The 86,645-nt window shown below is 71.2% G+C and carries 82 protein-coding genes and 1 riboswitch; of the genes, 35 read left to right on the forward strand and 47 right to left on the reverse strand.

Annotated features, from left to right (window positions below; all coding sequences use genetic code 11):
• Positions 1-77: 77 nt before the first annotated feature.
• Genes Mam01_RS19625 through Mam01_RS19640 form a run of 4 tightly spaced genes read right to left on the reverse strand, consistent with a single transcriptional unit; the run spans position 78 to position 2,573 of the window.
• Complete coding sequence (locus tag Mam01_RS19625; protein ID WP_204286732.1) at positions 78-464, reverse strand: OsmC family protein; 387 nt, start codon at positions 462-464, stop codon at positions 78-80.
• Positions 465-468: 4 nt separating this feature from the next.
• A complete protein-coding gene (locus Mam01_RS19630) occupies positions 469-1,533 on the reverse strand; it encodes a HAMP domain-containing sensor histidine kinase (RefSeq protein ID WP_204286733.1) in 1,065 nt (354 codons plus the stop codon).
• Positions 1,530-2,243 carry a response regulator transcription factor gene (locus tag Mam01_RS19635; RefSeq protein ID WP_239101442.1) on the reverse strand — a complete coding sequence of 238 codons (714 nt, stop codon included), beginning with the start codon at positions 2,241-2,243 and terminating at the stop codon, positions 1,530-1,532. Before Mam01_RS19635 ends, Mam01_RS19630 begins: the two co-directional genes overlap by 4 nt.
• Before the next feature lie 54 nt (positions 2,244-2,297).
• Entirely contained in the window at positions 2,298-2,573 is a 276-nt protein-coding gene (locus Mam01_RS19640; protein ID WP_150935406.1) for a hypothetical protein, read from the reverse strand.
• Positions 2,574-2,768: 195 nt separating this feature from the next.
• On the opposite strand from Mam01_RS19640, the gene Mam01_RS19645 reads away from it, so the two are divergent.
• Both Mam01_RS19645 and Mam01_RS19650 read left to right on the forward strand, forming a co-directional pair.
• Positions 2,769-3,140 carry a phage holin family protein gene (locus Mam01_RS19645; RefSeq protein WP_150935407.1) on the forward strand — a complete coding sequence of 124 codons (372 nt, stop codon included), beginning with the start codon at positions 2,769-2,771 and terminating at the stop codon, positions 3,138-3,140.
• A 100-nt stretch (positions 3,141-3,240) separates the two neighbouring features.
• Positions 3,241-4,314: a LacI family DNA-binding transcriptional regulator gene (locus Mam01_RS19650; RefSeq protein ID WP_239101443.1), complete on the forward strand. Its 1,074-nt coding sequence runs from the start codon at positions 3,241-3,243 to the stop codon at positions 4,312-4,314.
• Positions 4,315-4,317: 3 nt separating this feature from the next.
• On the opposite strand, the gene Mam01_RS19655 is transcribed toward Mam01_RS19650, so the two are convergent.
• The 3 genes from Mam01_RS19655 to Mam01_RS19665 form a co-directional block, all read right to left on the reverse strand.
• Complete coding sequence (locus Mam01_RS19655; protein ID WP_204286735.1) at positions 4,318-5,211, reverse strand: carbohydrate ABC transporter permease; 894 nt, start codon at positions 5,209-5,211, stop codon at positions 4,318-4,320.
• Positions 5,208-6,092, reverse strand: coding sequence for a carbohydrate ABC transporter permease (locus tag Mam01_RS19660; protein ID WP_239101444.1), 885 nt, complete (start codon positions 6,090-6,092; stop codon positions 5,208-5,210). Before Mam01_RS19660 ends, Mam01_RS19655 begins: the two co-directional genes overlap by 4 nt.
• Before the next feature lie 139 nt (positions 6,093-6,231).
• Positions 6,232-7,518, reverse strand: a complete 1,287-nt coding sequence (locus tag Mam01_RS19665) for an ABC transporter substrate-binding protein (protein WP_204286737.1) — start codon at positions 7,516-7,518, stop codon at positions 6,232-6,234.
• A gap of 230 nt (positions 7,519-7,748) precedes the next feature.
• Between Mam01_RS19665 and Mam01_RS37705 the strand changes: the two genes are divergently transcribed.
• Positions 7,749-9,650: an ABC transporter ATP-binding protein gene (locus Mam01_RS37705; RefSeq protein WP_204286738.1), complete on the forward strand. Its 1,902-nt coding sequence runs from the start codon at positions 7,749-7,751 to the stop codon at positions 9,648-9,650.
• A gap of 2 nt (positions 9,651-9,652) precedes the next feature.
• On the opposite strand, the gene Mam01_RS19675 is transcribed toward Mam01_RS37705, so the two are convergent.
• Positions 9,653-10,051 (reverse strand): MerR family transcriptional regulator, encoded by a 399-nt coding sequence (locus Mam01_RS19675; protein WP_117408441.1) that lies wholly within the window; start codon positions 10,049-10,051, stop codon positions 9,653-9,655.
• Between the two features lie 168 nt (positions 10,052-10,219).
• Here Mam01_RS19675 and Mam01_RS19680 point away from each other — a divergent pair, with 168 nt between their 5' ends.
• The 9 genes from Mam01_RS19680 (at position 10,220) to Mam01_RS19720 (ending at position 22,121) form a co-directional block, all read left to right on the forward strand.
• Positions 10,220-11,905: a pentapeptide repeat-containing protein gene (locus tag Mam01_RS19680; protein ID WP_204286739.1), complete on the forward strand. Its 1,686-nt coding sequence runs from the start codon at positions 10,220-10,222 to the stop codon at positions 11,903-11,905.
• A 45-nt stretch (positions 11,906-11,950) separates the two neighbouring features.
• Positions 11,951-12,862: an aldo/keto reductase gene (locus tag Mam01_RS19685; protein ID WP_204286740.1), complete on the forward strand. Its 912-nt coding sequence runs from the start codon at positions 11,951-11,953 to the stop codon at positions 12,860-12,862.
• A gap of 112 nt (positions 12,863-12,974) precedes the next feature.
• Entirely contained in the window at positions 12,975-13,151 is a 177-nt protein-coding gene (locus tag Mam01_RS19690; RefSeq protein WP_204286741.1) for an ATP-binding cassette domain-containing protein, read from the forward strand.
• Between the two features lie 23 nt (positions 13,152-13,174).
• Positions 13,175-13,546 (forward strand): hypothetical protein, encoded by a 372-nt coding sequence (locus Mam01_RS19695; protein ID WP_204286742.1) that lies wholly within the window; start codon positions 13,175-13,177, stop codon positions 13,544-13,546.
• 11 nt (positions 13,547-13,557) lie between these two features.
• Positions 13,558-14,811, forward strand: coding sequence for an MFS transporter (locus Mam01_RS19700; RefSeq protein ID WP_204286743.1), 1,254 nt, complete (start codon positions 13,558-13,560; stop codon positions 14,809-14,811).
• A 165-nt stretch (positions 14,812-14,976) separates the two neighbouring features.
• Positions 14,977-18,930, forward strand: a complete 3,954-nt coding sequence (locus tag Mam01_RS19705; protein WP_204286744.1) for a glycosyltransferase family 2 protein — start codon at positions 14,977-14,979, stop codon at positions 18,928-18,930.
• 196 nt (positions 18,931-19,126) lie between these two features.
• A complete protein-coding gene (locus tag Mam01_RS19710) occupies positions 19,127-21,229 on the forward strand; it encodes a DUF6571 family protein (RefSeq protein ID WP_204286745.1) in 2,103 nt (700 codons plus the stop codon).
• Positions 21,230-21,669: 440 nt separating this feature from the next.
• Positions 21,670-21,813, forward strand: a complete 144-nt coding sequence (locus Mam01_RS19715) for a hypothetical protein (RefSeq protein WP_204286746.1) — start codon at positions 21,670-21,672, stop codon at positions 21,811-21,813.
• 5 nt (positions 21,814-21,818) lie between these two features.
• Complete coding sequence (locus tag Mam01_RS19720) at positions 21,819-22,121, forward strand: hypothetical protein (RefSeq protein ID WP_204286747.1); 303 nt, start codon at positions 21,819-21,821, stop codon at positions 22,119-22,121.
• Positions 22,122-22,144: 23 nt separating this feature from the next.
• Here Mam01_RS19720 and Mam01_RS19725 read toward each other — a convergent pair whose 3' ends face one another.
• Positions 22,145-23,233 carry a hypothetical protein gene (locus tag Mam01_RS19725; RefSeq protein ID WP_204286748.1) on the reverse strand — a complete coding sequence of 363 codons (1,089 nt, stop codon included), beginning with the start codon at positions 23,231-23,233 and terminating at the stop codon, positions 22,145-22,147.
• Between the two features lie 228 nt (positions 23,234-23,461).
• A complete protein-coding gene (locus tag Mam01_RS19730; RefSeq protein WP_204286749.1) occupies positions 23,462-24,772 on the reverse strand; it encodes a helix-turn-helix domain-containing protein in 1,311 nt (436 codons plus the stop codon).
• A gap of 175 nt (positions 24,773-24,947) precedes the next feature.
• Between Mam01_RS19730 and Mam01_RS19735 the strand changes: the two genes are divergently transcribed.
• From Mam01_RS19735 to Mam01_RS19750, 4 genes are all read left to right on the forward strand, one after another.
• On the forward strand, positions 24,948-25,157 hold the full coding sequence (locus Mam01_RS19735; RefSeq protein WP_204286794.1) for a hypothetical protein: 210 nt from the start codon (positions 24,948-24,950) through the stop codon (positions 25,155-25,157).
• A complete protein-coding gene (locus Mam01_RS19740) occupies positions 25,154-25,477 on the forward strand; it encodes a DUF6907 domain-containing protein (protein ID WP_204286750.1) in 324 nt (107 codons plus the stop codon). The genes Mam01_RS19735 and Mam01_RS19740 overlap by 4 nt, the downstream gene beginning before the upstream one ends.
• Before the next feature lie 161 nt (positions 25,478-25,638).
• Entirely contained in the window at positions 25,639-26,319 is a 681-nt protein-coding gene (locus Mam01_RS19745; RefSeq protein WP_204286751.1) for a DUF433 domain-containing protein, read from the forward strand.
• Between the two features lie 51 nt (positions 26,320-26,370).
• Positions 26,371-26,766 carry a PIN-like domain-containing protein gene (locus Mam01_RS19750; protein ID WP_204286752.1) on the forward strand — a complete coding sequence of 132 codons (396 nt, stop codon included), beginning with the start codon at positions 26,371-26,373 and terminating at the stop codon, positions 26,764-26,766.
• A gap of 112 nt (positions 26,767-26,878) precedes the next feature.
• Here the strand turns inward: Mam01_RS19750 and Mam01_RS19755 are convergent, their stop codons facing one another.
• A complete protein-coding gene (locus Mam01_RS19755) occupies positions 26,879-27,523 on the reverse strand; it encodes a TetR/AcrR family transcriptional regulator (RefSeq protein WP_204286753.1) in 645 nt (214 codons plus the stop codon).
• Between the two features lie 70 nt (positions 27,524-27,593).
• Between Mam01_RS19755 and Mam01_RS19760 the strand changes: the two genes are divergently transcribed.
• On the forward strand, positions 27,594-28,874 hold the full coding sequence (locus tag Mam01_RS19760) for a GH1 family beta-glucosidase (protein ID WP_204286786.1): 1,281 nt from the start codon (positions 27,594-27,596) through the stop codon (positions 28,872-28,874).
• On the opposite strand, the gene Mam01_RS19765 is transcribed toward Mam01_RS19760, so the two are convergent.
• Positions 28,856-29,752, reverse strand: a complete 897-nt coding sequence (locus Mam01_RS19765; protein ID WP_204286754.1) for a coiled-coil domain-containing protein — start codon at positions 29,750-29,752, stop codon at positions 28,856-28,858. The genes Mam01_RS19760 and Mam01_RS19765 overlap by 19 nt on opposite strands.
• A gap of 213 nt (positions 29,753-29,965) precedes the next feature.
• Between Mam01_RS19765 and Mam01_RS19770 the strand changes: the two genes are divergently transcribed.
• Together Mam01_RS19770 and Mam01_RS19775 are read left to right on the forward strand one after the other, a co-directional pair.
• Positions 29,966-33,040: a M14 family metallopeptidase gene (locus Mam01_RS19770; protein ID WP_204286755.1), complete on the forward strand. Its 3,075-nt coding sequence runs from the start codon at positions 29,966-29,968 to the stop codon at positions 33,038-33,040.
• A gap of 160 nt (positions 33,041-33,200) precedes the next feature.
• Positions 33,201-34,637 (forward strand): aldehyde dehydrogenase, encoded by a 1,437-nt coding sequence (locus Mam01_RS19775; protein WP_204286756.1) that lies wholly within the window; start codon positions 33,201-33,203, stop codon positions 34,635-34,637.
• Positions 34,638-34,862: 225 nt separating this feature from the next.
• Here the strand turns inward: Mam01_RS19775 and Mam01_RS19780 are convergent, their stop codons facing one another.
• The gene (locus tag Mam01_RS19780) at positions 34,863-35,618 is read right to left on the reverse strand and encodes an alpha/beta hydrolase (RefSeq protein WP_239101446.1); all 756 of its coding nucleotides are present in this window, start codon (positions 35,616-35,618) and stop codon (positions 34,863-34,865) included.
• Between the two features lie 228 nt (positions 35,619-35,846).
• Here Mam01_RS19780 and typA point away from each other — a divergent pair, with 228 nt between their 5' ends.
• Both typA and Mam01_RS19790 read left to right on the forward strand, forming a co-directional pair.
• Positions 35,847-37,700, forward strand: coding sequence for a translational GTPase TypA (gene typA / locus Mam01_RS19785; RefSeq protein WP_150935422.1), 1,854 nt, complete (start codon positions 35,847-35,849; stop codon positions 37,698-37,700).
• Positions 37,701-37,837: 137 nt separating this feature from the next.
• Positions 37,838-38,503: a superoxide dismutase family protein gene (locus Mam01_RS19790; RefSeq protein ID WP_204286757.1), complete on the forward strand. Its 666-nt coding sequence runs from the start codon at positions 37,838-37,840 to the stop codon at positions 38,501-38,503.
• A 14-nt stretch (positions 38,504-38,517) separates the two neighbouring features.
• Here Mam01_RS19790 and Mam01_RS19795 read toward each other — a convergent pair whose 3' ends face one another.
• The 3 genes from Mam01_RS19795 to Mam01_RS19805 form a co-directional block, all read right to left on the reverse strand.
• Complete coding sequence (locus tag Mam01_RS19795; RefSeq protein ID WP_204286758.1) at positions 38,518-39,354, reverse strand: polysaccharide deacetylase family protein; 837 nt, start codon at positions 39,352-39,354, stop codon at positions 38,518-38,520.
• A 34-nt stretch (positions 39,355-39,388) separates the two neighbouring features.
• Positions 39,389-39,694, reverse strand: coding sequence for a hypothetical protein (locus tag Mam01_RS19800; RefSeq protein WP_204286759.1), 306 nt, complete (start codon positions 39,692-39,694; stop codon positions 39,389-39,391).
• Between the two features lie 147 nt (positions 39,695-39,841).
• Positions 39,842-40,417: a helix-turn-helix domain-containing protein gene (locus Mam01_RS19805; RefSeq protein ID WP_150935425.1), complete on the reverse strand. Its 576-nt coding sequence runs from the start codon at positions 40,415-40,417 to the stop codon at positions 39,842-39,844.
• Between the two features lie 68 nt (positions 40,418-40,485).
• Here Mam01_RS19805 and Mam01_RS19810 point away from each other — a divergent pair, with 68 nt between their 5' ends.
• Positions 40,486-41,322: an EamA family transporter gene (locus tag Mam01_RS19810; protein WP_204286760.1), complete on the forward strand. Its 837-nt coding sequence runs from the start codon at positions 40,486-40,488 to the stop codon at positions 41,320-41,322.
• A 91-nt stretch (positions 41,323-41,413) separates the two neighbouring features.
• Here Mam01_RS19810 and Mam01_RS19815 read toward each other — a convergent pair whose 3' ends face one another.
• Positions 41,414-42,007 (reverse strand): sigma-70 family RNA polymerase sigma factor, encoded by a 594-nt coding sequence (locus tag Mam01_RS19815; protein ID WP_117408425.1) that lies wholly within the window; start codon positions 42,005-42,007, stop codon positions 41,414-41,416.
• A gap of 289 nt (positions 42,008-42,296) precedes the next feature.
• Here Mam01_RS19815 and Mam01_RS19820 point away from each other — a divergent pair, with 289 nt between their 5' ends.
• Complete coding sequence (locus tag Mam01_RS19820; protein WP_204286761.1) at positions 42,297-43,367, forward strand: PLP-dependent cysteine synthase family protein; 1,071 nt, start codon at positions 42,297-42,299, stop codon at positions 43,365-43,367.
• Positions 43,368-43,392: 25 nt separating this feature from the next.
• Here the strand turns inward: Mam01_RS19820 and Mam01_RS19825 are convergent, their stop codons facing one another.
• From Mam01_RS19825 to fakA, 14 genes are all read right to left on the reverse strand, one after another.
• Positions 43,393-44,643, reverse strand: coding sequence for an MFS transporter (locus Mam01_RS19825; protein ID WP_204286762.1), 1,251 nt, complete (start codon positions 44,641-44,643; stop codon positions 43,393-43,395).
• The gene (locus tag Mam01_RS19830) at positions 44,636-46,654 is read right to left on the reverse strand and encodes a tetratricopeptide repeat protein (protein ID WP_239101447.1); all 2,019 of its coding nucleotides are present in this window, start codon (positions 46,652-46,654) and stop codon (positions 44,636-44,638) included. The genes Mam01_RS19825 and Mam01_RS19830 overlap by 8 nt, the downstream gene beginning before the upstream one ends.
• A gap of 274 nt (positions 46,655-46,928) precedes the next feature.
• Complete coding sequence (gene ftsY / locus Mam01_RS19835; protein ID WP_150935429.1) at positions 46,929-48,104, reverse strand: signal recognition particle-docking protein FtsY; 1,176 nt, start codon at positions 48,102-48,104, stop codon at positions 46,929-46,931.
• A 110-nt stretch (positions 48,105-48,214) separates the two neighbouring features.
• Complete coding sequence (locus Mam01_RS19840; protein WP_204286763.1) at positions 48,215-51,928, reverse strand: chromosome segregation SMC family protein; 3,714 nt, start codon at positions 51,926-51,928, stop codon at positions 48,215-48,217.
• Positions 51,929-52,117: 189 nt separating this feature from the next.
• The gene (locus Mam01_RS19845) at positions 52,118-52,312 is read right to left on the reverse strand and encodes a hypothetical protein (protein WP_142571989.1); all 195 of its coding nucleotides are present in this window, start codon (positions 52,310-52,312) and stop codon (positions 52,118-52,120) included.
• A gap of 188 nt (positions 52,313-52,500) precedes the next feature.
• The gene (locus Mam01_RS19850) at positions 52,501-52,770 is read right to left on the reverse strand and encodes an acylphosphatase (protein WP_150935431.1); all 270 of its coding nucleotides are present in this window, start codon (positions 52,768-52,770) and stop codon (positions 52,501-52,503) included.
• Between the two features lie 48 nt (positions 52,771-52,818).
• On the reverse strand, positions 52,819-53,703 hold the full coding sequence (gene mutM / locus Mam01_RS19855; protein ID WP_204286764.1) for a bifunctional DNA-formamidopyrimidine glycosylase/DNA-(apurinic or apyrimidinic site) lyase: 885 nt from the start codon (positions 53,701-53,703) through the stop codon (positions 52,819-52,821).
• Positions 53,704-53,722: 19 nt separating this feature from the next.
• Complete coding sequence (gene rnc / locus Mam01_RS19860) at positions 53,723-54,472, reverse strand: ribonuclease III (RefSeq protein WP_150935433.1); 750 nt, start codon at positions 54,470-54,472, stop codon at positions 53,723-53,725.
• Between the two features lie 288 nt (positions 54,473-54,760).
• A complete protein-coding gene (rpmF, locus tag Mam01_RS19865; RefSeq protein ID WP_204286765.1) occupies positions 54,761-54,940 on the reverse strand; it encodes a 50S ribosomal protein L32 in 180 nt (59 codons plus the stop codon).
• A gap of 1 nt (position 54,941) precedes the next feature.
• Positions 54,942-55,496 (reverse strand): YceD family protein, encoded by a 555-nt coding sequence (locus Mam01_RS19870; protein WP_150935434.1) that lies wholly within the window; start codon positions 55,494-55,496, stop codon positions 54,942-54,944.
• A 69-nt stretch (positions 55,497-55,565) separates the two neighbouring features.
• A complete protein-coding gene (coaD, locus tag Mam01_RS19875; RefSeq protein WP_150935435.1) occupies positions 55,566-56,042 on the reverse strand; it encodes a pantetheine-phosphate adenylyltransferase in 477 nt (158 codons plus the stop codon).
• Between the two features lie 17 nt (positions 56,043-56,059).
• Complete coding sequence (gene rsmD / locus Mam01_RS19880; protein WP_204286766.1) at positions 56,060-56,629, reverse strand: 16S rRNA (guanine(966)-N(2))-methyltransferase RsmD; 570 nt, start codon at positions 56,627-56,629, stop codon at positions 56,060-56,062.
• Between the two features lie 529 nt (positions 56,630-57,158).
• Positions 57,159-59,321, reverse strand: coding sequence for an ATP-dependent DNA helicase RecG (gene recG, locus Mam01_RS19885; protein WP_204286767.1), 2,163 nt, complete (start codon positions 59,319-59,321; stop codon positions 57,159-57,161).
• A gap of 37 nt (positions 59,322-59,358) precedes the next feature.
• Positions 59,359-60,954: a DAK2 domain-containing protein gene (fakA, locus tag Mam01_RS19890; protein WP_204286768.1), complete on the reverse strand. Its 1,596-nt coding sequence runs from the start codon at positions 60,952-60,954 to the stop codon at positions 59,359-59,361.
• A 205-nt stretch (positions 60,955-61,159) separates the two neighbouring features.
• Here fakA and rpmB point away from each other — a divergent pair, with 205 nt between their 5' ends.
• Both rpmB and tsaA read left to right on the forward strand, forming a co-directional pair.
• Positions 61,160-61,345, forward strand: a complete 186-nt coding sequence (gene rpmB, locus Mam01_RS19895; RefSeq protein WP_030506042.1) for a 50S ribosomal protein L28 — start codon at positions 61,160-61,162, stop codon at positions 61,343-61,345.
• A gap of 231 nt (positions 61,346-61,576) precedes the next feature.
• Complete coding sequence (gene tsaA / locus Mam01_RS19900; RefSeq protein ID WP_239101448.1) at positions 61,577-61,981, forward strand: tRNA (N6-threonylcarbamoyladenosine(37)-N6)-methyltransferase TrmO; 405 nt, start codon at positions 61,577-61,579, stop codon at positions 61,979-61,981.
• Between the two features lie 67 nt (positions 61,982-62,048).
• Here the strand turns inward: tsaA and thiD are convergent, their stop codons facing one another.
• From thiD to Mam01_RS19915, 3 genes are all read right to left on the reverse strand, one after another.
• Positions 62,049-62,855, reverse strand: coding sequence for a bifunctional hydroxymethylpyrimidine kinase/phosphomethylpyrimidine kinase (gene thiD / locus Mam01_RS19905; protein WP_204286770.1), 807 nt, complete (start codon positions 62,853-62,855; stop codon positions 62,049-62,051).
• A 259-nt stretch (positions 62,856-63,114) separates the two neighbouring features.
• Positions 63,115-64,353, reverse strand: coding sequence for a hypothetical protein (locus Mam01_RS19910; protein ID WP_204286771.1), 1,239 nt, complete (start codon positions 64,351-64,353; stop codon positions 63,115-63,117).
• 70 nt (positions 64,354-64,423) lie between these two features.
• A complete protein-coding gene (locus Mam01_RS19915; protein WP_204286772.1) occupies positions 64,424-65,392 on the reverse strand; it encodes a thiamine-phosphate kinase in 969 nt (322 codons plus the stop codon).
• 47 nt (positions 65,393-65,439) lie between these two features.
• Here Mam01_RS19915 and Mam01_RS19920 point away from each other — a divergent pair, with 47 nt between their 5' ends.
• Both Mam01_RS19920 and Mam01_RS19925 read left to right on the forward strand, forming a co-directional pair.
• Complete coding sequence (locus Mam01_RS19920) at positions 65,440-65,673, forward strand: Lrp/AsnC family transcriptional regulator (RefSeq protein WP_111698157.1); 234 nt, start codon at positions 65,440-65,442, stop codon at positions 65,671-65,673.
• 22 nt (positions 65,674-65,695) lie between these two features.
• The gene (locus Mam01_RS19925; RefSeq protein WP_150935443.1) at positions 65,696-66,139 is read left to right on the forward strand and encodes a DUF3515 domain-containing protein; all 444 of its coding nucleotides are present in this window, start codon (positions 65,696-65,698) and stop codon (positions 66,137-66,139) included.
• A 1-nt stretch (position 66,140) separates the two neighbouring features.
• On the opposite strand, the gene Mam01_RS19930 is transcribed toward Mam01_RS19925, so the two are convergent.
• The 3 genes from Mam01_RS19930 to Mam01_RS19940 form a co-directional block, all read right to left on the reverse strand.
• Entirely contained in the window at positions 66,141-67,256 is a 1,116-nt protein-coding gene (locus Mam01_RS19930) for a D-alanine--D-alanine ligase family protein (RefSeq protein WP_204286773.1), read from the reverse strand.
• Between the two features lie 73 nt (positions 67,257-67,329).
• A complete protein-coding gene (locus Mam01_RS19935) occupies positions 67,330-68,337 on the reverse strand; it encodes an NAD(P)H-dependent glycerol-3-phosphate dehydrogenase (RefSeq protein WP_150935445.1) in 1,008 nt (335 codons plus the stop codon).
• Positions 68,338-68,390: 53 nt separating this feature from the next.
• Positions 68,391-69,188 (reverse strand): lysophospholipid acyltransferase family protein, encoded by a 798-nt coding sequence (locus Mam01_RS19940; protein ID WP_307820068.1) that lies wholly within the window; start codon positions 69,186-69,188, stop codon positions 68,391-68,393.
• Positions 69,189-69,266: 78 nt separating this feature from the next.
• Here Mam01_RS19940 and cofC point away from each other — a divergent pair, with 78 nt between their 5' ends.
• Entirely contained in the window at positions 69,267-69,911 is a 645-nt protein-coding gene (gene cofC / locus Mam01_RS19945; protein ID WP_204286774.1) for a 2-phospho-L-lactate guanylyltransferase, read from the forward strand.
• A gap of 80 nt (positions 69,912-69,991) precedes the next feature.
• Here cofC and Mam01_RS19950 read toward each other — a convergent pair whose 3' ends face one another.
• Entirely contained in the window at positions 69,992-71,470 is a 1,479-nt protein-coding gene (locus Mam01_RS19950) for an MFS transporter (RefSeq protein WP_204286775.1), read from the reverse strand.
• Between the two features lie 199 nt (positions 71,471-71,669).
• Between Mam01_RS19950 and Mam01_RS19955 the strand changes: the two genes are divergently transcribed.
• The gene (locus Mam01_RS19955; RefSeq protein ID WP_204286776.1) at positions 71,670-72,395 is read left to right on the forward strand and encodes a TetR/AcrR family transcriptional regulator; all 726 of its coding nucleotides are present in this window, start codon (positions 71,670-71,672) and stop codon (positions 72,393-72,395) included.
• Here the strand turns inward: Mam01_RS19955 and Mam01_RS19960 are convergent.
• The gene (locus tag Mam01_RS19960) at positions 72,392-73,651 is read right to left on the reverse strand and encodes an MFS transporter (protein WP_204286777.1); all 1,260 of its coding nucleotides are present in this window, start codon (positions 73,649-73,651) and stop codon (positions 72,392-72,394) included. The genes Mam01_RS19955 and Mam01_RS19960 overlap by 4 nt on opposite strands.
• A gap of 80 nt (positions 73,652-73,731) precedes the next feature.
• Between Mam01_RS19960 and Mam01_RS19965 the strand changes: the two genes are divergently transcribed.
• Together Mam01_RS19965 and Mam01_RS19970 are read left to right on the forward strand one after the other, a co-directional pair.
• On the forward strand, positions 73,732-73,980 hold the full coding sequence (locus tag Mam01_RS19965; RefSeq protein ID WP_239101449.1) for a hypothetical protein: 249 nt from the start codon (positions 73,732-73,734) through the stop codon (positions 73,978-73,980).
• Between the two features lie 33 nt (positions 73,981-74,013).
• Positions 74,014-74,185, forward strand: a riboswitch (M-box (ykoK) riboswitch).
• A gap of 222 nt (positions 74,186-74,407) precedes the next feature.
• Entirely contained in the window at positions 74,408-74,590 is a 183-nt protein-coding gene (locus Mam01_RS19970; protein WP_150935449.1) for a hypothetical protein, read from the forward strand.
• A gap of 48 nt (positions 74,591-74,638) precedes the next feature.
• On the opposite strand, the gene Mam01_RS19975 is transcribed toward Mam01_RS19970, so the two are convergent.
• The 7 genes from Mam01_RS19975 to leuC all read right to left on the reverse strand — a co-directional run bounded on the left by Mam01_RS19975 (position 74,639) and on the right by leuC (position 81,310).
• Positions 74,639-75,853: an RNA polymerase sigma factor gene (locus Mam01_RS19975; protein ID WP_204286778.1), complete on the reverse strand. Its 1,215-nt coding sequence runs from the start codon at positions 75,851-75,853 to the stop codon at positions 74,639-74,641.
• The gene (locus tag Mam01_RS19980; protein WP_204286779.1) at positions 75,850-76,221 is read right to left on the reverse strand and encodes a YciI family protein; all 372 of its coding nucleotides are present in this window, start codon (positions 76,219-76,221) and stop codon (positions 75,850-75,852) included. Before Mam01_RS19980 ends, Mam01_RS19975 begins: the two co-directional genes overlap by 4 nt.
• A gap of 103 nt (positions 76,222-76,324) precedes the next feature.
• On the reverse strand, positions 76,325-78,448 hold the full coding sequence (locus Mam01_RS19985) for a SpoIIE family protein phosphatase (RefSeq protein ID WP_204286780.1): 2,124 nt from the start codon (positions 78,446-78,448) through the stop codon (positions 76,325-76,327).
• A gap of 273 nt (positions 78,449-78,721) precedes the next feature.
• Positions 78,722-79,018 carry an HU family DNA-binding protein gene (locus tag Mam01_RS19990; RefSeq protein ID WP_111698130.1) on the reverse strand — a complete coding sequence of 99 codons (297 nt, stop codon included), beginning with the start codon at positions 79,016-79,018 and terminating at the stop codon, positions 78,722-78,724.
• Positions 79,019-79,069: 51 nt separating this feature from the next.
• On the reverse strand, positions 79,070-79,330 hold the full coding sequence (locus tag Mam01_RS19995; protein ID WP_204286781.1) for an SCO5555 family protein: 261 nt from the start codon (positions 79,328-79,330) through the stop codon (positions 79,070-79,072).
• Positions 79,309-79,896: a 3-isopropylmalate dehydratase small subunit gene (gene leuD, locus Mam01_RS20000; protein ID WP_150935453.1), complete on the reverse strand. Its 588-nt coding sequence runs from the start codon at positions 79,894-79,896 to the stop codon at positions 79,309-79,311. The genes Mam01_RS19995 and leuD overlap by 22 nt, the downstream gene beginning before the upstream one ends.
• Positions 79,897-79,924: 28 nt before the next feature.
• Positions 79,925-81,310, reverse strand: a complete 1,386-nt coding sequence (leuC, locus tag Mam01_RS20005) for a 3-isopropylmalate dehydratase large subunit (RefSeq protein ID WP_204286782.1) — start codon at positions 81,308-81,310, stop codon at positions 79,925-79,927.
• Between the two features lie 136 nt (positions 81,311-81,446).
• On the opposite strand from leuC, the gene Mam01_RS20010 reads away from it, so the two are divergent.
• Positions 81,447-82,163: an IclR family transcriptional regulator gene (locus tag Mam01_RS20010; RefSeq protein ID WP_111698126.1), complete on the forward strand. Its 717-nt coding sequence runs from the start codon at positions 81,447-81,449 to the stop codon at positions 82,161-82,163.
• 84 nt (positions 82,164-82,247) lie between these two features.
• Positions 82,248-83,951 carry a hypothetical protein gene (locus Mam01_RS20015; RefSeq protein ID WP_204286783.1) on the forward strand — a complete coding sequence of 568 codons (1,704 nt, stop codon included), beginning with the start codon at positions 82,248-82,250 and terminating at the stop codon, positions 83,949-83,951.
• Here Mam01_RS20015 and Mam01_RS20020 read toward each other — a convergent pair.
• A complete protein-coding gene (locus tag Mam01_RS20020) occupies positions 83,929-84,936 on the reverse strand; it encodes an LLM class flavin-dependent oxidoreductase (RefSeq protein WP_204286784.1) in 1,008 nt (335 codons plus the stop codon). The genes Mam01_RS20015 and Mam01_RS20020 overlap by 23 nt on opposite strands.
• A gap of 88 nt (positions 84,937-85,024) precedes the next feature.
• On the opposite strand from Mam01_RS20020, the gene Mam01_RS20025 reads away from it, so the two are divergent.
• Positions 85,025-85,816, forward strand: a complete 792-nt coding sequence (locus Mam01_RS20025; protein ID WP_239101450.1) for a helix-turn-helix domain-containing protein — start codon at positions 85,025-85,027, stop codon at positions 85,814-85,816.
• A gap of 31 nt (positions 85,817-85,847) precedes the next feature.
• A complete protein-coding gene (locus tag Mam01_RS20030) occupies positions 85,848-86,570 on the forward strand; it encodes an MgtC/SapB family protein (protein ID WP_239101451.1) in 723 nt (240 codons plus the stop codon).
• Positions 86,571-86,645 lie beyond the last annotated feature (75 nt).

Here is an 86,645-nt window from a genome sequence, read left to right on the forward strand (position 1 = left end):
AGCGAAGCAGGAAGCCACAGAGGTGCCGCATAACACGGCACGGACTGAATCCCCAGCCTTCAACACCGGGGAGCGCGTCAATCGCCGAGCACCAGCCTGACCTCGGTGCCCCGCTGCAGAGACCGGCTCACCGTGCAGTGCCGTTCGTGGACCCGTCCGGCGACGGCCTCGAAGACCTCCCCCGAGTCCCCCGGCGGCAGTTCCACGTCGTACGTCACGGTGACGGACCGCAGCAGGGTCGGGCTCTCCTTTTCGGCCGAGACCTCCACGGCGAGCCGCGCGAGCCGGTGGCCGCGCTTGGCGGTGAGCGGCTCGACGGTCATGATGTTGCATCCGCCCACGGCCGCCAGCAGCAGCTCCACCGGGCTGAACAGCCCGTCACCGGAGCCCATCACGATCTCCGCGCCGCTCTCGTTGCGGGCGACGAAGCCGTCCTCGGTCCGCTCGACGCGTACAGAGCCCATGCTTCTACCCTACTGGCAGCGCCAGCCGGACGAGCGTGCCTCCGCCGGGAGCGGGACCGGCGGAGACGCTGCCGCCGTGGCTGTCCACGACCTGGCCAACGATCGCCAGCCCCAGCCCCGACCCGGGCAGCGCCCGCGCCGAGGGCGCCCGATAGAAGCGGTCGAAGACGTGCGGCAGGTCGTCCGCCGCGATGCCGGGGCCGTGGTCGCGGACGGTCAGCACGCCGTCCCGCAGGGACACCTCGACCCGCCCGCCCCTGGGGCTGTACTTCGCCGCGTTGTCGAGCAGGTTGCCGACGGCCCGGGAGAGCCGGTCGGGCACGCCCCGCACCACGGCGGGCTCGACCGACACCGAGTAGGCCGTCGCGGGCCAGTGCCTGGCCGCCCGGGCGACCTCCCGGGAGACCAGCTCGTCGAAGCGCACCCGTTCCACGAGTACGGCCGGCTCCTCGTCGCGGGCCAGTTCGACCACGTCCGCGACCAGCGCGGTGAGCTCCTCCAGCCCGCTCATCACGGCCCTGCTCGCCTCGTCGCGGTCCTCCTGGGGCAGGTTGCCCCTGATCAGCAGCTCCACGTTTGTCCGTACGGCGGTGAGCGGCGTGCGCAGCTCGTGGGAGGCATCGGCGACCAGGCGTTTCTGCGACTTCGCGGAGCGTTCGAGGGCGTCGAGCATGGCGTTGAAGCTCCGGGCGAGGCTGCTCAGCTCGTCGTCCCCGGACACCTGGATGCGGGTGGTGAGGTCCCTGGTCGTGGTGACCCGTCCCGCGGCGTCCTTGAGCGCGTTCACCGGCCGCAGCGCCGCCCGGGCGGCCAGCCAGCCGAGGGCCCCCGACAGCACCAGCCCGCCCACCGCCACGGCGACGAACGGCCAGCCCAGGTCGTCGACGTCCGCGAGGGCGGCCAGCACGCCGCGGGGAGGAGGGTCGCCATAGCCCTCGTACGTCCCGTAGTGGTCCCTCGCCCACTCGACCCGGCGGCAGGTGATGAAGTAGGCGGCCACGATGACGACGATCACGCTGACCGCGGCGGCCAGCGCCGAGGCCATCGCGAGCCGCCAGCGGAGCTTCACCGCTCCTCCCCCGCCGGCTCGCCCATCGGCTCCGCCACCGGCTCCCTGAGCGCGTACCCCAGGCCGTGCACGGTGTGGATCAGCCGGGGCTCGCCCCCGGCCTCGGTCTTCTTTCGGAGGTAGCGGATGTAGACCTCCAGGGGGTTGGAGCCGGGCCGGAAGCCGTAACCCCAGATGCGCTCGTGGATGACCTGCCGGGTGAGCACCTGGCCGCCGTTGCGGATCAGCAGGTCGAGCAGGGCGTACTCGGTCCTGGTCAGGTCGATCAGCCGGCGCCCGCGCCGGGCCTGCCTGCTGTCCGGCAGCAGGACGAGGTCGGCGAAGCCCGCCTCGGCCGACGGCGCGGCGCGGCGCAGCAGGGCCCGCACCCGGGCGAACAGCTCCTCCAGCGCGAACGGCTTGACGAGGTAGTCGTCGGCGCCCGCGTCGAGGCCGGCGACCTTGTCGCCGATCCCGTCCAGCGCGGTCAGCATGAGGACCGGCAGCCTGTTGCCGTCGCCCCGCAGCGCCCGGCAGACCTCGATGCCGTCCATCCCCGGCATCAGGACGTCGAGCACCATCAGGTCGGGCGCCGAGCCGCCGATCACGTCGAGGGCGTCGAGGCCGTCGCCCGCGGTCGCCACGCCGTACCCCTCGACCCGCAGGGCCCGCGCGATCGCGTCGCGGACCTCGGGTTCGTCGTCGACCACCAGCACCTGTGTCTTGACCACGCCGTCATTGTGACGTGGGGAGATGAGAGGTTGCTGAGCAGGGCCGGAGCGCGCTCAGGCGTCGGGGTGTCTGGACAGGTAGTCGACGTAGACCGGCCGGAGCGCGTCGCCGAGCTCGCCCTCACCCGCCGCCATGGCATCGCTGAGCAGCGCCGACACCCTGCTGAGGTCGTTCGCGGTCTCGTCGGTGTTCCCGCTGGCCGCCTCGGCCGCCGGGATGACCTTCAGCAGATCCCACAGGAACCCCAGGTCACCGTGTCGTACGGCGTAGTGCACGGCCCGGTCGTGCAGTTCCTTCGCGGGCAGCGACTCCAGCTCTTCCACGTCCATTCGGTCTCACCTCGCAAGGAGGGTTTCCCCGATGTTTGCCGCTTATACCCGGCGCCGGGAGAAAGCCGTGCCGGGGACCACCGCCCGCCGCTCCGCCGTGCCCGGTCGAGGCGGGGGAACCGGGCGTACGGCTCCGGCCGTTCCCCGGACACGGAAACCGCGCACTCTTTGCCGCACCGTGGAAGGATCGTGGACGTGAAGGTCATACTCAAGATCGTTGTGGTGGCCGCGGCCCTGTGGGCGTCCACCAAGCTGGTGGACGGCATCACCGTGAGCGCGGGCTCCACCGCCAAACAGATCGGCACCCTCTTCGCGGTCGCGCTGATCTTCGGCCTCGTGAACGCCGTCATCAAGCCGGTCATCAAGACCATCGGATGCGCGTTCTACGTGCTCACGCTGGGCCTGTTCGCCCTCGTGGTGAACGCCGCGCTGCTCCTGCTGACGAGCTGGCTCGCCGAGCAGCTCGACCTTCCCTTCCACGTCAGCGGATTCGTCGCCGCCTTCTGGGGCGCCATCGTCGTGGGCGTGATCAGCTGGGTCCTCAACATGCTCCTCGGCGACGACTGACCCTCGGCGTCCCGGCGCGCGGTTCCTACGAAGCCGGCCACTTCGCGTGGTGCGGATTGACAACGTTGTCCGGGGTCGTGGAATGGGGGATGATCCCTGCGTGGGAGACACGAGACGCGGCCGTCCGACCATGAACGACGTGGCCGCCGCGGCCGGCGTGGCGCTGAAGACCGTCTCCCGCGTGGTCAACGACGAGCCCGGCGTGAACGCCGCGACGGCGCTGCGCGTGAAGGCCGCGATCGACCGGCTCGGCTACCGCCGCAACGACGGCGCGCGGACGCTGCGCCGCGGCCGTACGGCGAGCATCGGCCTGGTCATCGAGGACGCCGCCGACGTCTTCTACTCCAGCCTCAGCCGGGCCGTCGAGGAGACCGCGCTGCACCACGGCTGTCTGCTGTTCACCGGGTCGTCCCAGGAGGACGCGGCCCGGGAACGCGACCTCGTGCTCGCCTTCTGCGCCCGCCGCGTCGACGGGCTGATCATCGTGCCCGCCGGGACGGACCACACCTATCTCGCCCCCGAGTTCGAGGCCGGGACCAGGGCGGTGTTCGCCGACCGGCCGCCCGGCGCGGGCTGCGAGGCCGACGTCGTCCTGTCCGACAACGCGGGCGGGGCCCGGGCGGGCGCGGCCCACCTGATCGCGCACGGCCACCGCCGCATCGCCTTCCTCGGCGACCTTCCCCGGATCTTCACGGCCGCCGAGCGGCTGCGCGGCTACCGGGAGGCGCTGGCCGCCGCGGGCCTGCCGTACGACGAGGGCCTGGTGGCGATGGGCCCGGCGGACCCGGCACGGTTGCGGGCGGACCTCGCCCGGCTGCTGCGGGCGGCCGACCCGCCGACCGCGCTGCTGACCGGCAACGGCCGGACCACGGTCGAGACGCTGCGGGCGCTGGCCTCGATCACCGGCTCCGCGACCGGCGCCTTCGTGGAGGGCGTGCGCCCCGGCCTCGGCGGTCTCGCCCTGGTCGGGTTCGACGACTTCGAACTGGCCGACCTGCTGGGCGTGACCGTGGTGGCGCAGGACCCCGCCCGGCTCGGGCGTACGGCGGCCGACCTGCTCTTCCTGCGCCTGGCCGGGGACGACGGCCCGGTCACCCGGTTCGAACTGCCCACCAGGCTGATCCCGCGCGGCTCGGGCGAGCGCCCTCCCCCGCCCCGCCGGGACCACCCCTGAACGTCAGCCCTTGAGCGCGCCGGCCATGAGGCCGCGCATGAAGAACCGGCCGAGCAGGACGTACACGACCATCGTGGGGATGGACGCGAGGATCGCCGCGGCCATCTGCTGGCTGTACGGCGTCGTCACCGCGCCCGCGATGTTGTTGAGCATGACCGTGGTCGGCCACGAGGTGGGCCCGGTGAGGAAGACCGCGAAGAGGAAGTCGTTCCACATCGAGGTGAACTGCCAGATGATCACCACGGCGAACGCGGGGCCGGAGACCGGCAGCACGATCGACCAGAGCGTGCGCAGCATGCCCGCGCCGTCGACGCGGGAGGCCTCGATCAGCTCGTCGGGGATCGTGACGTAGTAGTTCCGGAAGATCAGCGTGCAGATCGGGATGCCGTACACCACGTGGGCGAGGACCAGGCCCGGGATGCCGCCGTAGAGTTGCACGCCGAGCGCGTCGCCCACGTCCACCATCAGCTGCACCAGCGGGATCATGACGCCCTGGTACGGGATGAACATCCCGAAGAGGAACAACGTGAACAGGACGTCGGCGCCGGGGAAGCGCCATTTGCTCAGCACGTACCCGTTCAGCGACCCGAGGGCGGCGGAGATCAGCGATCCGGGGATCGCGAGCAGGAAGCTGTTGACGATGCCCGGTTCGAGCTTCTCCCAGGCGACGCTCCACGCCTCGGTCGTCCAGACCTTGGGGAGGTTCCACGCCTGGGCGGGATCGGCCTCGCTGAGCGGCTTGAAGCTCGTGACCAGCAGCACGTAGACCGGAATCAGGAAGACCAGGACGAACAGCAGCAACAGGACGACCCGCACCCACGTGCCGGCCCTGCCCTTCTCGCGGGCCGGGGCGGCGGGCGCCGTACGCGGGGCCTTCCCGGCGACGTGGGCGGTCACGAGCGGTTCCCCTTACGGGCGTTCCAGATCAGGTAGGGCACGACGAAGATCACGACGGACAGCACGATGTAGGAGGCGATCGTCGCGCCCTTGGCCGGGTCGTGCGAGTCGTAGACCGCCGTCCACATGAACGTCGCGGGCACGTCGGTGATGATCTGCTTGCCCGACACCGCGACGACGAGGTCGAAGACCTTCAGCGAGATGTGGCCGAGGATGATCAGCGCGGAGAGCGTCACCGGGCGCAGCATCGGCAGCACCACGTGCCGGTAGACCCCCCACTCGCCGCAGCCGTCCACCCGGGCGGCCTCCCGCAGTTCCTCGGGAACGCCGCGGAAGCCGGCGAGGAACAGCGCCATGATGTATCCGGACATCTGCCAGACGGCCGGGATCGCCATGGCCGCCATCCCCCAGTCGGGATCGCGGAACCACTGCCACTGCAGGAAGTCGAGCCCCATGTAGTGGAAGAGCCGGTTGAGGCCCACCGCGTGCTCGCCCGTCGCGCTGTTCATCAGCCACCGCCACACCACCCCGGTGGCGATGAAGGAGATGGCCATCGGGAACAGGTAGACGGCGCGGAAGCCGCTCTCCGCCCGGATGCCCTTCTCCATCAGGAACGCGAGGAGCCAGCCGAGGACGAGCGCGCCGGCGACGAAGACCACGGTGAAGACGATCGAGTGCCGGACCGACAGGCCCCAGCGCTCCTCGCTCCAGATGCCGGTGAAGTTCTCCAGCCCGACGAACCTGCCGGGGATCTCCGCGATCTCGTTGTGTTTGTCGGTCATGGCGAGCTTGAGGTTCCAGCCCAGCAGGCCGTACACGAAGACCGCGATGAGGATGATCGACGGCGAGACCAGGAGCAGCCCCGGCAGCCATCTGCGCACCCGCGTCACTTGCGCCTCTCAGAAGTCAAGCACGGCCCACGCCGCGCCGGCCGGAGCCCGGCGTCGGTCACGGCGTGGGCCGTACGGGGAGATCAGCTCACCGGCCGCCTGTCACCGGCCGCCGTTCACTGGCCACTGTTCACTGGCCGCTGTTCTTGGCCGCCGCGACCAGCGCCTGCTGGAGCTTGGCGACGTCCTTGTCCTGCTGGAACAGGCCGACCGCGTCGGTGATCGCGGTACGCCACGTGTCGTTGGCGACCACGCCGTGCTGGATAGAGCCGGCCAGCTTGTCGCCGGCCCACTGCTCCAGGCTCCAGGACAGGTAGTCCTTGTAGAGGGACTGGTCGGCGTCCTTGCGGGCGGGGATCGAGCCCTTCAGCGGGTTGAACGCGTCCTGGCCCTCCTTGCTGGCGGCCACCTTCAGCCACGCGATCGCGCCGTCGCGGTTGGGCGCGCCCTTCGGCAGCGTGAAGCTGTCCGACAGCCACATGAACGTGCCGTCCGTGCCCGGCGACGCGGCCCAGTCGAAGTCCTTCTTCGACTCCTTGCCGAGACCGCCCTCCGGCGGGTTGTGGAAGTAGCCGTAGGCCCAGTCGCCCATGATGTTGAAGGCGGCCTCGCCGTCGGCGACCTGCTTGGCCGCCGGCTGCCAGTCGTCCTGCGGGGTCCCGGCGTACGACAGGATCGTCTTGAAGTTGTCCAGCGCCTTGGTCACGTTGGCGTTGGACCAGTCGGAGCTCGCCGTCCACAGGGCGTTGTAGGCGTCGGTGCCGAGGGAGCCGAGCAGCACGGACTCCAGCAGGTGGACGAGCGTCCACTGCGAGCCGATCGACAGGGGGATCTTGCCGCTCTTCTTGACCTTCTCCAGGTCGGCGACGAACTCCTCGACCGTCTTCGGCGCGCCCGAGATCCCGGCGCCCTTGAGGACCGAGGGGTTGAACCACAGGACGTTCGACCGGTGGATGTTCACCGGCACGGAGTAGACCTGGCCCTCCACCGTGATCTGGTCGATCAGCTGCTGGGGCAGGACGTCCTTGAGCTTCAGCTCGTCGTACAGGAAGTTCAGCGACTCCAGCTTGCCGCTCTTGATATAGCCCTGGAGTTCGGCTCCGGCGTGCCCCTGGAAGGTGTCCGGAGGCTGGTTGGCCTGCAGCTTGCTCGACAGCAGCGCCCTGGCCTGGTCGCCCGAGCCGCCGGCGACGGCGGCGTCGAAGAACTCGAAGTTCGAGTTCTCCTTGGCGAAGATGTCGCGCATCGCCTTCAGGCCGTCGGCCTCACCCGGACCCGTCCACCACGAGAAGACCTCGACCTTCTTGTGCGCGGCAGGGCCGCCCGCGGTGTCCTGCTTGTCACCGCCGCCGCACGCGGAAAGGGTCAGCAGGCCTGCCACCGAGACCGCGACGGCCGCCATCCACCGTCGTCTCATCGCAACATTCCCTTCAGGCTTTTCGCGAGGATTTCGGGCTCCCCGAAGACACATATGGCTGACAACGTTGTCAGCACAGCCCATCCAGCCACTTCCACGGGCACGCCGTCAAGTTTGTCCCGATAACGTCTCTGCATACGGAGCTTGGCGGCCTGTTAGGGACGTGCGTCAAAGGGAGAGCCGCGACCGGAGCCCGCGAAATTGTCGGCGCGGGCGCACACACTGCTGGCATGACGGTCACACAGCAGGGGGGACATGACCATCTGTCCGAGGACGACCTACCGGATCTGGAGGAGATCGAGTCGCCTCAGTGGGCCCGCCACTACGGCACGATGGCGGGGCTCAGTTTCCTGACCGTGGCCCGGCGGCTGCCCGGCCTGATCCGCCAGGCCCTCCGCATCGCGTGGGAGGCGAGCCCCCGCGACACGGTGGCCACCGTCACGCTGAACGTGCTCGGGGGCGTCCTCACCGCCTTCGGCCTGCTGGCCACCACCGGCGTCCTGACCGCGCTGCTCCAGGAGGGCCCGACTCCCGACCGCGTCCGGGCCGCGCTGCCGAGCCTGCTGCTCGTAGGCCTCGCCGCCACCGTCCGCACGGCGGTGCAGGCCGGTGCGGGCTGGGCGGAGTCGCGGCTGTCGCCGCAGGTCAGCCGCATCACCGAGCGGCGGCTCTACACGCTGACGAGCCGGGTCGAGCTCATCTGCTACGACGACCCGGAGTTCCACGACGCGTTGCAGCGGGCCCGCATGCGCGGCATGGTGGCCGACTCGATCGTGAGCACGGCCATCGACACCGTGTCCGCCGTGGTCGGGCTCGCGGCCGCGGCGGGCGTGCTGGGCGTGCTGCACCCGGTGCTGCTGCCGCTGCTCCTGCTGGCGGTGCTGCCCGACGCCTGGGCCGCGGTCCGGTCGGCCAGGATGCGCTACACCACCAATCTGCAGCTGATCTCGGCCCACCGCCGCAAGTGGATCATCGAGGAACTGCTCGCCGACAAGGACACCGCGGCCGAGGTGCGTACGTTCACCATGCGCGGCTTCCTGCTCCGCATGTTCGACAAGGTCGCCATAGGCGAGCAGCGGGTGATGCTCGCGCTCGCGCGGCGGCAGACGTTCACGAGGATCCTGGGTGAGGCGCTCGGCGGCGTCGGTCAGGGCGTCGTCTACCTCACGCTCGGGGTGCTGCTGGTGATCGGCGCGGTGCCGCTCGCGGTGGCCGGAACGGCGGTGCTCGCCATCCGGACCGGCCAGGGGTCGCTGGCGAACCTCCTGTTCTCGACGAACCGGCTCTACGAGGAGGGCCTCTACTTCACCGACTTCCTGGACTTCACCGCCCGCGCCGAGGCCAGGATTCCCCCTCTCCGCGAGCGGGAGGCCCCGGAGCGCTTCGAGCGCATCACCGTCGAGGACGTCACATTCACCTATCCCGCCACGCCGGCCCCGGCGCTGCGCGGGGTGTCGGCCCGCGTCGAGCGCGGGGAGGTGGTGGCCCTCGTCGGGGAGAACGGCTCGGGCAAGACCACCCTCGCCAAGATCCTCGCCGGGTTGTACGAACCGGACGGCGGCCGTGTGCTGTGGGACGACGTCGACGTGACCGAGGTCGATCCCGACAGCCTGCGCCGCAGGATCGCGGTCATCGCACAGGACCACACCCGGTGGCCGCTGACCGCCCGCCACAACATCACGATGGGCATGGGGCGGGGCGAGGCCGAGGTCGTCCGCGCCGCCGAGGTCGCGGGCGCCGACCAGGTCATCGCCGAACTGCCGCTCGGCTACCGCACGCTGCTGGACCGCCGGTTCAAGAACGGCCACGAGCTGTCGGGCGGCCAGTGGCAGCGCGTCGCGGTGGCGCGCGGCTTCTACCGGGACGCGCCGCTGCTGATCTGCGACGAGCCCACGGCGGCCCTCGACGCCCGGGCCGAGCACGCGTTGTTCGACCGGATCAGGCGGCACGCCGACGGGCGGACGGTGCTGCTCATCACCCACCGGCTCGCCAGCGTCCGCTACGCCGACCGCATCTACGTGCTCGACCACGGCCACGTCCGCGAGCACGGCACCCACGACGAGCTGATCGCGCTCGGCGGGCTCTACGCCGAGCTCTACAACCTCCAGGCCGAGGCCTACCGGGCCTCGTGAGGTCAGGAGGCCTGCTCGCAGTCGGGGAGCATGGCGCGCATGGTGAGCACGTCCTTGTAGTACTGCATCTTCCGCTGCACCCCGCCCTGCTTCTGGCGCAGGTCGGCGATCTGGGCCTCGACCTTCCGGTCGTGCTCCTCCAGCAGCGCGATGCGGTCGGCGATGGTGTGCTCGCCCTGCCGTACGAGCGCGGCGAAGCGCAGCATCTCGGCGATCGGCATGCCGGTGTCCCGGAGACAGCGGACCATGCCGAGCCAGCTCACGTCCTCCTCGGTGAAGCGCCGCTGGCCCGACGCGTTCCGGCCGATCGGCTCAAGCAGCCCGATCCGTTCGTAGTAACGAAGGGTGTCGAGGCTGAAACCGGTCTCCTCGACGACCTGTCCAGGTGTGTACACGGCCACGCCGTTGATCCTGTCACAGCGGATGCCGTACCGCCGCGAACCGTTGTGCCTGTAGGCGGTTCGCAAGCGAATCGCAAACAACTCCCCTTATAACGGATGCTGTTCAACGCCTTTCCGAGGGACCATTCCCGGCGGGCGGCGCGTTTCGAGGGAGACAGTGAGACAGAGATGCCCGGCCTTCCCCGCCTCCTCGCCGGCATGGCACTCGCCGCCGCCGCCGTCCTGCCGATGGTCCCGGTCTCGCCGGCCTCCGCCGCGCCGCTCCCGTGCCGTCCCCGCAGCGGCCCGAAACTGGCCGGGCGCGATCTCACCCGGGCCGCGCTGCCCGCCGACCTGTCCTGCGCCGACCTGCGCGGCGCCACGCTGGACGGGCTGTACGTACGCGTCCCGCTCGCCGGGGCCGACCTGCGGGGAGCGTCGCTCAAGGGGACCCACCTCGGGAACGCCCAGATGGCCGGGGTCAGGCTGGGCAAGGCCGACCTGTCGGAGGCCGAGCTCTACTACGCGGACCTGCGGGGCGCGGACCTGCGCGGGGCGACGATGGACGACTCCTTGCCGTACGGCGCGCACCTGGAGGGGGCCAACCTCAGCGGGGCGACCCTGACACGGGCCAAGGCGTACTCGGCGCAGTTCGACGACGCCAAGCTGGTCGGCACGGACCTCACCGACGCCGACGTCTACGGCGCCGACCTGCGCCGGGCCGACCTCACCCGGGTGAAGGCCCCGAAGGCCCGGCTCTACGGCGCCACCCTGATCAAAGCCGTGTTCCGGCGGGCGGACCTCCGGGACGCGCAGCTGTACCAGTCGGTGATGGACGGCGCCGACTTCCGGGGCGCCGACCTCGGCGGGGCTGACCTGCGGGACGTGCGCGGCGCCCGGCTGGCCGGGAGCACGGGCGTGCCGAAGGCCCTGCCCGCTCCCGGCGCGGCGTGCGAGCCCGGCGAGGGCCAGCACTACGCGGGGTGGGACCTGACCACGGTCACCGACTTCCCCGGCGACCTGAGCTGCGCCGACCTCACCGGCGCCAAGCTGGACGGCCTCAACCTGGGCAGCGTCAAGCTCAACCGGGCCATCCTGCGGGACGTCTCCGCGGCCGGGACGACCTTCCGCTCCCTCAAGGGCGCGGACCTGACCGGCGCGCACCTGCGACGGGCCGTGCTCGGCAGCGCGGACCTCACCGGGGCGAACCTTACCCGGGCGGACCTCTCGGAGGCCGAGCTCAGCAGCTCCACCCTGACCGGGGCCACGCTGACCGGCGCAGACCTTCGCGGGGCCGAGATGACCAGCGTCACGGCGGACCAGGCCGACTTCACCGCCGCGCGGATGGACCGGGCGCAGCTGGGCAGCGGCAGGCTCCGGGACGCGGTCTTCCGCAAAGCCACGCTGACCGACGCCAGCCTGCGGTCGGCCGAACTGCGCGGCGCGACCTTCCAGGACGCCGAGGTGACCGGCCTGGAGGTCGACTACGCGGAGGACGCCGACCTGTCCGGGTCGACCAGCAGGCTCGGCGCCGGCTGGATCGTCTTCTTCGGCATCGCAGGCCTGGTCGTCTTCTGGATCGTCCTCGGGCTGGTCGTCCGCGGAACCCGGCGGAGGAAGGCCGTCAGGAAGCAGGCCGCGGAAACGGCCGTCCGGTTCGCGGACGCGCGGCACGTCCAGGAGGAGAACGTGACGCGGCTCGGCGAGGAGATCGACGGCGCGGCGGACAGAACCGGCGAAATCGACTGGAACGCGGCCCTGGACGCCTACGACGCGGCGAAGGAGGCTCTAGCGACCGCCCACGACATGAGCGACCTGCAGGACGTCGAGACGATCGTGGCGCGCGGCCGGAAGGCCCTCGGCCGCCGCCGGTGAAAGCGGCTTGCGCTGGAGTGCGCTCCAGGCGGCAGCCTGTTCGGCATGAGAATCGCTCTGGGGACGATCCCCTTCGGGACCACCGTGGACGAAGAGACCTCTTTCGCCATCCTCGACCGCTTCGTCGAAGGCGGCGGAACGATCCTCGACACGGCCAACAACTATCCCTTCTGGCAGGACGGCGCGACCGGGGACGAGAGCGAGTCCACCATCGGCCGGTGGCTCGCCTCCCGCCGCAACCGGGACACGGTGGTGATCAGCACCAAGTGCGGCGCCCGCCCGTCCGTGCCCGGCGCCCGTACGCTCGACGCCGCCGAGGGCCTGTCAGCCGGTGTCGTCCGGGCCGCGATCGAGGGCAGCCTACGGCGCCTCGGCACCGATCACGTGGACGTGTACTGGGCCCACGTCGACGACAGGGCGACGCCGCTGGAGGAGACGGTCGCCGCCTTCGACGAGGTGGTGCGGGCCGGCCAGGCCCGGGAGGTGGGCGCGAGCAACCACGCCACCTGGCGGCTGGAGCGGGCCCGCGCCCTGGCGGCGGCGCGCGGCGGCGCCCGGTACGGCCACGTGCAGCTCCGCCACTCCTATCTCCGTCCCCGCCCCGGAGTACGGCTGCCCGAGGGCGGCCACACCCTGGTCACCGAGGAGTTGCTCGACTACGTGCGCTCCGAGGGCGATCTGCGGCTGTGGGTCTACTCCTCGCTGCTGGCGGGCGCGTACACGGCCAAGCCGCTGCCCGAGCACTACGACCACCCCGGCACCACCCGGCGGCTGGCCGTGCTCGACGAGGTGGCGGGCGAGATCGGCGCGACGCGCAACCAGGTCGTGCTCGCCTGGCTGCGGGCGCAGGACATCCTCCCGATCGTCGGAGTCAGCTCCGTCGCCCAGCTGGAGGAGATCATGACCGACGTGAAGCTCGACGCCGACCTGCTCTCCCGCCTCGACGCCACCGCCTGACAAGTAACCCCCGGCGGCGGTTTCCCGCCGATTCCGCCGCCGGGCTGCTCAGCGGCCACCCCACCGGGAGGTCGACTGGCCACGACCTTTTCCTCGCCACCCGGAGACCGCCATGACGCCAGCGCTGCAGATCAGCGGGCTGACCAGGCGATTCGGCGACAGGCTCGCCGTCGACGCCATCGACCTCAGCGTTCCCCCGGGCTCCTTCTTCGGGCTCGTCGGCCAGAACGGCGCCGGCAAGACCACCACCCTGTCCATGGCCGTCGGCTGCTGCCCTACGCCGGCCTGATCTTCATCGTGATGGCCGCCGCCATGACCTCCACCCTGTACGGCACCGACGGCACCGCGTTGTGGCTGACGCTGATGACGACGACCGCGAGCGACGTGCGCGGCAGGCAGCTGGCCTGGCTGTCGGCGCACGCACCGGTGGCGATCGTGCTGACGGTGGCGTTCACCGCTGTCACCGGCGGCCCGTGGCCCCTGATCCTGGCACTGCTACCCGCCCTGCTGGGCGGCGCGGCCGGGCTGGTGCCGCTCATCTCGGTGTACGGGCTCGTACCCGGTACCGACCCGCACCGCCGCGCCGGCAACCCGCTGCGTACCAGCGAGGACGACGACGGCCTGACCGGGCTGGCGATGCACGGCACGGGCGCGTGGGTCGTCAAGCCACAGGCGCCTCGATAAGGTCGTCGGCCATGTCGAGGCATCCAGACGCGGGGCTGGGACGGGACTTCGCGTGGCTGTGGGGGGCCTACGCGGTGAGCTCCCTGGGGACATGGCTGGCCCTGGACGCGTTTCCGTTGATCGCCATCCTGGCCCTGCACGCCGGCGCCGCGCAGGTGTCCCTGATCGCCGCGGCCGGCGGAGCGGCCGGCGCCCTGCTGGCCGTGCCGCTCGGCCCGTGGATGGAGTTCCGGGGGAAGCGACGGCTCATGATCCGGGCCGACCTGGTCCGTTTCCTGACGCTGCTGACCGTGCCGGTCGCGTACGCCGCCGGGCTGCTGACGTACGCGCACCTGCTCGGCGTGGCCGTGGTCGTCGCGCTGGCCGACATCGTCTTCGTGGGGGCCAGCGGAGCCCACCTCAAGGCCCTCGTGCCCAAGAGCCACCTGATGGAGGCGAACGGCCGGTTCGAGACGGTCATGTGGACGTCGACCGCCGTCGGCCCGCCGGCCGGCGGCGCGCTCATCGGGATTCTCGGGCCCGTCGTCACGGTCGCCCTGAACGCGGCCAGCTTTCTGCTGTCCGCGCTCGGCATCCGCGCGATCGCGGCCCCGGAGCCGGCCCCGCCCACCCGCCGTACGGGCGTCTCACGCCGGGCGGAGATCGCCGAGGGGTGGCGGACGATCGTCGCGGACCCCGGGCTGCGGGTCCTGTTCGCGAACACGGTGCTCGTCTCCGGGCTCATCATGGCGACGGCTCCGCCGCTGACCTTCCTGATGCTGCACGATCTCGGCCTGACTCCGCTGCAGTACGGGCTCGCCTTCGGCGTTCCCTGCCTGGGCGGCGTCCTGGGCTCCCGGATCTCCCGTCCGCTCGTCCGCCGGTTCGGGCAGCGGGCGATGCTGCTGGCGTTCGGCGTCGCGCGGGTGCCCTGGCTCGTCGGACTCGCGTTCACGGGAGCGGGCCCGGCCGGGATGGCGCTGATCATGCTGGTCGAGTTCGGCCTGATCACCTGCATGGGCGTCTTCAACCCCGTCTACGCCACGTACCGCCTCGAACGGATCGCGGACGGCAAGGTGGCGCGGGTCCTCACCGCCTGGACCATCACATCCCGGACGACGACCGCCGCGCTCACGGCCCTGTGGGGTGTCCTCGCCGGCCTCGCCGGCGCCCGCACCGCGATCACGATCGGCGCGGTGCTGCTCGTCGCGACGGCCGCGATACTCCCGTGGCGTACGCCGTCCCACGACACCGTGCCCGTACTCACCGCCTCCCCGGCCAACTGACGCCCGTCTTTTCCTCTTTGTCTGAACATTTGGTTACTTCCTGAGCTACCAGTGCGCTCGTGGTGCAATCGGGGCAAAATTGCAGACCAGCGTACGAGAACCGTGCGTACCGGCATTGGGGCGCGCTTCCGGCGTGAGCTCTCGTCAATACAAGGAGGGCCGGTCGTGGCTCCGAGGTCCACGGGGACGACAGGCGCGGGGCCGCATCCGGCGACGGCGCCGCTGGGCGCGTCCCGACGCAGATCGCAGGGGCCCGTACGGGGACGGCGCAGGCAGTGGGGGCACGACCGGCGCACCCAGGCGATGCCGATGGTGCCGCAGCCGGCCAGTGACCGGCGGATCGCCCTGGCCCGTCTGTCGATCATGCTGACCGTGACGGCCTGGCTGGCCTACCTCGTCACGTGGTTCTTCCAGGACTTCTTCGACCCGCGCTACTCCTCCGTGGTCGCGCGGTCCGAGGCGATCCTCTATCTGCTCATCGTCACGATGCTGACGATTTCCGCACTGGCCTATCTGATGGCCCGGCTCGGCTTCTTCTACCGCACCCGCAGTCATCACCGGGCGAGCCGGGCCATTCTGGACCAGTTCTTCGAGACCACGCGGCCGACGCTCACCACGATCATCCCCTCCTACCAGGAGGAGGCCCGGGTCATCCGGACGACGCTCCTCTCGGCGGCACTGCAGGAGTATCCGGACAAACGCGTCGTCCTGCTGATCGACGACCCGTACGTGCCCAAGACGGCCAAGGCGCGGGAACAGTTGCTCGCTGCGCGGGAACTGCCGGGCCAGATCATGCGACTGCTGGCCGCCCCGGCGGCGCGCTTCACGCACGCGCTGGAGACGTTCGAACGTTCTCTGGAACGTGACACAATGCCGGACGCCGGTGCGGTGATCACACTCGCGGGCCACTACGACGCGGCCGCGAACTGGCTGGAACACCTGGCCATGGACCAGGAGATCACCGACCACACCGACGCGTTCTTCGCCAACGAGGTCGTGCTCCGCCTGGCGGACTCCCTCCGGGAGATCGTCTCGGCCCTGCGCGCCTCGGCGATGGAGAACGCCGTACTGGACGGGGCGCAGATCCGGCGGCTGTACCGGCGACTGGTCTGGATCTTCCGCGTGCAGGTCACCAGCTTCGAGCGCAAGCGGTACGTCTCGCTGTCGCACGAGCCCAACAAGGCCATGAACCTCAACAGCTACATGGGCCTGCTGGGCGGCACGTACCGCGAGGTGCGCACGGTCAGCGGCCTCGCGCTGGTGCCGTCGAGCCCGGAGACCAGCCAGGTGCGCATCCCCGACCCCGACTACGTGGTCACCCTGGACGCCGACAGCGTGCTGCTGCCCGAATACTGCCTGCGCCTGGTCCACCTGCTGGAGCAGAGCGAATACCGCACCATGGCCATCGCGCAGACGCCCTACAGCGCGTTCCCGGGCTCGGCCACCCGGCTGGAGCGCATCGCCGGCGCCACCACCGACCTGCAGCACATCGTGCACCAGGGCCTGACGTACTACGACGCCACCTTCTGGGTGGGCGCGAACGCCGTCATCCGCAAACGGGCCCTGGACGACATCCGCGAGACCTCCTACATCGGCGACTGGGAGATCCGCCACTACATCAAGGACCGGACCGTCATCGAGGACACCGAGTCGACGATCGACATGGGGGTCCACGGCTGGCGGCTGCTCAACTACCCCGAACGGCTCAGCTACAGCGCGACCCCGCCCGACTTCGGCTCGCTCGCCATCCAGCGGCAGCGGTGGGCCAACGGCGGGCTGCTCATCATCCCCAAGCTGTTCCGCCAGTCGCGGGCCCGCCGGGAGAACGGGGAACGCACCCGGTTCAGCGAGCTTTTCCTGCGCTGGAACTACATGGCGTCCATCTCGTGGAGCTCGGCCAGCCTGCTGATCCTGCTCGCGTTCCCGTTCAACTCGACGCTGATCAGCCCGCTGCTCGGGCTGATCGCGCTGCCGTACTTCGTGGCGATGGCCGGTGATCTGCGGTACTGCGGTTACAAACGCCTCGACGTGTTCCGCATCTACGGCTTCAACCTGGTGCTGCTGCCGGTGAACCTGGCCGGCACGCTCTCCTCGATCGTGCAGGGGATCACCGCGTCGAAGGCCGCGTTCGCCCGTACGCCGAAGGTGCACGACCGCACGGTCGCGCCGCCCACCTTCGTCGTGACGCCGTACCTGCTGGCCGGGCTGGCGGGCTACACCTTCTACACGGCCTACCAGCACCACCTCGTGGTGAACATGGCGTACGCCGGGTTGAATGTCACCCTCGCCTGCTACGCCATCGTGGCCTTCATCGGGCTGCGCAACTCGGTGGTCGACGCGTGGATCCACGGGACCGGGCTGCTCTACCGGCCGGCGGAGAAGCGGCGGCGTTTCCGGCGTGCGAAGCGGGGCGTCCAGCCGGCCAGGCAGGAGACCGACTGGCGGTCGGTCCTGGAGGTGGGCTTCACCGAGCAGCCGAAGGCGCCGGCCTTCGCGGGCTGGGCGGCCGATTCGGCCGCCGTGGCCCCGCCGGTGGGGGCGCCTGGCGGTCCCGTCGAGGTTCCCCCCGACGCGCCCGCCGCGGGCGGCGGCGGGCAACCGGGCCGCAGGCTGTCGTTCCTCCGGGTGCTCGCCGCCGTCACGCTCGTGGCGGGATGCGGGTACGGCGGATACGTCGGCGTCCAGGCGAAGCTCGACACCGTCGGCGTGGTCCCCGGCCAGACCTGGTTCGCGCCGTACGTCGACGTCACCCTGACGCCGACCTACCAGTTCCAGAACCCGCAGGCCAACCCGGCCCGGCAGACCGTGCTGGGCTTCGTGGTCGCCGACCCGGCGATCCCCTGCGTGCCGAGCTGGGGAGGCGTCTACCGGCTGGCCCAGGCCGACCGGTCGCTCGACATCGGCTCGCGCATCGCGCAGATCCGGCAGAACGGCGGACAGGCCATCGTGTCCTTCGGCGGCCAGCGCAACACCGCCCTCGACGTCGGCTGCACGTCCGTCACCAGGCTCACCACGGCCTACCAGTACGTGATCGACCAGTATCACCTCACCGCCATCGACCTCGACATCGAGGGCCCCGCGCTCGACGACACGCAGGCCCGGGAGCGCCGCGCGGCGGCCGTCGCCGCGCTGCAGAAGGCGGCCGACGCCGCGAAGCGCAAGGTCAACGTCTGGCTGACCCTTCCGGTCGACACGTCGGGGCTGCAGGACAACGCCCTCTCGGCCATCTCCGCCATGCTCCGCAACCACGTGTCCATCACCGGGATCAACGTCATGACCATGGACTTCGGCCATGCGGTGACCGACGGGAACGGCCTGCTGCCGTCGGTGAAGGACGCGCTCAACGCCACCCACACGCAACTGGCCGACCTGCTGCCCCGGTACGGCGTCCACCTGACCTCCGCGCAGATCTGGCAGCGCATCGGCGCGACCGTGATGATCGGTCAGAACGACGTCCAGGCCCAGCGCTTCACTGTGGCCGACGCCCAGGGCCTCAAGGCCTTCGCGAGCGGCACCGGACTCGGCCGGATCTCCATGTGGTCGCTCAACCGGGACCGCCAGTGCGGCGCCTCGTTCGCCGAAAGCGGCGTGCTGTCGAACACCTGCAGCGGCACGGCGCAGAAGGACCTCGGGTTCTCCGAGATCTTCGGCCAGTTGAAGGGCCAGGAATTGGTGCAGCCCCCGGGCGCGAAGGTCCAGGCCGTCTCCCCCGACAAGGACCCGGCGCACGCCCCGTTCCCGCGGTGGTCGCCCAGTGCCTCGTACCGGCGGGGCTACAAGGTGGTGCAGGATGGGCAGATCTACCAGGCCAAGTGGTACAACGCCGGCCAGGACCCGGCGGCGCAACTCCAGTATTCCTGGCAGTCGCCGTGGGAACTGCTGGGCCCGGTCCTGCCCGGAAGCCGCGGGCCCGTCATCATCCGCCTGACCCGCGAGAAGTTTCCGGCCTGGGACCTGCAGACCCTCTACAAGCCCGGCACCCGGGTCCTCCACCGAGGCCTGCCGTACCAGGCCAAATGGGTCAATCAGGGCGTCAGCCCCGCCGCCGGTCTGTCCGGCGACACCCCGGACTCCCCCTGGAAGCCCCTCTTCCGAATCGCCGGCGAACCAATCAACTGAAGAATCAACGACATAAGAGCAGTAAACGCCTGAAATGTCGAGTGCCTGCGGGCGCTTCAACGCGCCCGTAGGCATGCAGTACTAGTTCACGAGCTATATCCAAAAGCGAGGCATATCTTTACTTCAGGATGATTCGCCCGTAATCTTTGGGCCGGAGTTGTCGCGTTCCGCCGACCGCGCTGGAGTCCGCCACCTCATGGCCGCACCGTCATCAGGATCACCGACATCACCGCCCTCAGCAGCGCCTTCGCTGGCTCCGCATCCCTCGCCACGCTCCGATCCCCCGGCGAAACGACCGGACGAGCCTCCGTCCACCGCCACGCCCTCCCCCCAGCCGCAGCCGTCCCCGATCGGCGGCATCGGCGACGGCTACTCCGGCATCAACCCCTCGGCGCTGGACGACTTCGAGCGCGGACTCGGCCGCGCGGAAGACTCCCTCGGCCGCAACGAGCAGGTCATCGACCGGACGCTGCGACAACTCGGCCTGGACACATCTGGCATCGGCGCCCTCCGTGAGATGAGGAGATGGCTCACGACCAGCCGACCCGACCTGCGACGCCGCAGCGAGACGATCCGCGCCCAGCAGGGCGAGTGGAGCGCCGGCGCCGGTGCGACCGGCGGCCTGCGCGACTTCGACGAGAGCCTGTACGGCAGGGCGGCCCACGACCCCGACGTCTACGCCGCCGTGACCACCCTGACCGAAGCCGCGGACAAGGGCGAGGTCGACGCGAAGACGCTGGCGGCTCTGGAGAAGCGGAAGGGAGACGCCGCCTTCGCGACCGCCCTGCTGACCACCCTCGGCGGGGCGGGCTTCCGGGAACTGGTGGCGAAGACCGCCGAGCACGGAGACGATAAGAAGGTGCAGCGGTTGCAGGCCGCGCTCGGCGCCGCGCTGGGCACGGCGAGTCCCCGGTTGAGCCCGGCCTGGCGCGACCAGCTCGCCTCCCCGTCCGCCGCCGACCCGAGGCAGGCGTACGCGGTCGCTCTCGCACTGAAGAACGGCAAGGCCGACACGTCCTTCCTGGTGGCGGTCGCCCGGAAACTCGACGCATGGGACCGCGCCCGGAGCAGGCAGCCCGCCCCCTCGCCGGACCCGATGGTGCCCCTGATGGAGGCGCTGGCCGCCAATCCCATCGCTGCTCAGGACTTCTTCGCCAAGGACGCCACGGCGCTCAAGCACTTCCTGACCGAGCGGTACACCCAGGACGGCGGCGCGGCGCTGGGCAAAGCGCTGGAGGCCGCCATGCTCACCTTCCGCGACCACGACGGATCACCGACCCAGCCATCCCGCGGCTACCTCTCAGCCGCACTCGCCTCGGAGTTCGCCCATCTGGAAGCCCAGCGAATCGAAGCCGGCGACCCCCCGGCCTCACTCGTCCCCACCACCACAACCGGCCACATCCTCGCCGGCTACATCAGCGACATCAACCGAGTCGCCGACTCAGGCAGCGACCCTGGTGCGCCGGGAGTCAGAGGAGCCGACTACTCGCAGATGGCAGGGCAGGACCCATGGGGAGCGTGGTTCAACAAGAAGGAGCTGCGCTCACTGTTGAAAGAAAACTTTTCCGACTCCAAGGCATTTTCCCTTGTCACGGTTGCCCAGACCGCGTTTGCGGCGCGGCTCCTCGATTCGGGCGCCAACGCAATGACCATTGGTAACGGCGACGATGCCCTGCGAACGAGCGCGCGAAAAATCGGCGCCGGCTTCGGGCTAATTACCGATGCTGCCGGCCTGGCAAAGATCGAGGAGGGCAAGAAACTGGACGAGACGCAGACGGTGAAGGTTAAGGCATTCAATGCTGTGGTCAACAGCGCACTCGCCATACCTCGGTGGGAAGGGGCCTGGCCGATCACCACCAGCGTCATCGGAGCATGGAACGGGCTTCTCGAAGACGCTCTTAAGGGGAAGGAGGAAGGCATCGCCCGCAGCGACGCCAACGCTGCCGTTGATAACTCGAGAACCCTCGTGCAGGATCTCACCGCACAGGCGATGCTCAAGCACGGACTTTTCGGAGAGGCTGAGCCTGCAGCAAAAACTCACCCTTGGGCCTCACTTGAAGGACTCAAGAAGGGAGACGACCCACGTAACAACCCGAACAACTTCCTGAAGGACGATGGTCGAACGCTTATGACCATGGATGAGATGATCGATCAGAAAGCCAGCAACAGCACCGACAAGTATCGTCGGGTCGAGGCTTACAAGCGCTGGCTCTATGAGCAGTCAGGACAGCCATGGCGGGATGTCAGCGAACCCCTCGACCAAAGCTTCTCGCGAGCCTTTGCGCAGTACGAGTCGTGATCCGGAAGACTCTCTCCGCGTGGGCAGCGCTAGCTCTCTTTTTGGCCAGCACTACCGGGTGCTCAGAAAAGAAGCACATCGATCGTACACCCATGCCCACAATCGCAGCCCCCCCTTACGCGTGTGACTATATTCCTCTGCGTCCGATCGAAGTGATGACTGGGGTAAGAGACCCACTTATTCGGGGGGACTTCGATTTACGGCGGAGCAGCACCGGCATGGGAGGTTGTGCGATCTATCAGCGGACCGGCGACAAGCTCAAAGTATTGTATGTTGACCTCTCGCCAGGAGGGGAATTAGCGGAAGTTGAGGAGCATCTGAGGGGTGGCGCCAAACCCTTACCGGAGATCCTACCCGGGGGAAAGGGTTATTATTTCAAAGACTCTTCGAGTAATACCAATTCGGTCTATTCCATGCTTGTGCGAGACGAGACTCGAATCATGATTCAGCTTGAGATAGGCGCTGAAGGGCGGGACAACGCGGCGGATGTGGTGGCGTTGATGAAGCTGATCGCACCCAAGCTGATCACCGATGCGAGCGCCGCGTCATCGTCCCCCTCGCCGTCTGTGTCCGCGAAGGGATGATGCTTGTGGCTCAGCTGGTCACCAATCCGCTGTACGCAGCTCTTACGGACGCTCTGCGGACGATCGAACCGCTGGTGCAGGAGATCGAGCAGCGCGTGGACGGGCCGTACCTGCACTTTCACAATGGGGCGGTGTGGACGGGAGCGGCGGCCAGGCGCTTCGACGAAGAGTTCAGCCAGCACCGCTCCCGTGTCCGCACCTCCACCGACAGGATCCTGTACGAACTACGCCAGGCGCTGGCCGGTACGCCCCCCGAGGTGACCGAGGAACAGGCCAGAACGATCCGGACCAGATATGGCCTGCCCTGACGACCGTTGGATCGGATACGCCCTCACGTTCCTGGAAGCGGGCGGGAGACTTCGAGGCCGTCGCCCGGAAAGGGACCCTGCAGTTCCCGGGCGAGTTCGGGATCACACCGCACCACCGCAGTGGAGTGCCAGGCGGTCAAAGCACGTGCGAATGGAAGCACTTCTCCAGTCTCCGCCTCCGTGACCAGATGGCCGAGCAACTCACGGATACAGGCCCGACGCTCGGTATCCGGAAGCCAGGTGAGCCAAGGCAACTCCTCCGCGAGAGCCACTTCGGCGGAGCCGCCATTGCGACGAGCGACCGCCGCAGAGACAGTGAAGGCCATCGAAGATCGACAGTCGTCGCCGACTGACGCATCCTGCGACGCGACGCCGGGTGGTCGGCGTGATTCCGCCAGGTCAAACGGCACCGAGCCGCTTCTGAGCTTCTGAGCCGCTCGAAGGATCTCTGGCTCGAATTCCCGAGCGTCACAGTAAGGGTCAAGCCCGAGGCGCGCCGCAGCAAGACAGAACTCTATTTCTTCTTCGTCTGCGGCCTGTATAGTCTGCCACTCCGTAGCCAGCGGCGTTCCATGAACACCGTGTCCCTCCAGACGTTCTATAACACCCGCGACGACGAATGCCAGTTTCTCCCCCACAGAGGCCGCCTCTACCTGTGCTTCTCCTTGGGAGATGAATCTTGTGGGATATTCGCGGCTGGACGTTCTGTCGCGACTCCAGATGAGCCGGGTTTCTCTGCCTTCGGGGATGATCAGAAGGTCCGGCCAAAGGAAGCCGTCTCCCGAAGAACGCAATCCATGGCGTTGATAGAGGCTCCGGAGAACATCCCGATGCTGTTTCGGCCCCCTGCCCCGCGATACGTTGTAGTACGACACAGGACGCGAATCGGCTTTGAGGAACCACCAGTTATAGGCTATCCACTCGGCCAGAGGATACAGCGGAGCATAGATCGATCGTCGAGAGGCCCCGGACGCGTGGTCCTGAACGAGAGTGATCCAGTCATCTCCAATCGAGATCTGTATTCGCGCCCAGGTCTCTCTAAGTTCAGGAGCCATCACGCCGGGAGCCGCTACCCATTCCCATGTTACGTTGAGCTCACTGGCCTGGGCCATGTCAGCCGCCCTGGCCATTCAGCGGGTTGCAGCGAATATCCCTTGTACGACCCCAGCCCGGGATCAACAATTTATTCAGCAAAATGCTCCAAATCGTGCCCTGTTTACGGCTTATTTATTTTGACGACCATCGCAGGACCGCGACCGCATCAAAAGAAATCGGGTCCGAAAGCAACTCACTGCCTCATGCGATGACCGCGCCCCTGGGTGCGATGGTGAGCACCGCCCTCACACGTCGCGGCCCGCGGGTGCGGAAGTGAGCAGTTCGCGCAGTTCACCGACGGCGGGCCGATCATGCTTCTCTCGCGGTACTGCACGCAGGACCCAACGCGCGGTCTCGGTGGTCATCACGCTGCGTGCCTCGGGACGTATGTCGCCCATCACAGCCGTCGCGTAGCGCGCGCCCTCGTCGACCCCTCCGTTGACGACCGTACACAGGGCCGAATGCAGTTGGATCATCGCGAAGTACTGCCGGTCGTAGGTTGACGCCATCGCGACGTCGCGGGCCTGCAGGTGCAGGGACTCATCGCCGATGCCCGCATAGATCATGCACTCGGCGTAGGCCAGTTGGCCGCCCTGCCAGTAGCCCGGCATGATGGACGCCGCCGGAGGGTCGGCGGCCAGCAGATCGCGGGTGACGTTCAGCGCACTTCGGGCTTCCTTCTGTTTGCCCAGCATGGCCAATGCCTTGGCCTGAGAGCAGACGACCAGGGCGAGGCCGAGGGAAGGCTGGGTTCCGGCCATCCGCTGCGCGCTCTCGGTGAGCCGCAGAACGGTTTCCGGGTCGCGCTGGCCATACAGACCATGGCCGGTCTCGGTGGCGCGGACTCCGAGACCCAGCTCAAGGTCTCCCGAGGCGTCGGCGGCCTGCCGGGCCGTACGCCACCAGCGCAGGGCGGCGCCGTGCTCGCCGAGCCGGGTCAGCGCGTTGGCGTGGACGGTCGCGAGCGCCGCCGTGACCCGGTGCAACTCGGTCACGGCATCCGGTGTCGACCTCTCGATCTGGTGCCTGACCGCCATCAGATCGATCAGCAGGTCCGCCGCGACCTGCGCCGGAGGCCGGGTACGCAGGGCGTGCAGGTGGTCCAGGCAGGCGAGGTGCCAGTCCTCGACGCTCCGGGGCTCCGCCTCCATCGCCAGGTCGAGCAGACGGCGCACCGGCTCGCCAGCGGTGACATCACCGAGTGCCCTCATGCCGAGACCCGCGATCGCCAGTTGCAGCAGGTGACGACGTTCCATGAATTCACCTTTGTCCTGATCCGGCTTCGGAGATGCGGAACGCAGCCGTTCCAGTTCGGACATCGCCTGATGCAGCGCGATCAGAATTCCGTCCGCGCCGAAAAAGTCGTCGAGGCGGCGCACCGAATCGACATGAGGCAGACATTCCCCGCGTTCCCATCGGGCAATCCGTGACCAATCGGTAAGGATCTCCTTTCCTACTTTGGTCAGGGGGACGTCACCACGCATCCGGCGTAGGGCCGCGCCGAACAGATGCAGCGGAGACGCACCAGGATCCACCGGATTCGGCCTGCGCGACATGCCCCTCCTATTGGTGGTATTGGCTCCGACGTTCCACCAGCTCGAAACCCATGAAGGGCCTTTCGCCCCGCCTCACTATTAACAGGGAAACGGCCGCCCGGCCACGAAAACAGCGGGACCCGCAGGCGACTCCACCGCCATACGGGTCCCTTGATCAGGAAGGAGCTCCTGACCCGTGACAAACACTAGAGGTACGGCCTTCGCCGGTTGGCGGATCATGCGAAGCGACGCCGGCCGATTCTGGGCAACCCGCGAGCGCCGCTTCCCCCAGGAGGCCGAGGACGCCGGAGCCCTGCGTACGGTCGACGGCGACGACCTGCAAGCGCTCTGCCGGGCCATCGCCGAGCAGGAGAGCCTGGCCGACACGACGGCGGTGACGTCGTGATCCTCGCGGCGCTACGCCACCGAACCTGCCCGCCCTGGTGCATCGAGGCGCACATCGGCGAACGGCCGGGCGCACGGATTCACAACGGCTGGCTTCATGCGGTCGAGTGCAGCAGACACCCGCGGTGCGCCAACGGCGAGTGCCAGCGGTTGTGGCTCGACCTGGTCCTCACGCCGCGCGACGACGGCCCCCTCATCCATCTCCAACTGGACGACCTGCCCGTCGCCATGCTGACGGCCGCCGAGGCCGAACGCCTCGGCCTTCGTCTGATCGGCCTCGCCGCCATCAGCGCCATGGAGACCCCGCCCTCCGCCGCCTGATCGGTTTCCAGCCCGCCTGCCGTGTGCCCCCGTACGGCAGGCGGGCCAGAACTCCGCGCCTCACCGCGCAATACGCTCTGCATCGCCGATGTCGCAGTGCGATAATCGCTTACCTGTGCGAGCAACTACTGGGACTTCAATGGATAGGAGAGATAATCGCCATGGACGCTGTAGTCGATGTGCTGGAGCGACCTCTCTACACGATGTCCCAGGTGGATCGCCTGCTTGGCCTTCCCCACGGCACCGCCCGGAGATGGATCGACGGGTATTCGCGCCGCGGGAGAGATTATCGACCGATTGTGCGCGAGACGCCCACAGGGGCAGATGTCGTCACCTGGGGTGAATTTGTCGAAACCCGCCTGCTATCCGAGTTTCGTGACGCAGGCGTTCCGATCCTCAACATGAGGCCGGCCATCGAAGCACTGCGCGCTCAGACCGACTCCCGGTACCCCCTTGCGCACTCCGCGAGCCTGCTCACACCAATGGGCAAGGAACTGGTCAAACGCATTCAGGACGAGGTCCACCTGGACCGGGAGCTGCAACTTGTCGTCGTTCGGAACGGCCAGTACATGCTGACCCCACCTGCCGAGTTGTACGTCAACGCGATGCAGTTCGACGACGACGGCGCAGCCGTACGCATGCTCCCCGACCCTGAATACCCTCAGGTCCTTATCGATCCCGCTCGGGCGTTCGGCGAGCCTGCGGTTCGATCCGTACCCACCGAGGTGATCGCCGAGCAGGTACGGGCCGGGGACCCGGAGGAACTCGTCGCGGAGTTGTACGACCTTCCACTCGAGCACGTGCGCGCGGCGGTCCGGTTCGAGCAACGCCATAGTGCCTGACGTACGGACACGTGAATGCCCCCCATTCATCCACAGGATCTACGGTTTTTCGTGGACGAGACATCGCTTGGAGTCGGCAGGGCCCTGGCACTGCTGCGCCGCGACGTGATCCACACCGGGCATCGCCTCATACCCGAGGTCCCCCTCGGCACATTGGATGACGACTGGATCCCGAAAGTGGCGTCGAGAGACCTGGTTGTGATCACGCGGGACAAGAGGATCCGCAGCAAGCACGCGAAGGCGTTGCTGTACGCCGAGCATGGGCTGCGCGTCTTCTGGATCGCCGGCAAGAAGGACTTGTCCAACTGGGACACGATGCGTCTGCTGGTCCGCAGATGGGACGACATCGAACGCGAGATCAAGGAGCGAGGGCCGGGCCCCTGGTTCATGGCTGTCTCCGAGCCGCGCCTGAACGCGATGAGCATCAGGGACCGCAAGTCGGCCTGAAGCTGCTGTGCAGTCGGCCGAAGCTCAATATCCTGAACCATGCGCGGCCCACTCGGGGTCGCGAAGTGAAGCCGGGTTGACCTCCGCAGGTGGTGGCCCGGCTTTCGCGTGTCTATTGAAGGTGGTCGGAGAGGTAGCGGCGGACGAGGCGTTTGCATTCGGCGATGAGGTCGGAGTCGCCGTCCGGGTGGGCGCGGAAGGCCAGCTTGAGCACGGCGTCGGCGGCCTCGACGGCGACCACGAAGGCGCGGGACAGGCCGTCGCCCGGCACGACGCCGAGCACCTCCACCATCATCGAGCGCAGCCGGTCGGCCACGATCACGTTGTTCTCCAGGGCCTCGTCCAGCATCCGCTGGGTGCCGGGCAGGGCCGGGCCGCCGGGGGCGGCGAGCACCTCGCCGAAGTCCACCACCCCGAAGCCGGGCATGGTGCGCTTCATCCGGACGAACTCGTCGATGCCGAGGTCGACCGCACCGGCCCAGTCGGAAAGGCGTGCGTCCGCCAGCAGGGTCGCCATCCGGTCCAGGTACGCCTCCAGGTTCCGCAGCGCGAGCGCGCGGACCAGGCTCTGCTTGTCCGTGAAGAACTGGTAGAAGGTGCCGATCGGCACCCCGGCCCGGCGGGCGACCTCCTTGGTCGTCAGCGCCTCGTACCCCACCTCGTCGAGCAGCCCGGCGCACTCGTCCAGCATGCGCTCCACGCGCTCCTGGCTGCGGCGCTGGGCGGGCCGCCGGCGCAACGTTCCCCCTGTGGTCATGACGCCATTGTCTCCCGCCCACCGGACGGCTACGTTAACGCGAGTAACACTCATGATAACGGGAGACGGCATGTTCCTGTGGGGTACGGCGACGGCGTCCTACCAGATCGAGGGAGCCGTCGCGGAGGACGGCCGGGGCCCCTCCGTCTGGGACACCTTCTCCCATACGCCACACAAAACGCGTGACGGACACACCGGAGACGTGGCCTGCGACCACTATCACCGGTACGCCGAGGACGTCGCCCTGATGGCCGGCCTCGGGGTCGGCGCCTACCGGTTCTCGATCTCCTGGCCGCGAATCCTGCCGACCGGCCGGGGCCGGGTCAACCAGGCCGGGCTCGACTTCTACGACCGCCTCGTGGACGCGCTCCTCGAGAAGGGGATCACCCCGGTCCCGACGCTCTTCCACTGGGACCTGCCGCAGGCGCTGGAGGACGAGGGCGGCTGGCTCGACCGCGACACGTCCCGCTGTTTCGCCGACTACGCCGCCGTCGTGGCCGACCGGCTCGCCGACCGGGTCTCCATGTGGATCACGCTGAACGAGCCGTTCGTCCACATGGTGTACGGATACGCCCTCGGCATGCACGCCCCCGGCAGGGCGCTCATGCTCGGCGCGCTGCCCGTGGCCCACCACCAGCTGCTCGGCCACGGCCTGGCCACGCAGGCGCTGCGGGCGGCCGGAGCGCGCGACGTGCTCATCACGAACAACTGCACGCCCGTCTGGCCCGCCTCCGATTCCGAGCAGGACCTCGCCGCCGCCGAGGCGTACGACATCCTGCACAACCGGCTGTTCAACGACCCGGTCCTCACCGGCGCCTACCCCGACCTGTCGGCGTACGGCGTCGAGCTGCCCGTGAAGTCAGGCGACCTGGAGACGATCGCCCAGCCGCTCGACGGCCTGGGGGTCAACTACTACATGCCGACGCGGATCTCCGGCCCCGGCGGGGGCGACCTGCCGTTCGAGTTCGAGCCGATCACCGGTTATCCCGCGACGGCCTTCGGCTGGCCCGTCGTCCCCGGCGGCCTGCGCGAACTGCTCGGCTCCCTCACCGCCCGGTACGGCGACGCGCTCCCGCCCGTCTACGTCACCGAGAACGGCTGCTCGTACGACGGCCTGGACGACCAGGAGCGGATCGCCTATCTCGACGGCCACATCCGGGCGATGCGGGAGGCGGACGCGGACGTGCGCGGCTACTTCGTCTGGTCGCTGCTGGACAACTTCGAGTGGGCCGAGGGCTACCACCAGCGGTTCGGCCTGGTCCACGTCGACTTCGAGACCCAGAGGCGCACCCCGAAGGCGTCCTACCACTGGTTCGCGGACTACCTGAAGGATCAGAGCACCGACACGTGAACGTGGTCGTAGTGGTTGGCGGTGATCCCTCCGCGGTCGGACATCATCCGCCACCCGGCCCCGGTGCGCATGTCGTAGAAGCGCTGCTGCCAGATGATGTACATAATCCCGTACTGGCTCGCGTGCTGGATGCACCACTGGGCGAGGGCGTCGCCCCGCTCCTTGGCCACCGCGTCGGGCATGCGGCCGCCGCTGCTCATCATGAAGTCGCAGGCCCGGCCCTTGCCGTGCTCCCCCGGGTCGCCCGCCCGCAGGCAGCCGACGCTGAACGGCATCGGGAACTGCGACATGATCGCGTTGCGGACGGTGACCATGCGCTGGGTCAGGCCGCTGCCGGCGTCGGGGGTCTGGAAGCCGTACTTCGCCATCAGGGTCTCGATCTGGCGCCGCTTCGCCTTCAGCTCCTTGATGTGGCGCTGCAGCTTGTCGATCTCGCCGTCGGCGTCGCGGGCCGCCTTCCGCTGCTTGGCGACCAGCTCCCTGAGGCCGTTGAGCCGCTCCGACTTCGCGTCGCCCAGGTAGGCCAGCGTCGACAGCGAGCTCAGGTCGCCCGACACCGAGAAGAGCTGTGAGGCGTCCATGCCTCCGCTCATGTAGGAGGTCTGGGCGAACTGGGTGACCGCCCGCTGGGCCGCGAGCAGGTCCACCTTCAGCTTCCCGACCTTGGCGGACGCCTTCTTGGCGGCCAGTTCAGCGTCCTCCAAGCTGAGGATCTCACCGCGGTACTGCTTCTGCAGCGCGGCGGCCTCCTTCGTCAGCTTGGCCAGTTTGGCCTGCTGGCCGGGCTCGGCCGAGGCGGTGAACACGCCCGAGACAGAGGGTGCGGCGAGGAGAGCGGTGGTCACCACCGCCAGCCTGGCCCAGCGTCCCGACCGCACGTCGACCTCCACTCGGATTCGGTCCGAAACTATAGGAGACGATCTATATGTCTGCTACCGGAACAGGAGAAACTGTTGGGTTTAAAGCAGGCAATCGTCGGGTTCCGCGTTCTGTGATCGATTCGAGACTTACGCGTCGCCTTACTGCACTTGAACGCGGATTGACCCCGGCGGAGATTCGGGAGATCGCCACCCCTCACGAAGGGCTCATCGATGTCCCGACGAGTGATCGTCTCGACCCTGGCCACCGTGGCTCTCGGCGCGGCGCTCCTGGCGCCGGCCGCGCCGGCGCAGGCCGGCCAGGGCGACCCGCTCCCGCCTACGGACCAGATCGACCTCTACCAGCTCGACAGCGCGCCCGGAACCGCGGCCACGCTGAACCAGAAGGGCTTCGACGTCGTCCAGCAGCACCCCTCACGCGACAACACGGGTGACAAGGAGCACGTCGAGCTGACGGCGACCCCCGCCGACGTCAAGAAGCTCCAGATCCTCGGCTACCGGCCGCAACCGGTTCGCAACCCCCAGGGCCAGACACAGCTGCAGGCGGCCCGGGCGCAGGCGGCCGGCGGATACACCGTGTGGAGGTCCTACTCGGAGAAGGGCGGCATCGCCGACCAGCTCAGGGCCATCGCCGACGCCAACAAGGACGTCGCGAAGCTGGAGTCGATCGGTAAGACCGTCCAGGGCAAGGACATCCTCGCCCTCAAGCTGACCGCGCTGGCCCGGGTGCTGCCCGACGGCCTGAAGCCCGCCGTGCTCTACTCCGCCACCCAGCACGCCCGGGAGTGGATCGCGACCGAGGTCGACATGCGGCTGCTGAAGTATCTGGTGGCCAACAAGGGCAAGGCCGACGTCGCGAAGCTGCTGGCCACCACCGAGGTGTGGTTCGTGCCGGTGGCCAACCCCGACGGCTACGACTTCACCTTCACCGAGGGCAACCGGCTCTGGCGCAAGAACCTCCGCGACAACGACGGCGACGGCGCGATCACCGGCGTCGACGGGGTCGACCCCAACCGCAACTACCCCACCAAGTGGGGGTACGACGAGGAGGGCTCCTCCAGCGTCCTCAGCAGCGAGACCTACCGTGGCACCGCCCCGGCGTCGGAGCCCGAGACGAAGGCCATGGACGGCCTGCTCAGGCGGCTCCGCTTCAAGGCCCAGGTCAACTACCACTCGTACGGCCCGCTGCTGCTCTATCCGCAGGGGTGGCAGGTCCAGACGACGACCGCGGACGACCCCGTCTACCTGGCACTGACCGGGACCGACGAGAAGCCCGCGATCCCCGGCTTCGACCCCGGCGTCGGCGCCGAGCTCTACACCACCAACGGCGAGACCACCGACCACGCGCACAAGGCGTACGGCACGCTCGCCTGGACGCCGGAGCTGGAGGAGGGCTGCGACGGCTGCGGCTTCGTCTTCCCCGACGACGAGGCGCTGGTGCAGGCCGAGTTCGAAAAGCAGCTGCCGTTCGCGCTGGACGTCGCGAAGTCGGCGCCGAACCCGGCCGAGCCGGTCAGCCACCTCGGCAACACGGTCCCCGACTTCGTCGTCGACCCGTTCGACGTCGGCTACGGCACCGACCAGGTCGTGCAGGTCGACGCCAAGCGCAAACTCGGGCCCGTCCTCCTCAACTACCAGATCAACGGCGGGCGGACGAAGATCGCGCCGACGAGCGAGTGGAAGGGCGGCGAGCGGTACGGCGAAGGCTACGACACCTACTTCCACCAGCTCAGGGGCACGGTGAAGGGCGCCAAACCCGGTGACCGGGTGAAGGTGTGGTTCACCTCGCTCCTGAAGAAGAGCGACGACTTCACCTACCGGGTCTCCACGGACATCGGCGGGAAGGTCCTGGTCGTCGCGGCGGAGGACGTCACGGGGATCAGCCCCGCCCAGGGCGCGACCGAGGCGAAGTACGCCGCCGCCTACGTCACGGCGCTGACCGGGTCCGGCTACTCCTCCGACGTGTACGACGTGGACAAAAACGGCCGGAAGGCGCCCCACCCGCTCGGGGTCCTGAGCCACTACAAGGCGGTCATCTGGGAGACCGGCGACGACATCATCCCCCGCGCGGCCGGGCAGCCCGGCGGCACCGCCGCCAACCTGGCCGAGGAGCTGGAACTGGCGTTCCGCGACTACCTCAACGAGGGCGGCAAACTGCTCGTCACCGGCAAGTACGCGTTGTACGCCCAGAACGTTGACGGCGCCTACTGGTACGAGCCGGACTATCCGGCGCAACCCGAATGCACGACGCTGAGCAAGCCGCCGTGCCTGGCGCTCAGCAACGACTTCGTGCAGTACTACCTCGGCGCCTACACCTTCGTCGAGGGCGGCGGCCAGGACGCGGACGGCGCCACGGTGCCGCTGAAGGGCACGAGCGGCGCCTTCGCCGGGTTCCTCGGCACCCTCAACGGCGGCGACTCGCCCGGGAACCAGGACAACACCTCCGCGTTCGTCACGACCTCGTCGGTGCTGCCGGTCGGCCGGTTCCCGCAGTTCGCCAGTTCGGCCCCGCTGAAGTGGCAGTACGCCGGGGGGTCGCCCTTCGCGCCGCACACCGGCGCGTGGGACGTGCAGAGCGGCCAGGCCGACCAGTCGTACAAGCGGCTGACGAGGACGATCGACCTCACCGGTAAGACCAGCGGCGAGCTGTCGTTCTGGACGTCGTACAACACCGAGCCGGACTGGGACTTCCTGACCGTCGAGGCGCACACGGCCGGCCAGGACGACTGGACGACGCTCCCCGACGCCAACGGGCACACCTCGGACGAGCCCGGTGAGAGCTGCGCCAGCGGCTGGGCGGACCTCCACCCGTTCACCGCCCACTACCAGACGTACGACGGCGCCTCGTCGTGCACGGCGACCGGCACCACCGGCGCGTGGCACGCCGCCTCCGGCCCGTCGAACGGCTGGCAGCAGTGGACGATCGACCTGACGGCCTACGCCGGCAAGCAGGTCGAGGTGTCGATCTCCTACATCAGTGACTGGGGCACCCAGGGCCTCGGCGTCTGGCTGGACGACGCGACGGTCAAGGCCGACGGCGCGGTCGTCTCGCAGACCTCGTTCGAGGACGGCCTCGGCGGCTGGACCGTCGCGGGCCCGCCCCCGGGCTCGGCGGAGGCGCTGAACGACTGGACGCGCAGCGACCAGACGCTGGAGGACGGCGCGGGCGTCACCACGAAGGACACGGTCTATTTCGGCTTCGGCGCCGAGGGCGCCACGACCCAGGCCATGCGGACCGACCTGGTCCGCCGGTCGATGCGGCACCTGCTCGGGCCGGCCCTTCCGTAGGGCTCCCGCCGGAGAACCCGTGGCCCGGTCCTCGCCGTACGGCGGGGGCCGGGCCACGGTCGCGCTCGCACCGACACCGGCGTCGGCTCTTGCCAACACCGAGCAGAACATGATTCGGTCTCCGTGTGTGGTCAAGCGCGCGCCCGATCGGGAGGCAGGCATGCGGCAGCACGACACGCTGTTCGTCGGCGGCGACTGGGTGACCCCCGCGGGCACGGGCACGATCGAGGTGGTCTCCCCGCACACCGAGGAGGTCGTCGGCCGGGTCCCGGACGGCACCGCGGCCGACATGGACCGCGCGGTCGCGGCGGCCAGGGACGCCTTCGACAACGGGCCGTGGCCGCGGACGACGATGGCCGAGCGCGCGGCGGCGGTGGGACGGCTCGCGGAGATCTACGAGGCGCGCCAGGCCGAGATGGCCGAGCTGATCACGCTGGAGATGGGCGCCCCGATCACGTTCTCCCGGCTCGCCCAGACGCCGCAGCCCCTGGGCATGCTGAAGTACTTCGCCGGTCTCGGCGCCGCGTTCCCCGTCGAGGAGGAGCGGCCCGGCCTGTTCGGCCCGGTGACCGTCCGCCGTGAGCCGGTCGGCGTCGTCGCGGCCGTGGTCCCCTGGAACGTCCCCCAGTTCGTCACCATGAGCAAGCTCGCCCCGGCGCTCGTCGCGGGCTGCGCCGTCGTGCTCAAGCCCGCCCCCGAGACGCCCCTCGACGCCTACCTGCTCGCCGAGATGATCCACGACGCCGGGATCCCCGGCGGGGTCGTGAACATCGTCCCGGCCGGCCGCGAGGCGGGCGAGCACCTCGTCTCCCACCCGGGCGTCGACAAGGTCGCCTTCACCGGCTCGACCGCCGCCGGCCGCCGGATCGCCGCGATCTGCGGCGAGCGGCTCAAGCGGTGCACGCTGGAGCTGGGCGGCAAGTCGGCGGCCATCATCCTGGACGACTGCGACCTGTCCTCGGCGATGGGCATGCTGACGATGGCCACGCTGATGAACAACGGCCAGGCGTGCGTGGCGCAGACCCGCGTCCTCGCCTCCCGCGCCCGGTACGACGAGGTGGTGCAGGCCGTCGCCCACATGGTGACGAGCCAGCGGGTGGGCGACCCCGCCGACCCGGCCACCGGCATCGGCCCGCTCGTGGCCCGGCGGCAGCAGGAGCGGGTCGAGGGCTACATCAGGGCGGGCGTCGAGGAGGGCGCCAAGCCCGTCGTCGGCGGCCTCGACCGGCCGTACGACCGGGGCTGGTACGTCGCCCCCACCGTCTTCGCCGACGCCACCAACGACATGCGCATCGCCCGCGAGGAGATCTTCGGCCCGGTCCTCACAGTGATCCCGTACGAGGACGAGGCGGACGCGGTGCGGATCGCGAACGACAGCGACTACGGGCTGTCGGGCTCGGTCTGGACCGGCGACGCCGAGCACGGCATGGAGATCGCCCGCCGGGTGCGCACCGGCACGTACGGCGTCAACACGATGCACACGCTCGACCCCAACACGCCGTTCGGCGGGTTCAAGGCCAGCGGCCTCGGCCGCGAACTCGGCCCCGAGGGCCTGTCGGCCTACCTGGAGCACAAGTCCATCGCCCGCCTCGGCTAGGTCGTGTCTGACAAATCAAGCCCTGCTGCGCGTGGCCCAGCTCGCGACGGGCAGCATTTGTCAGACACTCCCTAGCGTCCCTCCGGCCCGGTGCGGCACGCATGCCGCACCGAGCCGGCAGACAACTCAGCGCGCCCCCGCGACGCTGTGTTTCCCGGCGCGCCCCTCAGGCTCGCTCGGTGTTTCCCGCTTCACCAACGGGTTGTGCGTACGTATAGACGACCCTTATGCGGATTTGGTTCGCGAAATCCAGTGACCAATTCTGCGGACCAGGTCGGGGGTGGCCGCGGCCTCGGCGTGGCCGTAGCCGGGCTCGATCCACAGCTCCTTCGGCTCCCCGGCGCTCTCGTAGAGCTGGTAGGCGTGTTCGACGGGGAAGAACGGGTCCCGGTCGCCGTGCACGATCAGCAGCGGCGTGGGGGCGATCATCGCCACCGCCTCGTGCGGCGGGAGCGGCACGGGGTCCCATCCCTCCACCGCGATCCTGGTCCGCTTGGCCAGCCGGACCGCCAGCCGCCCGTGCCAGCGCTCGATCGCCCAGTGGACCTGGCGCATGGGCTTGGTGCCCCGGTAGTACCAGCGGGCCGGGCCGCTCACCGCGACCACCGCGTCCACGCCCCGGTGCAGCGCGGCGTGCCGTACGGCGACGGCCGCGCCCATCGAGAAGCCGAGCGTGACGATGCGGCGGTAACCGATCGAGCGGGCGTGCTTGACCGCCGCGTCCATGTCGAGGACCTCCAGGTCGCCCACGGTCGACCGGCCGCCGGAGCGTCCGTGGCCCCGGAAGTCGAACGACACCACGCCGCCGAACCTCGACAGGACGTGCACGATGCGTCGGGTGTCCAGCCCTCTCCACGTGCCGGTGAACCCGTGCGCGACCACGACGCCGAGGTCGAGAGATCCGTTGGGCGTGTGCGCCGCGTCGATGCGGACACCGTCCGCGGTGCGCAGCATCGCTCCGTAAGCAGCAGCGAGAGCCATGCCTCCGACCTTATTTCCCCCATGTCACACGTCCCCCGCCAGGCGGCCGCCAGACCATGGAATGCGGGCCGCGGCGCAGGCGTTGAGATCGAGGGTCCCGGAGCCGTCGGCGCGTGGTGGCGATCGGGATCAACTAAACTGGTATGGCCGCGTCTTGCGGCTGCTGTGCGTCTCGCTTCGGTCCCGGGACGCGGACGACACCCCGACGAACCAGAGCGAGACTTCCCTATGCCTATGAACACCCGCGACGACCTGCGGAACATCGCGATCATCGCGCACGTCGACCACGGCAAGACCACGCTGGTCGACGCCATGCTCTGGCAGTCCGGCGCGTTCCGGGCCAACCAGGACGTGGACGAGCGCGTGATGGACTCCAACGACCTGGAGCGCGAGAAGGGCATCACCATTCTCGCCAAGAACACCGCCGTCAGGCACGGCGGCATGACGCTGAACATCATCGACACCCCCGGCCACGCCGACTTCGGCGGCGAGGTCGAGCGCGGGCTGTCGATGGTGGACGGCGTCGTGCTCCTGGTGGACGCCTCCGAGGGCCCGCTGCCCCAGACCCGCTTCGTGCTGCGCAAGGCGCTGTCGGCGAAGATGCCGGTCATCCTGTGCATCAACAAGGTCGACCGGCCGGACGCCCGGATCGCCGAGGTCGTCGACGAGGTGTACGAGCTGTTCATCGACCTCGACGCCACCGAGGAGCAGATCGACTTCCCGATCGTGTATGCCTCGGCCAAGGCCGGCCGGGCGTCGCTGGCGCGTCCCGCCGACGGCGGCATGCCCGACTCGGACGACCTCGAGCCGCTGTTCGAGACGATCAAGCGGACGATCCCGGCGCCGGTGTACGACCCCTCCGCGCCGCTCCAGGCGCACGTCACCAACCTCGACGCCTCCAGCTACCTGGGCCGGATCGCGCTGTGCCGCGTCCACCACGGCACCATCCGCAAGGGCCAGCAGGTCGCCTGGTGCCGCACCGACGGCACCGTCCAGCGCGTCAAGATCTCCGAGCTGCTGATGACCGAGGCGCTGGAGCGCAAGCCCGCCGAGGAGGCCGGGCCGGGCGACATCATCGCCATCGCCGGCATCCCGGACATCATGATCGGCGAGACCCTGGCCGACCCGGACGACCCGCGCCCGCTGCCGCTGATCACGGTCGACGAGCCGGCGATCTCCATGACGATCGGCACCAACACCAGCCCCCTGGTGGGCAAGGTCAAGGGCGCCAAGGTCACCGCCCGCCTGGTGAAGGACCGCCTCGACAAGGAACTGGTCGGCAATGTCTCGCTGCGCGTCCTGCCCACCGAGACCCCGGACGCGTGGGAGGTCCAGGGCCGCGGCGAGCTCGCCCTGGCGATCCTGGTGGAGCAGATGCGCCGCGAGGGCTATGAGCTGACCGTCGGCAAGCCGCAGGTCGTGACGAGGACGATCGACGGGAAGCTGCACGAGCCGGTCGAGCGCCTCACCGTCGACTGCCCCGAGGAGTACCTGGGCGCGGTCACCCAGCTCCTGGCCGTACGCAAGGGCCGCATGGAGCACATGACGAACCACGGCACCGGCTGGATCCGGATGGAGTTCGTGGTGCCGTCGCGCGGCCTGATCGGTTTCCGCACCGAGTTCCTCACCGAGACCCGGGGCACCGGCCTGGTCCACCACGTCTTCGACGGCTACGAGCCGTGGTTCGGCGAGCTGCGCACCCGCAACACCGGTTCGCTGGTCGCCGACCGGGCGGGCCAGGTCACCGCGTTCGCCATGATGAACCTGCAGGAGCGCGGCACCCTGTTCATCTCTCCCAGCACCGAGGTGTACGAGGGCATGATCGTGGGCGAGAACTCGCGCTCGGACGACATGGACGTGAACATCACCAAGGAGAAGAAGCTCACGAACATGCGCTCCTCCACCAGCGAGGAGACCGAGAAGCTGATCCCGCCGCGCGTGCTGTCGCTGGAGCAGGCCCTGGAGTTCATCCGCGACGACGAGTGCGTGGAGATCACCCCGCAGACCGTGCGCATCCGGAAGGTCGTCCTCGACTCCTCCAGCCGGGGCCGCGCCGCCGCCCGCGCCAAGCGAGCCAACTGACCTCGCCGTCTGATCACCCGGCCCGCGACGCCAAGAGCGGGTAAACGACGGGTACGGACGGCGTCGTTCCTCCTCCTCGGCTCGGCTCGCCGTGCTCTGCTGTCGGATGCGTCAAGCGTCTGAGGAGGACAGCGACCATGCCTCGCCCACCCCGTTTCGCCCCACCGCGTGTCGCCCTGGGTCTCCCGCTGGGACTCGCGCTGGTGCTCACGCTGCCCGGCGGCCTCGCCCTGGGACGGGCCGGCACGGCCGTCCCCCGGGCGTCCGCCGCTTCCGCGGCATCGTCACGCACCGGCGAGACGGCGGCCGCCGTCATCAGGGACGCCACCGGGCGCGTCCTGGGCAGCGTCCGGTTCGAGCGGTACGACCTGGAGAAGACCAGGGTCAGCGTCAGCGTGCGGGGGCTCGAGCCGGGGTTCCACGGCTTCCACGTCCACGCGGCGGGCGTGTGCGACCCGCGTGCCGTCGACCGGGCCACGGGCACGGCGTTCTCCAGCGCCGGGAGCCACCTCGGCCCGGGCACGCACGGTGCGGGGGCCGGGGACATGCCTCCGCTGCTGGCCGCGGACGACGGAACCGCCTCCGCCTCGTTCGTGACCGACCGGTTCACGGTCGAGGACCTCGCCGACGCCGATGGCAGCGCGGTCGTGGTGCACGCCGGGCCGGACAACTTCGCCCACATCCCGAAGAGGTACTTCCACCGCCCCGACTCCATGGGCGCCACCGGCCCTGACCTGACCACCCGCAAGACCGGCGACGCCGGCGCGCGGATCGGCTGCGGAGTGGTCAGGCCGCGCGCCTGACCCCGTATGCCACGTCAGCGGTTGGTGTACGTCTTCCCCGGTGCGGGGCTGCCGAGCAGTTCGGAGACGGTCACGTACGTGAAGCCCTTGCGGTCGAGTTCGTCGAGCAGGTGGGGCAGCGCCTGCACGGTCGTGGGATGGATGTCGTGCATGAGCACGATGTCGCCCGGCTTGGCCGCGGCGCTGCGCTGGGCGATCACCGTGGGGTTGCGGTTGAGCCAGTCGAGGGTGTCGACCGCCCACAGGATCTGTGCGAGCCCCTCCTGCTTCGACTCCTCCTCCACCGACTTGTTCGTCGCGCCGTACGGCGGGCGCATGAGCCGCATCCGCACGCCGGTGACCGCGCGTACGGCCTCCTGGGTCCGCTCCAGCTCGCGCCGCATGGCCTCGGTCGAGAGGCCGGACAGCGAGGCGTGGTCCCAGGAGTGGTTGCCGACCTCGTGCCCCTCGGAGGCCATGCGGCGGACGAAGTCCCGGGTCTCCCCCGTGATCATCTGGCCGAGCATGAAGAACGTGGCCCGGGCGTGATGCGCGGCGAGCAGGTCGAGCACGTGCCCGGTGTACTCGGCGGGCCCGTCGTCGAAGGTCAGCGCCACGCACCGGTGCTGCCGGCAGTCGACCTGCCGGGGCGGCGGCACCGCGGGCAGGCGCGGCCCGGGCGCTCCGCGCTGCGCCCCGGCGAGCCGCCAGCGCAGCAGGTCGGCGTCGAACCGCCGCACCGGCCCGAAACGGAAGTGTGGCGCGACGGCCCGCACCGCCTTGCGCTCGGTTCCCCGCAGCGGGGGCGCGGACCTGTTCTGGGCGCATCCGGCGAGCAGCGCCAACGACAGCAGCACGTATCCGATCCGCATCCGACCCCCCGGAGCAGGCGGGGGGCCACGAACGTCACGGATAGCCGCCGGCGGCTCCCCCCCGCAGAACTCTGTCCAGCTCCTCCCACCAGGGCGGCACGTCCACCTTCAGTTCGGCGTGTCTGCGAGCCACCCGGACGGCGCACCCTGCGGGATCCGTACCCAGGTGCCGGCACTTCACGGCACCCTCGCGCCAACGGTAAAAACCGTCACGGAACGTCACGACGAGGCCGATCCACACCGAGAGGGTAGCCTCGTCGCCGATCTCGTACGCGTCGGCCACCCCGAGCGCGGCGAGTTCCGCGCGAAGTTTTTCCACCGCGACCCGCGACTCACTCACCGGGCACCGCCCCCCGCCCACCAGACACGTACAAAAAGGGATGTACCCAAGCTTGAGGCGGCGCTTTCCGATTCATTCTGTAATCATCGGCCACGCAGCGTCACCGCGCAGCCCTTACTCGTGAGTCATGTGGCCCCGGCGCATCGCTCAGGGTGAGGGGTCTCTGGGTTCGGTGACGACCATCACGAACCGCAGCGGCGCGTCACCCTCGTTGGCGTACCGGTGCGGGCGGTCGGCGCTGAACACGACCGCGTCGCCGGTCCCGACGACGTGGCTCCGGCCGTACACCCCGAGGGTGAGCCGTCCCTCCAGCACGGTGAGCATCTCGCGGGTGCCCGCGGGGTGCGCGTCGCCGTCGTGGTGCTCGCCCGGCGCGAGACGCCAGTCCCACAGTTCGAGGATCGCGGGCGCGTCGGTCCCGACGAGCAGGCGGGCCGAGCCTCCCCCGGGCTGCTCGAACGTCACGACCTCCGACTCGTGCACGATCCGGACGACCGGCGTGTCGGCGACCTCCACCAGCCGGGCGAGGGTCACGCCGAGCGCGTCGGCGATGCGCGTGAGCGTGTTGACGCTGGGGTTGGTCCGGCCCTGCTCGATCTGCACGAGCATGCCGCGGCTCACGTTCGACCTGGCCGCGAGTTCGTCGAGGGTCATCCCCCGGTGGGCGCGCTGGCCGCGCACGTTCGCGGCGATGGCGGCGGTGATCGTCCCGGGCTCAGGCATGGGTCAACTATATTGGCCTAACATTGCAGTCCATTGCACTATCCGTGAAGTTTCCTTGGGGGTTGGTCGTGACGGCGATCACGCTCGCGACCGCATGCGCGGTGATCTTCGGTACGGCCGACTTCTTCGGCGGGCTCGCCACCAGACGCTCGAGGGTGCTGGCCGTCGTCGTGCTCTCGCAACTGGGCGGCATGCTGCTGGTCGTGGCCCTGCTCCCGATCCTGCCGGGGCATGCGAGCACGGCGGCGCTGCTCTGGGGAACGGCGTCGGGCGTCGCCGGGGCCTTCGGCATCGTGCTGTTCTACCGCGGCCTGGCCACCGGCATGATGTCCGTGGTCGCCCCCACCACCGCCACGACCGCCATGGCGGTCCCGGTGGTCTTCGGGCTGGTCACCGGCGACCGTCCGTCGCCCCTTGCGCTGGCCGGGGTCGCGCTCGGCCTCTTCGCCGTGCTGCTGGTCAGCCGCGAGCCGGGCGGCTGGGCCGGCCGCCCGAGGCTGGGCCCGGTCGTCGCCGCGCTGGTGTCGGGCGCGGGCTTCGGCGGGTTCTTCGTGCTGCTCAAGCTGGCTCCGGCCGACTCGGGGGCCTGGCCGCTGCTGGGGGCGAGGCTCGCGTCGATCACGCTCGTCGCCCTGCTCGCCCTCGCCACGCGCAGGGGCCTGCGCCCGGCGCCGGGCTCCCTGCGGGTGACGGTCGTGGCCGGCGTGCTCGACATGGCCGCCAACGTGCTGTATCTCTTCGCGGCGCAGCGGGGGATGCTCACCCTGGTGGCGGTCCTGGTGTCGCTCTATCCGGCGAGCACGCTGCTGCTGGCGAGGTACGTACTGGGCGAGCGGCTGAGCCCCGTGCAGATCACCGGCGTCGGCTTCGCGCTCGGCGCGATCGCCCTCATCGCCGCCGCCTGAACCACCCCGCCGGGGGGCCGGGCTCAGGTGGCACAGCCCGGCTCGAAGAGCCCGGGCTCAGGCAGCGCAGCCCGGCTCGAAGAGCCCGGGCTCAGGCGGCGCAGGCGGGTTCGGGGACCCGGACGACGCCCTCCTCGCGGGCGTAGCCCTCAAGCATTCCGCGCAGCTGCCGGCGGCCGCGGTGCAGGCGGGACATGACGGTGCCGATCGGGGTGCCCATCCGGTCGGCGATCTCCTTGTAGGCGAACCCCTCGACGTCGGCCAGGTAGACCGCGACCCGGAACTCCTCCGGCAGGGCGCGCAGGGCGTTCATCACGACACTGTCGGGGATCAGGTCGAGCGCCTCGGTCTCGGCGGAGCGCAGGCCGGTCGACATGTGCGACTCCGCCGCGGCGAGCTGCCAGTCCTCGATCTCCTCGGCGGCCGACAGCTTGGGCGACCGCTGCCTCTTCCGGTAGTCGTTGATGAAGTTGTTGGTCAGGATCCTGTGCAGCCACGCCTTGAGGTTCGTGCCCTCGCGGAACTGGTGGTAGGAGGTGTAGGCCTTGGCGACCGTCTCCTGGACCAGGTCCTCCGCGTCGGCGGGGTTGCGCGTCAGGCGCATGGCGGAGGCGTAGAGCTGGCTCGTCACCGGCACGACCTCACGCTCGAACCATGTCTGCCGCTGCTCGTCGGTCGAGATCATCTCTTCCCCCTACGGAACTTATCCCCCGTTACCCGTCCGGCCCGAACACATGCGAGGACGACCGTTCATTGTTCTGCCAAGGACATCGTGCCGGTCGGGGCCTAAGCACGCCGTTAGCTCGTCCGGAGCGGTCATTCCTCGTCCCTCAGCCCATCGCTCAGCGCCGTCGCTTCCGGGGGCCGGTCCCACGCGGCCAGGTCACGCGCAAGCCGAACAAGTCTCATTAGCGTAACACTGAAGGCTCAATCCGGCGTAAAATGTGGCGGACTTCACTGGCTACAGTGGCGCCATGAACCACCTGGACCGGCATGACGCCGCGACACGGGCATGGGTGGCCGACGCCATCCAGGCCGTCGAGGCCGACGCCAACCGAAGCTGTGACACTCATCTCCACGCCTTCCCGCTCCCCTCGCACTGGGGTGTCGACCTCTATCTAAAAGACGAGTCGGTGCACCCCACCGGTTCACTCAAGCACCGTCTCGCCCGGTCCCTCTTTCTGTACGGCCTCGCCAACGGCTGGATCGGCCCCAGCACGACGATCATCGAGGCGTCCAGCGGGTCGACCGCCGTGAGCGAGGCGTACTTCGCCCGCCTGCTCGGCCTGCCGTTCATCGCGGTGATCCCGGCGGGCACGTCCCCGGAGAAGCGGGAGATCATCGAGTTCTACGGCGGCAAGTGTCACCTCGTGGACGACCCCAGGGCCATCTACGACGAATCGCACCGCCTGGCCGCCGAGACCGGCGGCCACTACATGGACCAGTTCACCTACGCCGAACGGGCGACGGACTGGCGGGGCAACAACAACATCGCCGAGAGCATCTTCCAGCAGATGGCCCTGGAGCGGCACCCGGAGCCGGCCTGGATCGTGGTCGGCGCGGGGACCGGCGGGACCTCGGCGACGATCGGCCGCTACATCCGCTACCGCCGCCACCAGACCCGGCTGTGCGTGGCCGACCCGGAGGGCTCGGCGTTCTACCCGTCCTGGGTCTCCGGCGAGGAGCGCGACGGCGCCGGATCGCGGATCGAGGGGATCGGCCGGCCGAGGGTCGAGCCGTCGTTCCTGCCGACGGTCATCGACCGGATGTGCCAGGTCCCGGACGCCCTGTCGATCGCGGCCATGCACTGGGTCAGGGAGGTCACCCGCCGGGAGGTCGGCGGCTCGACCGGCACCAACATCGCGGCGGCCGTACGGATCATCGGGGAGATGCGCGAACGCGGCGAGCGGGGCAGCGTGGTCACCCTGATCTGCGACGGCGCGGAGCGTTATCGCGACACCTATGGAAGCCCGCGCTGGCTCGCCGGGCAGGGCATCGACATCGGGCCGCACCTCACCGGTCTGCGTGCGTTCCTCGCGAGCTGACCCGCGCCCGGCTCGCTGACGCTCCTCACCCGGATGCGGGCTCGAGGACGGCGTCGCGCAGCGGGGACCGGGACACGGCCACCGACAGCAGCAGCCAGCTCACGCCCACGAAGGCCAGGATCACGTACGTGTCGTGCAGCGCGTGCTCCAGCACGCCGGTCACGATCGACGCGAGGGGAATGGAGGCGAACCCGAGCATCCGGGTGGTGGCGAGGACCCGGCCGAGCAGCCGCTCGGGGACGAGCCGCTGGCGGAGCGTGAGCGCGGACACCCCCACCACACCGGCCGCGGCGAACTGCGCCAGCCAGGCCGCCCCGATCGCCACCGGGCCACGCGCCGGGACCAGGCAGAGCACCGCGAGGCCGCCCACGGCCATCGCCGCCGTCAGGAGCGTGCCCGGCGGGTGGCGCCTGAGCAGGCGGCCGGCCGCCGCGGCGCCGAGGACCGCGCCCATCCCCTGCATCGCGTACACCACACCGATCTGCGCCGGCGTGAACCGGTGATATTCGGTGAGGTAGAAGACGAGGTCGGCCAGGGCCAGCCAGATCGTGAAGTTGCCCGCCATGGCCAGCAGAGCACTGGACAGGACGATCCGGTTCTCCCCGAACAGGTAGCGCAGTCCCTCCCGGATGTCACCGAATACCGACTTGCGGGCGGCGGCGCGGCCGGGGCGCGCGGCCGTGCGCCCGATGAACAGGATCAGCAGCGCCGACACGAAGAACGTGCCCGCGTCCAGGAAGATCGCCGTCTCGTAGCCCAGCGCCATCACGACGGTCGCGCCGATCAGGGGGCCCACCGTGCCGAGCGTGTAGTCGCCCATGTGGACGCGCGCGTTGGCCGTCGCCAGGCGCCGCGGCGGCACCAGCGTCGGCAGGATGCTCTGGAACGCCGGTTGGTAGAGCGGCTCGGCGCACGCCAGCAGGAAGGTGAGCGCGAAGACCAGCCAGACCGGCCGCGCTCCCGCCATCACGAACAGGGCCAGCGCGCAGGCGACCACCCCGGCGGCCAGGTCACCCGCGACCAGCACCCGCCGGTGGTCGAACCGGTCGGCGATCACACCTCCGAACATCGCGAGCAGCAGATAGGGCAGGTACTCCAGCGCGTACAGCGCGCCCGTGGCCAAGGCGGAGCCCGTCAGGTGCAGCACCAGCAGAGGAAGGGTCAGCCGGTACATCCAGTTGCCGACGGACGAGGTGAGATAGGCGCCCAGCAGCAGCCAGTACCGGTGGGTGGGATAGGCGGCCAAGGCCTCGCCCGGCACCGTGTCGTCAGGCATCTTCCAGAGCCTGCCGCACGTCCGCGTCGTCCGGCGCCAGGTCCGCCGCCCGGAGGAGGTCGGCCTTGGCCGGTTCCCGCCTGCCCAGGGCGCGCAGTGCGACGGCCCGGTTGTACAGCAGCGCGGCGTCCTCGCCGAGTTCGAGCGCCCGGGTCAGGTCGGCCACGGCACCTTCGGGGTCTCCGGTCTCGAAGGCGAGGGCACCCCGGGCGGCCCACGCCGACGCCAGCGCGGGGTCCCGGTCCAGCGCGGCGTCGAGCGCCTTGCGCGCCTCGGCGTGCCTGCCCTCCGCCGCCTCCACCTGACCCAGCACGCACAGCAGATGGGCGTTTCCCGGATCCAGCGCCAGGCCCAGCTCCACGTCCTCCCTGGCCCTGCCGTACTCCCCGGCGGCGGTGAGCAGTCCCGCCCGGTTGACGTAGGCGAGTGCGAATCCGGGGTCCAGCTCCAGGGCGTGGTCCAGGTCGGCCAGCGCCCCCTCATGGTCCCCCTCGGCGAACCGGATCTCCGCCCGGTTGTAGTACGGCTCGGGGAAGGGCGGGCTCACCCGCATCGCGGTCTCGTAGTCGGCCGCCGCCTCGTCGTGCCTGCCGAGGCGGCACAGCAGGTTGCCGCGGTCGACGTAGTAGTCGGGATACTCCGGGTCGGCCTCGACCGCCGCCGTCAGGTCGGCCAGCGCCTCGTGCGGCCGCCCCAGCAGCACGCTCAACTGGGCCCGGTTGGCCCGCAGGACCAGCCGGTGGATGGGGTGCTCGCCGGGGTCCAGGTCGCGTTCCGCCAGCTCGATCGCCGCCTCGACGAGCCGGTACGCCTCGGTGAGCCGGCCGTGGCGGCTCACCACGAGCGCCTTGCCGTTGAGGTCGAAGCCCAGGTGGAAGGCGCGCAGCCGGCGGTCGGGCAGCAGAGAGGTGAGCGCCACCGCCTCGTTGATCCAGGCCAGCGCCTCGTCGGCGTCCCGCCGGGCCGGGTCGTGGTGACGGACCAGCAGCATCGCGGTGGCGTAGGCCGCGGTCGCCCGGTCCTTCGGGTCGACGATCTCCCTACGGGCCAGATCGAACAGCGCGCGGGCCGCCTCCTCCCGCTCGGTGGCGCCGAGCGCGGACGCGGTGCCGTGCAGGATCCGCCACCACACCTCGGGGTCGGCCTCCCGCTCGATGATCCGCAACGCCCGCTCGCCCAGCTCGGCGGCGGCGTGGTGGAAGCCTTCGGTCAGGCACCGGTCCACCGCGAAGGCGAACGCGTCGATCACCGCCCGTGGGTCGCCCCCCTGCTCCAGGTGACAGCGCTCGCGGTGGTAGGGGATCGCACCGAGCCGCGGCGCGACGAGCCCGGTCGCGGCCAGCGCGTCGGCCCTCTCCCGGTGCCTGCGGGCCCGTTCTCCGGGACTCGCCCGCTCGTACGGCTCGCGCACCGAGGGCGCGTCGCAGGTGCCGTCGAGCTCGACATAGTCCCCCTCGGCGTTCCCCTCGGTGACGTGGTCCCTCCTGGTGACCCGTCGCTCGGCGTACCGTTCGAGGGCGGCGGCCAGTTCGGGATCGGGATCGGCCGCGCAGACGACGAGCGTGAGCAGGGCGGGGTCGAGGCGGCGGAGCAGGACGGTGAGAAGCTCGCGGTCGGTGTGGTCGGCGTGGTCCACCTGTTCCACGACGAGCGCGCGCGGCCCCCGCGCCGGGTAGTCGCGGAGGAACTCGGCCAGGCCGTTGGCGATGCGCAGCGTGCGCCGGGGCGCGGGCACCAGGATGCGCTGGCTCCTGGGCAGAGCGGCGGCGATCGACTGCCGCCGGGCCGGGACCACATCGCACAGGTCGGGGGCGGCCGCACGGATCTCGATGTCGTGCGCGGACACCAGGTCGGGCCGGTGCTCCAGGGCCCGCGGCACCAGCGCGTGCAGCAGTGCGCCCGCCGCGGTGTACGGCCCGCACCGCCGCCGGTGCGCGTCGATCGGAGGCAGCAGCGGCTCCGGGACCGGCTCCCCCGTCCAGTGTGTCGCCCTGATCCACAGATGGCGCACGCGATCGGCCTCCCCGTGATCGGCGCCGGAAGATCCCCGCAGACAGAGAACGGAGCCGGCGCCCCGGGTCGAACCCCTCGGACGCCGGCTCCGTGATCGATCAGGTCAGGTGCCGGGGACTGGCGGCGGCGGACAGCTTGGCCGTGCCAGGCTTGTGGACGATGATCTTCTTCATGGTGCCCCCTTCGACCATTGTTCGAATGAGGGATATATCAACACGAACGAGACCGGCCAACAAGGCTTGATCGGGAAATGCCCATAGTCGGATAGCGCCTCAGTCGCCGATCAGGGCGTCCACGAAGACCTCGGGGTCGAACGGCGCGAGGTCGTCCGGGCCCTCGCCGAGGCCGACGAGCTTCACCGGCACGCCCAGCTCACGCTGGACCGAGATCACGATGCCGCCCTTGGCCGTGCCGTCCAGCTTGGTCAGGGCGATGCCGGTCACGTTGACCACCTCGGCGAAGACCTGGGCCTGGCGCATGCCGTTCTGGCCGGTGGTCGCGTCGAGGACGAGCAGCACCTCGTCCACCGTCGCCTTCTTCTCGATGACCCGCTTGACCTTGCCCAGCTCGTCCATGAGGCCGGTCTTGGTGTGCAGCCGTCCCGCCGTGTCGATGATCACGGTGTCGGCCTTGTCCTCGATGCCCTTGGCCACGGCGTCGAACGCCACGGACGCCGGGTCGCCGCCCTCGGGGCCGCGTACGACGCCCGCGCCGACCCGGTCGCCCCACGTCTGGAGCTGGTCGGTCGCGGCGGCCCGGAACGTGTCGGCGGCGCCGAGCACGACCTTCCCGCCGTCGCCGACCAGCACCCGGGCGAGCTTGCCCGAGGTGGTGGTCTTGCCGGTGCCGTTGACGCCGACGACGAGCACGACGGCGGGCCGCTCACCGTGGGGCCGGGTGTGGAGGGTGCGGTCGAGGTCCGGCGCGACCTGCGTGAGCAGTTCCTCGCGCAGCAGCCTGCGCACCTCGTCCGGGGTGCGGCTGCCGAGCACCTTCACCTTCGTCCGGAGTTCCTCCACCATCGCGCGGGTGGGCGCGACGCCGACGTCGGCGGTGATCAGAGTCTCCTCGATCTCGTCCCAGACGTCGTCGTCGAGCCGGTCCCGCGACAGCAGTTCGAGCAGTCCACGGCCGAGGACGTTCTGCGAGCGGGCCAGGCGGCTGCGCAGCCGGATCATCCGTCCCGCCGAGGGCGGCGGGACCTCGATCTCCGGAGCCTTGATCAGCTCCTCGATGGGGGGAGGCGGCAGCGTGGTCGTCGTGCCGCCGTCCTCCTCGCCCAGCCCTCCCTTGAGCGGCTCCTCGACGACGGGAGCCTTCGGCTCGGGCGGGGCCGGCGGCGCGGGCGGCAGGTCCTTCGCCTTCGGCCGGAACAGCAGCCACAGGCCACCCACCGCCAGTATGGCGACGATGGCCACGATCACGATGATGCCGAGGTAACCGTCCACACCATGCAGTTTCCCAGACAACCGGCAGTGCTCGGTCGCGCGGACCCGCCCGTCGCGCGCCTCCGCCGCGCCACGGCCCCGGGTTCACGCCGCAGTCCGGGACCTGGTTGCTACACCTTCTCCCGCAGGCGCTGGCTCACGACCTGGGTGACGCCGTCGCCGCGCATCGACACACCGTAGAGCGCGTCGGCGATCTCCATCGTGCGCTTCTGGTGGGTGATCACGATGAGCTGTGAGGCTTGTCTCAGTTCCTCGAAGAGAGTCAGCAGCCGCTGGGTGTTGGTGTCGTCGAGGGCCGCTTCGACCTCGTCCATCACGTAGAACGGCGACGGGCGGGCCTTGAAGATCGAGATCAGGAACGCCACCGCCGTCAGCGACCGCTCGCCGCCGGACAGCAACGACAGCCGCTTGACCTTCTTGCCGGGCGGCCGGGCCTCGACCTCGACCCCGGTGGTCAGCATGTCGGAGGGGTCGGTGAGCAGCAGCCGGCCCTCCCCGCCGGGGAAGACCCGGCCGAAGATCTGCTCGAACTCGCGCGCCACGTCCTCGTACGCCGCCGCGAAGACCTGCTCGACCCGGTCGTCGACCTCCTTGACCACCAGCAGCAGGTCGCGCCGGGTCTTCTTGAGGTCCTCCAGCTGGGAGGTGAGGAAGGCGTGCCGTTCCTCCAGCGCGGCGAACTCCTCCAGCGCCAGCGGGTTGACCTTGCCGAGCTGGGTCATCTGCCGCTCGGCCGTCCTCGCCCGTTTCTCCTGCTCCTCCCGCACGTACGGCACGGGCGGCTCGCCCGGCACCGGCGCCGTGGGGCCGTACTCGGCGAGGAGGGGTTCCAGCTCGATGCCGTACTCCTCCAGGGCCCGCTGCTCCATCTGCTCCAGGCGCAGCCGCCGCTCCGTCCTCGCCATCTCGCTGCCGTGGACCCGGTTGACCAGGGCGTCCAGCTCGGAGCCGAGCTCGCGGACACGCAGGCGCACCTGCTTGAGCTCGGCGTCGATCTGCCCGCGGGCCCGCTCGGCCTCGTCGCGCTCCTCGGCGGCCCGCGCGAGTGAGCCCTCCAGGGCGGTCAGCGCGGTGCGGGCGCCCTCGGCGACCGCGGCGGCGATCTCGGCCTGCCTGCGCCGGCGTTCCCGGTCGGCCGCGGCCCGCGCGCGGTCCTGCCGCTCCCGCTGGGCCGCGCGGAGCAGGGCGTCGGCACGGCCCGCGATGCCCCGCGCCCGCTCCTCCGCCGTACGGACGGTCAGCCGGGCCTCCATCTCGGCCTGGCGGGTGACGCCGCAGACGGCGGCGAGATCGTCGCGGGTGTCGGTGGTCGGCTCCGCCTCCAGCTCGGCGGCGTACTCCGCCTCGGCGAGCTGTTCCTCCAGCTCCACCACCACGGCCTGGGCCTGTTCGCGGGCCTCTTCCGCGTCGCGCACCGACCCGCCCAGCCGCGCCGCCTCGTCCTGGGCGGCCTTGACGGCGGCCTCCAGCCGGGCGAGCTGCTTGGCCGCCGCCGCGGCCTTCTGGTCGGCCTCCCGCTGCCTGCCGCGCAGCCGGTCGAGCACCGCCTGCGCCGCGTTCAGCCGGTTCTGGGCGTCGTTGACGCCGCTCTGGGCGGCGCTCACACCGCTCTGCGCCTCGGCCACCCGCGCCTGGGCCTCCTCCAGCGCGAGCTGGCACTCCCGCTCGGCGGCCACGGCCTCCGCGAGCGCCTCGGCGTGCCGCTCGGCCCCGGCCCTGGCGGTGGCCAGGTCGGCGGCGGCCTCGTCGAGGGCGGTCCGCATCTGCAGCAGCGAGGACCCGCCGCCGGAGCCGCCGTGCGCCGCGTGGACCCCGAGCAGGTCGCCCGACGTGGTGACGGCCCGCAGGTCCGGATGGGAGTCCACGACCTTGCGCGCGGCCGGCAGGTCGGGCACCACGACCACGTCGGACAGCAGCGCCTCCACCGCCGGGCGCAGCTCGTCCGGCACGGCCACCAGGTCGGCCGCCCACTCCGCGCCCGCGACGGGCGGCTCCGGCCGGTCGTATGTCTCGTGCCGGTCGGCCGCGACGAGCAGGGCGGCGCGTCCGGCGCCGGTCTCGCGCAGGTGCTCCACGGCCGCCACGGCCGCGGTGAGCGAGGCGACGGCCACGCCGTCCACGGCCAGCACGGCCGCGACGGCGGCCTCAGCCCCGGGCCGTACGGCCAGCAGCGTGGCGACGGGGCCGAGCATCCCGGGCAGGCCCGCCCCGAGCAGCGCGGCGGCCCCGTCGGCGCCTCCGGCGAGGCTCATCTCCAGGGCCTCGCACCGCGCCTGCAGGGCGGCGACGGCACGCTGCGACTCGGAGTCGGCGGCGCGGGCGGCGCCGACGGCGGCCTTCGCGGCGGCCAGCGCGGCGACGGGCGCGGACAGGGCGGCCCGCTCCCGCTCCACCACAGCCCCGGCCTGCTCCGCGACGGCCCTGGCCTCCTCCACCGCGGCGCGGGCGAGGCCGACGCCCTCCTGCGCGGTCTCCAGCTCGGCGGCGAGCTCGGGGTCGGCCGGTGGCTCGTCGAGCGCGCCCGTGTCCAGCTCGTCCTGGGCCCGCTCGGCGCGGCGGGTGGCGTCCTCGACGGCCTTGGTGAGCCGGCCGATCTCGTCCCCGGCGGCCCTGGCCCGGCTCCTGGCCGACTCGACCTGGCCGCGCAGCCGGGCGAGCGCCTCCCTGCGGTCGGCCGCGGCGCGGGCGGCGACCGAAAGGCGCCGTTCCTCGGCGGCGAGGGCCTCCTCGGCCTCGGCGCGGACCTCGACGGCGGCGGCGAGCCGCTCGCGCGCCTCGTCCAGCTCGGCGGCCAGCACCCGCTCCTGCTCGCGCACCTCGGCGGCCTCGCGCTCCAGGTCCTCCGGATCGCGCCCGCGCCGTTCGACGGACGCGGCGTCGGCGGCGTGCCGCCTGCGCTCGGCCGCCAGGCTCTCCACGCCGCGCAGCCGCTCCCGCAGGGCCGAGAGGTGGTAGAAGGTCTCCTGGGCCGCCTTCAGCCGCGGCTGGGCCTCGTTCTCCGCGGCCTCCAGCTCGGTCTCCCGCCGCTGCCCCTCGGCCAGCTCGGCCTCCACCCGGGCCCGCCTGGCCTGTACGGCCGCCTCGTCGGCCTCCTCGCGCTGCAGGGTGTCGCGGAGGGTCACGACGTCGTCGGCGAGCAGGCGCAGCCGCGCGTCGCGCAGGTCGGCCTGGATCACGGCCGCCTTCCTCGCGATCTCGGCCTGCCGGCCGAGCGGCTTGAGCTGGCGGCGCAGCTCGGCCACGAGGTCCTGGACGCGGGTGAGGTTGGCCTGCATCGCGTCGAGCTTGCGGAGCGCCTTCTCCTTGCGCTTGCGGTGCTTGAGCACGCCGGCGGCCTCTTCGATGAACGCCCTGCGCTCCTCGGGCCCGGCGTGCAGCACCTGGTCGAGCTGGCCCTGGCCGACGATGACGTGCATCTCCCGGCCGATGCCGGAGTCGGAGAGCAGCTCCTGGATGTCGAGCAGGCGGCAGGTGTCGCCGTTGATGGCGTACTCGCTCTGGCCCGACCGGAACATCAGCCGGCTGATCGTGACCTCGGTGTAGTCGATCGGCAGCGCACCGTCACCGTTGTCGATCGTCAGGGTGACCTCGGCGCGGCCGAGGGGCGGGCGGCTGGAGGTGCCCGCGAAGATGACGTCCTCCATCTTGCCGCCGCGCAGCGACTTGGCGCTGTGCTCGCCCATCACCCAGGCGAGGGCGTCGACGACGTTGGACTTGCCGGAGCCGTTGGGGCCGACGACCGCCGTGATGCCGGGCTCGAAACGGAGGGTGGTGGCCGAGGCGAACGACTTGAAGCCGCGTAAGGTGAGCGTCTTCAGGTACACGTCCGCCCCCCTCGGTGCCGCCCGTCGGCTGGGGGGAAAGACTACAGGTCCCGGCGCCGGAGTACGCGGAATAGACGCCGCTCGACGTCCGGCCTCCCGGGGAGGCAATTCCCGTGGGACAGTCCCGGAAATGGCAAGGGACGCCTTTGCGGGGCGTCCCTACAATCCTTTTCCCGTTCCGCCGGTCCCCTAGGTGAGAGCCGGCTCGCGATCCTGCAGCCGGACCAGGGCCTCATCACGAGTTTGCGCTTCGAGCGCGTCGTTCTGGGCCTGGAGCCGGTTGAGTTCTGCCTCGAGGTCGCGGATGCGCTGCTGGAGGCGACGCATTTCCGAGATCATTCGAGGATCAGGACCGCCGACGTGGCCGAGTAGAGCCTTCGCCATAGTAAAGGGTCCTCCACGCTGAGTGACCAGACTGGTTCGCGCACTTCATGCCGCGGGAGGGGTGCGCGTGGTTCCTCTCAAGAGTCGCACCGGCATTGGAGACGGTCAAGTTGAACGCTCCGCACGATGAAGCCGGTGGGCACTCTCGCTAGGTAAATATACCGGATTTACGGGGTTTGAGGGAAGCCCTACCTCTCGACAAACCCGGCGATACTCCGCTTCGCTTCGCTCCAGCGCTCGACCACCCCCTCGACGTGGCCGGGCGTGTCACCGGTGCGTAACAGGTCCAGGAGCTTGTCGCACGACTCCCTGGGACCTTCGGCGACGACCTCGACCCTTCCGTCGGCCAGGTTCGCGGCCCACCCGACCAGCCCGAGTTCCAGCGCGCGGGCGCGGGTCCACCAGCGGAACCCCACACCCTGCACCCGTCCCCGGACCCATGCCGTCAACCGAATCACGAATACAAGTATCCAGATCGGCTCCGGCCGCGATCGCCGGGGGTCGGGCTAGGGGCGGGCGTTCCTCGGGCGGGGCTGGCACTTCGGGCAGCTGTAGGAGGAGCGGTTCATGAACGCCTCCCGCCTGACCGGCGTGCCGCAGCGGCGGCAGGGCTCGTCGCGCCTGCCGTAGACGGCGAGCGACCGGTCGAAGTAGCCGCTCTCGCCGTTCACGTTGACGTACAGGCTGTCGAAGGACGTGCCGCCCTCGCCGAGGGCCTCGGTCATGACGGCCCGGGCCGCCGCGAGCAACTCGAAGATCTTCGGCCGGCTCAGCGTCTCGGTCGGGCGCGCCCAGTGCAGCCGCGCCCGCCACAACGCCTCGTCCGCGTAGATGTTGCCGACCCCGCTGATCAGCGACTGGTCGAGCAGCGCCCGCTTGATCCCCGTACGGCGCAGCCGCAGCCGGACGGCGAACTCGGCGTCGTCGAAGGCGTCCTCCAGCGGGTCGGCGGCGATGTGCGCGACCGGCTCGGGCACCGCCCGGCCCCGGCCGGCGGTCATCGGGGCGACCAGCAGGTGCCCGAAGGTGCGCTGGTCGACGAAACGTAACTCCAGGCCGCCGTCGGCGAAGCCCATGCGCACCCGCAGGTGCTTCTCGATCGGCGCCATCGGGTCCACGACGAGAAGCTGGCCGCTCATGCCGAGGTGGGCGAGCAGCGCCTCCCCCGCCTCCTCGGTCTCCGTAGGAGGGCCGTCGAGCAGGGGCAGCCACAGGTACTTGCCCCTGCGCTCCGCCGAGGCGAGGGTGCGGCCCTTGAGCTGGGCGGCGAGATCGCCGGGGTTGCGGCGGACCGCGCGGGGATTGAGCACCTCGGCCGCGGCGACCGTACGGCCGGCGACCCAGCGCTCCAGGCCCCGGCGTACGACCTCGACCTCGGGCAGTTCGGGCATGTTCCCTCCCCGGGCGGGGTCAGGCGCGGACGGGCCCGGCGCCCTCGCGGGCGTCGCGCAGCGCGCGGATCGCGGTCCAGGCCGCCTCGGCCGCCTGCTGCTCGGCCTCCTTCTTGCTGCGACCGGCGCCCTTGCCGTACTCCTTGCCGCCCACGCGCACGACGGCCGAGAAGGACTTGGCGTGGTCGGGCCCGCTCTCGTCGACGTGATACTCCGGCACGCCGAGCATCTCGGCGGCGGTGAGCTCCTGCAGGGAGGTCTTCCAGTCGAGTCCGGCGCCGAGTGACGCCGACCGCGTGATGAGCGGGTCGAACAGCAGGTGGACGACGCGGAACGCCTCGTCCAGGCCCTTGTCGACGTACACGGTGCCGATCAGGGCCTCCAGCGTGTCGGCCAGGATGGACGACTTGTCCCGTCCGCCGGTGCCCTCCTCGCCGCGGCCGAGCCGCAGGTACTTGCCGAGGTCGAGCGCCCTGGCGACGTCCGCGAGCGCCCGCATGTTGACCACGGCGGCGCGCAGCTTCGCGAGCTGGCCCTCCGGCAGGTCCGGGTGGTTGCGGAACAGCGTGTCCGTCACCACCAGGCCCAGCACCGAGTCACCCAGGAACTCCAGGCGCTCGTTGGTCGGCAGGCCGCCGTTCTCGTACGCGTACGAGCGGTGCGTCAGCGCCCGCTCCAGGATTCCGGTGCTGAGCCGGACGTCCAGCACCTGGTGAAGCTCGTCTCTGGCGATCTCGACGGGCACGGGTTTCGCCGATGGTGCGGCCATGGAATCCTCCCAATTCCTCCGCGGGACAAAGCCGTGCGCGGGAGGCAGGTGGATCCGCCGATGGCCCGAAGGCGTGGTGGACGCCGGTCCGCCGGGAGCCGATGGCCCCGGCGTCCACCACGGCCGCGGGCGTGCATGCCGGTGCGTGTCTACCGTCCTACCGCCGCACGTTCCTGAAAGCACGGTAACGCCGGCCGGGTCCTGTTGACGATCCGGCCGGCGTCCCGATTTCCACGCGCGGCCCGGAGACTTGGTCTCCGGGTCGCACTCGCGGCAGCTTGCGCGCGATCAGGCCGACGGCTCGACGACCTGACGGCGGTTGTAGGTGCCGCAGGTCGGGCACGCCACGTGCGGGCGCTTGGGCGAGCGGCACTGCGGGCAGCTCACGAGCGCGACTGCCGCCGCCTTCCACTGGGACCTGCGGGCGCGGGTGTTGGCCCGCGACATTCTCCGCTTGGGGACGGCCACGTCAACCCTCCTGATCGTCTTTCTGTTCCTCAACCAAACCCTGCAGCGCCGCCCAGCGGGGGTCGACCGTCTCGTGCCGGTGGTCCGGGCCGGCCTCCGCCAGCCTGACTCCGCACTCCGCGCAGAGACCGGGGCAGTCTTCACCGCACACCGGGCTCAGCGGCAGTGCGAGCACCACCGCGTCACGGAATACCGGCTCGAGATCGAGCAGTTCGCCGTCGAGGAGCAGATCGTCCTCTCCGGCGTCCTCCGCCGAGTAGAAGTAGAGCTCCTGGAAGTCGACCTCGATCTCCGAGGTCAACGGGTCCAGGCAGCGCGAGCACTCCCCCGTGAGGGGAGCCTGCGCCGTGCCCGTCACGAGCACGCCCTCCATCACCGCCTCGAGCCGGATGTCCAGCTCGACGTCGGCGTCCTTGGGAACGCCGATCATTCCGACCGCGAGGTCCACCGGCGCCGGGAGGGTCGGGGTGAGGGTGCGCATCGATCCCGGTCGGCGTCCCAGATCGTGGGTGGAAATCACCCAGGGGGCTCGGGGATCGAGGCTGCGCAGACTCATCCTGCTCTCGTTAGGCATGGCGAATCACCGCCGTCGTGCAAGGCTGAAAGGCAAGAATACCAGCCCCGTTCAGCCTCTGAGCCGCTCGATGAGCAGCTGGTGGACGAGGTCCGGGACCAGGCCCGACACGTCGCCGCCGTACCGGGCGATCTCCTTGAGCCTGCTCGACGACAGGAACGAGTACTCCGGGTTGGTGGACATGAACAGCGTCTCCACCCCCGACATCCGGTAGTTGAGCTGGGCCATCTGCAGCTCGTAGTCGAAGTCGCTGACCGCTCGCAGGCCCTTCACGATGGCCGGGATGCCCTGCTGCCGGCAGAAGTCCACCAGCAGCCCGTGGAACTTCTCGACCCGGATGTTGCCGTACTCCTTCGTCACCGCCTGGAGCATCTCGATGCGCTCGTCGACGGTGAACAGGCTGTGCTTCTCGATATTGATCAACACGGCCACGACGACCTCGTCGTACAGCCGTGACGTCCGGCCGATGATGTCCAGATGTCCGTTGGTGACGGGATCGAACGACCCCGGGCAGACGACGCGGCGCAACGCGCACCCCCATAGATTCACGGGTTCCCGGCGGCGCGACCGTACCAAACGGCCGCTTCGCCGTACCGGCGGACCCTGTCCTCGGTGAATCCCTCCGGCCACACCAGGTCCTTACCCCTGGACTCCCGCTCCACGGCCACCAGCGCGCCCTCCGCCAGCCAGCCGTTGTCGCGCAGCGCCGTGAGCACCCGCGAAACGGCCTCGTCCGAGACGGCGTAGGGCGGATCGGCGAAGACGAAGTCGTACGGCTCCTCGCACGGGCGGCCGACCACCCGCTCGACCTTCTCGGCCCGCAGGAACGCCCCCGGCAGCCCCAGCGACGCAATGTTCTCCCTGATCGTCCGCGCGGCCCTGGCGTCCGACTCGACGAGCAGCGCGTGGACGGCTCCCCGGCTCAGCGCCTCCAGGCCCACGGCGCCCGACCCGGCGTACAGGTCGAGCGCCCGGGCCCCGTCCAGCGGCCCGAGCGTGGAGCCGACCGTCGCGAACACGCCCTCCCGGGTGCGATCGCTCGTCGGCCTGGTCGATCTCCCCGGCGGGACGGCCAGCCTGCGGCCGCCCGCCGTCCCTGCGATCACCCGCGTCACGTCCTCATTGTCCCGCCCGCGACGGCCGCCGCGGCACGCCGGGGACGGGCCGGGCGTAGATCAGCGGCGTAGATCAGCCGGGTCAAGAGTGGGCAAGCGGCGGCGAGGAAAGGGTAAGAGCCGTATCGCGGGCTCCGTCCCATGCGCATCATGAGTTCTGCGGCCTCCACGGTGACCCAGCGGGAGGCCGGCCGGCGTGATCGTGAGCCCTTCCGCACGTCGGCGCCTCCGGCACCTGACCCGGAGGCGGGCCCGGCCGGGGACGGCATTCGGGGGGAGGCCGTCCCCTGAGCCGGGCTCTGGGTCGTCACACGGGCGTCGTGTTCGCACGACGCCCGTTCCAATTCCCCCGGATCCCCCGCCTCGCCGCGCCTTCCGTGACCGTGTGCGCGACTGCCCCTGACGACCCGCGACCGTCCCCGGCTTCCCGGGTCTCCCCTGGCTCCCGTCGAGCCCTACGCCGCCGGACCTCTGATCCTCCGGCCCCCCACTCCTCCGCATCCACCCCGCCGAGGCCCGAGCGAGCCCGTCAGGCCTTCTCCAGGAACTCGGCGCGCTCGTCGGAGACCAGGGCGTCGATCTCGGCGCGCAGCGCCGGGTGACCCGACAGCCCGGGGTCGGCGGACAGCAGCGAGGTCGCCTCGGCGCGGGCGGCCTCGATGACGTCCTCGTCCCGCAGCAGCTGCAGCAGCTTGAGCGACGACCTGCGCCCCGACTGGGCGGCGCCGAGCACGTCGCCCTCCCGGCGCTGCTCCAGGTCGACCCGGGACAGCTCGAAGCCGTCGAGGGTCGTCGCCACCGCGTCGAGCCTGCGGCGCGCGGCCGTGCCCTCCGGCGCCTCGCTCACCAGCAGGCACAGCCCGGGCAGGCCGCCCCGCCCGACCCGGCCGCGCAACTGGTGCAGCTGGGAGACGCCGAAGCGGTCGGCGTCCATGATGACCATGACCGACGAGTTGGGGACGTCGACGCCGACCTCGATGACCGTGGTCGCCACCAGGACGTCGATCTCCCCGCGGGCGAAGGCGCGCATCACCGCGTCCTTGTCCTCGGGCGCCAGCTTGCCGTGCAGCGCCTCGATCCGCAGCCCGGCGAGGGGACCCTCCGCGAGCGTGCGCGCGACGTCGAGCACCGCCAGGGGCGGCCGGCGCTCGTCGTCGGCCTTCGCCAGGTCGCCCTCGTCGCCCTCCTGGTCGCCGATGCGCGGGCACACCACGTACGCCTGGCGGCCGAGCCCGGTCTCCTCGCGGACCCGCTGCCACGCCCGGTCGAGGTAGTGGGGCTTCTCGGCGGCGGGCACCACGTGGGTGGTGATGGGAGCGCGGCCGGAGGGAAGCTGGGACAGCGTCGAGACCTCCAGGTCGCCGAAAACGGTCATCGCGACGGTGCGCGGGATCGGCGTCGCCGTCATGACCAGCACGTGGGGCCGCCCGCCGCCGCCCTTCTCGCGCAGCGCGTCGCGCTGTTCGACGCCGAACCTGTGCTGCTCGTCGACCACGACCAGCCCGAGGTCGAAGAACTGGACGTGCTCCTGGAGCACGGCGTGGGTGCCGATCACGATGCCGGCCGTGCCGGAGGCCGCGTCGAGCAGCGCGCTCCTGCGCGCCGCCGCGCCCATGGACCCGGTGAGCAGCGCGACCGCGGTGCCGCCGAGCATGCCGCCGCCCGCGAGATCGCCCAGCATGGCCACGATCGACCGGTGGTGCTGCTGGGCGAGCACCTCGGTGGGGGCGAGCAGCACGGCCTGGCCGCCGGAGTCGACCACCTGGAGCATCGCGCGCAGCGCGACCACGGTCTTGCCCGCGCCGACCTCGCCCTGCAGGAGCCGGTGCATGGGATGGGCGCGGGCGAGGTCGGCCGCGATCTCCTCGCCGACCCGCCGCTGCCCCTCGGTGAGCTCGAACGGCAGCCGCTTGTCGAACTCCCCGAGCAGCCCGCCCTCGCGCCGGGCGCGGGGCGTGGCGGCCCAGGCGGAGGCGGCCATCCGCCGCCGCACCAGGACGGCCTGCAACACGAACGCCTCGTCGAACTTCAGCCGGTCGTGGGCCCGCGCGACGTCCCCCTGACCGCGCGGCCGGTGGACCAGGCGCAGCGCGTCCTCGATCGGCAGCAGGCCCAGCCGCTCCCGCAGCTCGCCGGGGACGGGGTCGTCCAGGCTCAGCACGTCGAGCACGGTCTGCACGGCCCGGCGGATCTTCCAGCTCGGCAGCCCCTGGGCCGAGGGGTAGATCGGCACCAGCGCGGAGGCGAACTCCTCGGCCGTCTCCGCCGTCTCGTCGAACGACTCGTACTCGGGATGGGTGAGCGACACGCGCCGGGACTTCCCGGCCACGAAGACGTTGACCTTGCCCGAGAACATCGCCTCGGTGCCCGGCGGCAGCCGCTGCTCGGCGACGTAGGCGCCCTTGCCGAAGAACGCCAGGTGCAGCCGCTCCCTGCCGTCCGTCACCACCATGTCGAGCCAGGTGCCCTGCCGGTTCTTCATCGGCCTGCGGACCGCGGACGACACCTTGGCGACCACGGTCACGTGCTCGTCGTTCTCCAGTGACGCGATCGGCGTCAGCTCACCCCGCTGGGCGTAGCGCCGCGGATAGTGGCGCAGCAGTTCGCCGACCGTGCTGATGCCCAGCGCGGTCTCCAATGGGGCGGCGGACCTGCCGACCGCCTTCTTGAGCGGCTCGTCGAAGCTCGTCACGACACTCATTAGTACCCGTACGCGCCGACAATCGGGCTCACTCGGCGCCGATCAGGAGGGGATACCCGCCCTGCCCGCCCTCGTACACGACGATCTCGAGGTCGGGCCGCGTCCGCTCCAGGTCGTCCTCGACGGCCCGCGCGACCTCGGGCGGCGCGCCCGCGCCGACGACGAGTGTGACCATCTCGCTGCCGCCCGACACCAGGCGCCGGGCGACCTCGACCGCGGTCGCGGCCAGGTCTGCGCCGATCAGCGCGACCTCGCCGTCCACCACTCCGAGCACCTCGCCGGGACGGCACAGGCCCGCGCTGGTCACCGCCGCGCGGTCGGCCACCCACACGTGCCCGTGGCGGGTGTGCCCGGCCGCGTCGGTCATCGCCACGATGTCGTCGTCGAACCGGCGGAGCGGGTCGTGCACGGCCAGCGCGGCGAGTCCCTGCACGGAGGCCCGGGTGGGCAGGACGCTGACCGTCGCGCCCTCCTCCCTGGCGATCTCGGCGGCGGCGACGGCCACGTCGTACACGGCGGCGTCGTTGGGCAGCACCGCGACCTCCGCGCCGGCGTCGCGGATCCCCCGCACCAGCGCGGCGACCGGCGGAACCGCCCCCGGATCGCGCCGTACGACCACCGCGCCCGCCTCCGCGAACAGGCCCGCCAGGCCGTCTCCGGCGGCGACCGCCACCACTCCCCTGACCGGTCCCGGCTCGTGCGGCCGTGTCCCGAGCCAGGTGACCTTGATCCGGTGCGGGCGTCCGGCCCGGAGCCCGGACTCGATCGCCGCGCCCGCGTCGTCCACGTGGACGTGGACGTTCCAGAGGGTCTCCCCGCCGACGATCACGAGGCTGTCCCCGAGCGTGTCCAGCTCCGCCCTCAGCCGGCTCACCTCGTCCGCGCCCGCGTCCAGGAGGTACATGACCTCGTACCCGGGGCCGTCCGCGTGCCGCCCGGCCTCTTCCGGCGCGAGCCCGACGCGCGCCTCCGGCACGCCCCGGCCGGCCGGGGCGGGTACCTCGTGCCGCTCGCTGTACGCCTCGGTCACCACCTCGGCCAGGCTCTCCAGGACGATCACCAGCCCGGCCGCGCCCGCGTCGACCACTCCGCTGCGGGACAGCACGTCGAGCTGGCCGGTCGTGCGGCGCAGCGCCCGCCGCGCCTCCTCCGCCGCCAGGCGGGCCACCCCGGCCAGGTCGTCCGGCGCGTCCCGTACGGCCCGCGCGGCGGCGGACAGCACGGTGAGCAGGGTGCCCTCCACCGGCCTGGCCACCGCCGCCCTGGCCGTCTCGGCCGCCCTCGCGAGGCCGGCGCGCAGGTCGGCGCCGTCGCCCCGGGCCGGGCCGAGCGTGTCGGCGAGGCCCTTGAGCGCCTGGCTGACGATCACGCCGGAGTTGCCCCGCGCGCCGAGCAGCGCCCCGCGGGCCAGCGCGGCCCAGGTGGCGCCGCCGTCCGCGCCCGCGGGCAGCGCGTCCAGCGCGTCCGCCGCGGACAGGAGCGTGAGGTGCAGGTTCGTCCCGGTGTCCCCGTCCGGCACGGGGAAGACGTTGAGCGCGTCGATCTCCGCCCTGGCCCGGCCGAGCGCCGTGGCGCAGTGCCGGGACCAGCGCCGTACGGCAGGGGGATCGAGCTCCTTGAGCATCCGCCGTCCTTCCTTCCGCGCGCTCCGGGCCCTCGATGCGCTACCGTTGGCGGGTACGAGACTATCCCCGTTCGTCGGCCTCCCGTTTGGCGTGGACCGGCGCACATCGGATATCCTCGTGTGGCCAGCCGGTTGTCCCGGCATTGCTCGGATGAGCCGCTGCACCGGCGCCGGGCCGATCGACTGATTCAAAGGAGCGATTACCGTGGCTTCCGTCTGCGACGTCTGCGCCAAGAAGCCGATTTTCGGCAACAACATCTCCCACTCGCACCGCCGCACCCGCCGCCGCTGGAACCCCAACATCCAGACCGTGCGCGCGGTGGTCAACGGGACGCCGAAGCGGATGAACGTCTGCACCTCCTGCATCAAGGCCGGCAAGGTCACCCGCTGACCCGCTGACCTACTGACGCTTCGCCCGAGCCCGTCACCTCTGCCGGTGACGGGCTTTCGCGTGCCCGGACCCCGGCGGCGCATACGCGCTGACCGCGCACGACTCCAACGGAGCCGGATTCCGGTTCGGGATCATCCGCTTCGGCGGGCCCGCGCACGCGGGATCATGTGGATCCGGTCCGTGACGCCGACGCCGTTCCAGGAGTCGGCGAGCCAGGAAGGATTCAGGCTGTTGAGCGAATGCACGCTGCGCGTGATCGGTCGAGTGGAGTCGCCCCTCACCGATCGAGCGACGGCACCCCTGCAGGCCGACGAAGGCGCCCCCAGCGCCTGGCTGATCTTCGACGAGCGGTACGCGCCCGCCCTGGAGGGCCTGTCCCCGGGCACCGACGTGCTCCTGCTCACCTGGCTCGACCGTGCCGACCGCGACACGCTCACCGTCCACCCGCGCGGCGACATCACGCGTCCGCGCGCCGGCGTCTTCACCACCCGCAGTCCCGACCGGCCCAACCCGATCGGCCTGCACGAGGTCCGCATCCTCGCCATCGCCGGAACGCGCGTCCAGGTCGGCAACCTCGAAGCTCTCGACGCCACCCCGATCCTCGACGTCAAACCCCTCCTCACACCGGAGCGATGACACGCCGGACCGTCGCCGACCACGCCAACCGCGCCACGGGTGCGGGCGCGGCCGGCGCGGTGCCCGCTCAGGCGTCCCGGCGCAGGCGCCAGCCGTGGTCGACGGGGCCGATGCCCGCGCCCAGCGGGAACCCGTGCGCGATCGCGCCGGTGACGTACTCCTTGGCCCGCCGTACGGCGCCGGGGACGTCCTCGCCGAGGGCGAGGTAGGACGCGATGGCGGAGGCGAGCGTGCAGCCGGTGCCGTGGGTGTGCCGGTTGTCGAGCCGCTCGGCGGTGAAGCGGTGTTCGGCCGATCCGTCGGTCAGCAGGTCGACCGGCTCGCCGGGCAGGTGCCCGCCCTTGATGAGCGCCCACTTCGGGCCGAGCGCCAGCACCGCCTCGGCGGCGCGGGGCAGGTCGGCCTCGTCCTCGACCTTGACGTCCGTGAGCTGCTCGACCTCCCACAGGTTGGGGGTGACCACGGTCGCCGTGGGCAGCAGCGCCCTCCTGACGGTCTCCACGGCCTCCGGCCGGAGCAGGCTGTCGCCGTGCTTGGACACGCCCACCGGGTCCACCACGACGGGAACGGCGACGCCCGCGAGGACCTCGGCGACGGTCTCCACCAGCGCCGGCGAGGCCAGCATGCCCGTCTTGACCGCCTGGGCTCCGATGTCGCCGAGGACCGAGTCGAGCTGGGCCCGCACCGCCTCCGGGGGCAGCTCCCAGTAGCCCTGGACGCCCAGCGAGTTCTGCGCCGTCACCGCGGCGATCACGCTCATGCCGTGTACGCCGAGAGCCAGCATGGTCTTCAGGTCGGCCTGGATGCCGGCTCCGCCGCCGGAGTCGGAGCCCGCGATCGTCAGAACACGTGGTGGGGTGGTCATGGCCTCCATCCAACCAGGTCCCCTCCGACGTGCGCCGTGCCCCTTCGCGACGCAGACGGGCCGGGCACGCACGGGCTCCGGCACCGATGCCACCGCGCGCTGTGACCACGCGGCGAGCCGCCCTCGACGCCCCACCACACCCCAGCGAACGCGCCCCCAGGTCGAGGCACCTCCCGCCGGGGTCAGCGGTGGTGGCGGGGGGAGCCGCGCGCGGCGGCGCAACACTTCTCGGTGACCGCCGCCGGGAAAGGGAACCTCACCGCGGGTGTCAGTGGTGGTGGCGGCCGGAGTTGTTTGCGACGGCGCACCGGCCCTCGGCGAGCGCGCATTCGGCCGGGGCGCGGGAGGAGCCCTCGGCGTCGAAGACGACGCCGATCTCGCCGTCCTCGCCGAGTGACTCGCCGGTGACGACCAGAGTGTCTTCCTGCTGCTCCCAGTGGGCGGCGCCCCGCACCGCGATCACCCGTCCGCCGACCGGCAGCCGGAGTGTCCAGGAGGAGAGCGCCGGCCCCTCGTTGCGTACGGCGAGCCGGGCCGTGTAGGCCGCGCCGCGCCTGCCCGTCACCGCGTACGCGACGCGGACGGCACCGTCACCCTGCGCGGCGGCCGGGGCGGCCGAGTCGGTGTGCGGGGCCTCCCCGCCCGAGTCCGACGAGCCCGCGCCGCCCGGATCCGAGGAGTCCGAGGCGTCCGAAGCGGCGGGGCTGCCTGGGTCCGCGCCGTCGGTCTTGCCGTCCGTTCCGGGGGCGTCGGCCGTCGCCGGGGCGCCGACGTCGGCGGGCGTGGAACCGGCGCCGGTCCGGGCGCCGCTCCCGTGCCCGGCGGGCGACGTGGCGCGCGCCTTGGGCGAGGCGGAGGCGCGCGCCTTCTGCTGAGTGCGACCCGGATCGGCTCCCGGGCCGGCGGGGCCGGAGTCGGGCTGGGAGGCAGACTGGGAGCCGGGGCCGGGGGGCGTTCCGGGACCGGTGTCACCCCGTGCCGGGTCCTCGCCGGTCCGGCCGCCCGCGGCTCCGTCTCCCGCCGTGTCCCCCGCGGCTCCGTCCCCGGCCGTGCCGCCCGTCGTCTCGCCCCCTGCTTCGCCGATCTGGGGAGCGGTGCCGGTCTCCTGCTGCGTCCCCGCGCCGAGAGAGGGAGCACCGGTCACGGCGCAGTCCACGGCGGACGCGCAGGCCTGCCGGGGCGGCTCGGCGGTCAGCGTGGTCCGCCCGGCCATCAGCCGCACCCCGCCCGTCGTGACGCCGACGGCCAGCAGCACCGACAGGCCGGACACCAGCGCCACCCGCCGCAGGCGCTTCGGCGGCTCCGGCCGGTCGTTCCAGCCCGAGCCGAGGAAGCCGCGAGGGGGGCCGTCGTCGTGGGAGGCGAGGCTCTCGGGAGACAGCGCGGCGAAGGTCCTGGTGCCCGGCCCCGGGTTCGGGTCGGCGGGCTCACCCACGAGCGGCGTCTCCTCCCCGGCGGGGGCGAGCGTGCCTTCTCCGGTGCTTCGTCCTGCCGCGTGACGGCCCATGACGGTCCTCTCTGTCGCCGACCGCCATACTTAATAACAGATCTAATACACCTATGTCACAAATTTCACTTCATTCACGGAAGTGATCCCATCCGCCCACCGCCCGGACCTGCCCGTCGACGCGTACGCCCTGACCCTGCTCGACCTCGCCGATGACCGTCCACTCCGGCGGCAGCCGTACGGCGCGAGGGAAGGTCGCGGCGAGCGCGTGGTCGTCGCCGCCGGTCAGCACCCACTCCAGCGGGTCGGCTCCCAGTTCGCCGGCCGCCGCGGCCAGGACCTCCGCCACGGGGAGAGCGGCGGCGTCCAGGGCGACGCCCACCCCCGAGGCCTCCGCGACGTGCCCGAGGTCCTGCAGCAGGCCGTCGCTCACGTCGAGCATGGCCGTCGCGCCGAGCAGCGCGGCCCGGGGCCCGCAGGCGTACGGCGGCCGGGGACGCCGGTGCGCCTCCGGAAGCTCCCGCAGCTCCGGCGCGCCGGCGCCCGCCCCCGCCGTGAGCAGGGCGAGACCCGCCGCCGCGTGGCCGAGGCGGCCCGCCACCGCGACCACGTCGCCGGGCCGTGCGCCCGAACGGGTCACCGGCGGCCGGCCGCCGAGGTCTCCGAGCGCGGTCACCCCGAGCACGACGGTCTCCGAACGCGTGACGTCGCCCCCCGCCACGGTCGCGCCCACGAGGTCGCACTCGTCGCGGAAGCCGTCGGTCAGCGCGTCGAGCCAGTCGGCGGCGGCGTCCGGGGGCAGGCCGAGCCCGACCACCAGCGCGGTGGGTTCGGCCCCCATGGCGGCGATGTCGGCGAGGTTCTGCGCCGCCGCCTTGCGGCCGATGTCGTAGCCGCCCGACCAGTCGCGGCGGAAGTGCCTTCCCTCCACCAGAAGGTCGGTGCTCACCACCACCCGGCCGTCGGGCGCGCGCAGGATCGCGGCGTCGTCACCAGGGCCCAGCAGTACGGCCGCGCCCTGGGGAAGCCGTCCCGATATTCGCTGAATTACTCCGAATTCGCCCAGTTCTCCGACTGTGATGGCACACCCCTTGTGCATCCGAGGTACGGTTACGCTCCGGCACTGATCTCTACCCGGAGGGCGTCATGGTGCAGGCCTACATCCTTATCCAGACCGAGGTCGGCAGGGCGGCCAACGTGGCCGAGGAGATCTCCTCCATCCCTGGGGTGACACAGGCCGAGGACGTGACCGGCCCCTACGACGTGATCGTCCGCGCCCGGGCCAACAACGTGGACGAGCTCGGCAAGCTCGTGGTGGCCCAGATCCAGGCGGTGCAGGGCATCACCCGCACGTTGACGTGCCCGATCGTCCACATCTGACCACGAACCGACCGGGGGGACGATGCGCGTGGCGAGGGGCACGGCCGCGACCGCGGCGGGTGTGACGCTGGCCCTGCTCACGGCCTGCTCGTCCACCGTCCACGTGGAACCGCCGGCACCGGCCGGCGAGGCCGCCGCGGCCTGCCGCAGGCTCGGCCCCGCCCTGCCCGGGACGCTCGACGGGCTCGGCCGGGCCGAGTCCGAGCCGCCCTCGCCGTACGTCGCCGTCTGGGGCGACGGCCAGATCGCCCTGCGCTGCGGCGTGCCGCGCCCGGCCGAGATGGAGCCCACGGCCGAGGTCGTCGACGTCAACGGTGTCGGCTGGTTCCAGGACCCCCGGCTGCCGACGCTGTTCACCTCGGTCAACCGGGTGGCGTACGTCGAGGTCACGATCGCCAAGAGCCACCAGCCGGCCGCGGTGCTGGTCGATCTCGCCGAGCCGGTCAAGCGCAACGTCCCGGAGTAGCTCAGCGCAGCCCGGCGGGGCGGCGCAGGGCGAGCTGGATCAGGCGGTCCACGAGGTCGGCGTACGGCAGCCCGGTGGCGGCCCACAGCTGCGGCGCGACCGACAGCGAGGTGAACCCCGGCATGGTGTTGATCTCGTTGACGATCAGCTCGCCGGACGGCGTGTAGAAGAAGTCGACCCTCGACAGTCCCTCGCAGCCGAGCGACTCGTACGCGCGCACCGCCATGGCCCGCAGCGTCTCGGCCGCCTCGGCGGGGATGTCGGCCGGGGCCCGGAGCTCCATCTGGCCGGGGTGATACTTGGCCTCGAAGTCGAAGAACTCGCGGTCGCCCCGCACCAGCACCTCGCCGGGGACGCTGGCCTCGGGAGCGGCGCCGTCCGGCGACTCCAGCACCGCGCACTCGATCTCACGGCCGACGACGGCGGCCTCGACCAGCACCTTCGGGTCGTGCTCGCGGGCCCGCTCGATCGCCCGCTCCAGCGACTCGGGGTCGTGCGCCTTGGAGATGCCCTGCGACGACCCGGCCCGCGACGGCTTGACGAACACCGGCCAGCCCAGTTCCTCGATCTCCTTCAGCACCCGGCCGCGGTCGAGGCGCCAGTCGCGGTCGCGGACGACCACGAACGGGCCGACCGGCAGGCCGGCGGCGCGCAGGACGAGCTTCATGTACGCCTTGTCCATCCCGACCGCGCTGGCCAGCACGCCCGAGCCGACGTAACGGACCCCGGCCATCTCCAGCAGGCCCTGGATGGTCCCGTCCTCGCCGAACGGGCCGTGCATCACCGGGAACACGACGTCCACCTGCCCGAGGGAGCGCGGGATCTCACCGGGCTCCAGGGCCACCAGCGCGCCCGAATCCCCCGGCAGCGCGAGCGCGGTGCCCGAGTCGTCCACGACAGGCAGGCGGCCCGACTCGATCGCGTACGTCTGGCTGCCGGAGGCCAGCACCCAGCGCCCGTCCTGGGCGATGCCGATGGGGACGACCTCGTACTTCGTCCGGTCGATGGCCTGCAGCACGCTGCCCGCGCCCATCAGCGAGACGGCGTGCTCGGAGTTGCGCCCGCCGAAGACGACTGCCACGCGCACGCGTGACGGGGACTCGCGATCCTCATTCATGATGCCCGAATCTACCGTGTTCGAGGGGCATAACGGCTTGTCAGCCGCGCGCCGCGGAGAGCCGGACGGCTGGTCAGACGCCGTAGCGCTCGGGTTTCGGCGTGCGGGACATGAGCAGCACGGCGGCCTCGCCGGGGGTCATGCCGTCGTGGACGACCCCCACGACCACCTCGGTGATCGGCATCTCCACGTCGTGCTTCCTGGCCAGTTCGAGCACCGACTCGCACGACTTGACGCCCTCGGCGGTCTGCTTGGTGGCCGCGACGACCTCGGCCATCGTCATCCCGCGGCCCAGGTTCTCGCCGAAGGTCCGGTTGCGCGACAGCGGCGAGGTGCAGGTCGCGACGAGGTCGCCCATGCCGGCGAGGCCGGCGAAGGTGTGCTGGTCGGCGCCGAGCGCCGCGCCCAGCCGGGCGATCTCGGCGAGCCCGCGCGTCATGAGCGTCGCGCGCACGTTGTCGCCCAGGCCCATGCCGGCCGCGACGCCGACGGCCAGCGCGATGACGTTCTTGACCGCGCCGCCGAGTTCGACGCCGACCACGTCCGGGTTCGTGTACGTCCGGAACCACGGCAGGTGGCACGCCTCCTGCAGCCGGTCGGCCACCTCCTCGTCGGCGCAGGCGACGACGGCCGCGGCGGGCTGCCGCCGGGCCAGCTCGGGGACCAGGTTGGGCCCGGAGACCACGGCCACCCGGCTCTCCGGCACCTCCGCCACCTCGCAGGCGACCTCGCTCATCCGCTTGCAGGTGCCGAGTTCGACGCCCTTCATCAGGCTGACCAGCACGGCCCCGGGCGGGATGTGGCGCTTCCACTCCTGGAGGTTGGCGCGCAGCGTCTGGGACGGGACGGCGAGGACCACGAAGTCAGCGCCGTCCATCGCCTCGGCGGGGTCGGTCGTCGCGCGGAGGGTGTCGGGCAGCCGCGTCCCCGGCAGGTACTCCGGGTTCTCCCGGGTCTCGTTGATCGCGTCGACGATCTGCGCCCGCCTGCCCCACAGGGTGGGAGTGGTGCCCGCCTCGGCGAGGATCATCGCGAACGTGGTGCCCCACGAGCCCGTACCAAAAACAGCCGCCCTGGTCACTGGACGCACCACTCCTCTTGCCTTGCCCGCTCACCCCTCACCGTACGCTCCGGTCAGCCGTTGGAGTCGTTCTTCGGGTCATAGGGGACCTCTGGCGCCTTCTCATCCCGAATCTCGGCGAGCAGGGCGGTGATGGCCGCCATGATGTCGGCGGTCGCGTCACGCAGGACCGAGCCGCGCAGCGGCTGCCCGGCGTACCGGGACAGGTCGACCGGCGGCCCGGCGAGCACGTGGAAGGTCGTGCGGGGCAGCAGGCGCGGCTTCTTCTCGCCGTACGGAAGCAGGTCCTGGGCGCCCCAGTGGGCGATCGGGATGACCGGCACGCCGCTCGTGAGCGCCAGCCGGGCGACGCCGGTCTTGCCGGCCATCGGCCACATCTCGGGATCGCGGCTGATCGTGCCCTCGGGATAGAACATGATGCAGGCGCCGTTGCGGAGCCGCTCCTCGGCGGTCTTGAGCGACCGGGTGGCCTCGGTGCTGTTGCGCTCGACCGGGATGGCCTGGAGCTGCCTGACGGCGCGGCCGAGGAGGGGCAGCCGGAAGAGGCCGGCCTTGGCCAGGATCGTCGGCCACCGCCCGTTGTTGTAGAGGTAGTGGGCGAGCAGCACGGGGTCGGACCACGACAGGTGGTTGGCCGCGATGATCAGCCCCCCGGTGCGCGGGATGTTCTCCCCGCCGCGCCACTTCCGCCGTACGAACAGCCGGGAGATCGGCTTGACGACGACGACCGCGAGCGCCTCCCACCGGCGGGGCGGCCGCCCGGCACGCCGGCTCACCTCCCCGCCGACAGGGCTGGCGGCGCGGGGCGCGGGAGTGCTCGGGTCGGGTGCGGGGTCGCTGGGGTGGCTCACAAGGTCTCCAAAATCACCAGAATCCGGGACAAGTCTCCCGGTTGGCCATGCGCGATGTCGAGGCGGGATGCTACAACCATGCCCCTGGTGCGATGGTCAATTGTGGTTCCGGTGAAGACCCTGATCCGGGCCAAGACGCGGCTCGCCGCCGCGGCGGGGCCGCACCGGGCCGACCTGGCGGTGGCGGTCGCCTGCGACACCGTGGCGGCCGCGCTGCGCTGCCGCCTCGTGGCGCGGGTGGTGGTCGTGACGGCCGACCCGCTGCCCGCGCGGCGGCTGGCCGCCCTGGGCGCCCAGGTGGTGACCGATCCCGACCGGGGGCTGAACACGGCCCTGCGGACCGGCGCGGAGGAGGCCGTACGGCTCGCGCCGGGCGACGCCGTCGGCGCCCTGCAGGCCGACCTGCCCGCCCTGCGGCCCGCGGAGCTGGAGACGGTGCTCGGGGCCGCGCCGGAGTTCGACCAGGCGTTCGTCCCCGACGCCGCCGAGGTGGGCACCACGTTCTACGGCGTACGGCCCGGCGTGCCCTTCCGGCCCGGGTTCGGCGGCGAGTCACGGGCCCGGCACCTTTCACGGGGGGCCAAGGAACTGGCCCCGCCCGAGATCGCCTCGGTGCGCCGGGACGTCGACACGATCGAGGACCTGCGCGAGGCCCTCGCCCTCGGAGTCGGCCCGGCGACCGCCGAGGTCGCGGCCCGGATCCTCGGCGGCACGCTCCGCTGACGCCCCGGAACGGAGAGGGCGGTCACGCCGAGCCCCCGCTCCGGCATGACCGCCCGCGACGCCGTCGTGCCCGTTGGTCGCTAGTGCGCCGCCTCCGCGTTCTCGCGGGCGTGCCTGGGCAGGAGGAACGCCACCGCGAACGTCACGACGAGCATCCCGGCGACGACCCAGAGGGTGACCTTCATGGCCTGGTCGAAGCTCGCGGCGGTGGGCAGGTCGCCGAGCAGGTCGAAGAAGATCGTGCCGAGCAGGGCCACGCCGAAGGCGTTGCCCAGCTGCTGCACCGCGGTCAGCGTGCCGGAGGCCGAGCCGGTCTCGTGCTCCTCCACCCCGGCCAGGACGATGTCGAAGAACGGCGACATCAGCATGCCCATGCCGACCCCGCTGACCAGCAGGGCGGGAACGAGCTGCCAGGGGTTCACCTGCGTCCCGGTGATGGTCAGCGTGAGCAGGACGCCGAGGACCCCCAGCGTCATGACCAGCGTGCCGAGGTGCAGCAGCCTGCGCCCGAGCTTCTGCAGCGGCTGGGCGACCCCGAAGCCGACGATCATTCCGGCGGACCACGGGACCAGCACCAGGCCGGCCTTCAGCGCGGAGTAGTGCAGCCCGATCTGGCAGTAGAGGTTGAAGGCCAGCATGAACCCGGCCATGCCGGAGAAGAACACCATCCCGGTGAACAGGCCACCGGTGAACGCGCGCTTGCGGAACAGGCTCGGCACGATCAGCGGGTCGCCGCCCGCGCGGCTCCTGCGGGACTGGAACCATCCGAAGGCGGCGAAGACCACCACCGATGCGGCCAGCATGACGAAGGCCCACACCGGCCAGTCGTGCTCACGCCCCTGCACGAGGGGGTAGATCACCAGGAAGCCGCCCACGGAGGCGAGCACGACGCCGCCCAGGTCGAGCCGCAGCGGGTGCGGCGACCGCGACTCGGGCAGGAAGCGCAGACCGGCGGCCAGCGCGGCGAGGCCGAGCGGCAGGTTGACCAGGAAGATCATGCGCCAGCCGGTGCCCCAGTAGTCGGCCTCCACGAGCCAGCCGGCCAGGATCGGGCCGCCCACGGCGGACAGGCCCATGATCGGCCCGAACATGCCGAACGCCTTGCCCATCTCGGCCGGCGGGAACATCTCCTTGATCATGCCGAGCCCCTGGGGCAGCATGACCGCGCCGAACAGGCCCTGCACCACCCGGGCCCCGATGAGCATCTCGGGCGACTGCGCGACGGCACACAGCAGGGAGCCCGCGGTGAAGCCGGCGGCCCCGATCAGGAACATCCGCTTGCGCCCGAAGATGTCCCCCAGCCGGCCGCCGGTGATCAGGCCCACGGCCATGGCCAGCGTGTAGGCGGCACCCAGCCACTGGATGACCGACTCCGACCCGCCCAGGTCGGCGCGCATGCTCGGCGCCGCGATGTTGGTGACCATCGCGTCGAGCAGATCCATGATCTCCGCCGCGAGGACCACGAAGAGCGCGGCCCAGCGCCACCGGTACGCGGGCGCCTCGTCCACCGGCGCCTCGCCCACTGGCTCGGACGCCGCGGTGCTGACGGTGTTCGCCATCACCCCTCCTTGAGTTTCTGAACACTGTTCACCAATAACTGAGCGCTGTTCTATCATTGAACATCGTTCAGTACAAAGTCCGCTGTTCTCAAGATATATCTCGTCCGGCCTCGACACAAGATATATCTCGTTCGAAGAGCGGTGTTCGCTGAACGGGAGCGGTGTTCACTACCATGAGCGTGAGAGTGGGAGGTTCTCGTTGACGCAGCCCGACATGCCGACCCCGCCGTGGGAACGCCCGCCGAAGCGGCGCAGGCCGCCCAGGGTGCCCCTGAGCCGGGAGCGCATCGTGGACGCCGCGTACGCCGTCCTCGACCGCGAGGGCTACGACGGGCTGAGCATGCGCCAGGTGGCCGCGGAGCTGCACGTCGCCGTCTCGGCGCTGTACGTCCACGTGCGGGACAAGGACGAGCTGCTGCGGCTGATGTACAACCGGCTGTTCGACGGTTACGAGCTGCCCGACCCCGATCCCGAGCACTGGCGGGAGCAACTCAGGAACTTCGCCCGTCAGGGCAGGAAGCGCCTGCTCAGTCACCGGGACATGGCGAAGATCTCGATGGCCCACATCCCCTTCACCCCGGAGCTGCTCCCCCACGTCGAACGGCTGCTGGCGATGTTCGTCGCGGCCGGGCTGCCGAAGAAGGTCGTCGCCATCGCGGGCGACCTGCTGTCGACGTACATGGACGGGTTCGTGCTGGAGGAGAGCCTCTGGCGGGACCGCTATCCCGAGAGCGGCGGAGCGGCTCCGGAGAAGATGCGCGAGGAGATCCAGGGCTACTTCGCCTCGCTGCCGCCGGACCGGTTCCCGAACCTGGTGGAGCTCGCCGACGTCATGGTGGACGAGTCGAACGACTACCGCTTCGAACTCGGCCTGGAGATCATCCTGCGCGGCATCGCCTCCTACGTCGGCGAGCCGGACGACTAGTCCCGGCCCAGCCGTCGGATGCCCGGCGCCAGCAGGATCGGCACGTGCGCGAGCGCGTACGCGCCGCAGGCCGTCCAGAACGCCACGCGCACCCCGGCGAGCTGCCCGAGCGTGCCGGCCAGCAGGCCGCCGAGCGGCGCCGGGCCCCACATGAGGAACCGCATGGTGGCGCTCAGGCGGCCGAGCAGGTGCGGCGGGCAGATCGACTGACGGTAGGTCCCCTGCGCCACGGAGAAGACGGTCGTCGCCACGCCACTGACCGCGAGGGCCGCCGGGAAGATCAGCAGGCGCGCGCCTCCCGCGGTGAACACGAGCGGAGGGATGAAGAGCGTGGCCGCCAGCGCCGACGCGTACATGGCCCGGCCCGTGCCCATCCTGGCGACGGCTCTCGGGGCGAGCCAGGCGCCGAACACCCCGCCGGCCGCGCCCGCCGACAGCAGCGTGCCGTACGCGCCCGGGGACACGCCGACCTCGCGGACGAGGTACAGCGGCACCGTGGCCGACCACAGGCCGAACGACGTCATCGTCAGCGCCCCGACCATGGCGACGCGGCGCAGGACGGGCTGCCCGAGGACGAACCGGAGCCCTTCGGCGATCTCGGACCGCAGCCCGCCCCGAGCCGCCTCGCCGCGCCCCTCGAACTGTTCACCGGCCTCCCCGCGCCGCTCGTCCGTCCGTACGCGGACGAGCAGCAGCGCGGATCCGACGTAGCTGAGGGCGTCGGCGACGACCGCCGCGGGCGCGGTGAGCGCCTGGACCAGCCACCCGCCGATCGCGGGGCCGGACAGTTCGGCGACCGAGATGTTCGCGGCCAGCACCCCGTGCCCGCGGGCGAGGCCCTGCGGGCCCACGATCGCGGGAAGGTAGCTCTGGTGCGCCACGTCGAAGAAGACCGTGCACACCCCGGTCAGCAGGGCCACCGCGTACATCTGCGGAAGTCCGAGCACGCCGGCCGCCGCGGCGGCGGGAATCGACAGCAGCGCCGCCGCGCGGACCACGTCGGCCGCGACCAGCACCGGACGGCGCGGCATCCGGTCGACCCAGGCTCCGGCGGGCAGCCCGACGAGCAGGAAGGCCAGCATCTCCGCGGCGGTGAGCAGACCCACCTGGAACGGGCTCGCGCGCAGGGTGATCGCCGCCGTGAGCGGCAGGGCGACCAGGGAGACCTGGCTGCCGATCTTGCTGATCGCGTCGGCGCCGGCGTAGCGCCGGAAGTCCCGGGCACGCCACAGGCTCCCGCTCGCCGTCGTGGTCACGCCGGCGATGCTGGCACCCGCGCGATCAGGGCGTCAAAGGAGTTTCGCGACGGTTCGGGCGGCGGCGATAGGCTGACGACGTGCGGGTGACGGTGCAGGCGACGGTGCGGAGCTTCTCTCCGGAGAGCCGGTCGGGCGTGGTCTTCCTCGACGACGGCACCCGCGTCCCCTTCGACGGCGAGGCGTTCGACGCCGGGCCGCTGCGCCGTCTGCGCCCCGGCCAGCGGGTCGCCCTCGTCATGGCGGACGGCCGGGTCTCCTACCTCACGTTGTCGACCTTCCCCGTGCCCGGAGAAGGGGACCTCGTGGTTGACACCGGGCGGGTTTGACCGGACGCCCTGGCCAGGGGTCTACTGGAATCACAGGCACCTCGTTCGGTGAGGCGTCTGCGCGGACACAGGCCACTGACCCTCCTCGTCGAGAGACGTCCCGGGTCAGGACAGGTCTCCCCGGCTTAAGGGGTGACCCCAAGTGGCTTCCCCGTCGCGGGGATCACGCCGCGCAGTGCCGAAGCTCTTACGTGAGGGGTGCGCACTGTTCACGACGCCGTACGGCGAGGGGCGCGGTCGCCGCCCCCACGACCCTGAGGAGGTGGTCGGGATGAGTTCCGGCAGTAGTCCGCAACCAATCCATCCCGTCACCTGCCCCGGCACGACGCGGGGCTCCCGCGTCGTCGAGGCGGCTCCCGCCCGCTGTCACGCCAGGTGACGGGTTCTCATCCGTGCCGGACGCCCGGCACGAGACAGGAGGTCCGTCATGACGATCACGATCACCGTTCCGTACGGGCTGCCGCAGACCCTGGTCAGGGCTGCTCGCGCCCTGTTCCCCGTCCTGGTGCCGCTGGCTCTCGCTTTGGTGGGCGGCGCCGACGCGGGAGTCGGCCTCGTCGTGGGGCTGGAGATCGGGCTGCTGGTCCTCCGGCGCCTGCTGGGGACGTGAGAGGAACCGGGCTCCTGGCGCCCGCCGGCGGCGAGCGTCCGGAGGGGGCTATGCCCTGACCCGACCGGCCCGGGACTCCAGGTAACGCTGCTCGGCGATGCTGGCGGTGGACCTGGCGGCGCGCCGGTAGTGCTCGTACGCCCCGGCCGTGTCGCCGGTCTTCTCCAGCAGATGCGCGCGCACGGACAGCAGCCGGTGATGCCCGGCCATCCGCTCGTCACCGTCCAGGGTGGCCAGCAGGGCGAGCCCGGCCTGCGGCCCCTCGGTCTCGGCGAGCGCGATCGCCCGGTTGAGGGTGACCATCGGGTTGGGCGCGATCCGCTCGAGGATCAGATACAGGGCGTGCACCTGCGGCCAGTCGGTCTCCTCGGCCGTGGCCGCGTCGGCGTGCGTGGCGGCGATGGCGGCCTGCAGCTGGTAGGGCCCCAGCGCCGAGCCGGCCAGCGACGCCTTGACCAGCTCGACGCCCTTGTCGATCAGCCCCCGGTCCCACTTCGTCCGGTCCTGCTCGTCCAGCGGCACCAGGTCGCCGGCCGGCGTCGTACGGGCCTCCCGGCGGGCGTGGGTCAGCAGCATCAGCGCGAGCAGCCCGGTCACCTCGCCGTCCTCGGGCATCTGGGCGTGCACCATTCCGGTCAGCCGGATCGCCTCGTGCGCGAGGTCGGCGCGGTGCAGTTCCCTGCCGGAGGAGGCGGTGTAGCCCTCGTTGAAGATCAGGTAGAGCACGTGCAGGACGACTTGGAGCCGCTCCTGGAGCTCCGCGCCGGCCGGCAGGCTGAACGAGCTGCCGGCCGCCCTGACGCGCTGCTTGGCCCGGCTGATCCTGGCCGCCATCGTGGCCTCCGGGACCAGGAACGCGCGGGCGATCTCGGCGGTGGTCAGGCCGCCGACCGCGCGCAGCGTCAGGGCGATCTGGGAGGCCGCGGTCAGCGTGGGATGGCAGCACAGGAACAGCAGGACGAGCGTGTCGTCGGTGTCCGGCACGTCCTCCGGCGGCGCCTCGACGGCGGCCGTCGCCGACTCGCGCTCGCGGCGCGCGTGGTCGCTGCGCAGCTGGTCGATGAGCCGCCGGGACGCGACGGTCAGCAGCCAGCCGCGCGGGTTGCCCGGCACTCCCTCGGCCGGCCACTGCACGGCGGCGGCGAGGACGGCCTCCTGCACGGCGTCCTCGCACCCCTCGAACTGGCCCTGCCGGCGTACCAGCGCGCCGAGGACCTGCGGCGTGAGCTCACGCAGCAGGTCCTCGATGGCCGGTGCCGTCATGCCTCCAATTGTCCGTCGGCGAACATGACCTGCCGCACCTCGATCCCGAGACCCTCGATCGCGGCGTCCGGGATCCGCGCCGCCAGCTCGATCGCCCGATCCTTGTTCTCGCAGTCGACCAGGTAGAAGCCGCCCAGATACTCCTTGGCCTCCAGGAAGGGGCCGTCGGTGACCACCGTCCGGCCGTCGCGCACGGACACCACCGCGGCCTGCGACGGGTCGGCCAGCGCCTGCGTGGTGATCAGCTCGCCGGACTGCTTCAGCTCCTCGATGAACCTGCCGTGACCCGCGCCGATCGCCGCCCTCTCCTCGTCGGTCAGCGCGTCCAGCACGGCCGGGTTGATGTGCATGCCGATCAGGAACTTCATCTCGTTCTCCTCAGGTTCGCGAGCCTCCACCGAGCCCGTCCACCGGTTGGTCGGAGCCGCCGCCGCCGTCTTGACACCTGCCCGGGTCGAAAAACTCCCCGCCTTAAGAGGTGACTCCCGCGTGGTCACCTGCCTGCGGCAGGCGCAGGGCGATCATGGCGATGTCGTCCTCTCCTGTCAGGGGCATCCCGGTGAGCAGTTCGTCGCAGAACCGGCCCAGGGGCGCACGGGCGAGCGGCTCGGCGCACCGCCGCAGCCGTTCGAGCCCGTCGCCGATGTCCTCTCCCCGCCGTTCGACGAGGCCGTCGGTGTAGAGCAGCAGGGTGCCGTGCGGCGGCAGCGGCTCCACGGCGCTGGCCCACGGCCTGCCGTGACGCAGGCCGAGGAGGGGGTTGCGCGCGTCCCGCAGGAAGCGGCTCCGCCCGTCGCCGGTCACCAGCAGCGGCGGCGGATGCCCGGCCACCGAGTAGGCCAGCCGCCATCCGTCCTCCTCGTCCCGCTCGACGCGGGTCAGGACGCAGGTCGCGGTGCTCTCCCCGTTCAGGGTCTCCAGGGCGTCGTTGAGCCGTCGCAGGACGTGCCCGGGAGACTCGTCGCGGTCGACGGCGAGCGCCCGCAACATGTTCCGCACCTGGCTCATGCACACGGCCGCGGCGAGGTCGTGCCCGGCCACGTCCCCGATCACAAGGTCGAGGACGCCGCCGGAAGGCGCGAACGCGTCGTACCAGTCTCCGCCGATCTCCGCGGCGGTCGGGCTCGCCTGGTAGCGCGCGGCGATCTCCAGGCCGGGCACCCGCGGCGGCTCGACCAGCAGGCTGTGCTGCAGGGCCAGCGCCACCCTCTGGTTGCGCCGGAACCGCAGCGCCTTGCTGACGGCGTCGTGCGTGTGGTCGAGCATCTCCCGCATCAGCCGGACGTCGTCCGGCCCGATCGGGGGGCGGTCACCGCAGACGCCGGTCACGACCACCGTCGCCACCTCGCCCTCGACGACGACCGGCATGATGGCCAGGCTGTGCTCCCCGGCCTCCTTGATCCAGCTCATCACGTTGTCCGCGCAGGGGAACGGCGGCTGCCCGGGCGGGAAGGTCGCCTGCAGGGGCCGGCGCTGCCGCACCGCGCGGACGAACCCGCTGTCGGCGGGGTGATACTCCTTGCGCCGCGGCGGCAGGCTCGGCAGTCCCTCCCGTACGGCGGAGGCGACGCGTTCGGTGACGATCGACGCGGGCGGCGCGCCGATCGCCTCGGGCAGCAGGTAGACGTAGCACGAGTCGGCCAGTTCCGGCACGATCACGCCGGCGAACTCCTCGCACATCTCCTCCAGGTTGGAGATGTCGCTCGCCGCGGCGGCGGCGCGGTCCAGCAGCCGGCGCCGCCGGGCCTCCTGCCACTCCTGCTCGACGTCGGTGGAGGCGCCCACCCACTCCACCACCTCGCCGTCCTCGTGCACGGGCACGGCCCGGAAGCGGACGTGACGGTAGCGGCCCTCGGGGGTGCGGACGCGGTAGATCTGCTCGTAGAGCGAGACGGCCTGTTCGGTGGCCCTGTCCCAGGACTCCTCGGCGGCCGCGCGGTCCTCGGGGTGGATGGCACCGAACCAGCCGTCGCCGAGGCTCTCCTCCACGGTCTGTCCCGTCAGCCGCTGCCAGCCCTGGCTCATCTCCCTGACCTCGCCGCGCGGGCCGGCCACCCACACCAGGTGCGCGTCCGCCCACACCATGCTCTGGTAGCGGCGCTGGATGCGGCGCCACTCCTTCTCCATGACCCGGACGCGCCGGGCGGCGGCGAGATGCGCCGTGATCTCCTGGACCACCGCCAGCAGGCCGCTCTCCCCGGATGTGAGGGGAACCCTGGACAGGCTCAGCCGGAAGGAGCCCTCGCGGGACGCGCCGCCGGGACCCGTCACCGTGACGACGACCTCGTCGAGGCACGCCGCCTCTCCCGTCTCCAGGACGTGACCGAGCGCGTCGGGGGAGATCCGCCGGACGAGGTCGGGGAAGGCCTCCCGGACGGGCGTCCCGGCCGGCCACTCGCCGCCCGGCCGGTCACCACACGTCCACCCGTCGCCCGACCACCCACCGTCCGGCCGCTCGCCGAACATCGCGGCGAAGGCGGCGTTCGTGTAGACGAGCCGATGGTCCTCGCCCACGGTCACCAGGACCCCGACCGGCGCCTGGTCGAACAGGTCGAGTGGAATGCGGCTGGTCTCTCGTTCGTGGCCGACGTGCACTGACTTTCCCCCGGTCGCATCAGGCGCGTCCCGCCGGGGCCGACCGGCGCCCAGCGATTCGCTTACCTGATGGTTGCACAGGTTTGCGCAGGTCAGGCCCCAGTTTCCCCCTGTTTACCCCGCCATGACGGGCACAAGACGAACGGCGCCCGGGATTCCCCGGGCGCCGTTCACAGTGTCGAACCAGCGTGTGCCAAACCTGCGTGGAACCTGCTGAAACCACGATGCCGGCGACGACCACAGGGCCGGCCGTCGCCGGACCCCGCGGGCCGGCTACTTCTTCTTGGCGGCCTTGCCGCCCGCGTTGACCTGCTCCTTGAAGTCCGCGCCAGGGCGGAACCTTGGCGCCCAGCTCTCCTCCACCTTGATCGGGTCGCCTGTGGAGGGGTTGCGAGCCGTACGGGCGGGCTTGTGCACCATCTCGAAGGCGCCGAAGCCGGTGATCGAGACCTTGTCGCCGCTGGCGACGGCACCCTGGATGGCGTCGAGGACGGCGTTGACGGCCTCGGTGGCCGTCTTCTTGTCACCGACACGATCCGTGATCGCGTCGACGAGTTCCTTCTTGTTCATTTCGGTTCCTCCCCCTTACGCGCTTGAAATTAGGGGACGAGGTCGCGGGACTCAATCACCGGGGGGCATGTTTCGCCTGCTCGGCGTGTCGGATGCGCCGTCCAGATAGGCGATGAAGACGTCCAGCCGGGCGGCCGCATGGGCTATGTCCCGCTTTGCCACGTCACAGATAGCAAGCAGCCGTCGCGCCAGGCGTGCCTGCTCCTCCTGTGGTAAGGCTAACGCCCTGACGCGGCGATGCGCATCACGCAGTCGCCGCGCCAGCAGCGCGTCTTCGGTCTGAGGCGCGTTCAGACGGTCGTCGGCAGCCATGGCTGCCGTCCATTCTCGTACTCCTCGACGGCGTCCGCGTGACGCAGGGTCAGGCCGATGTCGTCGAGGCCCTCCAGCAGCCGCCAGCGGGTGTAGTCGTCGATCTCGAACGGCGCGACCAGGTCCCCCGCGCGCACCTGGCGTTCCACGAGGTCGACGGTGATCTCCGTCTTCGGGTCGGCCTCGACGGCGTCCTGCAGGCTCTTGACGACGTCCTCGGGCAGGACGACCGGCAGCAGGCCCATCTTGGTGGAGTTGTTGCGGAAGATGTCGCCGAACCGCGAGGCGATCACGGCGCGGAAGCCGTACTGCTGCAGGGCCCAGACGGCGTGCTCACGCGAGGAGCCGGTGCCGAAGTCGGGCCCGGAGACGAGGATCGACGCGCCCTCGTACGCCGGGTCGTTGAGCACAAACGACGGGTCCTCCCGCCAGGCGGCGAACAGGCCCTTCTCGAAGCCCGTACGGCTGACCTGCTTGAGCCAGACGGCCGGGATGATCTGGTCGGTGTCCACGTTGCTGCGGCGCAGCGGCACGGCCCGGCCGGTGTGCGTGGTGAAGGCGTCCATGATGATCTTCTCCTGGGACGTGGACGGACTAGAGGTCGGCGGGGGCGGTCAGCCGGCCGGTCACCGCGGTAGCGGCGGCCACCTGCGGCGACACGAGATGGGTGCGCCCGCCCTTGCCCTGGCGGCCCTCGAAGTTGCGGTTGGAGGTCGACGCGCTGCGCTCGCCCGGCTTCAGCGTGTCGGGGTTCATGCCGAGGCACATCGAACAGCCGGCCTCCCGCCACTCGGCGCCGGCCGCCGTGAAGACCTCGTGCAGGCCCTCCTCCTCGGCGGCCTTCTTGACCCCCATGGAGCCCGGGACGATCAGCGTGCGGGTGACGACCGAGCGCCCGCGCAGGATCTCGGCGGCGGCGCGCAGGTCCTCGATGCGGCCGTTGGTGCACGATCCGACGAAGACCGTGTCGACCTGGACGTCGCGCAGCGGCGTGCCGGCGGTGAGGCCCATGTACTCCAGCGCCCGCTCGGCGGCGGCCCGCTCGACCGGGTCGGCGAACTGCTCGGGCGACGGCACGTCGGCGCCGAGCGGCGCGCCCTGCCCCGGGTTGGTGCCCCAGGTGACGAACGGCGTGAGGGCCGCGGCGTCGATCTCCACGACCTTGTCGAACACGGCGTCGTCGTCGGTGCGCAGCGTCTTCCAGTACTCGACCGCCTGGTCCCAGGCCTCGCCGGAAGGCGCGTGCGGACGGCCGCGCAGGTACTCGAACGTGGTCTCGTCGGGGGCGATCAGGCCCGCCCGCGCGCCGGCCTCGATCGACATGTTGCAGACGGTCATGCGGCCCTCCATGGAGAGGTTGCGCACGGCCTCGCCGCGGTACTCGACGATGTGACCCTGCCCGCCGCCGGTGCCGATCTTGGCGATGATCGCGAGGATCAGGTCCTTGGCGGTCACGCCGACCGGAAGCTCGCCCTTGACCTCGATCGCCATCGTCTTGGGCCGGTAGGCGGGCAGCGTCTGGGTGGCCAGCACGTGCTCGACCTCGGAGGTGCCGATGCCGAAGGCGATGGCGCCGAACGCGCCGTGGGTCGAGGTGTGCGAGTCGCCGCAGACGATGGTCATGCCGGGCTGGGTCAGCCCGAACTGCGGGCCGATGATGTGCACCACGCCCTGGCCGGCGTCGCCCATCGGGTGCAGGCGGACGCCGAACTCGGCGGCGTTCTTGCGCAGCGTCTCGACCTGCGCGCGCGACACCGGGTCGGCGATCGGCCCGAGCACGGTCGGGACGTTGTGGTCCTCGGTGGCGATCGTGAGCTCGGGGCGGCGCACGGGGCGGCCGGCCATGCGCAGGCCGTCGAACGCCTGCGGGCTGGTCACCTCGTGGATGAGGTGCAGGTCGATGTAGAGCAGGTCGGGCTCGCCCTCGGCCCGGCGTACGACGTGCTGCTCCCAGACTTTCTCAGCCAGTGTTCGACCCATGGTTGACGCCTCCTCGCGTTCATACCCCCGGTCATGTCTCTCATGATGAGACGGATATATCGGGATATGGACAGTCTATCTAGTTATCCCCACCATTGCGTTTGCATCTCGTATGGCGAGACGGCAGTATCGGGGTATGGACAACTCTAGCGGGGTCGGAGTACTCGACAAGGCGGTTCTCGTGCTCAACGCCCTGGAGGCGGGCCCCGCTTCCCTGGCACAGCTCGTCCAGGCGACCGGCCTGGCCAGGCCCACGGCCCACCGGCTGGCCGTCGCCCTGGAGCACCACCGCATCGTCTCCCGCGACACGCAGGGCCGCTTCATCCTCGGCCCCCGGCTCTCGGAGCTGTCCACCGCCGCGGGCGAGGACCGCCTGCTCGCCGTCGCCGGGCCGGTGCTCATCCAGCTCCGCGACCTCACCGGCGAGAGCGCCCAACTCTACCGCCGCCAGGGCGACGAGCGGGTCTGCGTGGCCGCCGCCGAGCGCGCGAGCGGCCTGCGCGACACCGTGCCCGTCGGCTCCGCGCTGCCCATGACCGCCGGGTCCGCCGCGCAGATCCTGCTCGCCTGGGAGGAGCCCGACCGGCTGCACCGCGGCCTGCGCGGCGCCAAGTTCACCGCCGCCACGCTCGCGAGCGTACGGAGGAGGGGCTGGGCGCACAGCGTCGGCGAGCGCGAGCAGGGCGTCGCGAGCGTGTCGGCGCCCATCCGCGGCGCGGGCGGCAAGGTGATCGCGGCGGTCTCCGTGTCCGGGCCCATCGAGCGGCTGACCCGCACGCCCGGCCGCATGCACGCCGCGCCGGTCGTCACCGCGGCCGAGCGGATCACCGAGGCCATGCGCCGGGCGAACTGACGCACGGACCGGCCGTGCAACTGAGCGTGCGAACTGATGCGAACTGATTGGAGAGCGGCGTCCCGATAGCCCTAGGCTGGCGGGGTGACAGATCGCATCGAGGCAGCCGCCGCTGAACTGCGCCCCCTGCTCCAAGAATTCATCCTCTGGACGCCGGGCAACGCGCCGGGCAGCGACCCCGATCTCGTGGGCCCCGTGGCACTGTGGCATCGCCTGATCGCCCGTACGGACGTCGGGCTGTGGAAGCGCGGCGATCTGCGCACGATCCTCCTCGAACGCATGCCCCAGGTCGTGGAGGACCCCGACACCGCGGCCGACGGGATGATCCCGGCCGTCCGGGCGTACCTGACCTTCCTGTCCTCCACCGGACGGCTCACGCCCGGCTCGGCCTCCCTGGAGACCCTGCTGGCCGAGCTGGACGAGGTCGAGGACGACTTCGTGGAGGCGATGGAGGACGTCATCGCCGAGCGCGACTGGGACGAGGAGGAGGACGAGCTCGACGAGGAGGGGTCCGACGAGGGCCTCGGCGACTTCGAGCCGTTCGCCGACGAGATCGCGGCGCTGCCGACGATCCGGCTGCGCCCCGACGTCGAGCTGGCCGAGGCGGCGCGCGGGGTCCCGCTCATCGCCCAGGCCCGCGACCTGGCGCTGTGGGTCGGCACCGGGCGCAAGGTGGGCGAGGAGACCCTGCTCGGCGAGGCCGAGGTGGACGAGGCGGTGCGCACGCTCGGCCTGTCCGACCCGCGCAACATCTGGAACCTGTGGAACCTCGCCATCGACCTGGAGTTCCTCGCCCCCGACGGCGACGACACCGTCAGCGTCGACTCCGACACCGAGGGCTGGCCCTACGAGGACGACGACGACGTCCTCGACGTCTGGATGCTCGGCCTGCACTCGGTCGACTACGGCGACCCCGAGCTGGACGACGACGACCTCACACTGGCCCTGTCCGGCCTGACCCGCGCGCTGCTCGTCCGCCTGCTGCTGGCGGGGGGCGGCCGGCGGGTGCCCGAGCTGCGTGAGGAGCTGGCCGAGGCGGCGGCCGAGTACGACGACCTCGGCGCTGACGCCTGGGCCGCCGCGGGCGACCCGCTCGCCTCCGTGCTCGCCTGGCTGACCGGGTACGGCATGGTGACCGTCGAGAACGACACCGTGACCCTGACGCCGCTCGGCGCCGAGGGTCTCGTCCACCTGCTGGACGACGAGGACATCGAGGTCGACGCCCGGCCCGCGATCGACGCGATGACCGCCCTCGACCTGCTGTCGTTCAGCGCGGACATGTCCGAGGAGGAGGCCGACGAGGAGTTCGCCGCCTGGCTCGCCCTGCGCGACCCGGCGCGGGCCGCCGCCGAGCTGCTGGGCGCCGCCGCCGAGGAGGAGGCGGACGCCCTCGTCCGGGTGCAGGCGGCCAGCCTGGTGGGCGCACTGGGCGAGGCGGCCATACCGGCCTGGCAGGAGGCGCTGAAGGAGCCGTCCCTGCGGCCGTACGCCGCGACGCACCTGACCCAGATGGACGTCGAGGACGCCCCCGAGCCCACCCAGGCGGACACCCACTGGCTGATCCTGGACATGTGGACGATCTCCGCGGGCCTCGGCCGGCCGGAGTTCGTGTCGAGCCTGCACGACATCGGCCCGGCGCCGACGCTCATCGGGCTGCTCGACGTGATCTGGAAGGTCCGGCACCCGCACCTCGAAGAGCTGCTGGAGCTCATCGACGAGGCCCACCCGGACAAGCAGGTGGGGAAGGCCGCCAAGCGGGCCCTGTTCAAGGCGCGCTCGGGGCGGTGACCCGCCTCGTCCCGTCGTGGGCGAGCCCGGCCTCTGGCTGGGCCTGACGGAGCGGCGCGATCAGATCGGCGACCCGGTCGAGCTGGTCGCGCTGGCCGTGCAGGCTCAGGGCGCCCAGGCGGACGACCAGGTGCCGCGCCCCGGCGGCCACGTAGCGGCGCAGGCCCGCGAGCACCTGGTCGGCGGTGCCGGTGACGACCGCCTGGATCCGCTCCAGCTCCTCCAGCGGCATGCCGTACGCCGCCCGCGCGTACGCGTCGAGAGCCCGGCGACCGGCCTCCGGCCCGTCCTCGTCGATCCACACGGACACGAACAGGGCCGGGGTGACGCCCCCGGGCCGCCGTCCCGCCCCGCCCGCCGCGTTCCGTACGGCCGCGAGCCCGGCGGCGTAGTCGGCCGGGTCGGGCGGATAGGGCAGCCACCCGTCGTAGTGCCGCCCCGCGCGGTCGAGCGCGGCCGGCGTGGCGCCGCCGAGCCAGATCGGCGGCCCACCGGGGCGGAACGGCCGGGTGGCGGGCGGGATGTCGTCGAACCGGAGGATCTCGCCGTGGAAGGAGGTCTCGCCCTTCCACAGCGCGCGCCACAGCGCCACGGTCTCGTCGAGCCGCGTGAAGCGGCGCTCCCACGGCACCTCCGACAGGGTGTAGAACGGCCGCCCGAACCGGCCGGGAAACCCCGCGCCGACCGCGACCGTCAGCCGGCCCCCGCTGAGCAGGTCGATCGACGCGAGGGCCTGGGCGGCCTGGATCGGCCGCCGCAGGAAGGGCAGCAGCGCGCCCGTCCCCAGGGTCACGTTCGCGGTCGCCGGGGCGAGCGCCGCCAGCATGGTCAGCGCCTCGACGCGCGGGCTGATCAGGGAGTCGTTGACGAAGAGCGAGGAGAACCCCGCCCGTTCCGCCTGGCGGCCGAAGGCGACCAGCTCTCGGGGATCGCCGTCCGCGCCCCACTGGGCGGTTCCGGTCGGAAGCAGCACACCGATGTCCATGCCGGCGATGCTCGCGACCCGCGCGGACCGGCGGCAATTCCCCGCAGGGAATGGCCGGGACGCCGCGGATGCCGCTAGAAGGGTCGTCGTGGACTTCCCCCGCGCCCTCCGCGACCGCCGGACCCTCCGTCGCCTCAGCCAGCTGGAGCTGGCGCTGCGGGCGGGCACCACCCAGCGCCACCTCAGCTTCATCGAGTCCGGCAGGTCCGTGCCCGGCCGGAACATGGTCGTACGGCTCGCCGAAGGGCTCGAACTGCCGCTGCGCGAGCGCAACGAACTGCTCGTGGCGGCCGGGTACGCCCCCGCCTATCCGGAAAGCTCCCTCGACGACCCGGCGCTCGCCCCGGTGCGCACGGCGATCGGCCACATCCTGCGCGGCCACCTGCCCTACCCCGCGCTGGTCGTGGACCGCGACGGCGGCCTGGTCGCCGCGAACGAGGCGTTCGGCCTGATCACCGAGGACGCGGATCCGGACCTGCTCGGCGCCGGGGCGAACGTGTACCGCCTCGCGCTGCATCCGCGCGGCCTGGCGCCCCGCATCGGAAACCTCGCCGAGTGGGCCCGGCACATCCTGACGCGCCTCGGCCACCTGCCGGAGCTGCGCGACGAGCTGGCGCGGCACGTGCCCGCCCTGGAGCCGTCCGCCGGGCAGCTCGGCTTCGCGGTGCCGCTCCACCTGCGCACCTCGCTCGGCGAGCTGCGTCTCCTGACGACCGTGACGACCTTCGCCACCGCCGTCGACGTCACGCTCGCCGAGCTGAAACTGGAGGCGTTCCTGCCGGCGGACGCCACGACGGCCGGGATCCTCCGGGCGTTCGCCGGCGGAACGAGCGAAACGGACCCCGGCACGGCGCCGGGCCGGGCTCTCGGGGTCGTGTAACCGGCGGGTGGCCGGTCTTAGTCTGGTTCTCGTGACGCCGGTATCACTGGCCGTGGAGGCGGTCCCGGAACTGGAGCAGGCGGTGGACCTCGCCATCGCGCTGGTGCTGTCGGCCGCCATCGGGGCGGAGCGGGAGATCCGGCAGAAGAGCGCGGGGCTGCGCACCCACACGCTCGTGGGGTTCGGTGCCGCGCTGTTCATGCTGGTGTCCAAGCACGGCTTCTCCGACATCCTCAGCGAGCACATCGCGCTCGACCCGTCCCGGGTCGCCGCCCAGATCGTCTCCGGCATCGGCTTCATCGGCGGTGGGCTGATCTTCGTACGGCGCGACGCGGTGAAGGGCCTGACCACCGCCGCCGCCGTGTGGCTCACGGCGGGCGTCGGCATGGCCGCGGGCGCCGGTCTGTGGCTGCTGGCCGCCCTGGCGACCGTGGGGCACTTCGTCGTGATGCTCGGGCTCACCCCGCTGGCCGCCCGGCTCCCCCGCTCCCGGCACACGCCGTACGCCCTGACGGTGTCCTACATCGACGGCCGCGGCGCGTTCTCCCGGATCCTGACCGAGTGCGGCGCACGCGACTTCGCCGTGAGCGAGCTGTCGCTCGAACAGCCCGGCGAGCGCCGTGAGGCCCGTACGGTCACCGTCTCCATGACGGTCCACGGCCCCGGCTCGATCGGCGACCTCACCTCCGCCCTCGCCGGCATCGACGGCGTGCTGACCGTCTCCAGCCAGGACGCCGGCGCCCGCCAGCTCTAGGCACCACGAAACCCCCGGCACGGGGAGGTGCCGAGGGTTTCGATGATGTAGCCCCGACCGGATTCGCGCCCGCAC

The sequence above is a fragment of the Microbispora amethystogenes genome, from assembly GCF_016863015.1.
GTDB classification, from domain to species: Bacteria; Actinomycetota; Actinomycetes; order Streptosporangiales; family Streptosporangiaceae; genus Microbispora; species Microbispora amethystogenes.

Coding starts and splice junctions, on each gene's coding strand:
- Mam01_RS19805 (WP_150935425.1), bottom strand. CDS start 40,417: ATGCCTGAGCCCGGGACGATCACCGCCGCCATCGCCGCGAACGTGCGC.
- thiD (WP_204286770.1), bottom strand. CDS start 62,855: ATGGAGGCCATGACCACCCCACCACGTGTTCTGACGATCGCGGGCTCC.
- Mam01_RS19790 (WP_204286757.1), top strand. CDS start 37,838: ATGCCTCGCCCACCCCGTTTCGCCCCACCGCGTGTCGCCCTGGGTCTC.
- Mam01_RS19775 (WP_204286756.1), top strand. CDS start 33,201: ATGCGGCAGCACGACACGCTGTTCGTCGGCGGCGACTGGGTGACCCCC.
- Mam01_RS19710 (WP_204286745.1), top strand. CDS start 19,127: ATGGCCGCACCGTCATCAGGATCACCGACATCACCGCCCTCAGCAGCG.
- Mam01_RS19780 (WP_239101446.1), bottom strand. CDS start 35,618: ATGGCTCTCGCTGCTGCTTACGGAGCGATGCTGCGCACCGCGGACGGT.
- Mam01_RS19755 (WP_204286753.1), bottom strand. CDS start 27,523: ATGACCACAGGGGGAACGTTGCGCCGGCGGCCCGCCCAGCGCCGCAGC.
- Mam01_RS19695 (WP_204286742.1), top strand. CDS start 13,175: ATGACCTCCACCCTGTACGGCACCGACGGCACCGCGTTGTGGCTGACG.
- Mam01_RS19625 (WP_204286732.1), bottom strand. CDS start 464: ATGGGCTCTGTACGCGTCGAGCGGACCGAGGACGGCTTCGTCGCCCGC.
- rnc (WP_150935433.1), bottom strand. CDS start 54,472: ATGGCCGCACCATCGGCGAAACCCGTGCCCGTCGAGATCGCCAGAGAC.
- Mam01_RS19700 (WP_204286743.1), top strand. CDS start 13,558: ATGTCGAGGCATCCAGACGCGGGGCTGGGACGGGACTTCGCGTGGCTG.
- Mam01_RS19990 (WP_111698130.1), bottom strand. CDS start 79,018: ATGAACAAGAAGGAACTCGTCGACGCGATCACGGATCGTGTCGGTGAC.
- Mam01_RS19685 (WP_204286740.1), top strand. CDS start 11,951: ATGAGAATCGCTCTGGGGACGATCCCCTTCGGGACCACCGTGGACGAA.
- Mam01_RS19950 (WP_204286775.1), bottom strand. CDS start 71,470: ATGGCGAACACCGTCAGCACCGCGGCGTCCGAGCCAGTGGGCGAGGCG.
- Mam01_RS19665 (WP_204286737.1), bottom strand. CDS start 7,518: ATGAGACGACGGTGGATGGCGGCCGTCGCGGTCTCGGTGGCAGGCCTG.
- Mam01_RS19770 (WP_204286755.1), top strand. CDS start 29,966: ATGTCCCGACGAGTGATCGTCTCGACCCTGGCCACCGTGGCTCTCGGC.
- Mam01_RS19910 (WP_204286771.1), bottom strand. CDS start 64,353: ATGGGCCGTCACGCGGCAGGACGAAGCACCGGAGAAGGCACGCTCGCC.
- Mam01_RS19715 (WP_204286746.1), top strand. CDS start 21,670: ATGATTCAGCTTGAGATAGGCGCTGAAGGGCGGGACAACGCGGCGGAT.
- mutM (WP_204286764.1), bottom strand. CDS start 53,703: ATGCCCGAACTGCCCGAGGTCGAGGTCGTACGCCGGGGCCTGGAGCGC.
- Mam01_RS19975 (WP_204286778.1), bottom strand. CDS start 75,853: ATGACGGCACCGGCCATCGAGGACCTGCTGCGTGAGCTCACGCCGCAG.
- leuD (WP_150935453.1), bottom strand. CDS start 79,896: ATGGACGCCTTCACCACGCACACCGGCCGGGCCGTGCCGCTGCGCCGC.
- Mam01_RS19970 (WP_150935449.1), top strand. CDS start 74,408: ATGACGATCACGATCACCGTTCCGTACGGGCTGCCGCAGACCCTGGTC.
- Mam01_RS19925 (WP_150935443.1), top strand. CDS start 65,696: ATGCGCGTGGCGAGGGGCACGGCCGCGACCGCGGCGGGTGTGACGCTG.
- Mam01_RS19795 (WP_204286758.1), bottom strand. CDS start 39,354: ATGCGGATCGGATACGTGCTGCTGTCGTTGGCGCTGCTCGCCGGATGC.
- Mam01_RS19680 (WP_204286739.1), top strand. CDS start 10,220: ATGCCCGGCCTTCCCCGCCTCCTCGCCGGCATGGCACTCGCCGCCGCC.
- Mam01_RS19820 (WP_204286761.1), top strand. CDS start 42,297: ATGAACCACCTGGACCGGCATGACGCCGCGACACGGGCATGGGTGGCC.
- Mam01_RS19815 (WP_117408425.1), bottom strand. CDS start 42,007: ATGATCTCGACCGACGAGCAGCGGCAGACATGGTTCGAGCGTGAGGTC.
- Mam01_RS37705 (WP_204286738.1), top strand. CDS start 7,749: ATGACGGTCACACAGCAGGGGGGACATGACCATCTGTCCGAGGACGAC.
- Mam01_RS19725 (WP_204286748.1), bottom strand. CDS start 23,233: ATGGCCCAGGCCAGTGAGCTCAACGTAACATGGGAATGGGTAGCGGCT.
- Mam01_RS19730 (WP_204286749.1), bottom strand. CDS start 24,772: ATGTCGCGCAGGCCGAATCCGGTGGATCCTGGTGCGTCTCCGCTGCAT.
- Mam01_RS20020 (WP_204286784.1), bottom strand. CDS start 84,936: ATGGACATCGGTGTGCTGCTTCCGACCGGAACCGCCCAGTGGGGCGCG.
- Mam01_RS19845 (WP_142571989.1), bottom strand. CDS start 52,312: ATGGCGAAGGCTCTACTCGGCCACGTCGGCGGTCCTGATCCTCGAATG.
- Mam01_RS19690 (WP_204286741.1), top strand. CDS start 12,975: ATGACGCCAGCGCTGCAGATCAGCGGGCTGACCAGGCGATTCGGCGAC.
- Mam01_RS19920 (WP_111698157.1), top strand. CDS start 65,440: ATGGTGCAGGCCTACATCCTTATCCAGACCGAGGTCGGCAGGGCGGCC.
- Mam01_RS19870 (WP_150935434.1), bottom strand. CDS start 55,496: ATGAGTCTGCGCAGCCTCGATCCCCGAGCCCCCTGGGTGATTTCCACC.
- cofC (WP_204286774.1), top strand. CDS start 69,267: ATGCCCCTGGTGCGATGGTCAATTGTGGTTCCGGTGAAGACCCTGATC.
- leuC (WP_204286782.1), bottom strand. CDS start 81,310: ATGGGTCGAACACTGGCTGAGAAAGTCTGGGAGCAGCACGTCGTACGC.
- Mam01_RS19930 (WP_204286773.1), bottom strand. CDS start 67,256: ATGAATGAGGATCGCGAGTCCCCGTCACGCGTGCGCGTGGCAGTCGTC.
- typA (WP_150935422.1), top strand. CDS start 35,847: ATGCCTATGAACACCCGCGACGACCTGCGGAACATCGCGATCATCGCG.
- fakA (WP_204286768.1), bottom strand. CDS start 60,954: ATGCTCAAGGAGCTCGATCCCCCTGCCGTACGGCGCTGGTCCCGGCAC.
- Mam01_RS19980 (WP_204286779.1), bottom strand. CDS start 76,221: ATGAAGTTCCTGATCGGCATGCACATCAACCCGGCCGTGCTGGACGCG.
- Mam01_RS19915 (WP_204286772.1), bottom strand. CDS start 65,392: ATGCACAAGGGGTGTGCCATCACAGTCGGAGAACTGGGCGAATTCGGA.
- Mam01_RS19995 (WP_204286781.1), bottom strand. CDS start 79,330: ATGGCTGCCGACGACCGTCTGAACGCGCCTCAGACCGAAGACGCGCTG.
- Mam01_RS19745 (WP_204286751.1), top strand. CDS start 25,639: ATGGACGCTGTAGTCGATGTGCTGGAGCGACCTCTCTACACGATGTCC.
- Mam01_RS19760 (WP_204286786.1), top strand. CDS start 27,594: ATGTTCCTGTGGGGTACGGCGACGGCGTCCTACCAGATCGAGGGAGCC.
- Mam01_RS19825 (WP_204286762.1), bottom strand. CDS start 44,643: ATGCCTGACGACACGGTGCCGGGCGAGGCCTTGGCCGCCTATCCCACC.
- Mam01_RS20010 (WP_111698126.1), top strand. CDS start 81,447: ATGGACAACTCTAGCGGGGTCGGAGTACTCGACAAGGCGGTTCTCGTG.
- Mam01_RS19640 (WP_150935406.1), bottom strand. CDS start 2,573: ATGGACGTGGAAGAGCTGGAGTCGCTGCCCGCGAAGGAACTGCACGAC.